The organism is Pseudomonas sp., from assembly GCF_040514055.1.
In the GTDB taxonomy this organism is placed as follows: Bacteria; Pseudomonadota; Gammaproteobacteria; order Pseudomonadales; family Pseudomonadaceae; genus Aquipseudomonas.
Map to the genome: position 1 here is coordinate 1 of NZ_JBEVDL010000005.1, position 94,435 is coordinate 94,435.

The 94,435-nt window shown below is 64.5% G+C and carries 94 protein-coding genes and 1 pseudogene; 54 read left to right on the forward strand and 41 right to left on the reverse strand.

The features are described 5' to 3' along the window. A partial coding sequence (gene metH / locus ABWY06_RS01350) for a methionine synthase (RefSeq protein WP_353923759.1) occupies positions 1 to 2,192 on the reverse strand: 2,192 nt, incomplete at its 3' end. Positions 2,193 to 2,448: 256 nt separating this feature from the next. On the opposite strand from metH, the gene ABWY06_RS01355 reads away from it, so the two are divergent. The 10 genes from ABWY06_RS01355 to ABWY06_RS01400 all read left to right on the forward strand — a co-directional run bounded on the left by ABWY06_RS01355 (position 2,449) and on the right by ABWY06_RS01400 (position 14,436). After that, positions 2,449 to 3,186 carry a hypothetical protein gene (locus tag ABWY06_RS01355; RefSeq protein WP_353923760.1) on the forward strand — a complete coding sequence of 246 codons (738 nt, stop codon included), beginning with the start codon at positions 2,449 to 2,451 and terminating at the stop codon, positions 3,184 to 3,186. A 66-nt stretch (positions 3,187 to 3,252) separates the two neighbouring features. Next, entirely contained in the window at positions 3,253 to 4,209 is a 957-nt protein-coding gene (locus ABWY06_RS01360; protein ID WP_353923761.1) for a hypothetical protein, read from the forward strand. Between the two features lie 76 nt (positions 4,210 to 4,285). Further along, positions 4,286 to 4,540: a hypothetical protein gene (locus ABWY06_RS01365; RefSeq protein WP_353923762.1), complete on the forward strand. Its 255-nt coding sequence runs from the start codon at positions 4,286 to 4,288 to the stop codon at positions 4,538 to 4,540. 117 nt (positions 4,541 to 4,657) lie between these two features. After that, positions 4,658 to 5,869: a helix-turn-helix domain-containing protein gene (locus ABWY06_RS01370; RefSeq protein ID WP_353923763.1), complete on the forward strand. Its 1,212-nt coding sequence runs from the start codon at positions 4,658 to 4,660 to the stop codon at positions 5,867 to 5,869. Beyond that, complete coding sequence (locus ABWY06_RS01375; protein ID WP_353923764.1) at positions 5,854 to 8,016, forward strand: ATP-binding protein; 2,163 nt, start codon at positions 5,854 to 5,856, stop codon at positions 8,014 to 8,016. Before ABWY06_RS01370 ends, ABWY06_RS01375 begins: the two co-directional genes overlap by 16 nt. Before the next feature lie 194 nt (positions 8,017 to 8,210). Then, a complete protein-coding gene (locus tag ABWY06_RS01380) occupies positions 8,211 to 10,508 on the forward strand; it encodes a fatty acid cis/trans isomerase (protein ID WP_353923765.1) in 2,298 nt (765 codons plus the stop codon). A gap of 139 nt (positions 10,509 to 10,647) precedes the next feature. Further along, positions 10,648 to 11,667 (forward strand): acyltransferase family protein, encoded by a 1,020-nt coding sequence (locus tag ABWY06_RS01385; protein ID WP_353923766.1) that lies wholly within the window; start codon positions 10,648 to 10,650, stop codon positions 11,665 to 11,667. A gap of 70 nt (positions 11,668 to 11,737) precedes the next feature. Further along, positions 11,738 to 12,322 (forward strand): Fe-S biogenesis protein NfuA, encoded by a 585-nt coding sequence (gene nfuA, locus ABWY06_RS01390; protein ID WP_353923767.1) that lies wholly within the window; start codon positions 11,738 to 11,740, stop codon positions 12,320 to 12,322. 150 nt (positions 12,323 to 12,472) lie between these two features. After that, complete coding sequence (locus tag ABWY06_RS01395; protein ID WP_353923768.1) at positions 12,473 to 13,477, forward strand: response regulator; 1,005 nt, start codon at positions 12,473 to 12,475, stop codon at positions 13,475 to 13,477. A gap of 2 nt (positions 13,478 to 13,479) precedes the next feature. Beyond that, a complete protein-coding gene (locus ABWY06_RS01400; protein WP_353923769.1) occupies positions 13,480 to 14,436 on the forward strand; it encodes a sensor domain-containing diguanylate cyclase in 957 nt (318 codons plus the stop codon). A 41-nt stretch (positions 14,437 to 14,477) separates the two neighbouring features. On the opposite strand, the gene ABWY06_RS01405 is transcribed toward ABWY06_RS01400, so the two are convergent. The 10 genes and pseudogenes from ABWY06_RS01405 to ABWY06_RS25845 form a co-directional block, all read right to left on the reverse strand. Further along, the gene (locus tag ABWY06_RS01405; RefSeq protein ID WP_353923770.1) at positions 14,478 to 15,650 is read right to left on the reverse strand and encodes an MFS transporter; all 1,173 of its coding nucleotides are present in this window, start codon (positions 15,648 to 15,650) and stop codon (positions 14,478 to 14,480) included. 127 nt (positions 15,651 to 15,777) lie between these two features. After that, entirely contained in the window at positions 15,778 to 16,026 is a 249-nt protein-coding gene (locus ABWY06_RS01410; RefSeq protein ID WP_353923771.1) for a DUF1272 domain-containing protein, read from the reverse strand. 30 nt (positions 16,027 to 16,056) lie between these two features. Further along, positions 16,057 to 17,052 (reverse strand): GlxA family transcriptional regulator, encoded by a 996-nt coding sequence (locus ABWY06_RS01415; RefSeq protein ID WP_353923772.1) that lies wholly within the window; start codon positions 17,050 to 17,052, stop codon positions 16,057 to 16,059. 713 nt (positions 17,053 to 17,765) lie between these two features. Further along, positions 17,766 to 18,368, reverse strand: coding sequence for a hypothetical protein (locus ABWY06_RS01420; protein WP_353923773.1), 603 nt, complete (start codon positions 18,366 to 18,368; stop codon positions 17,766 to 17,768). A 15-nt stretch (positions 18,369 to 18,383) separates the two neighbouring features. After that, positions 18,384 to 18,857 (reverse strand): hypothetical protein, encoded by a 474-nt coding sequence (locus ABWY06_RS01425; protein ID WP_353923774.1) that lies wholly within the window; start codon positions 18,855 to 18,857, stop codon positions 18,384 to 18,386. Positions 18,858 to 18,941: 84 nt separating this feature from the next. After that, complete coding sequence (locus tag ABWY06_RS01430; protein WP_353923775.1) at positions 18,942 to 19,466, reverse strand: AAA family ATPase; 525 nt, start codon at positions 19,464 to 19,466, stop codon at positions 18,942 to 18,944. Beyond that, entirely contained in the window at positions 19,463 to 20,029 is a 567-nt protein-coding gene (pnuC, locus tag ABWY06_RS01435; protein WP_353923776.1) for a nicotinamide riboside transporter PnuC, read from the reverse strand. The genes ABWY06_RS01430 and pnuC overlap by 4 nt, the downstream gene beginning before the upstream one ends. Positions 20,030 to 20,106: 77 nt before the next feature. Beyond that, positions 20,107 to 20,721, reverse strand: coding sequence for a hypothetical protein (locus ABWY06_RS01440; RefSeq protein ID WP_353923777.1), 615 nt, complete (start codon positions 20,719 to 20,721; stop codon positions 20,107 to 20,109). A 7-nt stretch (positions 20,722 to 20,728) separates the two neighbouring features. Beyond that, positions 20,729 to 21,463 carry a methyl-accepting chemotaxis protein gene (locus ABWY06_RS25840; RefSeq protein WP_502948132.1) on the reverse strand — a complete coding sequence of 245 codons (735 nt, stop codon included), beginning with the start codon at positions 21,461 to 21,463 and terminating at the stop codon, positions 20,729 to 20,731. 123 nt (positions 21,464 to 21,586) lie between these two features. Beyond that, positions 21,587 to 22,363, reverse strand: a pseudogene (locus ABWY06_RS25845) (cache domain-containing protein); the annotation flags it as partial. Positions 22,364 to 22,609: 246 nt separating this feature from the next. Here ABWY06_RS25845 and ABWY06_RS01450 point away from each other — a divergent pair. Further along, positions 22,610 to 23,440, forward strand: a complete 831-nt coding sequence (locus ABWY06_RS01450; protein ID WP_353923779.1) for an undecaprenyl-diphosphate phosphatase — start codon at positions 22,610 to 22,612, stop codon at positions 23,438 to 23,440. Between the two features lie 96 nt (positions 23,441 to 23,536). Next, positions 23,537 to 24,505 (forward strand): alpha/beta fold hydrolase, encoded by a 969-nt coding sequence (locus tag ABWY06_RS01455; RefSeq protein ID WP_353923780.1) that lies wholly within the window; start codon positions 23,537 to 23,539, stop codon positions 24,503 to 24,505. 110 nt (positions 24,506 to 24,615) lie between these two features. Here ABWY06_RS01455 and ABWY06_RS01460 read toward each other — a convergent pair whose 3' ends face one another. After that, a complete protein-coding gene (locus ABWY06_RS01460; RefSeq protein ID WP_353923781.1) occupies positions 24,616 to 24,966 on the reverse strand; it encodes an MmcQ/YjbR family DNA-binding protein in 351 nt (116 codons plus the stop codon). Continuing rightward, a complete protein-coding gene (locus ABWY06_RS01465) occupies positions 24,963 to 25,877 on the reverse strand; it encodes a LysR substrate-binding domain-containing protein (protein WP_353923782.1) in 915 nt (304 codons plus the stop codon). The genes ABWY06_RS01460 and ABWY06_RS01465 overlap by 4 nt, the downstream gene beginning before the upstream one ends. 133 nt (positions 25,878 to 26,010) lie before the next feature. On the opposite strand from ABWY06_RS01465, the gene ABWY06_RS01470 reads away from it, so the two are divergent. Together ABWY06_RS01470 and ABWY06_RS01475 are read left to right on the forward strand one after the other, a co-directional pair. Further along, a complete protein-coding gene (locus tag ABWY06_RS01470) occupies positions 26,011 to 26,517 on the forward strand; it encodes a DUF1993 domain-containing protein (protein ID WP_353923783.1) in 507 nt (168 codons plus the stop codon). Positions 26,518 to 26,653: 136 nt separating this feature from the next. Continuing rightward, positions 26,654 to 27,262 carry an FMN-dependent NADH-azoreductase gene (locus ABWY06_RS01475; RefSeq protein ID WP_353923784.1) on the forward strand — a complete coding sequence of 203 codons (609 nt, stop codon included), beginning with the start codon at positions 26,654 to 26,656 and terminating at the stop codon, positions 27,260 to 27,262. A 76-nt stretch (positions 27,263 to 27,338) separates the two neighbouring features. Here ABWY06_RS01475 and ABWY06_RS01480 read toward each other — a convergent pair whose 3' ends face one another. The 4 genes from ABWY06_RS01480 to ABWY06_RS01495 all read right to left on the reverse strand — a co-directional run bounded on the left by ABWY06_RS01480 (position 27,339) and on the right by ABWY06_RS01495 (position 31,798). Next, entirely contained in the window at positions 27,339 to 29,093 is a 1,755-nt protein-coding gene (locus ABWY06_RS01480) for a hypothetical protein (RefSeq protein WP_353923785.1), read from the reverse strand. A gap of 260 nt (positions 29,094 to 29,353) precedes the next feature. Next, positions 29,354 to 30,943 carry an ABC-F family ATPase gene (locus tag ABWY06_RS01485; RefSeq protein ID WP_353923786.1) on the reverse strand — a complete coding sequence of 530 codons (1,590 nt, stop codon included), beginning with the start codon at positions 30,941 to 30,943 and terminating at the stop codon, positions 29,354 to 29,356. Between the two features lie 199 nt (positions 30,944 to 31,142). After that, positions 31,143 to 31,457 carry a helix-turn-helix domain-containing protein gene (locus ABWY06_RS01490; RefSeq protein ID WP_353923787.1) on the reverse strand — a complete coding sequence of 105 codons (315 nt, stop codon included), beginning with the start codon at positions 31,455 to 31,457 and terminating at the stop codon, positions 31,143 to 31,145. Beyond that, positions 31,454 to 31,798 carry a toxin gene (locus tag ABWY06_RS01495; RefSeq protein WP_353923788.1) on the reverse strand — a complete coding sequence of 115 codons (345 nt, stop codon included), beginning with the start codon at positions 31,796 to 31,798 and terminating at the stop codon, positions 31,454 to 31,456. The genes ABWY06_RS01490 and ABWY06_RS01495 overlap by 4 nt, the downstream gene beginning before the upstream one ends. A 191-nt stretch (positions 31,799 to 31,989) precedes the next feature. Here ABWY06_RS01495 and ABWY06_RS01500 point away from each other — a divergent pair, with 191 nt between their 5' ends. Continuing rightward, positions 31,990 to 32,439 carry a PilZ domain-containing protein gene (locus ABWY06_RS01500; protein WP_353923789.1) on the forward strand — a complete coding sequence of 150 codons (450 nt, stop codon included), beginning with the start codon at positions 31,990 to 31,992 and terminating at the stop codon, positions 32,437 to 32,439. On the opposite strand, the gene ABWY06_RS01505 is transcribed toward ABWY06_RS01500, so the two are convergent. Genes ABWY06_RS01505 through ABWY06_RS01535 form a run of 7 tightly spaced genes read right to left on the reverse strand, consistent with a single transcriptional unit; the run spans position 32,431 to position 38,734 of the window. Continuing rightward, positions 32,431 to 34,527 carry a flagellar biosynthesis protein FlhA gene (locus tag ABWY06_RS01505; RefSeq protein ID WP_353923790.1) on the reverse strand — a complete coding sequence of 699 codons (2,097 nt, stop codon included), beginning with the start codon at positions 34,525 to 34,527 and terminating at the stop codon, positions 32,431 to 32,433. The genes ABWY06_RS01500 and ABWY06_RS01505 overlap by 9 nt on opposite strands. Next, positions 34,524 to 35,663, reverse strand: coding sequence for a flagellar biosynthesis protein FlhB (flhB, locus tag ABWY06_RS01510; RefSeq protein WP_353923791.1), 1,140 nt, complete (start codon positions 35,661 to 35,663; stop codon positions 34,524 to 34,526). Before flhB ends, ABWY06_RS01505 begins: the two co-directional genes overlap by 4 nt. After that, positions 35,656 to 36,456 (reverse strand): flagellar biosynthetic protein FliR, encoded by an 801-nt coding sequence (gene fliR, locus ABWY06_RS01515; RefSeq protein WP_353923792.1) that lies wholly within the window; start codon positions 36,454 to 36,456, stop codon positions 35,656 to 35,658. Before fliR ends, flhB begins: the two co-directional genes overlap by 8 nt. Positions 36,457 to 36,460: 4 nt before the next feature. Then, complete coding sequence (locus ABWY06_RS01520; protein WP_353923793.1) at positions 36,461 to 36,733, reverse strand: flagellar biosynthetic protein FliQ; 273 nt, start codon at positions 36,731 to 36,733, stop codon at positions 36,461 to 36,463. Positions 36,734 to 36,750: 17 nt separating this feature from the next. Then, entirely contained in the window at positions 36,751 to 37,500 is a 750-nt protein-coding gene (fliP, locus tag ABWY06_RS01525; protein WP_353923794.1) for a flagellar type III secretion system pore protein FliP, read from the reverse strand. Next, positions 37,500 to 37,883 carry a flagellar motor switch protein FliN gene (gene fliN / locus ABWY06_RS01530; RefSeq protein WP_353923795.1) on the reverse strand — a complete coding sequence of 128 codons (384 nt, stop codon included), beginning with the start codon at positions 37,881 to 37,883 and terminating at the stop codon, positions 37,500 to 37,502. Before fliN ends, fliP begins: the two co-directional genes overlap by 1 nt. An 11-nt stretch (positions 37,884 to 37,894) precedes the next feature. Then, complete coding sequence (locus ABWY06_RS01535) at positions 37,895 to 38,734, reverse strand: FliM/FliN family flagellar motor switch protein (RefSeq protein ID WP_353923796.1); 840 nt, start codon at positions 38,732 to 38,734, stop codon at positions 37,895 to 37,897. Positions 38,735 to 39,226: 492 nt separating this feature from the next. Here ABWY06_RS01535 and ABWY06_RS01540 point away from each other — a divergent pair, with 492 nt between their 5' ends. The 18 genes from ABWY06_RS01540 to ABWY06_RS01625 all read left to right on the forward strand — a co-directional run bounded on the left by ABWY06_RS01540 (position 39,227) and on the right by ABWY06_RS01625 (position 54,961). Beyond that, positions 39,227 to 40,582 (forward strand): sigma-54 dependent transcriptional regulator, encoded by a 1,356-nt coding sequence (locus ABWY06_RS01540; RefSeq protein ID WP_502948133.1) that lies wholly within the window; start codon positions 39,227 to 39,229, stop codon positions 40,580 to 40,582. Positions 40,583 to 40,616: 34 nt separating this feature from the next. Continuing rightward, positions 40,617 to 40,952, forward strand: a complete 336-nt coding sequence (gene fliE, locus ABWY06_RS01545) for a flagellar hook-basal body complex protein FliE (RefSeq protein WP_353923798.1) — start codon at positions 40,617 to 40,619, stop codon at positions 40,950 to 40,952. A 19-nt stretch (positions 40,953 to 40,971) separates the two neighbouring features. Further along, positions 40,972 to 42,672: a flagellar basal-body MS-ring/collar protein FliF gene (gene fliF, locus ABWY06_RS01550; protein WP_353923799.1), complete on the forward strand. Its 1,701-nt coding sequence runs from the start codon at positions 40,972 to 40,974 to the stop codon at positions 42,670 to 42,672. Positions 42,673 to 42,733: 61 nt separating this feature from the next. Next, on the forward strand, positions 42,734 to 43,708 hold the full coding sequence (locus ABWY06_RS01555; protein WP_353923851.1) for a FliG C-terminal domain-containing protein: 975 nt from the start codon (positions 42,734 to 42,736) through the stop codon (positions 43,706 to 43,708). A gap of 8 nt (positions 43,709 to 43,716) precedes the next feature. Next, positions 43,717 to 44,412, forward strand: coding sequence for a flagellar assembly protein FliH (gene fliH, locus ABWY06_RS01560; RefSeq protein ID WP_353923800.1), 696 nt, complete (start codon positions 43,717 to 43,719; stop codon positions 44,410 to 44,412). Between the two features lie 4 nt (positions 44,413 to 44,416). After that, positions 44,417 to 45,739 (forward strand): flagellar protein export ATPase FliI, encoded by a 1,323-nt coding sequence (gene fliI / locus ABWY06_RS01565; RefSeq protein ID WP_353923801.1) that lies wholly within the window; start codon positions 44,417 to 44,419, stop codon positions 45,737 to 45,739. Beyond that, positions 45,736 to 46,161, forward strand: coding sequence for a flagellar FliJ family protein (locus ABWY06_RS01570; RefSeq protein WP_353923802.1), 426 nt, complete (start codon positions 45,736 to 45,738; stop codon positions 46,159 to 46,161). The genes fliI and ABWY06_RS01570 overlap by 4 nt, the downstream gene beginning before the upstream one ends. A 79-nt stretch (positions 46,162 to 46,240) precedes the next feature. Further along, positions 46,241 to 46,525, forward strand: coding sequence for a flagellar biosynthesis anti-sigma factor FlgM (gene flgM, locus ABWY06_RS01575; protein ID WP_353923803.1), 285 nt, complete (start codon positions 46,241 to 46,243; stop codon positions 46,523 to 46,525). A gap of 14 nt (positions 46,526 to 46,539) precedes the next feature. Continuing rightward, entirely contained in the window at positions 46,540 to 46,968 is a 429-nt protein-coding gene (gene flgN / locus ABWY06_RS01580; RefSeq protein WP_353923804.1) for a flagellar export chaperone FlgN, read from the forward strand. A gap of 430 nt (positions 46,969 to 47,398) precedes the next feature. Next, a complete protein-coding gene (gene fliD / locus ABWY06_RS01585) occupies positions 47,399 to 48,736 on the forward strand; it encodes a flagellar filament capping protein FliD (protein WP_353923805.1) in 1,338 nt (445 codons plus the stop codon). Beyond that, on the forward strand, positions 48,733 to 49,131 hold the full coding sequence (gene fliS / locus ABWY06_RS01590) for a flagellar export chaperone FliS (protein WP_353923806.1): 399 nt from the start codon (positions 48,733 to 48,735) through the stop codon (positions 49,129 to 49,131). The genes fliD and fliS overlap by 4 nt, the downstream gene beginning before the upstream one ends. After that, the gene (locus tag ABWY06_RS01595) at positions 49,115 to 49,420 is read left to right on the forward strand and encodes a hypothetical protein (protein ID WP_353923807.1); all 306 of its coding nucleotides are present in this window, start codon (positions 49,115 to 49,117) and stop codon (positions 49,418 to 49,420) included. The genes fliS and ABWY06_RS01595 overlap by 17 nt, the downstream gene beginning before the upstream one ends. A gap of 3 nt (positions 49,421 to 49,423) precedes the next feature. After that, the gene (locus tag ABWY06_RS01600; protein ID WP_353923808.1) at positions 49,424 to 50,578 is read left to right on the forward strand and encodes a flagellar hook-length control protein FliK; all 1,155 of its coding nucleotides are present in this window, start codon (positions 49,424 to 49,426) and stop codon (positions 50,576 to 50,578) included. Positions 50,579 to 50,621: 43 nt separating this feature from the next. Then, positions 50,622 to 51,122 (forward strand): flagellar basal body-associated FliL family protein, encoded by a 501-nt coding sequence (locus tag ABWY06_RS01605; protein WP_353923809.1) that lies wholly within the window; start codon positions 50,622 to 50,624, stop codon positions 51,120 to 51,122. An 11-nt stretch (positions 51,123 to 51,133) separates the two neighbouring features. Continuing rightward, positions 51,134 to 51,865 (forward strand): FliA/WhiG family RNA polymerase sigma factor, encoded by a 732-nt coding sequence (locus ABWY06_RS01610; RefSeq protein ID WP_353923810.1) that lies wholly within the window; start codon positions 51,134 to 51,136, stop codon positions 51,863 to 51,865. 2 nt (positions 51,866 to 51,867) lie between these two features. Next, positions 51,868 to 52,740, forward strand: a complete 873-nt coding sequence (gene motA / locus ABWY06_RS01615) for a flagellar motor stator protein MotA (protein WP_353923811.1) — start codon at positions 51,868 to 51,870, stop codon at positions 52,738 to 52,740. Then, positions 52,737 to 53,666 (forward strand): flagellar motor protein MotB, encoded by a 930-nt coding sequence (locus ABWY06_RS01620; protein ID WP_353923812.1) that lies wholly within the window; start codon positions 52,737 to 52,739, stop codon positions 53,664 to 53,666. Before motA ends, ABWY06_RS01620 begins: the two co-directional genes overlap by 4 nt. Positions 53,667 to 53,752: 86 nt before the next feature. Then, on the forward strand, positions 53,753 to 54,961 hold the full coding sequence (locus ABWY06_RS01625) for a coiled-coil domain-containing protein (RefSeq protein ID WP_353923813.1): 1,209 nt from the start codon (positions 53,753 to 53,755) through the stop codon (positions 54,959 to 54,961). 49 nt (positions 54,962 to 55,010) lie between these two features. On the opposite strand, the gene ABWY06_RS01630 is transcribed toward ABWY06_RS01625, so the two are convergent. The 4 genes from ABWY06_RS01630 to flgA all read right to left on the reverse strand — a co-directional run bounded on the left by ABWY06_RS01630 (position 55,011) and on the right by flgA (position 58,590). After that, positions 55,011 to 55,457, reverse strand: a complete 447-nt coding sequence (locus ABWY06_RS01630) for a hypothetical protein (protein WP_353923814.1) — start codon at positions 55,455 to 55,457, stop codon at positions 55,011 to 55,013. Further along, positions 55,454 to 56,419: a winged helix-turn-helix domain-containing protein gene (locus ABWY06_RS01635; RefSeq protein WP_353923815.1), complete on the reverse strand. Its 966-nt coding sequence runs from the start codon at positions 56,417 to 56,419 to the stop codon at positions 55,454 to 55,456. Before ABWY06_RS01635 ends, ABWY06_RS01630 begins: the two co-directional genes overlap by 4 nt. A 228-nt stretch (positions 56,420 to 56,647) precedes the next feature. After that, positions 56,648 to 57,493, reverse strand: a complete 846-nt coding sequence (gene lafA, locus ABWY06_RS01640) for a lateral flagellin LafA (protein WP_353923816.1) — start codon at positions 57,491 to 57,493, stop codon at positions 56,648 to 56,650. Positions 57,494 to 57,882: 389 nt separating this feature from the next. Next, positions 57,883 to 58,590 (reverse strand): flagellar basal body P-ring formation chaperone FlgA, encoded by a 708-nt coding sequence (gene flgA / locus ABWY06_RS01645; RefSeq protein ID WP_353923817.1) that lies wholly within the window; start codon positions 58,588 to 58,590, stop codon positions 57,883 to 57,885. Between the two features lie 185 nt (positions 58,591 to 58,775). Between flgA and flgB the strand changes: the two genes are divergently transcribed. The 13 genes from flgB to ABWY06_RS01710 all read left to right on the forward strand — a co-directional run bounded on the left by flgB (position 58,776) and on the right by ABWY06_RS01710 (position 69,676). Next, positions 58,776 to 59,135, forward strand: a complete 360-nt coding sequence (gene flgB / locus ABWY06_RS01650; protein ID WP_353923818.1) for a flagellar basal body rod protein FlgB — start codon at positions 58,776 to 58,778, stop codon at positions 59,133 to 59,135. A gap of 3 nt (positions 59,136 to 59,138) precedes the next feature. Beyond that, positions 59,139 to 59,567: a flagellar basal body rod protein FlgC gene (gene flgC / locus ABWY06_RS01655; RefSeq protein ID WP_353923819.1), complete on the forward strand. Its 429-nt coding sequence runs from the start codon at positions 59,139 to 59,141 to the stop codon at positions 59,565 to 59,567. Continuing rightward, positions 59,567 to 60,247, forward strand: coding sequence for a flagellar hook capping FlgD N-terminal domain-containing protein (locus tag ABWY06_RS01660; protein ID WP_353923820.1), 681 nt, complete (start codon positions 59,567 to 59,569; stop codon positions 60,245 to 60,247). The genes flgC and ABWY06_RS01660 overlap by 1 nt, the downstream gene beginning before the upstream one ends. Positions 60,248 to 60,285: 38 nt before the next feature. Beyond that, positions 60,286 to 61,476: a flagellar hook protein FlgE gene (gene flgE / locus ABWY06_RS01665; RefSeq protein ID WP_353923821.1), complete on the forward strand. Its 1,191-nt coding sequence runs from the start codon at positions 60,286 to 60,288 to the stop codon at positions 61,474 to 61,476. 11 nt (positions 61,477 to 61,487) lie between these two features. Continuing rightward, complete coding sequence (locus tag ABWY06_RS01670) at positions 61,488 to 62,213, forward strand: flagellar basal body rod protein FlgF (RefSeq protein ID WP_353923822.1); 726 nt, start codon at positions 61,488 to 61,490, stop codon at positions 62,211 to 62,213. 12 nt (positions 62,214 to 62,225) lie between these two features. Next, positions 62,226 to 63,011 (forward strand): flagellar basal-body rod protein FlgG, encoded by a 786-nt coding sequence (gene flgG, locus ABWY06_RS01675; protein ID WP_353923823.1) that lies wholly within the window; start codon positions 62,226 to 62,228, stop codon positions 63,009 to 63,011. 5 nt (positions 63,012 to 63,016) lie between these two features. Continuing rightward, the gene (gene flgH, locus ABWY06_RS01680) at positions 63,017 to 63,679 is read left to right on the forward strand and encodes a flagellar basal body L-ring protein FlgH (RefSeq protein WP_353923824.1); all 663 of its coding nucleotides are present in this window, start codon (positions 63,017 to 63,019) and stop codon (positions 63,677 to 63,679) included. Between the two features lie 12 nt (positions 63,680 to 63,691). Next, positions 63,692 to 64,795 (forward strand): flagellar basal body P-ring protein FlgI, encoded by a 1,104-nt coding sequence (locus ABWY06_RS01685; protein ID WP_502948131.1) that lies wholly within the window; start codon positions 63,692 to 63,694, stop codon positions 64,793 to 64,795. A 12-nt stretch (positions 64,796 to 64,807) separates the two neighbouring features. Further along, complete coding sequence (locus ABWY06_RS01690; protein WP_353923825.1) at positions 64,808 to 65,866, forward strand: transglycosylase SLT domain-containing protein; 1,059 nt, start codon at positions 64,808 to 64,810, stop codon at positions 65,864 to 65,866. Continuing rightward, positions 65,863 to 67,230: a flagellar hook-associated protein FlgK gene (gene flgK / locus ABWY06_RS01695; protein WP_353923826.1), complete on the forward strand. Its 1,368-nt coding sequence runs from the start codon at positions 65,863 to 65,865 to the stop codon at positions 67,228 to 67,230. Before ABWY06_RS01690 ends, flgK begins: the two co-directional genes overlap by 4 nt. A gap of 24 nt (positions 67,231 to 67,254) precedes the next feature. Further along, complete coding sequence (gene flgL / locus ABWY06_RS01700; RefSeq protein ID WP_353923827.1) at positions 67,255 to 68,169, forward strand: flagellar hook-associated protein FlgL; 915 nt, start codon at positions 67,255 to 67,257, stop codon at positions 68,167 to 68,169. An 11-nt stretch (positions 68,170 to 68,180) separates the two neighbouring features. Then, positions 68,181 to 69,224, forward strand: a complete 1,044-nt coding sequence (locus ABWY06_RS01705; RefSeq protein ID WP_353923828.1) for a hypothetical protein — start codon at positions 68,181 to 68,183, stop codon at positions 69,222 to 69,224. Positions 69,225 to 69,349: 125 nt separating this feature from the next. After that, positions 69,350 to 69,676: a tryptophan synthase subunit beta gene (locus ABWY06_RS01710; RefSeq protein ID WP_353923829.1), complete on the forward strand. Its 327-nt coding sequence runs from the start codon at positions 69,350 to 69,352 to the stop codon at positions 69,674 to 69,676. Positions 69,677 to 70,047: 371 nt separating this feature from the next. Here ABWY06_RS01710 and sph read toward each other — a convergent pair whose 3' ends face one another. Next, positions 70,048 to 71,565: a sphingomyelin phosphodiesterase gene (gene sph / locus ABWY06_RS01715; RefSeq protein WP_353923830.1), complete on the reverse strand. Its 1,518-nt coding sequence runs from the start codon at positions 71,563 to 71,565 to the stop codon at positions 70,048 to 70,050. Positions 71,566 to 71,839: 274 nt separating this feature from the next. Between sph and ABWY06_RS01720 the strand changes: the two genes are divergently transcribed. Together ABWY06_RS01720 and ABWY06_RS01725 are read left to right on the forward strand one after the other, a co-directional pair. Beyond that, the gene (locus ABWY06_RS01720; protein ID WP_353923831.1) at positions 71,840 to 72,118 is read left to right on the forward strand and encodes a peptidylprolyl isomerase; all 279 of its coding nucleotides are present in this window, start codon (positions 71,840 to 71,842) and stop codon (positions 72,116 to 72,118) included. 96 nt (positions 72,119 to 72,214) lie between these two features. Next, positions 72,215 to 73,423: a PilT/PilU family type 4a pilus ATPase gene (locus ABWY06_RS01725; RefSeq protein WP_353923832.1), complete on the forward strand. Its 1,209-nt coding sequence runs from the start codon at positions 72,215 to 72,217 to the stop codon at positions 73,421 to 73,423. A 39-nt stretch (positions 73,424 to 73,462) separates the two neighbouring features. Here ABWY06_RS01725 and ABWY06_RS01730 read toward each other — a convergent pair whose 3' ends face one another. The 3 genes from ABWY06_RS01730 to ABWY06_RS01740 are packed head-to-tail and all read right to left on the reverse strand — an operon-like array spanning position 73,463 to position 75,317. After that, positions 73,463 to 73,903 (reverse strand): GNAT family N-acetyltransferase, encoded by a 441-nt coding sequence (locus tag ABWY06_RS01730; protein ID WP_353923833.1) that lies wholly within the window; start codon positions 73,901 to 73,903, stop codon positions 73,463 to 73,465. Between the two features lie 25 nt (positions 73,904 to 73,928). Beyond that, the gene (locus ABWY06_RS01735) at positions 73,929 to 74,681 is read right to left on the reverse strand and encodes a hypothetical protein (RefSeq protein WP_353923834.1); all 753 of its coding nucleotides are present in this window, start codon (positions 74,679 to 74,681) and stop codon (positions 73,929 to 73,931) included. Positions 74,682 to 74,723: 42 nt separating this feature from the next. Continuing rightward, positions 74,724 to 75,317: an esterase/lipase family protein gene (locus ABWY06_RS01740; RefSeq protein WP_353923835.1), complete on the reverse strand. Its 594-nt coding sequence runs from the start codon at positions 75,315 to 75,317 to the stop codon at positions 74,724 to 74,726. Between the two features lie 253 nt (positions 75,318 to 75,570). Between ABWY06_RS01740 and ABWY06_RS01745 the strand changes: the two genes are divergently transcribed. The 5 genes from ABWY06_RS01745 to ABWY06_RS01765 all read left to right on the forward strand — a co-directional run bounded on the left by ABWY06_RS01745 (position 75,571) and on the right by ABWY06_RS01765 (position 80,508). Beyond that, a complete protein-coding gene (locus tag ABWY06_RS01745) occupies positions 75,571 to 75,966 on the forward strand; it encodes a hypothetical protein (protein WP_353923836.1) in 396 nt (131 codons plus the stop codon). Beyond that, positions 75,957 to 77,222, forward strand: a complete 1,266-nt coding sequence (locus ABWY06_RS01750) for a methyltransferase (RefSeq protein WP_353923837.1) — start codon at positions 75,957 to 75,959, stop codon at positions 77,220 to 77,222. The genes ABWY06_RS01745 and ABWY06_RS01750 overlap by 10 nt, the downstream gene beginning before the upstream one ends. Continuing rightward, positions 77,219 to 78,559 carry a cytochrome P450 gene (locus tag ABWY06_RS01755; RefSeq protein ID WP_353923838.1) on the forward strand — a complete coding sequence of 447 codons (1,341 nt, stop codon included), beginning with the start codon at positions 77,219 to 77,221 and terminating at the stop codon, positions 78,557 to 78,559. The genes ABWY06_RS01750 and ABWY06_RS01755 overlap by 4 nt, the downstream gene beginning before the upstream one ends. Positions 78,560 to 78,673: 114 nt before the next feature. Next, on the forward strand, positions 78,674 to 79,204 hold the full coding sequence (locus ABWY06_RS01760; protein WP_353923839.1) for a dTDP-4-dehydrorhamnose 3,5-epimerase family protein: 531 nt from the start codon (positions 78,674 to 78,676) through the stop codon (positions 79,202 to 79,204). Beyond that, positions 79,204 to 80,508: a glycosyltransferase family 2 protein gene (locus ABWY06_RS01765; protein WP_353923840.1), complete on the forward strand. Its 1,305-nt coding sequence runs from the start codon at positions 79,204 to 79,206 to the stop codon at positions 80,506 to 80,508. Before ABWY06_RS01760 ends, ABWY06_RS01765 begins: the two co-directional genes overlap by 1 nt. Before the next feature lie 239 nt (positions 80,509 to 80,747). Here the strand turns inward: ABWY06_RS01765 and ABWY06_RS01770 are convergent, their stop codons facing one another. The 9 genes from ABWY06_RS01770 to ABWY06_RS01810 form a co-directional block, all read right to left on the reverse strand. Next, positions 80,748 to 82,703, reverse strand: a complete 1,956-nt coding sequence (locus ABWY06_RS01770; RefSeq protein WP_353923841.1) for an acetoacetate--CoA ligase — start codon at positions 82,701 to 82,703, stop codon at positions 80,748 to 80,750. Positions 82,704 to 82,953: 250 nt separating this feature from the next. Next, positions 82,954 to 83,724, reverse strand: coding sequence for a 3-hydroxybutyrate dehydrogenase (locus ABWY06_RS01775; protein WP_353923842.1), 771 nt, complete (start codon positions 83,722 to 83,724; stop codon positions 82,954 to 82,956). A gap of 51 nt (positions 83,725 to 83,775) precedes the next feature. After that, entirely contained in the window at positions 83,776 to 85,167 is a 1,392-nt protein-coding gene (locus ABWY06_RS01780; protein WP_353923843.1) for a GntP family permease, read from the reverse strand. A gap of 288 nt (positions 85,168 to 85,455) precedes the next feature. Then, the gene (locus tag ABWY06_RS01785; RefSeq protein ID WP_353923844.1) at positions 85,456 to 86,868 is read right to left on the reverse strand and encodes a sigma-54 interaction domain-containing protein; all 1,413 of its coding nucleotides are present in this window, start codon (positions 86,866 to 86,868) and stop codon (positions 85,456 to 85,458) included. 205 nt (positions 86,869 to 87,073) lie between these two features. Next, positions 87,074 to 87,979: a hydroxymethylglutaryl-CoA lyase gene (locus ABWY06_RS01790; protein WP_353923845.1), complete on the reverse strand. Its 906-nt coding sequence runs from the start codon at positions 87,977 to 87,979 to the stop codon at positions 87,074 to 87,076. 135 nt (positions 87,980 to 88,114) lie between these two features. After that, positions 88,115 to 90,109: an acetyl/propionyl/methylcrotonyl-CoA carboxylase subunit alpha gene (locus ABWY06_RS01795; RefSeq protein ID WP_353923846.1), complete on the reverse strand. Its 1,995-nt coding sequence runs from the start codon at positions 90,107 to 90,109 to the stop codon at positions 88,115 to 88,117. Between the two features lie 2 nt (positions 90,110 to 90,111). After that, the gene (locus ABWY06_RS01800) at positions 90,112 to 90,918 is read right to left on the reverse strand and encodes a gamma-carboxygeranoyl-CoA hydratase (protein ID WP_353923847.1); all 807 of its coding nucleotides are present in this window, start codon (positions 90,916 to 90,918) and stop codon (positions 90,112 to 90,114) included. Positions 90,919 to 91,009: 91 nt separating this feature from the next. Further along, positions 91,010 to 92,617, reverse strand: coding sequence for a carboxyl transferase domain-containing protein (locus tag ABWY06_RS01805; protein WP_353923848.1), 1,608 nt, complete (start codon positions 92,615 to 92,617; stop codon positions 91,010 to 91,012). A gap of 96 nt (positions 92,618 to 92,713) precedes the next feature. Further along, on the reverse strand, positions 92,714 to 93,877 hold the full coding sequence (locus ABWY06_RS01810; RefSeq protein ID WP_353923849.1) for an isovaleryl-CoA dehydrogenase: 1,164 nt from the start codon (positions 93,875 to 93,877) through the stop codon (positions 92,714 to 92,716). Here ABWY06_RS01810 and ABWY06_RS01815 point away from each other — a divergent pair. Further along, complete coding sequence (locus tag ABWY06_RS01815) at positions 93,876 to 94,205, forward strand: hypothetical protein (RefSeq protein WP_353923850.1); 330 nt, start codon at positions 93,876 to 93,878, stop codon at positions 94,203 to 94,205. The two genes, ABWY06_RS01810 and ABWY06_RS01815, sit on opposite strands and share 2 nt — an antisense overlap. The last annotated feature ends 230 nt before the right edge of the window (positions 94,206 to 94,435 follow it).

Consider the following 94,435-nt stretch of genomic DNA (forward strand, 5'->3'; position numbering starts at 1 on the left):
TTCATCACGCGGGCGGATTTCACCACCTGCGGCAGGAACATTTTGCCGGCGCCGAACAGGTCGCCAACGATGTTCATGCCGGACATCAGCGGACCTTCGATCACTTCGATCGGACGCGCGAACGACTGGCGCGATTCTTCAGTGTCTTCGACGATGTGCGTGGTGATGCCCTTGACCAGCGCATGTTCCAGACGCTTGTTGACGTCCCAGTTGCGCCACTCTTCGGTCTCGGCTTCCTTGACGCTACCGTCGCCCTTGTACTTGTCGGCGATGGCGAGGAGGGCGTCAGTGCCTTCCGGGGTGCGGTTGAGGATCACGTCTTCGACGGCATCGCGCAGTTCGGCCGGGATCTGGTCATAGATCTCCAGCTGGCCAGCGTTGACGATACCCATGGTCAGGCCGTTGCGGATCGCATACAGCAGGAATACCGAGTGAATCGCCTCGCGCACCGGGTTGTTGCCACGGAACGAGAACGACACGTTGGACACGCCGCCCGAGGTCAGCGCATACGGCAGCTCGTCGCGGATATAGGCGCAGGCGTTGATGAAGTCCACGGCATAGTTGTTGTGTTCTTCGATACCGGTGGCCACGGCAAAGATGTTCGGGTCGAAGATGATGTCTTCCGGCGGGAAGCCGACGTCGTTGACCAGAATGTCGTAGGAGCGTTTGCAGATTTCTTTCTTGCGCGCTTCGGTGTCGGCCTGACCGGCCTCATCGAACGCCATCACCACCACGGCAGCGCCGTAGCGCTTGCACAGTTTGGCGTGATGAATGAACTGCTCGACGCCTTCTTTCATGCTGATCGAGTTGACGATGCCCTTGCCCTGGATGCACTTGAGGCCGGCTTCGATCACTTCCCACTTCGAGGAGTCGATCATGATCGGGACGCGGGAGATGTCCGGTTCACCGGCAATCAGATTGAGGAAGGTCACCATGGCCTTCTTCGAATCGAGCATCCCTTCGTCCATGTTGATGTCGATCACCTGGGCGCCGGCTTCGACCTGCTGCAGGGCGACTTCCAGGGCTTCGGTGTAGTTGTCTTCACGAATCAGGCGGGCGAACTTTGCCGAGCCGGTGATATTGGTGCGCTCGCCGACGTTGATAAACAGCGAGTCACGGTCGATGGTGAAGGGTTCCAGGCCGGACAGGCGGCAGGCCTTGGCAATCTCCGGGATAGCCCGTGGCGGATACTTGGCCACCGCCTCGGCGATCGCCTGGATATGTGCCGGGGTGGTGCCGCAGCAACCGCCGACGATATTGAGGAAACCCGCCGCGGCGAACTCCTCGACCACCAGGGCCATTTCCGCCGGGCTTTCGTCGTACTCGCCAAAGGCATTGGGCAGGCCGGCGTTGGGGTGCGCCGAGACCCGGGTATCGGCCTTGTCCGACAGCTCCTCCAGGTAGGGGCGCAGCTCCTTGGCTCCCAGCGCGCAGTTCAGGCCCACGGAGATCGGCTGGGCATGGCTGACCGAGTTCCAGAAGGCCTCGGTGGTCTGGCCGGAGAGAGTGCGGCCCGAGGCATCGGTGATGGTGCCGGAGATCATGATCGGCAGTTCGACTCCCAGCTCCTCGTAGACCCCTTGCACGGCGAAGATCGCCGCCTTGGCATTGAGGGTATCGAAGATGGTCTCGATCAGGATCAGGTCGGAACCGCCCTCGATCAGGGCGCGGGTGGCCTCGCTGTAGTTCTCCACCAGTTCGTCGAAGGTGACGTTGCGGTACCCCGGATTGTTGACGTCCGGCGACAACGAGCAGGTGCGGCTGGTCGGACCGAGCACGCCGGCGACGAAACGCGGCTTGTCCGGGGTCTCCAGGGTCTTGGCATCGGCCACCCGGCGCGCCAGGCGCGCGCCTTCCAGGTTCAGCTCGTAGACCAGCGACTCCATGCCGTAGTCGGCCTGGGACACCCGAGTGGCGTTGAAAGTATTGGTTTCCAGGATATCGGCGCCAGCGTCCAGGTAGGCCTTTTCAATGGCGCCGATCACGTCGGGGCGGCTGAGGATCAACAGGTCGTTGTTACCCTTGACGTCCTGTGGCCAGTCGGCGAAGCGGGTACCGCGGTAGTCGGCCTCTTCCAGCTTGTAGCTCTGGATCATGGTGCCCATGCCGCCGTCCAGGATCAGGATGCGTTCCTGCAAGGCGTGCTGCAGGGCGTGGAGGCGGGCACTGGGATCGATCAGGCGCTGGGACATGGCGTGACTACTCAAAAGAACCGGAACAGAGGGCGTGATAATAACAAAGCTGCACGGTTTTGCAGCAGGCGCGGTTTTATATGAAATTCATTCATCTTGACCGTATGGGTGGATGGCGGGTTCGCGGCACCCCTCTGGGGGGCACTTGACGCCTTGTCCAGTGCCACCGTCGGCGGCTTGACAACCCGTGGGGCTGCCAGGCTGCGGTCAATCGCCGACACTGGGCGCCGTCCCTGGTTAAACAAAGAACTCTTCCATGAGCCTGCACAACGAACTGATTGCCTTGATGCTGGACCTCGTCGAGCAGGATCACGGCGACGAGCCGGACATTCAGCCCTCGCGCCCGCTTACCGACGAACACTTTCGCGCACGGGCCGCGAGCCAGCTGCCGCCCTACGTGGCACAGCTTGCACGGTCGAGCCTCTGGAGCCTGGTGAGCCAGCAGTCGGACGAGGCCTTCGAAAGCGTGCACCTGGCGCGTGCGGATGATTGCGACCTGTCGTTGCTCACCGATTTTTACCAGCGGGTGTCCAGTTACAGCACCGGTGCGGCAGGCGCTGCGCGCTGCCGGGGACGCTCCGTGAGTGACTGGCTTGAGGCGCGCCACAAGGATGATCTGCACCTGGTACAGGCGCTGGTCGGGCAGGGCGAGGTCTACGTCCTGGTCCCCGCCGGCGACCAGCTCGACTGCTACCAGCCGATGGGGGAGCGGGCCTTGGCGCATCTGCTGTGGAACAACTTCGTGCGTTTTTACAGCGCCTGCGGCATCGGCTATCGCGACGAACCCCGGAGCAACGAAGAAAAGATGGCCTCGGCGATGCTCGGCTACGACAGCGCCGGCAACCTGTTCCTCGGCTTTTTCGAGTGCGAAGCGCTGCTGCAGATTCACGGGAGCACGGGGTTGTTCCTCCACGGGGCCAGCCGGCAGGCGCTCGACCAGGCGTGCGAGCGGCTGCCGCGTCATCTGGGCATCGAAGTAGCAGCTGGCCGTTGAGCGGCCTGCCGTGCCGGTACCTGGGCCGTTGAAAACGTTAAGTAACCCCTATGCGGAGAGCGCTGTATGGACACTGTGATGAAAATGGCCGGGTATTGCGCGGCGCACGCCGTGGCGGGCGTTGCCTCGGGCGAGATCCTCGTGCCCATTGTGGGCAAGCTCAAGGCCGATGGCCGTCGAAGCCTGCTGCGCCTGGCCATGGGCTCGGTCGAGGCCATGGCCCGCGGGGCGCAGTACCTGGAAGAATTCGACGCCGACGACCGCGGGGTGGTGTTTATCAAGGATGCCCTGGTCACTTTGGAGACGGGTCGTACCGATTGCCTGATCGTCGATATCCGCTTTGCCGAACATGCCGGGAAAACCCTGCAGTACCTGATTCCCTATCGCAACGCCAATCACCCCCAGGGCTTTGCCGTCCACCGGCTCAAGGTGATGGACTGCGAAGCCATTGACGGCGAGGGCCTGGCGCGCTGCACCGAAGCCTTCTTCGACGGTCGTGATGCCCATGAAGACGCGGCGGCGCTCTGGCATCGTCACTATATCGAGGAGGCGGGAGTCAGTGCCGACCACGCGGGTGAGGAAAACACCGCGTTCAGCGGCGAGGAGTTCGAAGCCTTGAAGATGGCGCCGTTCCTGGTGTTCTTCCTGGTGGCGGCGGCGGACGGTCGCATCGACAAGAAAGAGCTGCTGGCCTTCGGCAAGTTGTTGTCGAACAGCGCGCGCTACAGCAATCCGCTGCTGACCCGCATCATCACCAATATCATCAGCGATATCCCGGCCCTTGCTGGCACTTTGACTCAGAAACGGCTGAATTTTGCCGCCGAATTGACAATAATACGCGGCATCGTCGACAGCCGGATGCCGCTACCCCAGGCCGAGGCGTTCAAACGCGCGTTGTTCCAGGTAGGCCAGGACATCGCCGAAGCGTCCGGCGGCTTTTTCGGCTTTGGCAGCAAGATCAGCAAGGAAGAGCGGCTGGCCCTGGCCTGTATCGCGTTCTGCCTGGATATTCAGCTCGCTTGACAGCCTGTATTCAAACCGCTTGCCCGCTCGGGTGCCGCGGACCCACCCAATAACACCCCTCACACAGGAGATAACTATGAAACGGCAGGCGTGCGCGTGGCTGGCATCGATGATGGTATTGGCGGTACTGGCCCCGGTGGCTCAGGCGCAGGACTCCCACGAAGACCGCAAGGAGGCCTGCAAGGAGTACCGGGAGCGGCTGAAGAAATACCAGCGCGAAGGGGTGATGGGGATCAACCCCCTTACCGGTGAAGTGCGCAAGATGGATAAGGAGCGGGCCCGGGAGGTGATCGAGGACACCAAGGAAAACATCAAGCTGTTCTGTTTCTGAGTGCTGCCAGCGCGCTGAAAGATCCCTGCAGGCCCGGTATATTCCGCGCCTGCGTATGGCCATTGCCGTTGGCCGTGCGCCTTTTCCCTGAATCGACTCCTCCGGGTATAACCTGCCATGAGCACCGACCTGTTCGCCCAATTGCTGGTCCTGTACATGCGCCGTATCCGCGCCAGCGCAGCGGGGGTAGCCGCGGAAATTGGCATCAGCCGCGAGGCGGTCAATAACTGGCGTAACGGGCTGTCGCTGCCCAGCCCCAAGAACCGCAATCGATTGATCGATTGCGCCCGCTATCTGCGCCTGACTGAAGCCGAAACCAATCGCCTGTTCGGTGCCGCCGGGTTCGAACTGGAGTATCCCTTGGAGTCCAGCTCCAGCGAGTGCCCGTTTTCCAGCTATATCGACGGGTTGTTCGAGCAACTGGGCAACTTGCGACCCTATCCCATCAGTCTGCTGCTGGCCCAGGCGCACTGGGGCCAACCGCCGTTTCGCCAGGAGCTGCTCGAACGTGCCCGCAGCCTGTATGGCGAGCGCGCGGTACTGCATATCCAGCCGCCCTACAGCGTCAGCACCGCCAGTGCCAATTATTTCGCGGCCATTGGCCGTCAATGCGGATTCAGCGATGTCGCCTCCGACTACGAGTTCGAGTCGGCCCTGGAGCAACGCTTGCTGGCGGGCGAGCGGATTTTTTGCCTGGTCAGCCGGTTCGAGCAAGGCACCACGCAACTGCGCGAAACCCTGGCCGGTATCCTGCGCAGCCTCAGCGAAATGCACAGCGGGCGTCTGCACCTGTTGCTCTGTGGTGGGGAGGGGCTGGCCGATCTCAAGTACCGCAGTGGCGATCTGTCGCTGTTGAATATCGCCCAGGTCAATCACTGGCCCGAATTGACTGAAAGCGACTTGCTGTTGATTGGCCAACGCCGTTGCCCGGGGCAACGCTTCAGTTCCGGGCACCTGGCGCTGTTGCTGGAGCACAGTGGCGGTCACCCGGCCCTGGCGGAGGAGGGGCTGCAGTGGCTGGCTGACCACCCTGAATCCGCTGCCAGTGGGGCGGCCCTGGCCGCGTTCCTGGCCGGCAGCGCCCGACTGTGGCAGGCGTTTTTACCGATGAGTGAAACCGCCGAGGGACGTGCTCGACTGGCTGAATTGCTCAAGGCCGAGGACCTGGGGCGTGCGCGGCCGTATTTGCAGGATCATGATCTGCGTCGCTTGTTCTGGAGCAACTTGCTGACGGTCCGGGGGGAGGGCACCGCGGCGCGCCTGCAATGGCGTAGTGATGTCGTACGTAATGCGGGACGCCAGGTAGTGGACGCATGTTGCGAGAATTGATCGGCAATTTATTCGGCAGCTTATGGGGGCGTTTGATCTTGATCGGGGTGGTAGTGGCGTTCGGCTTTACCGCCTTGTTTATGCCGCTGTACAACCCCGTGACACGCGGCGGCGTGCTGGGAGTGGCCAGCATGACCAATGTCTGGGCCGAGGTGAACCAGTGGCGCATGCTGCTGCAAGATTCGGTGGCGCAGACGGAAAAGTGGCCCGCCGACCTGAGCGAGTTCGAATCCCATATGCCCCAGGCCTTGGTGGTGGTGCGTTCCCCGTCGCCCTATCGCTTGAGCTTCACCATGCGCGACCTGGATCTGCTGGGCGACGCCCGGGGCACGCAGATGATTCTCGACATGAACCCCCGTAGCGGCACCTGGCAGTGCAGTCAGGGCGTCCCCGCCGTGCCGTTGCATTACCTGCCGGTCAATTGCCGCAGCGAAGCCCTGCCGATCCCGGGTGGCAACAGTGGCTGGTATTGGCTAGTCATCCTGCTGTTGTCGGCGGTGATCGCCGCGATGTTTCTGCTGTACCGCCATCCGCTGATACTGCCCATCCAGCGCCAGCCGAGTCGCCTGTTGCAGCAACCTTATTTCTTGCTGACCCAACTGGACCGGGTGCTGGGCCTGTTGGGTCGCAAGAAGGTTACCTTGCAAGCCGCCGGCATCCTGCCCATCGATTGGCAAGGCGCGCTCGATTACCTGGGGGCGCCCGCCGATACCCGTAGCCGGGTGTTGGCCTTGCGGGTGGGGGCTCGTTGCCAGGCCAGCGGCGGCTGGGCGCTGCCGGGTCAGGTCCAGGAGTGGCTGTTTTCCGCTGATCTGCCGGTAGGCCTGGACCGCTGCCTGGTGTACCAGGCGACCGAGGGGTTGGCCGCCGAGGCGGTGGTGCAGCACCTGCGCGCGGCCCAGACCGGTTTGGACGTGATGCTGGTGATCGCCGGTGAGCACAGCGAGGCCCTGGCGGAGTTCTGCGCGGATCCGGCGAACCTGTTCGTACTGGTGGATGCCCAGGCGCAAACCCGCTGGTTGCTCGCGCGTAAACCCGTCGAGGTGTTTCTTCGTCTGCTGGCCGCCCAGTTGCGTCTGACCCGGATCTCACCCTACCAAACTCGGGGTGGTGTGGCGCGGGACGGCGCGTTTTTTGGTCGTACCCAGACCCTGGCGCGGGTGCTGAACCGTGAGCCGAGCAATTACCTGGTGGTGGGCGGCCGCCAGTTGGGCAAGAGCAGCCTGCTCAAGGCGGTGCAGCGCCGCTTGCAAGGTCACCCGCACATCGTCTGCCACTACGTGTCCCTGCGTGACCATCGGTTGGCGCCGCGCCTGGCCCTGCAGTTTGGCCTGCCGGCCGAGACCCCCCTGGAACAGGTGGTCACTCACCTCGGCAAGGCCCATGCCGGCAAGCGTCTGTTTCTGCTGATCGACGAAGCCGACCTGTTCTTTCGGGATGAAGCGCAGCAAGGCTATCGACAACTGTCGACCTTGCGCGCCCTGAGTGAAGAGGGTCGCTGCTGGTTTATGCTCGCCGGCTTCTGGGACCTGTATGCCACGGCGGTATTGGACTATCAGTCGCCCCTGCGCAACTTCGGTGAGGTGATCACCATCGGCGGCCTGGAACCGGAGGCCTGCCGTGAGTTGGCCACGGTACCGCTGGCGCGGCTGCGGCTGGCGTTTGGCGACCCGGGGCTGGTCGAGCAACTGGTCCAGGCCAGTGGCCAGCGGGCCAACCTGGTGGCGATCATCTGCCAGGAGTGCCTGGAAGCGTTGAAGCCCGGTGAGCGCCTCATCGGCAAACAGCACCTGGCCCAGGCGCTGGCGTCCCATGCGGTGCAGGATGCCCTGGCCGGCTGGGGCCAGCTGGTCCACGACGAAGCCGCCAGCCGTCTCGACCGCGTCATCGTCTATTACACCGCCTGCCATGGGCGTACGCGCCTGGCGGATCTGGTCCTGCTGTTCGAGCAGCATCGCATCACGGTCGGGGTGGACGCCCTGAAGCGTTCGCTGTCGCGCTTGACCTTGGCCTTTGTGCTCAAACGCGAGCAGGACCTGTATGGCTTCGCCATTCCCTTGTTCGTTCAGCAATTCGAGCCGGGCGAGCTGGGCCTGTTTTTGCACCAGGAACTGAGCGAGACCGCGGCGGCCCCTGGCCGGTCGTGACCTGCGATATGTGGCCGAATATTCCGGAGGGGTTCTGCGAGGTGCCGTTGCCATATTGTCCCCCTTGCATGGGTGCCGTGCTGGAAGCCTGGTTAATGATCGGCCTAGGACCCTGGATAGCACCGCTTCGATGCGGTTCGCTACGCCGCGGGCGGTAACGCTACACTGGCGCAAAAACCCGTCAGGTGCCCGCCATGCCGAATCGCATCGTTTGCGCGCTCTTACTGCTGCTACCTGGGCAAGGCCTGTGGGCCGCGCCGTTGTCCTACAGCCGCGATGTGCAGCCGATCCTCACCGAGAAATGCCTGGCTTGCCATGCCTGTTATGACGCCCCGTGCCAGCTGAACCTCGGCAGCGGGGAAGGTGCGCAGCGGGGCGCCAACCCGACGCCGGTATACGACGGCGGGCGCACCGAGCCAGAGTCGACCAGCCGTTTGTTCCTCGACGCCCAAGGTCCGGCAGCGTGGCGGCGCAAGGGGTTTTTCAGTGTCCTGGACGCACGCAATGGCCAGGCCGCCCTGATGGCGCGCATGCTCGAACTGGGGCGCCAGCAGCCGCTGCCCGCCCATGCCAAGGTGCCCGCCGCGATCGAACTGGGGATCGCCCGCGCCAATCAGTGCCCGCGCCCCGAGCAGTTCGACGCGTATGCGGCCACGCGTCCTGGTGAGGGCATGCCGCTGGCGGTGGCTGGCTTGAGCGATCCGCAGTACCGAACCTTGCAGGCCTGGCTCGCCGCCGGTGCGCCGGTGGACGAACAGGCGCCGCAGCCGAGCCCGGCCGCCCGTCGCCAGGTGGCCGACTGGGAGCGCCTACTCAATGCGCCGGGCGCGCGCGAGGCGCTGGTCAATCGCTGGTTGTACGAACACCTGTTCCTGGCTCACCTGTATTTCCAGGACGACGCCGCGGGCGCAGGCGGCGCACCCGGCCAGTTCTTCCAGCTGGTGCGCTCGCGGACCCCCAGTGGCCAGCCGATCGAGCCGATCGCCAGCCGCCGGCCCAACGACGATCCGGGTCCGCAGTTCTACTACCGGCTATGGCCGGTCCAGGGCGTGATCGTACACAAGACCCATATCACTTATCCCCTAAGCGCCGCCAAGCTGGCGCGGGTACGCAGCCTGTTTTTCAGCGGCGACTGGCAGGCCCCCCAGGTGCCCGGCTACGGCGTGCATCAGCGCGCCAATCCCTTCGAGACCTTTGCCGCCATTCCGCCTGAGGCCCGTTACCAGTTTATGCTGGACAACGCAGAGTACTTCGTGCGCACCTTTATCCGCGGCCCGGTCTGCCGTGGTCAGATCGCCACCGACGTGATCCACGACCATTTCTGGACCTTTTTCCAGGCCCCGCAGCAGGACCGCTACGTCACCGATGCCCGGTACCGCCGCGAAGTCACGCCCTTGCTGGCCATGCCCGGCCAGCTCGATCAACTGACCAGCTTACCGGCCTTGTGGCGCGCCTACCGGGACAAGCGCAACGCCTACGAAACCCTGCGCAGCGCCACCTATGCGCAGGGTCCCCGACCGGATTGGTCGCATATCTGGGCGGGCAACGACAACGCCCTGCTGTCGATTTTTCGCCATTTCGACAGCGCCGAGGTGCGCAAGGGCCTGATCGGCGAAGTTCCCCAGACCCTCTGGTGGTTCGACTACCCGCTGTTCGAACGCACCTATTACCAATTGGTGGTGAACTTCGATGTCTACGGCAACGTGTCGCATCAGGCCCAGACCCGCCTGTATTTCGACCTGATTCGTAACGGCGCCGAGCAGAACTTCCTGCGGCTGATGCCGGCCGGTTCGCGCCGTGAGATTCTCGCTGACTGGTACCAGCGTGCTGGCCAGCTGAAGATATGGATCGGCTATGAGGACATAGACAGTGAGACGCCAAGCGGGCTGGCATTGCCCGAAGATAAACCGAAACCGGCGTTCGCTCGGGAGCTACTGCAACGTTTCGGGAACCTTGACGCGGCCCGAGACCCGCTTAACCGCTGCATCAGCGCCCATTGTTACCGCCCGGGCATGGCGCCGGTGGTGCAGCAGGCCGAGCAGGCCCTGAGCCGTCTGGCCGGCCAGCCCGCCGGCGCGCTGAAGGTGATCGAGCATCTGCCGGAAGCCAGTTTGCTGCGCCTGGAACTGGCCGATGGCTCCCGCGAGGTCTACAGCCTGCTGCGCAATCGGGCGCACAGCAACGTGGCGTTTATGATGGGCGAAGCGTTGCGTTACCAGCCGACGCTGGACAGCCTGACAGTTTATCCGGGGGTCATGACCAGCTACCCGAATTTCATTTTTAACCTTAAGGCCGAGGAGGCGCCGGCATTCGTCGCGGCCTTGGAACAGGCCCGCGACCCGGGTGCCTTCGACCGGCTGGTGCGACGCTGGGGCGTGCGTCGCAGTCATCCGCAGTTCTGGTTCTACTTCCACGACCTGTCGAGTTACCTGCGTGAGACCGAGCCGGTGGAAGCCGGGGTATTGGATATGAACCGTTATCAGAATCTCTGAAAGCCGCTGGCTGGAATTTTTTCGACCTTTTGCCCGCTCCCCGGGTCGGAGCTTGTAGAGCGAGGCCCAGCGTTGCGGCCTCGAGGTCGTAACGGCGCGATGCGGATCGGCATCGGCGGCAATCAGGGAACCCGGGACCATGCTGATTTCGCTACAGGCATTACGGGCAGTGGCGGCCTGGACGGTGGTCATGCATCACGTGATGCAGATCTTTTTCGACTTCAAGGGTGAGGGCTTTTGGGGGCGCCTGTTTATCGAAAAAGGCGCCGTCGGGGTCGACCTGTTTTTTGTCATCAGCGGGGTGGTGATCTACCTCTCCACACGCAAGACCGACGTCAGCGCCGGGTCATTCCTGGCCAACCGGGTCATGCGCATTGTCCCGGCCTACTGGTTTTACACCGTGCTCACGGCGTTGCTGCTGGTGCAGGCGCCCAGCCTGCTGCCGGGCCAGGCGTTCGAGTTCAACCATTTTGTCCAGTCGCTATTTTTTCTGCCCGCCGAGCATCCCGCCGGCTTCGGGCTTTACCCGACGCTGGCGGTGGGCTGGACACTCAATTACGAGATGCTCTTTTACCTGTGCCTGGCGCTGCTGTTAGGGTTGCCGGTGCGTCAGCGCCTGCTGGCCTTGGCCACGGTGCTGGGGTTGATGAGCCAGGTGCTGGCCCCGGCGGGCTTGATCAGCGCGTTCTATGCCAACCCCATCGTTTTCGAGTTTCTGCTGGGGGTGGCCATTGGCATGGCTTACCGTCGCGGCTGGATCGGCCAGGGCGTTCGTGGCCCGCTGGTGGTGCTGTTGGGCGCGATGGCGGCGTTGTACCACTTCGATTCCAGCCTGCGCCTGTTGCACTGGGGGCTGCCCAGCGCGGCGATTGTGGCTGCCTGCCTGGCGCTGGAGCCGTATTTCAGTGGCATACGACCCTTGAAAGTCCTGGGTGACTGGTCTTATTCGGTGTACCTGTTGCATGGGCTGGTGTTGTCAGCGGGTTTTTACCTGTGCAACCGCTTTGGCCTGCCCGCGACGCCGGTCATTCTCGGTTGCCTGTTGGTGATTCTGCTGGCGGCCTGGCTGAGTTACCAGTGGTTGGAGAAGCGCCTGTACCGTGCCATGCGTGCCCGGCTGGAACCGGCAGTCACGGCCCGACAGGCGCTACTTTCCTGACTAAATTACTAGGGTTTTGTCGCCCGGGGTCTATTGGCGTAAACTGCGGGTACGTTTGCGAGGAGTCGACATGAGCGCCATCACCATTACCGAAGCGGCCCAGGACTATCTGGCCGATCTGCTGAGCAAGCAGAACACCACGGGCATCGGCATCCGGGTCTTTATCACCCAGCCGGGAACCCAGTACGCCGAGACTTGCATCGCCTATTGCAAACCCGGTGAAGAAAAACCGGAAGACACGGCCCTGGCCCTGAAGAGTTTCACCGCCTATATCGACGCGTTCAGCGAGGCCTTCCTCGACGACGCGGTGGTCGACTACGCGACCGACCGCATGGGCGGCCAGTTGACCATCAAGGCACCAAACGCCAAGGTGCCCATGGTCAATGCCGACAGCCCGATCAACGAACGCATCAGCTATTACCTGCAGACCGAAATCAATCCAGGTTTGGCCGGTCACGGCGGTGAAGTCAGCCTGATTGATGTGGTCGACGATGGCATTGCCGTGCTGAAATTCGGCGGTGGCTGCCAGGGCTGTGGTCAGGTCGACCTGACCCTCAAGGAGGGGATCGAAAAGACCCTGCTCGAGCGTATCCCCGAACTCAAGGGCGTGCGGGACGTCACCGACCACAGCAACAAGGAAAACGCGTATTACTAAGCCGGTGTCGAGGACTTGCTGCTAAAAAAGGTGGCCGATGGCCGCCTTTTTTCGTCTTAATGCTACAAGCGTCCGGATTCGCCAGTCCGTTGCGCGAACAATGGCCGAGAAAAGCCCGGTGGTCCGATCAACACAACCGATGTGGTGTGCATGACCCTAAGCTCCCTGCTTGTCTGTGACGACTCGAACATGGCCCGCAAGCAATTGCTGCGCGCCTTGCCCGCCCATTGGCCGGTCAGCATCGAACAGGCGGCCAACGGCCTGGAGGCCATGGCGATTCTGCGCCAGGGCCGTACCGATGTAATGCTGCTCGACTTGACGATGCCGGAAATGGACGGTTACGAGGTGCTGGCGGCGGTGCGCGCCGAAGGCTTGGCCTGCAAAATCATCGTGGTGTCCGGCGATGTGCAGGAGCAGGCGGTGCAGCGGGTCGAGCAACTGGGGGCGCTGGCATTCGTGCAGAAGCCAGCGGACCCGGCCTTGCTGGAAGCGACCCTGATGCGCCTGGGCTTGCTCGAGTCGCCTGCGTCCAGCGCGGTCGCTGCGCCGCGGGCGCCAGAAGACGAACTGCGCATCAGCTTTCCCGATGCCTTTCGCGAGGTGATCAATGTCGCCATGGGCCGCGCCGCGGCGCTGCTGGCCCGTGTGCTGGGGGTCTTCGTGCAGTTGCCGCTGCCGAATGTCAGCCTGTTCGAGGTCGGCGAGTTGCACATGGCTCTGGCTGACGCCCAGCGCGGCGACGGCCTGACTGCAGTCTGCCAGGGCTTTATCGGCGGCGGCATTGCCGGCGAAGCCTTGCTGATCTTCCATGATTCGGAAGTCGGCGCCATGGCCCAGCTGATGCACTGGTCGTCCCAGGACTACGCCGAGATGGAGATGCTGCTGGACCTTTCGACCGTGCTGATCGGCGCCTGCCTGAGCGGCATCGCCGGGCAGATCGACGTGAAGTTCTCCCAAAGCCACCCGATGGTACTGGGCGAGCACGCCTCGATCGAGGAGCTGATCCGGCTGAACCGACCACGGTGGAAGAACACCCTGGCGGTGGAAGTCAGCTACAGCATCGAAGGGCACAATATCCATTTCGACCTGCTGTTGCTGTTCACCGAAGACTCGGTGGCGCTGCTGTCCAATAAACTTGATTACCTGATGAATTGAGCATGAGCGATAACCTGGATTTCAACGAATTCCATTGGCTGCTGGCAATCGTGCAGAGCATCGACGTCGGGGTGGTGGTGTTGGACCGCCAGTACCGCGTGCAGGTCTGGAACACCTTTATGGAGAACCGTTCCGGACGTCCGCCCAACGAGGTGCATCAGCAGTCGTTCTTTAGCCTGTTTCCCGAGGTTGACCAGGAGTGGTTTCGGCACAAGGTGGAAAGTGTCATCACCCTGGGCACCCCCGCGTTCACCATTTGGGAGCAGCGGCCTTACCTGGTGCGGTTCAAGAACTACCAGCCGATCACCGGGCAGGAGGAGTTCATGTTCCAGAACACCACGATGTTGCCGCTGCAGGCCACCAACAGTGCGATTGAGCACATCTGCCTGATCATCTACGACGTGACCAATGTGGCGGTCAACAAGCAGCAGTTGCAAACGGTTAACCTGCAACTGCAACAGCTCTCGCGTACCGACCGGCTGACCGGCTTGAGCAACCGCGGTTACTGGGAGGAATGCCTGAAACACGAATATGCTCGCCATCGCCGCTACCAGAGCAGCGCGGCCCTGGTGATGTTCGATATCGACCACTTCAAGAAGGTCAACGACACCTATGGGCATCCGGCGGGCGACCAGGTGATCCAGGCCTGTGCCGAGGTGGTGCGTGAACAGGTGCGCGACACCGACTATGCCGGGCGTTACGGCGGCGAGGAGTTCGTGATCCTGCTGCCGGACATCGACAGCGCCGGCGCCGGGCTGTTTGCCGAACGGCTGCGCAAACGCATCGAGGCGCTGTTGGTCACCTACGAAGGCCAAACCATCCCCTTTACCGTCAGCCTCGGGGTGGCGGACCTCAGCCTGCCGACCGAACAATACCAGCAGTTGATCGAGCGGGCCGACCAGGCCTTGTACGCCTCGAAAAAGGGTGGGCGCAACCAGGTCAGTTTTTATACCGGTTAGTGTCCAAAGGCCCTTGGACCTCCGAATCGCACCGCAGAGGCTCAGTTGGGCTGCGACACCCGCGACTGCGCCACCCCTGCCATCAGCAGCACCACGAGCAGCAGCAACGGCAGCATGCCGATATTCACCGCATTCCAGCCCAGACCGGTGATCAGCACCCCCGAGGCAAAGGAGCCGAGGGCCGCCACGCTGCCGTTGCCCAGCTCCATCAGGCCCTGGGCCTGTCCGCGCTCCTCGGCGCTGTGGCCGGCGGCGAGCAGGGTGGTCCCGGCGATCATCATCAGGTTCCAGCCCAGGCCCAGCAGAAACGACGACAGTAAAAACTGCGCCTGCCCCAGGCCGGTCATGGCCACCGCCGCACTGAGCGCCAGGACCAGGCTGCCGAGCAGGGCGATGCGCCGACTGCCGAGGCGGTCCACCAGCGGACCGGCGATAAAGGCGGGCAGGAACATGCCCAGCAGGTGCCATTGGATCACCTGCGCACCGGCCTCGATGGACAAGCCGCACAGGCTCATGGCCAGGGGCGTGGCGTTCATCACCAGCATCATCAGTCCGTGGCCGACCGCCGTGGTCAGCAGGGCCAGGCGCACTGTGGGGCGTGCCAGCAGGCTGGCCAGGGCGATGCGGGGCCCGCTCGCTACGCTGCTGGCGGCCTGGGCCGGCAGGCAGTTGAGCAACGCCGCGCCGCACAGGGCCAGCAGCGCGATCAGTGCATAGGCGCCGACAAAGGGCGTGGCCAGGGCATTGCGCGAAACCAGCGCCAGGCTGGGCGCCAACAACGCCGCCAGCACGCCACCACCCATCACATAGGCGGCGGCGCGACCACGTTGCGCCACGCTGACCGCGTCCATCGCCGCGAAGCGGTAATACATGGCCGAGGCCTGGTAGCTGCCGATCGGCAGAGCGCCCAGGCAGAACAGGCCAAAGTCCCCCAACCAGACCCCCAGGGCGCTAAGCAGGCCGCCCAGTACCCCGGCGCCAGCGCCGAGCAGCAGGCCCGGTCGGCGCCCATGGCGCTGCATCAAGGCCGACAAGGGTTGCACGGTCAGCAGCCCACCCAGTACCAGCAGGGCCAAGGGTAGGGTGGCCAGCGCGTTACTCGGCGCCAATTGCAGGCCCACCAGGGCGGTCAGGGTGATGCCGATCAATGAACAGCACCAGTACAGGGCCTGGGCGGCGGCGAGCAGGACAATGTAAGGGTTTCGCAGCAGCATGCTCGCTCCGTTTCAGCAGCTAAGACCTGACCTGTGCATGGCCAGGGGCGCCCGTTCGCGCCCGTTGGCTGGGCGCGGTTGGGCAGGGGAAGGATGATCGGCATGCCCCGGGGCATGCCCACGTGCGTTAGGCCTTGGCGGCGCAACCGGCCGGCTTGAACACCCGCTCGGTGGAGGCGGGGAATTTATCCAGCTTGGCGACGGGGCGGCGAGGACGGGTCAGCAATTCGCCGCCGCAGTTGGGGCAGATGCCGGCCAGGTGTTGCTCGGCGCAGTCGACGCAGAAGGTGCACTCGAAGGTGCAGATGCGCGCCAGGGTGGAATCGGCGGGCAGGTCACGGTCACAGCATTCACAACCGGGGCGTAGTTGCAGCATGGGGTTTCTCCTTGGGGTGATTGAAGCGGTTCAACCGAACCGCTCGGCGTATTCCTGCGGGCTGACCGACAGGTGTTTGTGAAAGCTGCGGCGCAGGTTTTCCGGGTGACCGAAGCCGGTCAGCCGGGCCACGCTGCTCACCGATACCTGGGCGTCCTGCAACAGCAGGCGAGCCGCCTCCAGACGTACCTTTTCCACATAGCGTCCAGGGCCCATGCCCAGCTCGCGGACAAACAACCGCGACAGGCTGCGCGGTGCCATATGGACCCGCGCAGCCAAGGCATCCAGGGACAGGTCGTCGCCCAGGTGCGCCGGGATCCACTCCAGCAGGCTGGCCAGGCGCGGAATGCGTTGCGGCTCGGGCGTCAGCCAGGCACTAAACTGCGCCTGGCCGCCCGGACGGCGCAGGAACATCACCAGGCGGCGCGCCACCGCCAGTGCCAGCGGGCGCCCCAGGTCGGCCTCGACCAACGCCAGGGCCAGGTCGATGCCCGCAGTCACCCCGGCGGAGGTGAAGACATGACCGTCGCCGTCCCGGCCGCTGGGGTCATAGGTGTGCAGGCGGTCGTCAAGCACCTGCACGGCGGGATAGCCCTGACGCAAGGTGTGCACATCGGCCCAGTGAGTGGTTACCTGACGGCCGTCCAGCAGGCCGGCGGCGGCCAGGATCATGGCGCCGGAGCAGACCGAACCGAGGCGCCGGACCCGGGGCTCGGCGTCGCGCAGCCAGGCCAGCAAGGCGGCGTCCTGGCACTGCCGCTGCTCGCCGAGACCACCGGGGATCAGCAGGGTGTCCAGCGAGTCCGGGTCCGTCTCCGACCAGGCCTGTTCGGCGATCAGTTGGAACCCGGCTGAAGTGGCCATCGGCCCAGCTTCGCTGCCCAGCACCAACACCCGGTAGGCGGCCGGCAAGCCCTGGCGTTGCCGCTCGACATTGGCGGAGGCAAAGACCTGCAGCGGACCCGTCAGGTCCAGGCTCATCACGTCCGGGTACAGCAGGCAGGCGACGGTTTTCAGCGTGTTCATAACCACCTCGTGGATCAGGCATCCAGTGTGTCGCCTGGATAGATTGGCAACAAGGACATGGATCCCACGGATATGGCCATTTTTTTTTTCCAAAGGAGAGAAAGGCGTGCGCGTTAGAGGAATTAGTCGCCAGAGGGCGATCCGGGGGATGGCTGGTCTTTTCCGCACCCAGTCACGCTGCAGTCACTGGATACCCGCCTGCGCGGGTAGGACGGGGTATGAGGGCAATGCGTCTGGACAGGTTCGCGCGGGCGCGCTGACGGCATTGCTTCGATGACTCATATTCGCCAGCCCCGCGAAGATTCCCTTCCGTCATTCCCGCGTAGGCGGGAGTCCAGGTATTTGGGTGTACCGGGAAACGGGTCCACCTCGACCGTCTCTCGCTGGCAATCGCTGGAGCCGCCGCGCCGTCAGGACTGGCTACCCGCCTGCGCGGGTATCACGGGGTCTATAAATTCAGCGTCATTCCCGCGAAGGCGAGAAAGCCAGGCGCGCGGAGGTATCCGGCTAGCGGCCTGCGCGGGTATGCGGGGGGGGGCTATTGATTCAGCGTCGTTTCCGTAAAGACGGGAAAGCCAGGCGGACGGCAGGCGCTGGCTAACCCTTTGCGCCGATACATGGCGGCTGTCTGACCAGGCGAGGAATTGCACGTGGCCCCGCCAGTCGGCTGCGCAAGCAGCCACCTGGCGGGGCGAGTATTGGCTATAGCAACCTTACTGCGGTTCGACCTGAACCGCGAAGGCGGAAGTCATGCGCAACACTACTTGACGCCCCAGGTACTCGTCCTTCATCTCCACATCCGGGCGGACCTTGATGGTGCGCTCGCTGCCGTCCGCCATCTGCAGGGTAGCGGTTCGCAGCCTGGTATCCATGGACTTGACCAGGGCGCTGATCTCGAGCGTATCGGCTGCTAGCATGCCGGGTTTGCCGCCCTCCGGCGCGGTTGCCAGGATCCCGGCGGCGCCGTCGTTGGCGACTTCGCCGGGTTTGCGCAGGTAGACGATGCGCTCCAGGCCAACCTTGGCCCGAACCCTGTCACCGACCTTCAACTGAGCGAAATTCTGCATCTCTGCAGGGGCGTGGAAGGTGCGATTGTTGCCCAGGTCATCCTTTAGGGTGAAGCTGCGCTGGGCCAGGTCCACGGCGATTACTGTTGCCGTCAACTCTTCGGTCTCAGCCACTGCACCGCCCGGGACCCCTACGGCGTACGCCTCGGTGCGGTCGTACTCGGTACTCAGTTCGTCATTTCCCTTGCTTTGGCAGCCCAGCATCATCGCTGCGGCCAGCGATAACGTGGCGATACGCGGTGCATTCATGGTCAGCTCCTTGCGTCAGGGTTGTTGCAAGTCAGTGGTGCGAATTTCGTAGACGGCCTCTTCAGGTTCCATCGGCCGCAGGTGAATCAGGTAGCTGGGGGTGATAAGGGTCATTTCTTTCATATTGAAGCGTACGTCGAGCTTGAGGTATTTGACCTCGCCGGGGGCGACGCTGAAGCTTTGCTCGATATCGTGCGGTTCCCACTTGGCCTGGCGGGTCAGACCGGTGATACGCAGGGTATGACGACCCGGTTGCAGTTCCACCCGACGATGGGCATTGAACTCGAGGGTGCCGATGCTCTGCTCATCGAGCAGCACGTCCGGATAGGAAAAGCGCAGGGGCTGGCTACCGGGATTGTCAGCTTTGGGACGAAACAGATAGAGGGTGGCGAGGTCCGGGCTGCTCGGGGGTATGGGTTCGAAATAGCCGGGGCCTGTGCAGCCAGCCAGCAGAAGGAAAGGAAGGACAAGTTGGGAGAGTCGAGGCATGGATGCTCCTTCGTGGCGCCAGGGTTCAATCCAGCGTAGCAGCATCACGCCGGCGCACCAGGGCCCGTTCGACGGCAACAGGGTTCAACCGGCCAGCCAGCGCTCCACGCAGTCGAATGCCGCCTGGCGACGGGTGTCCCAGTCGCCGCCAAGCGGCTCGAAAACCTGCCGCTGTGCCTGCAGCCAGCTCTGGCACGCCTGGTGGAAGGCCTGGCGTTCGGCCAGGTGTGGCTGACAGCGTTGGCCATCGTCGATCCAGGGCACATCCGCCGGATCGAGCAACAGGTGCAGGTCGTAGCGGCGGGCCAGCAACGCCGGTTCGATCCAGGCCGGGCATTCGCCGAACAGCAGGCGGCTCCACAACAGGTTGCTCAGCAGGTGGGTGTCGAGGATCAGCAGCGCCGGCTGCGCGTCACGGGCCGCGTCCTCCCAGGCCAGTTGGCCGCGGGCGATGGTGGAAATATCCCCATAGCAGGTGTCGCGCCGCACCTGGTCGATAAAGTGGCGCACGTATTCGCCGACCACTAGGCCACCGAAATGTTGCTGGATCAGCCGCGCCAACCAGCTTTTGCCGCTGGATTCCGGCCCGGTCAGCACCAGTACCTTCACGCGGCGGCCACCGCCGGATCGCGCCGCCAGTGCTGCCAGCCTTTCAACGCCAACAGGGTAAAGAGGGCATAGAGCACCGCCGTGGGGATAAGGTCCCGGTGCACATAAAGGCCCACATAGAGCAGGTCCAACACGGCCCACAGCGGCCAGCATTCCAACCGCTTCTGCGCCATCCAGACCTGCGCCACCAGGCTGAACGCAGCGAGCGTGGCATCCAGCCAGGGCGCCGCGGCATCGGTGTAGGTGGCCATCAGGTAGCCCAGGCCGAGGCTGCCGGCAGCACCCAAGGCCAGGCTCAGCAGCAAGCCGGAGGCCTGCAGGTGGCTGACCTGGCGCCCATGGTGCTGTTGGCCGCCGCGGGTCCACTGCCACCAACCGTACAGCTGCAGCACGGCGAAGACGCCCTGCAGCAACATGTCCGAATACAGCTTCGCGTCGAAGAAAATCCAGCCATAAATCACCACCATCACCAGGCCGATCGGCCAGCCCCAGGGGTTCTGCTTGAGCGTCAGCCAGACGGCGATTACGCCCAGCACGGCGGCGAAAAGTTCGAGCGGTGACATGCGGGTCCTCGGCCGCGACGATGCGCGGCATGCTGAAACAACGGGGCAAGTGTAGCGTTTTGCTTATCGGGTACCGGTCAACAGATCAGGCTGTCCGCCTGGCGATACAGCACCAGCAGCTTGCGCGTGATGGTTTGCTGGATGTCGTCGCGCTCGAAGGTCGACAGGTGTTCGAGTTTTTGCACCTGCAGGCGATGCAGGTGGATATAGGGCATCTGCTGGTCGAACTCGCGCAAATCGCCCTTCATCATGATCGGCAGGAACACGTCGCCGATCTTCTTCTGGTTGCTGATGATCTGCGCCAGCGCCGGTTTGAACGCCATGGTCTTGGGCGCCGGGCCGCCGTCCTTGATTTCGCTGGCCAACAGCAGCCCGGGTTTGCCCAGCACCACCCCTGGCAGCACGCACAGGCCGGTGCGGCGGATGGCAAAGGCGTCGATGCCGTGCAGGGTGTCATGGAAGGCATAGGGGTTGGGCAGCACCACCATCTTGCGGCCCAGGTCCGTAGGGAAATGCAGGTTGTAGTTGGTGTACAGCTGGCGCACCGACTCGGAGTACACGCACAGGCGGTTCTCGAACAGGCGGATAAAACGTTCGGCCAGTTCGCGCCGGGCGATACTGTCCAGATCCCAGATCAGGTCCTGATTCTGCGGACGGGCCAGATCGACTTCCTGGTGTTCCATGCCACTCATGCAATGTTCATACGCGAAATTGTCCCAATAAACGATTCAACTGGGCCGCCAGCTGGCCCAGGTGCTGGCTGGCACCGCTGGATTGCTCGGCGGCCTGGGCGTTTTCCCGGGCCAGGTCGGCGGCCTGGGTTACATTCTGATTGATATGCTCCACCACATGCGCCTGTTGCAGGGTGGCGCTGGCGATGGACGCGTTCAATCCGCTCAGGCTACGTAACGCCTGGCTGATCTGCACCAGGCTGTCGCCGGCCTGACGGGCCTGGTCGACGGTGAGCTGGGAAGCCCGGCTACTGTCATTGATCACCTTGACCGCGGCCTCCGAGTTGCCTTGCAAGCGCTCGATCATGCTGTGGATTTCGGCGGTCGACTGCTGGGTACGTTGGGCGAGCAAGCGAACCTCATCGGCCACCACCGCAAACCCTCGCCCTTGGTCGCCCGCGCGTGCTGCTTCGATGGCGGCATTCAACGCCAGCAGATTGGTCTGTTCGGCGATGGTGCGAATGACTTCCAGGACACTGCCGATCTGCGTACTTTCACCGGCCAGTTTCTCGATCACCTCCACGGCCTTGGCAATGGTACCGGACAACTGGTCGATTTGCCGCAAACTGGATTCGATGTTCTGTTGTCCGCGGTTGGCTTGCTCCTCGGCATCCTGCATTTGCGTGGAGGCCTGCTCGGCCGTTCTGGCCACGTCCTGTACCGATTGGGTCATCTGGTGGATGGCGCTGGCCACCAGTTCCATCTGTTGTGCCTGCTGCCGGCTGTGTTGCTGCCCCTGGCTGGCGTTGCCACCCAGGGCGTGGGCCGACTGGTCCAGGGTGCCCGCAGCCTCCAGCAGTTGACCGATCAGGTGGCGCAATTTGGCGGTAAAGGCATTGAAATGCTCGGCCAACGCCGTGAGTTCGTCACGGCCATGGGTGTCCAGGCGCAGTGTCAGGTCGCCGTCACCGCTGGCGATGCTGGCCATGGCATTGACCGCGTCGCCCAGGGGGCGAACGATGCTGCGGGCGATCAGGGTCACCAGCAGCGCCATCAGCACGGCGATGGCCAGGCTGATCAACAGGGCCCGCAGCGCCTGCTCGCGAAATTCGGCCTGCACGTCATCCAGGTACACGCCCGAGCCGAGAATCCAGCCCCAGGGCTGGAACAGCGCCACGTAGGAAACCTTGGGCACCGGATCGGTGGCGCCGGGCTTTGGCCAACGGTAGGCGACCGTGCCGGCGCCGTGGCTGCGTGCCAGGTCAACCATGTCATTGAACAACGGCTTACCATCCGGGTCCTTGAAGCCGGACAGGTTCTGTCCCACCAACTTGGGGTTGGTCGGGTGCATCAGCATGGTCGGCGTCAGATCGTTGATCCAGAAATACTCGGTCTTGGCGTAGCGAAGGCCGCTGATCAGGGCCATGGCCTGTGCCTGGGCGTCGGCGCGGCTCAGGGTCCCGGCCGCTTCCAGGGCCTGAAAATGCTGTAACACGCCGAGGCTGCTCTCCACCAGGTGCTGGGTCTTCTGGGTCTTGGCGGCATACAGGCCGCCGTGGATCTGTTGCAGCATCAAGGCGGCGAGGGCGGCCAGCATCAGCAGCGAGAGGCCGAGGATCAGGCCCAGGCGCCGGCTAATGGGAAGGGAGCGAAGGCTGTTCATGGCAACTCCTGCGGATTGTTGTGATGGCAATGCACGCCGGCCCGGCCCGGGTGCTCCTGCTTCCTCGCGTTAAGGCTGCAGGGGCGGGGTGCTGTCTGTTAGCATTTCGGCCCGGCGCCGGTAAACCTGAGCCGGGGCGGGCAAACTGCCCGCTCATCACCGTCACCCGGGCTGCTCGCCCGCCAGGGACGACTATCACCAGTTACAGGTCGGACGGTGCAGGCGCACCGCCACGGGGGAAGCTGCATGGAATTCTGGGTCGCCGTCCAGGCGTTGATACTGGGCATAGTCGAGGGCCTGACCGAGTTTTTGCCCATCTCCAGCACTGGCCACCAGATCATAGTCGCCGACCTGATAGGTTTTGGCGGGAAACGCGCTGAAGTCTTTAATATCGTCATCCAACTGGGCGCCATTCTGGCGGTGATCTGGCAATACCGGCAGAAGATACTCGAGATTGTCCTGGGCTTGCCCCGCGAGCCCCAGGCGCAGCGGTTCACCGGCAACCTGCTGGTGGCCTTCTTTCCGGCCGTGGTGCTGGGCGTACTGTTCGCCGATGCGATCCACCAGTATCTGTTCAACCCGATCACGGTTGCCGTGGCCCTGGTAATCGGCGGGCTGATCATGCTGTGGGCCGAGCGGCGCACGCACCGGATCGAGGTGGAAACGGTCGACGACATGACCTGGCAGCATGCCCTGAAAATTGGCTGCACCCAGTGCCTGGCGTTGGTGCCTGGCACCTCGCGCTCTGGCGCGACCATTATCGGTGGGTTGGTCTTCGGGCTCTCGCGCAAGGCGGCCACCGAATTCTCGTTTTTCCTGGCGATGCCGACCATGGTCGGTGCCACGGTCTATTCGGCGTACAAATACCGGGAGTTGTTCCAGCCGGGGGACCTGGCGGTGTTCGCCATCGGCTTCGTCACGGCGTTCGTCTTCGCCATGTTGGCGGTGCGGGCGCTGCTGAAATTTATCGGCAGCCACAGCTATGCCGCGTTCGCCTGGTACCGGATCGCCTTTGGCCTGTTGATTCTGGCCACCTGGCAATTCGGCCTGATCGACTGGTCGACGGCCACGGCCTGATCGATGCGATCAATGTGGCAAGCTTCGCCGGGCGCATAAGGCTGCGGGCCAGGGCGTCCTCTGCCACAGTGGAGCCCGGTTTAACGGGAGCGCCTTATGCCGGGTATCGATCATCGTTTGCTGGACGTCAACGGCATCCGCCTCAGCCTCTACGGCGCCGGCCCATCTGCGGCTCGGCCGCTGTGGCTGTTGCACGGTTTTCCGGAATGCTGGCACGCCTGGCGGCAGCAGATCGCGCCTCTGGTGGCCGCTGGCTATCGCCTGTGGCTGCCGGAGATGCGCGGTTATGGCCGCAGCAGTGCGCCATCTGACCCGGCGGCCTATGACCTGATCACCCTCTGCGCCGATATCCAGGGTGCCATGGATGCCCTCGGCCAGCGCGAGGTGGCCGTGATCGGCCACGATTGGGGCGCTCCGGTGGCCTGGCACCTGGCGTTGCTGGAGCCGCAGCGGGTGAGGGCGGTGGCCGGCCTGGCGGTGCCCTTTGGCGGCCGTCCAAAACGGCCGGCTATCGAGACCATGCGCCGGTTCCACGCCGAGGGCTTTCATTACATCCTGTATTTTCAGGCCCCGGGGGTGGCGGAGGCGGAGATGGACGCCGATCCCGCCCGCACCCTGCGCCTGATGCTGCACAACTGCTCGGGCGCGGCGCCCAAGGATTTTTTTCTGCAGCAAAAACCGGCCGGGGCGAGGCTGTTCGACGGTCTGCAGGATCCCGGCCAGCTGCCGTCTTGGTGTGACGCCGAGGCGTTCGCGCATCTGCTGGCGACCTTCGAGGGCCGGGGGTTTTACGGCGCCCTGAACTGGTACCGTAACTTCGAACGCAACTGGCAGCGCACCGAGGCGCTGCAGGATCGCTCGATCGAACAACCCGCCTTGTTTCTGCTGGGCGAACGGGACCCGGTCGGTACGCTGGAGGCCTATACCCTGGAGCAGATGCCCAAGTGGGTACCCCGGCTGCTGCAGCAGCGGCTGGCCAATGCCGGGCATTGGTTGCAGAACGAGGCCGCCGCCGAGGTTAACGGCTACCTGCTGGCGTTTCTGGCCCGCCACTACCCGGCGTAGCCTGACCGCGAGGAAAAGCACCGTCCGAGGCGGTAGGGCGGCCTCGGCCAGCCCGCCAATCGGCCAGCTCGCGGTGCAGTCCAGCGACAGCCCATCCCTGTTGGCCCGTTTCAACAGTCCAGCAGCAATCCCACCTGGCGGATTTTCGGCAAGCGTTTGACCACCAGTTGGTGGGAACGGGTCAGCAGCGACTGCAGTTCACCGTCGCTCAGGGCGAAGGGCGGCGCCAGGCTGACCCAGCGCGCCCGGGCCAGGTAAGGCGCCGGGCGAAAGCCGGGACGCTCGACAAAACCGAGAAACAGCTCATCGTCGACCTTGAACGCCAGGTCCTGGCCAAGAAAATCCAGAATGGCGAACATCTTGGTGCCGGCGATGGAGAACACCCGGTTGTCGCCCCACTTGAGGTCCTCACGGACACCGGGCAGGGATCGGCAAAAGATCGCAATGGCTTCGGAATTCATCTCCACTCCTTGGGCAGGCCGTCGCGAAATGCTTCGCTCAGGTGTTCGATCCAGGCACGCACCGCGGGCAGCATGCCGCGCCTGTGGGTATAGACGGCCTGCAGCTGGGCGCTGGGTAGCGCCCACTCCGGCAACAGGCGGATCAGGCTGCCGTTGTCCAGTTCCGCCTGGCAGAGCAGCTGCGGCAGCAGGGTGAAACCCAGGCCGGCCAGGGCCGCGGTCTTGCGCACGCTAAAGTCGTCGATGCCCAGGCGCGGCTCCAGCACCACTTCGCGGCGCAGGCCCAGGTCATTCTGAAAAGCCAGATGCACCTGGCGATCCACTTCCACGGCACCCAGCACCGGCACCTGGCGCAAATCGTCCGGCGTCTCGAGCCGCAGACCCTGCACCAGGGCGGGTGCCGCGACCAGCAGGGCCTGAGTCGGGTAGTGCAGCTTGCGGGCGATCAGCGCGGGATCCTGGTCCTCGTCGCCGCGCACGCGCAGGGCCACGTCCACCGCCTCGTCCAGCAGGTCGACCCGCTGGTTGGTCAGCAGCATCTCCAGGCGCACCAGCGGATAGCGTGCGATAAAGTCGCTGATGATCTGCGGCAGCTGGGTATGGGCCAGTGCAACAGGGCAGGAGACCCGTAGCCGTCCGCGCGGCTCGCTGGTCAGGTGGGTGACCGTTTCGTCGGCCAACTCGGCCTCGTGCAGCATCGCCTGGCAGTGCTGCAGGTACCGCTGGCCCACGTCGGTCAGTGCCAGCTTGCGCGTGGTGCGCTGCAGCAGGCGCACGTCCAGGCGGGTTTCCAGTTCGGCGATGCGCCGCGACAGCCGCGACTTGGGGATGCCCAGCAGGCGGCTGGCAGCGGTAAAACCGCCGTGCTCGACCACCTTGGCAAAGTAGTACAGGTCGTTGAGGTCGTGCATGGCGCTCGTCTACCGGGGGATGGACGCAGACTACCGAATCGCGGTGCAGGGGAACAGGCGCAAGGCGTTTGCGCCCGTGCCGCAGGCGGGTCCCTTAGGCTAGGCTGTGCCTTCCCCCACGCGGAGCTTTGTTATGACGCATTCGATGTATTTATCCAGCATCCCGGTCTTTATGCGTATGTTCGACAACCTGTCGGCGATCCTCGGCAAGGCGCTGGCCCATGCCCAGGCGCAACAGTTCGATCCGGCCCAGCTGCTGGAGGTGCGCCTGGCCGCGGACATGTATCCGCTGCCGCGGCAGATCCAGATCGCCACCGACAGCGCCAAGGGCTGCGCCGCACGCCTGGCCGGTCTTGAAGTGCCCAGCTACGCCGATACCGAAACGACGCTCGCCGAACTGCAAGCGCGTATCGCCAAGACCCAGGCGTTTCTGCGCGGCATCACCCCCGAGCAATTGGACGGCAGCGCCGAGCGCGAGATTCGGCTAAAGGTCGGCGGCCAGGAGTTGCAGTTCAGCGGCGCGGATTACCTCAACGGCTTTGTGCTGCCCAATTTCTATTTCCACCTCACCACGGCCTATAACCTGCTGCGCCACCAGGGCGTGCCCTTGGGCAAAATGGATTATCTGGGCGGGGTGTAATCGTCGGGTCATTGTATAGATTGTCCCACTGGTGGGACGATTCGTCGCGATTAGCCTGACTAATCCCAGGTTAGCCGCGCGACTACCATGGCGCCCATGCCCCTTGCCGACCGGCAAGCCCGACTTGGAGATGACCATGAAACTCTTGCACCTCGATGCCAGCATCCTTGGCGACCACTCGGCCTCGCGCGACCTCAGCCGCGCAGTGGTCCAGGCCTGGCAGGCCGCCGAGCCTGCCGCCGAGCTGACTTACCGCGACCTGGCCAGCGACGCCATCAGCCACCTGTCCTCGGCCAGCCTGCTGGCGGCGGGCACCCCGGAGCAACTGCGCGACGCCGCCCAGCAGCACGAGGTCCACCTGAGCGACACCACGCTAAGCGAGTTCCTGGAGGCCGATGCCCTTGTCATCGGCGCGCCCATGTACAACTTCAGCCTGCCGACCCAGCTCAAGGCCTGGATCGACCGCATCTCGGTGGCGGGCAAGACCTTCAGCTACGACGAAAACGGCCCCAAGGGCCTGGCGGGTGGCAAGAAGGTGGTGATAGTCGCCACCGCCGGCGGCCTGCATGCCGGGCAGCCGAGTGGTGAGGCCCATGACCCCTACCTGGAGCGGGTCCTGCGTTTTCTCGGCATCACCAATATCGAGGTGGTGCGCGCCGAAGGCCTGGCCTATGGCGAGGCGCCGCGTGCCGCGGCGCTGGACGGGGCTCGCCAGCAGATCGGTGAGCTGTTCGCCGCGGCGTGAGTCGCGGCCGGCTGCGACTGCCAGTCTAAAAAAAGCCCCGCAGTGCGGGGCTTTTTCGTGGCGCAAGCCGGCGCCGTTACTTACCGCTCACCAGGGGGCTGGCATTGAGAAAGCCCCAGATAAAGTCGGTTTGCATCACCAGCATCTTGGGTTTTGTGTTGTTGTCGTTGTAGAACCAGAACTGCTCGGGGATGCCCCGGTGACTGCGGGCATAGCCGAAGTCGGTCAGGTCGCGCTCGAACACCGAGAGGGCAGTGAAGGTCGCTTTGCCATCTCCGGTGGGAGCGACACCCGCCCGCGCATGGCAGCCGATGCAGCTCGATCCATCCATAAAGCCTGCTTCGGTCACCGAGTTGCCGAGCAGGGTGGGCTGGCCGATGGAGTTGACGAAATCAACCTGGGAGCCCTTGAGACGGAAATTGCGCCAGGCGCCGTCCTCCTTGTCCGGCTCGTAAGTGCTGGTGCTGCTGCCGGTGCCGATATTCAATTCCGTTAACAGCTTGTCCCACTCCGGGCGGACGCTTTCCAGTGGGTAGCCCTGGTCGGTATTGAAGACCGTATTCGGCGAATTCAGCTGGTCGCCATGCTGGTTGGGCGTGACGTAGTTGGTGGCGGTACCGGCGGGCTTGTTGGGGTCGACGCTGGCGTAGCCGTAGCCGTCGTTGCAGCCGGTGATGTCGCAACGGCCCGGCAGGGCAACATGCTCGAAGGTGGTCCAGACCCAGTTGGGGGTGTCCTTGGAGGAGATATGGAACGCCAGCAGGTGATGCACCCCTTCGAGGTTGCATTGCTGCGCCGTCTGGCTGATACCCAGGGCTTTCAGGTCGATCTGGGTCTGCAGCGACTTGCTGATATACAGCTTGGGGTCGTCCGGCAGGCCCAGGGCCATGGCCAGGTCGTGGTGCAGCCAGTTGCTCTTGAGCATGATGGCGTCGGGTGGCAGGTCGACCCGGTACAGCGACCCGGGTTTGCCCGACTGGTTGGCCCGCCGGTAGGGGGCGTCGTTCTGCAGGTTGGCCTGGTTGGCGTCGAACACCGTCAGCGCACCGTTGGCGTTGTACAGGTTGTTGACGAACAGGTAGTCGTGAAACACCTGGTTGCGCACGGTCAGTTCGGCGTTGGTCTGGCGGATCACCCGGCCGATGCTCTCGGCGTCGGCCGGGTTGAAGGCCTTGAGAATTTGCGGCACCAGGTCTTGTGTGGCGCCATTGACCGGTACTGCGCTGCAGGACGGCGCGGGCGCCGAATCCCCCAGCAGCGGCTGAGCCGCCGTCATGCCGTTGAGGGGGGTGAGCTGGTCATGGAAGGGCAGCCGGGTGTCGCGTTGCACATCGGGGTCGTCGAGCAATGCCTTGGCATCTTCGCCACTGGCCTGGGTCAGCTTGAGCAGTTTCGGCCCATGCCGGGTGCCAGGGTAGATCGGGCAATGCGCCGCATCGTTATCGGCGGCACCGGGCTGGCAGCAGGCATCCTTGCCCGCGGTCTGCCCGGACTGGCAGAGCGCATAGGGTTTGGCCGGCCAGTTGTCATTTTCATCGGCCCAGTTGGACCAGAAGCCGTCCTGAATGACGGTGGCGAAGAGTTTCCAGGAAAACATGTCCGGACAGGTCATGGCCGCATTGCTCAGCGGTTTGCCGGTCGCGTTGTTGAGCGGCAGCAAGGCGCCGTCGCGTACGGCCATGGAGCAGTACTCGGCATCCTTGAGGGCGGCCTGGAAATACAGGGTGGCGTCGATGCCGGTCGGTTTGTAAGGGTCGGCGTAGGCCGCTTGCAGGCTGCTTAAAGCGGCACAGGCCAAGGCACTGAGCCAGACATGGGGGCGTAAGATCATAGCGTTTCCCTCTGCATACGATTCGCGGTGAACCAACTGATAGGGTGCAGCTGACCGGCCGTGTACGGCGCTGACCGGCCTGACGCAGGACAACGACTTTCCTTGGGCGCAGCGGCGAGCCTGCCAGGCCATCGGAGAGGCAGGCATCAGCGTAGCAGTCGTCTGGGCGACGGATGGCAGAGGGGCAAAAAAGGGGGGTAGGGCTGCCCGCAGGCGGGCGCCGGCGCCCGAGCGGGCGCCGACGCGGGAGAAGAGGCGGGTTAGACCAGCACGCCCTGGCTGCGCAGGTAGTCGTCGTAGCTGCCGCTAAAGTCGATCACGCCACTGGCCGACAGCTCGATGATGCGCGTGGCCAGGCTGGACACGAATTCGCGGTCATGGCTGACGAAGATCAGCGTGCCCGGATAGTTCTCCAGCGCCAGGTTCAGCGACTCGATGGATTCCATGTCCAGGTGGTTGGTCGGTTCGTCCATCACCAGCACGTTGGGCTTTTGCAGGATCAGCTTGCCGAACAGCATGCGACCCTGTTCGCCCCCGGAAATGACCTTGACCGACTTGAGGATCTCGTCGTTGGAGAACAGCATGCGGCCCAGGGTGCCGCGCACCACCTGCTCGCCACCCTGGGTCCACTGGCCCATCCAGTCGAACAGGTTGCAATCGTCGGCGAAGTCGTCGGCGTGGTCCTGGGCGTAGTAGCCCAGTTCGGCGCTGTCGGTCCACTTGACGGTACCGGCATCCGGGCTCAACTCACCGACCAGGGTGCGCAGCAAGGTGGTCTTGCCGATACCGTTCGGGCCGATGATCGCCACTCGCTCGCCGGCTTCGACCTGGAAGCTGAAATTCTTGAACAGCGGCTTGCCGTCGAAGCCCTTGGCCATATGCTCGACCATCACCGCCTGGCGGTGCAATTTCTTGGTCTGCTCGAAGCGGATAAAGGGGCTGACCCGGCTGGATGGCTTGACCTCGGCCAACTGGATCTTGTCGATCTGCTTGGCCCGTGAGGTGGCCTGTTTGGCTTTCGAGGCGTTGGCCGAGAAGCGGCTGACGAAGTTCTGCAGTTCGTTGATCTGCGCCTTTTTCTTGGCGTTGTCCGACAGCAGCTGCTCGCGCGACTGGGTGGCGGCGGTCATGTACTCGTCATAGTTGCCCGGGAACAGCCGCAGCTCGCCGTAATCCAGGTCGGCCATATGGGTGCAGACGCTGTTGAGGAAGTGCCGGTCGTGGGAAATGATGATCATGGTGCTGTTGCGACCGGTCAGGATATTTTCCAGCCAGCGGATGGTGTTGATGTCCAGGTGGTTGGTCGGTTCGTCGAGCAGCAACACTTCCGGATCGGAGAACAACGCCTGGGCCAGCAACACGCGCAGTTTCCAGCCGGGGGATACTTCGCTCATCGGGCCGAAATGCTGCTCCAGCGGAATGCCCAGGCCCAGCAGCAGCTCGCCAGCGCGGGACTCGGCGGTGTAGCCGTCCATCTCGGCGAATTCGGTTTCCAGCTCGGCCACGGCCATGCCGTCGTCTTCGCTCATCTCCGGCAGCGAATAGATGCGATCGCGCTCGGCCTTGACCTTCCACAGTTCCTCGTGGCCCATGATCACGGTGTCGATCACCGTGAATTGCTCGTAGGCGAACTGGTCCTGGCGCAGCTTGCCCAGACGCACGTTCGGCTCCAGCATCACTTGCCCGCCGGAGGACTCCAGATCGCCGCCGAGGATCTTCATAAAGGTCGACTTGCCGCAACCGTTGGCGCCGATCAGGCCGTAACGGTTGCCACCGCCGAACTTGACGGAAACGTTCTCGAACAGCGGCTTGGCGCCGAATTGCATGGTGATATTGGCGGTGGAGATCACGAATCTTTGTCCAGAAAGCGGGCGCGCGAGCGCGAAAGGGGCGCGATTGTAGCGGTTTGGGCGACGAAAAGGCAGTCATCCGGGACGGGTGGCCAAGCGAAACCTGGCCGGGATGGTCCAGTGAAGATCATGAGTGGCCCATTGACCGGACCTCAGTCGTGCAAGACTGCGAGTAAAGAGGCTTTACTGTCCCTCGTTGTCATAAGGTTTCCAACCGCTCGACCATATCCGGGAACTGTTCGACCAGCTTGATCAGCAGCACCGCCTGAGTGTTGGGTTTGGATTTGTCCTGCTCCCAGTTACGCAAGGTGCTGGGGTTGGTTCGAAGGCTGCGGGCGAAGACCGCCTGGGACATATGCAGTCTCTTGCGCAGGGCAATGATTTCAGTTGCAGACACCTCGAGGGCTGGCTTGTCCTCTACATCGAATTGGCGCAGGGTGATCTTGCCCTCGCGGTGCGCCGCTATTTCCGCTACGCCTTGCAGCATCTCGGTGAACAGATCGCGTTTCTTCATCGGGCACCTCGTGCTTTCAGTTCTTGGGTGATGGCCGGCTTCAGGGCTTTTTCTTGGTCGGCGGTCAGGTTCTCCAACTCGTCCTTGTCGTAAATGGCGAACATCCAGAACTGGCCGTCACCCAGCAGCCAGTAGTAGATAACGCGCAAGCCGCCGCGCTTGCCTTTACCACGTCGGTTATCCGCCCAACGTAGCTTGCGGAAGCCGCCCGTTCGGGGCACGAGATCGCCCGCTTGTGGATTAGCGAGCAACTCGCCCTGTAAGTGACGGTACTCGTCATCCGTCAGGTAGTTGCCCACCGTAGCGGTGAACGCGGACGTTTCCAGAAAGGTGGCTTTCATGGCTTAACTATAAGCAAGTTGCTTATAGGTGGGCAAGCCTATCCGGGCTTGAGCCGTACCACTTGTCGCCATGGTGCGAGGGCAGTCTTGGTCCGTCTAGCGGCTTTGGCGTAGCGCTGGGTTTCGCCAGACGCCGGCTCTACGCCAGCCTAAGGGTATCGCCGAATCAACTTTCGAGAGTGTCGCAGCAGATGCCTCGTGCGCTTAATTTTCTGCGCGGCCGGTCGCTTTACTCCCGTGGAACCATCAATAATCTGAGGGGTATGGGCGCGATGCGGGAACATGAACGGATCGTCTTTCGCTCCATTTTTCGGATCAAGGTCAGGTTGAGCGGCAGCAGCAGTCTGCTCGGCTATGTCGGGGATATTTCCTTCGGCGGCCTTCGGCTGATCGGCGATGAGCCCATCGAGCCGGGCAGTCGCTTCGCGATCGAGGTGTCGATGCGCGATGGCGAGGGCCAGCTGCATCAAGCCACGGCCGAGGTGATCTGCCAGTGGACGCGGGAAAACCCGCGCAGCGGCCATCAGGAATCGGGTGTGGCGCTGGAGAAGATTTCCGCTGGCTTCCATGCCCTGGTCAAGCGCATCCGGGCCCAGCGCAGGCTCCCTGCCGAGGAGAGCAGTCGCGAGCCGTCAGCCTAGGCTGCCGAGTATGTTCACGCCGATACGGTCGGGAATCTCGTTCTGCGACAGCACGTGCAGGCCGGGGCTGAACACCCGCGCGTAACGCGCCAAGAGTGGGCGTAGTTGCGGCGCCACGGTCAACACTGGCGGGTGGCCTTCCTTGCGCAGCCGCTCCTTGACCACCGGCATGGCCTGCTGCAGCTGGTTGAGCAGGTTGGGCTCGACCGGAATGTTGTCCAGGCTCACCGGGCCCGCCTGCTGGGCGATGGACAGTGCGCCGAGCAGGGTGTTCTCCAGGTTGTTGTCGAGGATGAACACTGCCAGTTCCTGACGCTCGCCGGCGATGGCGCTGATGATGCTGCGGCGCAGGGCGAAGCGCACGTCGGCGGCCAGCAGCAGCGGGTCCTTGGTGCTCTCGCTGGACTCCAGCAGGGTACTGGCAATGGTGACGATGTCCCGCAGCGGCACCTGTTCCAGCAGCAGTTGGCGGTAGACGCGGTGCTGCAGGCTGTAACTGAGCTGGTTCTTCAGGTTTTCTGCGAGCTTGGGCGCCTGCGCCGCCAGGCGCTGCATCAGGTGTTCTACATCGTCGTGCTTGAAGATGTCAGGCAGATGCTCGCGGACCACCTTGTTCAGATGGGTGGCGATCACCCCGGCACAGTCGACCACCTGGTAGCCCAGGTTGAGCGCGCGCGGCTTGTCCTCCGGCAGTATCCACACCACCTGCATGCGGTAGGCCGGGTCGTTGCCGAGGATGCCGTCGATCTCGCCGTACAGTTCCGGCGAGGGAATCGCCATCAGACGGTCGGCCTGCAGCTCGGCGCCGTCGATGCGTTCGCCGTTGATATGGATGCTGTACTGCGCGGCCTTCAGGCGCAGGCTGTCGCGGATCTGGATTTCCGGCAGGAGAAAGCCCAGGCCTTCCGAGAGGGTCTGGCGCACCCCGCGCACGCGCTGCACCAGCGGTGCGCCGGACGACTCGCTGACCAGGCCGACCAGCTTGTAGCCGAGCGACACCGACAGCCGCTCGACCAGCGGGATATCCTCCCAGGCCATGCTCTGCGCGCGCTCCTTCTCCATGGCCTGGCTCAGTGCCTCGACCTGCTCCAGCTCGGCGCCTTCGCTCGGCGCCGGGTTGCGCGAGACGGACCAGCCGACCAGGGCAATCAGCGCGGCGAAGCTGAAGAAGGCCACATGCGGCATGCCTGGCACCAGGCCGAGGACGAACAGGATGCCGGCCACGGTGTACAGCACCGACGGCGAGGCGAGCATCTGCCGGTGCACCAGGCTGGTGATCTCGGCTGACTCGTTGACCCGGGTGACGATGATCGCCGCCGCGGTGGACAGCAGCAGCGCCGGGATCTGTGCCACCAGGCCGTCGCCGATGGTCAGCAGGGCGTACTGGTGGAAGGCTTCGCCGCCCGGCAGGTTGTAGACGAACACGCCGATGGCCACACCACCGAACAGGTTGATCATAAGGATCAGGATGCCGGCGATGGCGTCGCCGCGGACGAACTTCGAAGCACCGTCCATGGCGCCGTAGAAATCCGCTTCCTTGGCCACGTCGGAGCGCCGGCGCTTGGCCTCGGCCTGGTCGATCAGGCCGGCGTTGAGGTCGGCGTCGATCGCCATCTGCTTGCCGGGCAGGGCGTCCAGGGTGAAGCGTGCGGTCACCTCGGAGATGCGCTCGCCACCCTTGGTGACGACCATGAAGTTGACGATCATCAGGATCACGAAGACGATCATGCCGACGATGATGCTGTCGCCGATCACCACATGGCCGAAGGCCTCAATCACCTTGCCCGCGGCGTCCACGCCGGTGTGGCCCTCGAGCAGCACCACGCGGGTGGACGCCACGTTGAGCGACAGGCGCAGCAGGGTGGTGACCAGTACCACCGTCGGCAGCAGGGAGAAGTCCAGCGGGCTCTTCGACGACACGCTGACCATCAGCACCAGGATCGCCAGGCCGATGTTGAAGGTGAACAGGATGTCCAGCACCAGCGGTGGCAGGGGCAGGATGATCATTGCCAGGATCGACAGGATCACCATGGGGATGCCGATGCGGCCGCTGCGCAGGGTCGGCAGCAATTGTTGCAGTAGGTTCATGCGTGTCCCTTGTTGGCCAGGCTGGCGGGTATGTCGAACTGCCGGCTGAGTTCCGGCTGGTTGCGACGTCGGCCCTGGCGGTAGGCCTTGAGTTGAAGGATGTAGGTCAGCACCTGCGCCACGGCCTTGAACAGCGCGTTGGGGATCTGCTGGTTGACCTGGGTGCTGAAATAGATGGCGCGGGCCAGCGGCGGCAGCTCCAGCACGTCGAGTCCGTGCTTGGCGGCCAGCTGGCGAATGAACAGGGCCGTCTCGTCGACGCCGCGGGCGATTACATAGGGGGCCTGGGCCTTCTTCATGTCATAGCGCAGCGCCACCGCGTAGTGCTGCGGGTTGACGATGACCACGTCGGCCTCCTTGATCACCTTGCCGATCTGCCGATGCAGCAGCTGACGCTGCAGCTGCTTGATGCGCGCCTTGACCTCCGGCCGACCCTCCTGGCTCTTGTGCTCCTCGCGCAGATCCTGTTTGGTCATGCGCAGTTGCTTGAGGAAGAAGAAGCGCTGCAGGGGGATGTCGACCAGCGAGAACAGGATAAACACCAGCAGCAGGCTGATCGCCAGGTCCAGGCTCAGGCCCAGGGTGCCGACTATGGCGCTGTGGATATCGCCACGCTGCAGGGCCAGCAACTGCGGAAAGGTCTCGCCGATCAGCGACCAGGCGACCACGGCCAGCAACACGATCTTCAGTAGCGACTTGCCCAGCTCGCTGAAGTTCTGCATGGAAAACATGCGCTTGAGCCCCTTCAGCGGGTTGAGCTTGTCGGCCCTGAAGGAGAAGTTCTTGCTGGCGAATACCCAGCCGCCGGGCACCAGGGCGAACACGCAGACCAGTAGCGGTGTGATCAGCAGCGGTGCGAGCAGGTGGACCAGCAGCAGGATGTTGTGGCTGATGATCAGGTCGAGGTCATCCAGGCTCATTTCGCCACGGCTGAGGTCCAGGTAGGACAGGCGAAAGCTTTGCTGCAGGCCGGCGAGGAAATAGGCGCCGCTGAGCTTGAGGGTCAGCAGGGTGACCAGCAGCGACACCGTGGTCGCCAGGTCCTTGGAGCGGGCGACCTGGCCTTCCTCGCGGCTCTTCTTGAGCTTGTGCTGGGAGGCCTCTTCGGTCTTTTCCTGGGAGCTGTGTTCAGCCATGGGCAGACGCTCGCAGCAGGTTGCCGAGGGTGTCGAGCAACTCGCGGGTCAGGTGCAGGTAGCTACCGGGCACGTCAGCCAGGGTCAGCAGGATACACAGCAGACCCACCAGGGTGGCCATGGGGAAACCCAGGGAGAACAGGTTCATCGACGGTGAGATACGGTTGAGCAGGCCGAAGCCGAACTGCACCAGGGTCATGCAGAACATCACCGGCAGGGTGATCAGCAGGGCAGCCGAAAGCACCCAGGCGAAGGCATAGATCAGCGTTTCGAAGCCCTGGTACTGCAAGCCGCTGCCCACCGGCCAGTAGAGGAAACTCTGGTAGAACACGCTGACCGAGAGCAGGTGGCCGTCGATGCAGAAGAACAGCAGCACCAGCAGGACGAAGTACAGCTGCGAGATGATCGACGCCGAGGATACCCCGTTCATCGGGTCGTTGTAGCGTGCCATGGTCATGCCCATCTGGGTGGAGATCACCTCGCCGACCAGGGCGAAGACCACGAACACCAGCTGTAGCGCGATGCCCAGCAGGGCACCGATGGTGAGCTGTTCCAGGGTGGTGAGCAGGCCCTGCAGGGACAGCGGTTCGATGGCCGGCACCGGGGGCAGCGAGGCGCCGAGGCTGGCGCTGAGGATCAACGCCAGCAGCAGCCGTGGCCGCAGTGGCAGCGCTTTGTGGCCGAACATCGGCGCCAGGCTGAACAGGGCCAGCAGGCGGCAAAACGGCCACCAGTAGGTGTTCAGCAGGGGCAGGAACTGGTCGCTTGCCAGCAGGGCGTGGGGGTTCGGCATGTCGTCAGCCGACCAGGCGCCCGGCCTGTTGGAAAGTTTCGATAAACAGGTCGCTGAGCGTGCGCAGAATCCAGTGGCCGGCGAACACCAGCATGCCCAGGGTGATCAGCAGGCGTGGCAGGAAGCTGAGCATCTGTTCGTTGATCTGTGTGGCTGCCTGGAAGATGCTGACCACCAGGCCGCCGAGCAGGCTCGGCAGCACCAGCACGCAGACGATCAGGGCGGTGATATGCACGGCGTTGGCGATCAGCCCGACCGCGGAGTCTGGAGTGAGCATGGCGCTACCTGAAGTACCTAAAAAGGTTGGATGCTGCTGGTCAGGGTGCCCATCGTCAGGGCCCAGCCGTCCACCAGGACGAAGACCATAAGTTTGAAGGGCAGGGAAATCATCATCGGCGAGAGCATCATCATGCCCATCGCCATCAGCACACTGGCCACCACCAGGTCGATCACCAGAAAGGGCACGAAGATCATGAAGCCGAGCTGGAAGGCGGTTTTCAGTTCACTGAGCACGAAGGCCGGCAGCAGTAGGGTGAAGTCCAGCTGCTTGAGGTCGGCCGGCAGGGTTTCACCGGCCAGGCTGACCATGGTGTCCAGCGAGGTCTTGCTGGTCTGCGCCAGCATAAAGCGGCTCAGGGTCTGCTTGCCGCGCTCCAGGCCTTGCTCCAGGCTGATCTGGTCGCTCTCGAACGGCAGGTAGGCCTCCTGGTGGAGCTCCTGCCACACCGGGCGCATCACCAGCAGGGTCATGCACAGGGCGATGCCGATCAGGATATTGTTTGGCGGGCTCTGCTGCAGGCCCATGGCCTGGCGCAGGATGGACAGCACGATGATGAAGCGGGTGAAGCAGGTCATCATCAGCAGCATCGCCGGCAGCAGGCCGAGCAGGGTCATGAGGACCAGGACCTGCAGCTTGATGCTGAGGGTCTGGCCGCTGGTCGTGTCGTTGAGGCTGAGCAGGGAAAGTTCACCCTGGTCGGCCTGGGCCAGCAATGGAAACGCCAGCAACAGCAGGGCGATGGCGAAAGCGAGTAGGCGCGACATCAGCGGCTCAATGCGCTCAGGCCATTGCCGCTGAGCTCGGTGATGCGCAGGCCGTAGTTGCCGTTCAGCACCACCACTTCGGCCTTGGCGAACAGGGCGCCATTGACCTTCACGTCGAGCGGTTCACCGGCCAGCTTGTCGAGCATGATCACGCTGTTGGTGTCGATCTCCATCAGGTCCTTGAGTGCCACCTCGGTGGAGGCGACTTCCAGGGTGACGTGGACCGGCAGCTTGCCGAAGAAAGTCAGGTCCTGGCTGCTCGGGCGGAGGGCTTGCGGGGCGGCCGGGCTGGTCGGGATGGCCAGCGGAGCGTCCTGGAGCAGGCCCAGGTCGGTCTCGTTGATCAGGTTCTCGAATTCGCTGTCGGATACGGGGTTGTTCATGACGGGGCTGCTCACGGCTGTTCGACGCTCTCAAGAGAAGTGAGGTAGAGGCAGCCGTCTTCTTCGAAGAGGCTGCCGCGAAATAATTTCTGCTGGTTCACCCGTACTTCGCAGCGCTCCAGCAGGCGGGTCTGCAGGATGTCGCCGACCTTCAGTTCGAGCACCTTGGCCAGCGGCAACTGTTGGTTGGTCAGTACGCAGGACAGGCGCACCGGCAGCTGCTGCAGCTGCTGGGCCGGGTTACCGAGGCTGCTCGGCGCGATGGGTCCGGACAGGCGGCTGGTCAGCTCGTCGACCAGTTGGTGGTCCAGATGAATGAAGAGCGAGGCCGGCTGGGCGCTGGTGTGGCTGGTGAACTGCAGCTCGACCACATACTCCCAGCAGACCTCTTCGTAGTCGTTGTCGTGGGGCAGCAGCTCGTCGCTGTCGTCATTGGCCAGGACGGCGCGCAGAAAGATCTGGCTGACATCGACGCCGAGGCGCGTACTCAAGCGCTGCTCGGAACTGCTCACCGGTGGCGTACTGAGGTTTGGCCGGGAGGATCCGCCGTAATAACACTCCAGGGCTTCGGTCAGCAGGCTGCGCTCGATGCTGAAGCCGAGCTTGCCGGACGAGCCCTGGTAGATGCGGCCGGGATCTGCTTCCCGCTGTTCGTGCACGACGACTCGGAGCAACTCCAGGTTGATCCGGTAGTTACGCAGGAAATAGTCGCTGATTACTCGCGGGTGTTTAGCGAATACCTCGCGAATATATTGCGGCACCCGATGATAGTGCCGGCCGAGCTTACTCGGCTTAAGGCGCGTAAGTTGCTCGACGGGCACTGCGTGCTGAACTTTCGAATGACCAGTCATGGTATGAGCGGTATTCCCCGAATATGTGGGCAGGTTATTTATGACCCGCCGAGCGCTGACAGCAGAACGGCGCGTTGGCCCGTGGCCAGGCGTCTGCGCCAAGGAGCAGGGCACGCGTTTGGCGGCTGCTCATCGACTGCCTGCAGCTTACGTGTAGCGCGGGGATCGGTTAAATCAAGAGAAATCAAAAGCTGTCATTGAGACGAAGAGGCGACGCATTGAGCGCAAATGATGAGAACTGACTGGCAATCCTGGTGGTGCGGGGTACTTTGGTGTGCGTCTGTTCAGTTGGTAATTAAAAGTTACCCGGTAACAGCTAGCGCACAGTTCTACAAGGCGGCCGTACATGCGGCCGACTTAAATGCCAGGCGATAAAAACACAACTTCGGTAGGTTTCAGCCAGCGCAGCCCCACTCGAGCAGGTGCAGCATGTTGAATAAGCTCCAAGTGTCCAGCGGTAACCATTACCTGTCCCTCTCGGGACAACAGTCGATGCAGCGTCAGGTCTGGGTGGTGGGGCAGGCGGATATCGGCCTGCACAACTTGCTGTGCGACGGGCTGTTCGAGGCCGGTTGCCGGGTCAGCCATATAGCCGACTGCGCGCAGCTGGGTAGCGCGGCGCGGCAGCAGGCCGAACTGGTCTTCGTCTTCGTCGGCGGCATGGCCGACCACAGCCTGTATGCTCAGGTCGGTGGTCTGCTGCGCCACGCGCCGCACCTGGGAGTGATCCCGGTGGTGGCCTACGACGATCAGGCCCGCGCGGCGGCGCTGCTGGAGCTGGGCTGCGTCGACTACCTGCTGGCGCCGTTCAGCACATCGCAACTGTCCGCGCTGCTGGGGCGCCAGGCCGCCGCCAGTGCCGCCGAGGAGGGTTTTGTCTCCTGTTCGTCAGCCGGCCGCCGTCTGCTGGCCATGGCTCAGCGCGTGGCGCAGACCCGTGCGCCGATCCTGATCGGGGGCGAGACCGGTACCGGCAAGGAAATGCTGGCGCGCTATATCCACCGTTTTTCCGCCGAGCGCACGGCACCCTTTATTGCGGTCAACTGCGCGGCGATTCCCGAGCAGATGCTCGAATCCATCCTCTTCGGGCACGAGCGGGGCGCCTTCACCGGCGCGGTCACCGCCCAGCCGGGCAAGTTCGAGCTGGCCAACGGCGGCACCTTGCTGCTCGACGAAATCGGCGAGCTGCCCCTGGGCCTGCAGGCCAAGTTGCTGCGCGTGCTGCAGGAGCGCCGGGTCGAGCGCCTGGGTGGGCGCCACGAGATCCAGCTGGACATCCGCATCATCGCCGCGACCAACCGCGATCTGCAGGCCGAAGTGGCGGCCGGGCGCTTCCGTGCCGACCTGATGTTCCGCCTGGATGTGCTGCCGCTGTCGATCAGCCCGCTGCGCGAGCGTCGTGAAGACATCCTGCCGCTGACCCGGCGCATCATTCGTCAGTTCGCCCCGCAGGAAAACGCCGATGAGTTGCTGACCCGCGATGCCTGCGGCGCGCTGCTGGCCCACGACTGGCCGGGCAATGTGCGCGAGCTGGAAAATACCGTGCAGCGCGCCTTGGTGCTGCGCAAGGGGCTGTTTATCCAGGCTCAGGACCTGGGGCTGGCCAGTGTGCCGGCCAGCCAGTCGGAGCAGGCCTCGGCGCCGACTCTGAGCCTGGTGGCGGGCGACGAGGGCCGCGCCGCGCTGCGCGCCAGCGGTAAGTGGGCCGAGTACCAGCATGTGATCGACACCATTCGCCGTTTCGGCGGCCACAAGACCAAGGCTGCCGCCAGCCTGGGCATGACCCCGCGCGCCTTGCGCTATCGCCTCAGGGCCATGCGCGAGCAAGGTCTGCCGATTCCACTTTGATCTGCCACCGAACAACAGGTCTGGAGACTCACCGATGAAATCAATCAGCCACGTCCAGCAGGAAATGTTGAACCGCATGGAGTTGCACCGCGAGCTGTCTGCCGGCGGTGCCGCGATCAAGCCGGCCCTGCAGCTCGACGAGCCGGGCCAGCCCGGCGTGATGCAGAGCTTCACTGACAGCCTGCACGCCGTCGACGCCCAGCAGCACCAGGCCGCTCAGGCAATGAATGCGGTCGACAGCGGCCGCAGCGACGACCTGGTCGGCGCCATGATCGATAGCCAGAAGGCCAGCCTGTCGTTTTCTGCCTTGCTGCAGGTGCGCAATAAGCTGTCCAGCGCCTTCGACGACATCATGCGCATGCCTATCTGACGCCGACGGGAACTGAGCCGTGCTGCAAGCTATCCGCAATCAATTTCCCCTGTCCGAGCGCTTCGTCGGCCCGCGCCTGACCCTGATCGGTCTGGCGGTGCTGGCGGCCGTGTTGGCGGCCGGCGTGGTCTATTACCTGTGGCGCGACCAGGGTGCGCTGCGCCCGCTGTACGGCAGCGGCGAGAGCTTCCCGGCCGCCGAGGTGATGCAGGTGCTGGACGCCGAGACCATCCCCTACAGCCTGCACCCTGAGACGGGTCAGGTGCTGGTGGCCGAAGCGCTGCTCAGCCGCGCGCGTCTGTTGCTGGCCGCCAAGGGCGTCAAGGTGGCAGTGCCCAGCGGCTACGAGCTGTTCGACAAGGACGAGCCCTTGGGTGCCAGCCAGTTCGTCCAGGACGTGCGCCTCAAGCGCAGCCTGGAAGGCGAGCTGGCTCGCACCATCATGGCCATGAAGGGCATTCAGCAGGCCCGCGTGCACCTGGCGCTGGAGGAGAGCCGCTCCTTTGTGGTAAGCCAGCGCAGCCAGGGCAAGGCCTCGGTGATGGTGCAGCTGGCGCCGGGTACCAAGCTCAGCCCGGAACAGGTCGGCGCCATCGTCAACCTGGTCGCCGGCAGCGTGCCGCAACTGGCCGCCGAGCAGGTCAGCGTGGTCGACCAGAACGGCTCCCAGCTGTCGCGCTCGCTGCATGGCTGGGACGGCGTGGTACAGAACGGCCAGGTGGTCGATGACTACCGGCAAAAGATCGAGGCCGGCATCGAACAGGTGCTGGCGCCGGTGCTGGGCAACGGCAATTACCGGATCAGCGTGGCGGCCGACTTCGACTTCAGTCAGCGTGAGGAAACCCTGCAGGCCTACGGTGAAGCGCCGCGCCTGCGCAATGAAATGCTGCGCGACGAAAGTTCCCTCGACGAGCTGGCCCTGGGTGTCCCGGGCTCGCTGAGCAACCGGCCACCGCCTCAGCCACAGCAGCCGGCGCCAGGGCAGGACCCGGCCCAGGCCCAGGCGGCGCAGAACGACCCGCGGTCACCGCAGAACAAGGCGGCCACTTCGCTGCGCAAGGAATCCACCCGCCAGCTCGACTACGACCAGAACGTCACCCACGTCAAGCACGCACCCTACAGCCTGCGTCAGCAGAGCATCTCGGTGGTGCTCAACGAAGCGTCCGCGCCCAAGGGCGGCTGGACGCCAGAAGCGCGCGCCGAACTGGAGCGCTCGATCAAGAGCGCGGCTGGCTTCAACGACAAGCGCGGCGATGTGTTGAGCCTGAGCGTGTTCCCCTTTGTGGTCGAGGCGCCGCTGGAGCTGCCGCCGCAGCCCTGGTGGGAAAACGACAAGGTCCACGACCTGGTGCGTATCGGCCTGTTCGGCCTGATCTGCCTGCTGCTGTTGCTGCTGGTGATCCGTCCGGCGGTGCGCAACCTGACCCGCGGCCCGCAGGCCGAGCTGCTGCCCTTGGTAGACCCGGCGACGCAGGCCCAGCAGGAGCGCCAGGACCATGACGAGCGCCTGCTCGCCCGGGTGGCGGAAGAGTCGCGGGTGATGGGCCTGTTCAGCGAACTGAACCCGCTCTCGGAAATCCGCCTGCCGGCGCCCGGCTCGGGCCTGGAACACCAGGTTGAACACCTGCAAATGCTGGCACGCAACGACCCCGAGCGTGTCTCCGAAGTGATCAAGCAATGGATCGGACGAAATGACAGAGCAGCCAACCCCAGCGCCTGATGCGCAGAGCGCCGGCGGCAAGAACCTGCAGGTGCGCACGAGTTTGCGTTCGACCAGCTCCATGGAGCAGGCCGCGATCCTCATGCTGAGCATGGGCAACGAGGCCTCCTCCGGGGTGCTGCGGCACTTCTCGCGGGAGGAAATCATCGGTATCAGTCAGGCCATGGCGCGCCTGTCCAACGTCAAGCTGCCGATGGTTTCCGACGTGATTGGCCGCTTCTTCGACGATTACAAGGAGCAGAGCAGCATCAAGGGGGCCTCGCGGACCTACCTGTCGGGGATGCTGGGCAAGGCGCTGGGCAGCGAGATCACCCGCAACCTGCTGGACAGCATCTACGGCGAGGAGATCCGTGCGCAGATGGCCAAGCTGGAGTGGATCGACCCGCGCCAGTTCGCCGCGCTGTTGGCCAAGGAGCACCTGCAGATGCAGGCGGTGTTTCTCGCCTTCCTGCCACCGTCGATGGCCAGCCAGGTGCTCGAGTGCATTCCGCGCGAGCATCAGGACGAATTGCTCTATCGCATCGCCAACCTCAGCGAGGTCAATGGCGAGGTGATCGTCGAACTGGGCGAGCTGATCGAGCGCAGCCTGGCCGTACTGTCCACCCAGGGCGCGCAGGTGCGCGGGGTCAAGCAGGCGGCGGACATCATGAACCGCTTCAAGGGTAACCGCGACCAGATGTTCGAGTTGCTGCGCGCCCATGACGAGGACCTGGTCGGCAAGATCGAGGAAGAGATGTACGACTTCTTCATCCTCTCCAAGCAAAGCAACGAAGTGCTCGAAGCGTTGCTCGAGGCTATCCCGCTGGAGGAGTGGGTGGTCGCGCTCAAGGGCGCCGAGCCGGCGCTGGTCAAGGCCATCCAGGGCGCCATGCCCAAGCGCCAGGCGCAGCAGATGGATGCCATCAAGCGCCGCCAGGGGCCGGTGCCGCTCAGCCGCATCGAGCAGGTGCGCAAGGACATCATGGTGGTGGTTCGCGACCTCGCGGTACAGGGCGATATCCAGCTGCAGTTGTTCCGTGAACAGACGGTGGAGTGAGGGCGCGCATGGATAACAGGATCATCAAGGGCGGCGAGCGCAACTGGCGCCCGTACCGTTTCCCGCCGCGTTGTCGCGAGCCCCAGGGCGCGTCCTGGGATGGCGATCCGGCCAGCCGCCAGCGGGCGATTGCCGATGGCTTTCAGCAGGGCATGGACAAGGGCTATCAGGAGGGCCTGCAGCAAGGCCGGGCCGCCGGGCGCGACGGCGGTTTCGCCGAGGGCCGCGAGGCGGGCCAGCGCGAGGGCCGCGAGGACGGCCGTCAGCAGGGCCGCGAGGCCTTCGACCGGGCTAGCCAGCCGCTGGACGGCGTGCTCGACGAGCTGCGCCGGTTCAGGGCCGAGCTGGAAGACAAGCGTCGCCAGGAGCTGCTCGAATTGGTCAGCAAGGTGGCCAAGCAGGTGATCCGCTGCGAGCTGACCCTCAACCCCACGCAGTTGCTGGCGTTGGCCGAAGAGGCCCTGGCCAGCATGCCGAACGAGGGTGGCGAGGTGCAGGTGCTGCTCAATCCCGAGGAATACCAGCGCCTGCGCGACCTGGCGCCGGCACGCGCGGCCCAGTGGCGCCTGCTGCCGGACGAGCGCTTGGGCCTGGGCGAGTGCCGGGTGGTGACGGCCCAGGCCGAAGCCGACATCGGTTGCCAGCAGCGGCTGGATTCGTGCATGGACGCCCTGACCGATCACCTCAAACTGGCGCAGGACTGAGGCCGTGGTCAGCTCATTTCAGCTCGACGAGGCGCTGCGCTCGCTCGACAGCGTCAAGCTGGCCAAGGTCAGCGGGCGTCTGGTGCGGGTCTCCGGCCTGCTGCTGGAGAGCCTCGGCTGCCAGCGCATGACCGGCCAGCGCTGTCATATCGAGCAGGCCGACGGGACCTTGCTGGAAGCTCAGGTGGTCGGTTTCGACCGCGATGTCACTTACCTGATGCCGTTCAAGAAGCCGGTCGGCCTGACGGCCGGTTCGCGGGTGTTTCCGGCCAATGACGAGGCGCCGTTGCGCATCGACGAGTCCTGGCTGGGGCGAGTGGTCAACGGCCTGGGCGAGCCGCTGGACGAGTTAGGCAAGCTGGATGGCCGCGATACCCTGCCCACCGAGCTGCCATCGGTCAATCCGCTCAAGCGCCGCCCGGTCGAGGCCTCGCTGGATGTCGGGGTGCGCGCCATCAATGCCCTGCTGACCCTGGGCAAGGGCCAGCGTGTGGGCCTGTTCGCCGGCAGCGGCGTGGGCAAGAGCGTGCTGCTGGGCATGATTACCCGACAGACCAAGGCCGACGTGGTGGTGGTCGGCCTGATCGGCGAGCGCGGCCGTGAAGTGCAGGAATTCCTCCTGCATTCCCTGGGCGAGGAGGGCCTGCGCAAGGCCGTGGTCGTAGTGGCGCCGGCCAACGAATCGCCGCTGATGCGGCTCAGGGCGGCCGAGCTGTGCCACAGCATCGCCGCGTATTTCCGCGACCAGGGCCATGACGTCCTGCTGCTGGTCGACTCGCTGACCCGGTATGCCATGGCCCAGCGCGAGATCGCCCTGGCCCTCGGCGAGCCGCCGGCGACCAAGGGCTATCCGCCCTCGGTGTTCGGCCTGCTGCCGGAACTGGTGGAGAGTGCCGGCAACGGCGAGAGCGAGCAGGGCAGCCTGAGCGCCATCTACACCGTGCTGGCCGAGGGCGACGACCACCAGGATCCGATCGTCGACTGCGCGCGGGCCATTCTCGACGGCCATATCGTGCTGTCGCGGCGCCTGGCTGATGTCGGCCATTACCCGGCAATCGATATCGCCGCCTCGGTGAGCCGCTGCATGAGCCAGGTCAGCAGTGCCGAGCACCGCGGCGCGGCGCGCCTGTTCAAGGAGTTCTACAGCACCTACGAGAAAATCAAGGAGCTGATCCCACTCGGTGGCTACAGCCCGGGCATGGATGCCAAGACCGATCGCGCGGTGCAGCTGGCGCCGCGCCTGGAGCGCTTCCTGCGCCAGGACGTGGGCGAGGGTGCCGACCTGAGCGAGTGCGTGAAACAATTGCAGGGGCTGATGCACCTATGAAACAGCAACTCGATGTACTCGGCCGCCTGGCCAGCCTGCGTGGCAGCCAGGTGCAGCAGATGCTCGGCCGGGTCAACTACCAGCAGAACCTCTGCCAGCGCTACCGCAACAACATCACCGGGCTGTCGCGCCTGCTCGGTTTTGAGGTGCCGCTCAACACCAGCCTGCAGCGTGACAACCAGCAGCGTTACAAAGTCACCCTGCACAAGATGGTCGAGTTGCAGCGCACAGAGCTGGGTCTTGCCGAGCAGAACCTGGCGCGCATCCAGGGTGAGTTGCTGGCGACCATGCGCAGCGAGAAGGTCGTCACCCAGTTTCTCGACGGCAAATTGGCCGAGTGGCAGGTCCAGTTGGCCCAGCAGGAGCAGAAGATTCAGGATGGCCTGGCCGCCCAGTGCTGGTGGCGGCAGCAGGGCCCGTGAAAGAGTCGAAAATATATTTAAGTTCAGCCTCCGGATGGTCGCTTAAGGACGAGTAGACCCCCTTATCGTGGTGATTCCCATGGAAATCGGCCGTACCCAACACTCGATTTATACCGCCCCAGCCGAGACTCAGGCTGCGCCGCGCAAGCTGCAGGCTGAGCCGGCGAGCAGCGCGCGCCCGGCGCAACAACTGGCTGCAGGTCTGCCCCTGGAAAAATTGCAGGCCGTTCTCGACAGCCTTCCGGTCGTGGATCTGGCCAAGGTGGCCGAGCTCAAGGCGGCTCTGGCCGGTGGCGAGATCAGGCTGGACAGCGCCAGTCTGGCCCAGGGCATGCTGAGCTATCACCGTGGTAGCGGCGCGTGACACAACGGGGGCGCTTGCTGAGCCTCCTGGCCCAGGATGTCCAGGATGATCTGCTGGATTACCAGCGTCTGGACGGGCTGCTGCCGGAGCTGCATCAGGCTTTGCTGCGCCGCGACAATGGGCGCATCGGCGAGCTGAACGCGCAAATCGAGCCCTGCTGCGAGCAGCTGCGCATGCGTGCGCAGCGGCGCAGCAAGGCGCTAGCCGCCCTCGGCCTGGGTGGCGGCGCCGTGGCGATGAACAGGCTGCTGCAGCATTACCCGGCCGAGCCTCGGCGTCAGCTGGAAACGGGCTGGCAGCGACTCGGCGAAGCCGCCGTGCGCTGCGCCGACTGTAACGAGCGCAATGGCCGGCTGTTGGCCATGCACCACGAGATCATCGAGCAATTGCTGGGTGACTCGACGCGCCGCCAGCTCTACGCGCCTCACGGCCACGCTTATTGAGTCGCACGGCGGCCGCGCTGGCGCAGTCGCCGTATTTTAGTTCCCGCCTTCAGGGCCTGCTCGCGATCTCTCGCACCCTACCCAGGCACTGTCCCATTCTGCCAGCGACAGGCCGGATCTCTCCTGCGTAGCGCCTGGCAATGATCGTGAATAGGTTCCCGGCGGCGATGCCCTGTGCCAGTCCTTGCTCGCCTGCTGCGGGGCCCTAGCCGCGAATGTCCGGGCTTAAGTTCTGCGCCCGTAGCGTCGCCTTTTTAGTGCATGGATTGCCTCTGCGGCAGGCGGAAGGGGTTTTTCCGTTTTTACCCCGCAGCGCCCCTAGGGGGAAGGCGATTTTCACCCTGTATCCCGCCGCAGGCCTCGAATAACGGGCATTCCAGGTTTTGGCGCACGTCTTGCTATACCACTCCCATGAGGAAGGTACCGAACCATGCCGATCGATTCTGAATACCCGAAATACATGGCCACCCAGCTGGCTAACTACCAGGTGCAGGGTGCTCGAACCCGTGCGCAAAGCAGCGAAAAAACCTACCAGGGTCAGCTCAAGGCGGTGGGCACCCTGGACACCGCGCTGAAGGCCTTCCGCAGCGCGGTGACCGGCCTGCGCACGGGTGGCAGCAGCATGCTGATCAACTCGGCGACCTTCAGCCAGACCGGCTACGCCACGGCGACCGTCTCGGCCAAGGCCGTGCCCGGGACCTACCAGTTCTTCGTCCAGCAGCTGGCCAGTGCCCATCAGCTGGCGATCTCCGGACTGAAGGATGCCGATGTGCCGGCCAGCGGCAGCCTGCAGTTCACCCAGGGTGGCAAAAGTTTCGCGGTGAATCTGGCCAGCGTCGACCAGGACGCCGATGGCGTGCGCAGCCTCGACGAGCTGGCCGCGGCCATCAACGCCGCCCCGGATAACAGCGGGCTGGCCGCCAGCCTGGTGCGCAGCACCGACCCGGTCACCGGCACGGTCAGCGTCTCGCTGCTGTTGGGCAGCAATGCCACGGGCCAGGCCAATGCCATCAGCGTCAGCACCGACGGTGTCGCCGGTTTCCTGGGCAAGACGCCGCAGGAATTGGGCAAGGCGCAGAACGCCATCGTCAAGCTCGGCGCCGAGGCTGGCGGCATGCCGCTGGAAAGCGCCAGCAACAGCTTCAGCAACCTGATCGATGGAGTCAGCCTGACCTTCACCAAAGCCCAGGCCAGTGGTGAGTCGCCGCTGAGCCTGATCGTTGGTCAGGACAAGACGGCCACCGAGGCGAAGGTGAAGGGTTTCATCGATGCCTTCAACAGCCTGATGGGCTCCTTCGACAGCCTCACCGCCAGCGGCGGGGAGGGCGCCCAGCGTGGCAGCCTGGCCGGCGATTCGAGCATCCGCTCGGTCGAGGGCATGCTCAACAAGCTGGTGCGTACCGCCTTCGGCGGCAAGAGCCTGATCGACTTCGGCGTCGCCGCCGACCGCAACGGCAAGCTCACGCTGAATGCCGAGCGCTTCAGCAAGGCCCTGGCGGCCGACCCGGCCGGGCTGGACAAACTGTTCAGCGAGAAGGGCACCCTGATCGACAGCCTGGACAAGAGCCTCGCCGTCTACACCGGTAGCGTCAACGGTGTGATGAAGACCCGCAAGGACTTTATCAATACGCAGATCGGCCGCGTCAGGGACCAGTACGAGTCGCTCGATAAGCAGTACGAGCTCCACTACAACCGCTACCTGCGCCAGTACACCAACATGGCGCAAACCATGGCGGCGATGGAGCAGACCCAAGGGATGTTCGGATGAGCACTTACCACCAGAATGAAAGCTACGACAGCTACCGCTCGGTCGACCTCGAGGCCCGCGCCGCCGCGGCCTCGCCGTACCAGCTGGTGCTGGTGCTGTTCGATGGCCTGCTCGACGAGCTGGCCCGCGCCCGCGGTCATATCGAGGCCAAGCGCTACGACCAGAAGGGTCGCTCGCTGGAGAAGTGCCTGAACATCCTCAACGGCCTGAGCAGTGCCCTGGATCACGCCAACGGCGGCGAGCTGGTGCAGGAGCTGGCGCGCCTCTACGACTACTGCATCTATCGCCTGTCCGACGTCAGCGTGAGCCTGTCGCTTGAAGGTCTGGATGAGGTCGAGAAGCTGCTCGGCACCCTGCGCGAAGGCTGGGATGCGGTCAATGCCAAGCGCGGCTGAACTGCAGGCCCTGCAGGCGCGCCTGGAGCGTGCCCTGCAAGGCGCTGACTGGGCCTCGTTCGGCGCGATTGACGCGGCCATCCGCGAGGCCCTGCTGCAGCTCGACGGGCAGCCCTCCAGCGCCGCGCTGAAGGTCGCCCGGCAGAGTCTCAAACGTGTGCATGGCGAGGCCCTGCGCGGCTGCGCGAACGAATCTGAACGCTTGCGCAAGCTGCTGCTGGCGCACCTGCACTACGCCGAAGGCAACAGTGCCTACCGGCAAGTCAACGACTGGCAAGAGAGCCGCTGAAGCATGTTGCAACTGATGATCAATCCCGCTGCGACCGCCGCCCCCTCAGCCGACGAGCCGCGCCGCGCCGCGAACGAAGCGACGGAGCAAAGCGACGCGAACTTCGTTCTGCAGGCGCTGGTCGCCCCGGATCAGCCGCCGTTGCCGGCGCTGGACGCCGCTGCGCCGGTGGTGCTGCCCGTTGCGCCCGCCGCCGAGCAGCCATTGCCGGACGAATCCGCGGCCGAGGTTCAGGTCGGCGAAGTCGAGGCCTTGCTCGGCAGCCTGTTGGCGCAGAGCCAGGTGCAGGTGCAGGCCCGTACCGAGCAGGCGTTGGTAGCGCCGCAGCTGATCCCGGCGGCGCTGGCCGCCCTGCCGCAGGCCGGGGGACGCCAGCAGTCCGTCCTGGCGGGCCAAGCGCTTGTCCCAGAGGACCAGCAGCCTGCCATGGCAGGCAAGTCGGCCGATGATGGCGCGCTGGCCGCCGCCGGTACCAAAGAGCCGTCCGCGGCGCGGCCGCAGACGGCCTTGCCGGACAGCGCCCTGCGCCAGTTGGCCGACCTGGCCGTTGCGAACGACGGCGAGCACGCTGCCCAGGCGCCGCTACCTGAGGTGGCGCAGGTGGCAGAGGTGGAGCCGCTGCAGGGCGGCGACTCCGCCGCGGTCAGCGCGGCACGTCCCGCGCTGGAGGCAGCCTTGCGTGGCGAGCCGAACGGCCCGCTGTCGCGGCCGACGGCGCTGGAACAGCGCCTGCAACTGCAGGGGCCGCAAGCCAAATGGGGCGAGCAGATGCTGCATGCCCTGCGCGACAGCGTCGAGTTGCAGCTCAAGCAGAACAAGCAGCAGGCCATCATCCGTCTCGATCCAGCCGAGCTGGGCAGCCTGGAGATCCGCCTGAACCAGGAAGGCGGTCGCCTGCAGGTGCAGATCAGCGCGGCCCAAGGCGACGTGGCGCGCCTGCTGCAGCAGACCAGCGAACGCCTGCGCCAGGACCTGATTGGCCAGCATTTTGTCCAGGTGGACGTGCAGGTCGCTGCCGACAGCCAATCCGGCCAGCGGCATGCCCGCCAGGCCCCGGAACCGCTCGCCGAGGGCGCACCGCGTGCGGCCCGCGACGAACAGACCGACACGGGGCGGGCCGGGAAACCGGTGCGCAGCGACGTACTGGTCAGCGTATGAGCCGCTGCCGGCAATCACGCCGGCAGCCTGAAGACTTACCGAAGTGGAGCGTAACCCTGCCATGGCGATGCCGCGCATCATTCTGATCATGCTGATTTTCAACACCCTGCTGGCCGTCGGCGGCATCGGGTTCAGCTTCACCCTCTACCAGAGCGTTCAGCAGCTTACCCAGGTCGGGCCGGCCGAAGCCGGCACCGGCGGGCCGGCTGGGGACGTCGAGGCGGAGAAGGGCGAGTATCAGTTCCAACCGGTGGACAAGCTGATCGTCAGCCTGGCCGAGGCCGGCCGCGAGCACTACATCGTGTTCGACCTGGTGCTGCAGGCGGGTCTGGAAACCGAAAAGAAGAAGCTCGAGCAGATCGACCCGATGGTACGCAATTCGGCGGTCGCTCACTTCACCGGTATGAAATTCCAGGAGCTGCGCGGCCAGAGCATCGCGCAGCTGCAGGCCGGGCTGGAAAAGGCGGTGCTCGGCGATTTCGGCAGTCGTAATCTGCTGGTGCCGTTCGAGCATGTGCTGATCAGCAAGATGGTTGTGCAGTAGGACGCCCGCCCATGAACGCCCAGGCTGCCCTCGACCATGACTACAGTTCGCCCGCCGCTGCCCGCGGCCTCGATGCCGACGCCGAGCGCAAGTGGTTGCTGCAGTACCTGCCCCTGGTCAAGCGGATTGTCCGCCAGCTATCGCTGCAGGCCAGCCAGGTGCTGGACCGTGAGGACATGGAGCAGATCGGTCTGATGGGCCTGCTCGACTGCCTGCGCCGTTATGGCGAGCCCGATGAGCAGTTCGGCCGGTTTGCCGCGCTGCGCATCCGTGGCGCGATTCTCGATGAGCTGCGCCGCCAGGACTGGCGGCCACGCCAGCTGCGTCAGCAGGTGCATCGGGTGCGCGACCTGGTCCGCGGACTGGCCCGCCAGCTCGGGCGCATGCCCAGCGAGGAGGAAGTGCGCCAGCACGCCGGGCTGAATGCCGAGCAATACCAGGAGTACCTGTGGGCCGAATCGTCGGAGGCGATCGAGAGCCTCGACGAACTGCTGCAGGTCGGCGTCGAGAGTTTTGCCGACAACGCCGCGGTGGTCGAGGAACAGGTGCTCACTGAACGCTTGCTGGTCCAGGCCCTGGAGCGTCTGGATGAGCGCGAACGGCTGGTGCTGACCCTGTATTACCAACATGAATTGAGTCTGAAAGAAATTGCGCTGGTGCTCGAGGTGAGCGATGCGCGTGTGTGCCAACTGAGCAAGCAGGCGCTGGCCAAGGCCTGTCGCTTCCTGAAAGAGGAACGTTAATCGTGTTGAAGGTATTGGGAGCGCTGATCATCATCGGCTGTGTGCTGGGCGGTTACATGATGGCCCACGGAGAACTGGCCATGCTCTGGCAGCCGGCCGAAGTGCTGATCATCCTCGGGGCCGGGCTCGGCAGCCTGGTGGTCGGCAACCCCAAGGAGGTGCTGCACGAGATGTGCGTGCAGATCAAGGGTGTGTTCGTTTACAAGCGCCGCGGCGAGGAGTTCCAGCGCCAGCTGCTGATGCTGCTCTATGAACTGCTGGAAACCGTGGAAGAGGGCGGCCTCAAAGCCCTCGACGAACATATCGAGGACCCGGAGAGGAGCGAGTTGTTCAGCAAGTACCCGCTGATCGTCAAAGAAGCGACCCTGATGTTCTTTATCGCCGACAACTTCCGCCTGATGGCCATGGGCAAGATCAGCGCCCATGAACTCGAGGGGTTCCTCGAGCAGGAGCTGGAGGCCATGGAGCATGCCCTGCTGCAGCCGGCGCGCTCGCTGCACAAGGTCGGTGAGGCCATGCCCGGCTTCGGCATACTCGCGGCGATCCTCGGCATCGTCATCACCATGGGTAACATCGGCGGCTCGGTGGCCGAGGTCGGTGCCCATGTGGCGGCGGCCCTGGTCGGCACCTTCCTCGGCATTTTCTGCTGCTACTGCCTGATGGACCCGCTGTCCAACGCCATGAGCCAGCTGATCAAGACCGAACTGTCGGCCCTGGAGTGTGTGCGCACCACCCTGGTCGCCCATGTGGCCGGCAAGCCCACGCTGCTGGCGGTGGACGCCGGGCGCAAGCTGATCGAGCAGGATGTCAAACCGGCGTTCAAACAGCTGGAGATCTGGGTCAACCAGTTCGAGGAGCAAAGGGAGGCCGCATGAAGAAGCGCAGCGGGGACCACCAGGAAATCATCATCAAGCGTCGCTCCAAACGCGGTCATGAGCAAGCACATGGGGGTGCCTGGAAGGTGGCCTTTGCCGACTTCACCATGGCCATGATGGCCTTGTTTATGGTGCTGTGGATCGTCCAGCCGCAAACCAAGCTAGAGGCACCGGCGGCAGCCGAGCAGTTCAGCAACCCGCTGACCGACGGTGGCGCCGGGGTGTTCGACGGCAAGAGCCGTTCGCCGCTCGAACTCGATGGTATTCCGGTGCAGGTCAGTCAGGTGCAAACCCCGGAAAATGCCGCCATGCGCCCCCAGGACCGGCCCAGCGAACACTCCGGCGCAACACCGCGCATGTACGGCACGCCCGAAGAGCTGAAGGCGCTGGCCGCCTTGATGCAGAGCGTGGCCGTGGAGCTGCAGGGCGAAGCCAATATCGTCGTCGATGTGGTGCCGCAGGGGCTGCGCATCCTGCTGCGCGACGATCAGCAACGTGTCATGTTCGAGCGTGGCAGCACCCGCCTGACGCCGCACTTCCAGGGGCTGATGGGCGGCCTGGCCAAGGTGCTCGGCAAGGTGCAGAACAAGCTGATTATCAGCGGTCATACCGATGCCACGCCGTACCGTGGCGGCCGTGGTTACGACAACTGGAACCTGTCCGGCGACCGCGCCCTCAGCGCGCGTCATGCGCTGGTCGCCGCCGGCCTGTCCGCCGACGGTGTGCTGCAGGTCACCGCCCATGCCGAGCGCATGCCGCTGCGCCCGCAGGCGCCGGAAGATGGCGTCAACCGCCGGGTCGAGGTGCTGTTGCTGACGCAGCAGGCCGAGCAGCTGTATCGCCAGCTGTTCGGCGACAGCTATGCCCACGCCCAGGTCAGCCAGGGCGGTGCGCACTTCGTCAAAGAGCAGGGCAAGCCGTTGTGAGGCTTGCTGCCGCTCGCCACGCCGCCGTTGCGCGGCGCGACTGAGCCTGCTCCACGCCACTTTTCTTCCCGGGACTGCCGCCCAAGATGACCTCCTTTCTCACCCCCAAGGCGCAGGCCAGCAGCGCCGCGCAAGCGGCCGCCGCTCTGACCTTGCGCATCGACCAGACACTGAGCGAAAACACCCCGGCACTGCCCAGCCGGCTCAAGGATCTCGTCGATCGTGCCCTCGGCGATCTGCATTTCGAGTACGCGCTGGAGCTGGAGCTGGCCGAGGCCGCGCGTGTCGACCTGGCTCGCAAGCTGGCCAAGGCCGAACGGGCCGTCGTTCGCTCGCAGGAGGAGCTGGCCGCAACGCACCAGTTGTTCGAGTCCGAGCAGCGTGCCCACGGCCGGGCCTTGGTCGCCAATGCCGGCCTCGAGACCCTCCTCGAAAAAAGCGACCGGGATCTTGCAGAACTGGCCGCGCAACAGCAGACCCGCGCGGTTGCCCTGGTCGAGGCGCAGCAGCTCGCGCTGCACTCGCAGGCGGATCTGGCCGAGGCGTACGGCCTCTTGCAGGCCGAGCAGCAGGCCCATAAGCAGGCGCTGGCGGCCAACGCCGCTCTTGAGAGCCAGTTGGAGCAGGGCAATGGTGAGCTTGCAGAGCTGGGTGCGCGCCTGGACGCGGCCGGACTGCGCCAGGCGCAGGATAGTGCTGAGCAGCAGGCGGTCGAGGCTGCACTGGCTTCGGCTCAGTTGGCGGTGGGCGAGCTGCGCCAGCGCTTGGATGAAGCCCGGCAAGGAATGAGCGGGCTCGAGGCCCGTGCGACGCAGGCCGAGCGTGCCGCCGAGCAGGCCCGCCAGCAGCTCGAGCAACAGCAGGCAAGCACTGCCGCGCAGCTGGAGGGACTGCAGCAGCGGCATGCGGCGGAGCAGGGCATTCTCCAGCAGGAACTGCACGAGCAGCGTGCTGTACTGACCAAGGCGCAGGCCGGCCTGGGCGATCTCAGGGGGCGTCTGGCGCACACCGGAGCCGAGGTCGAGGCGCTGCGTCGGCACAACGCTACGCTCACCGAGCAGGCGGCCGACAAGGGTCAGCGTCTGGTCGAACTAGGCCGCACGCTGGCGCAGGCCGGCGAGCGCCAGCGTAAGTCCTCGACGCTGATCAGCGATGCGAAGGCGGTACTCGCCGAATCCAAGCAGAGCATCGCCTTGCTGGAGGTCAAGTTGCGCGATGCCAGGGAGGAGGCCCACTCGCTGCGCGCGGAGCTCGCCTGCGCCCGGCCGATCGAGGCCCCCTCAGACGAGGTCTGAGAAGCTGTTCGCGATCTTTGCAGGGGGCGCCGCGCGCGCCCAAGGGTTTTTATTGCTGGGTCGTTTCCGCTCGCGGGCACCAGAGACGGCGAAATTCCTGGACATAGAAGCAGTCCCGGAAGGGTTGCAGGTGCAGGGTCGAACCGGTCTGGCTGACGTAAGCGTCGTGGAACAGCTCCGCTTCGCTGGTCGGGTGCGCGCCGATTTGCTGACCATGCTCCACCGTCAGCTGAAAGGCCCAGGGAAAGTGATAGCTGACCTTGCCGCTGCTCTCGACATAGCCGTCCTCTCGGCTCTGCACCACCACCATGAAGTGGCCGGCGCGCAAGTTGGCCATGCGTGCGGAGTCGAGCACCCTGCCGTCGGCCAGCACCACCTGGCCGGCGGCGCGGTAGTCGCCGTACAGCACGCGACCCAGCAGCCATTCATAGCTGAGCAGGGTGGCGAACAGCGCCAGGGCGCCGGCGAAGACCAGCCAATAGTTGCGCTTGCTCATTGCAGGCATCTCCGTAGCTGTTCATCCGCCACCTGCTCGAGCTGGTCGTGATGCAGCAGCAGCCAGCGCGACTCACCGTTGCGGGGTCTGCAGACCAGTTCGTAGGCGTCCTGGCCGTCGCCCAGAAACACCTCGGTTGGCTGGCTGACGAGGCGCGGCAAGCGCTCGCGCAGGGGGCTGGTACGCTGGATAAGCTGCTGCAACTGCTGGCCGCTGGCATCGGGGTCGTAATAGATCAGCGTCAGCCGACCCAGCGCATACTCCTGGCTGGCCATGGAGGTCGGAGCGGGCAGCGCTTGCCAGGAGAGCAGGGCGCTGCCGGCCAGGATGACTGCCACCAGGGCGCTGATGGCGGCGATGCTGGGCCAAGGTCTGGACGGGGCGGCCGCCGCCGGTGCGGTCGGCCCCATGTCTGTCCGGGGCAGGGCGGCTGCGGCAGCCGACGCTGCGCCGGCAGGTGCTGGCGGCTCGACCGCCTCGGGCCGGTCAGGCGTCGACGTTGCGGCAGTCGACACTGCGGCAGCCGGGGCTGTGGTGGCCGGTGCGCTGGCGGCTGGCGTGCTATCCGGCTCGGCGGTGCGGGCCTCCAGCAGATAGTCGGGATTGAACAGGTAGCCGCGTCGCGGAAGGGTCTGGATGATCTGCCGCGCTTTCTCATCGCCGAGAACCTGGCGCAGCACATACACCTGTTGGTTCAGGCTGCCCTGGCTAACCACTCGATCGGCCCAGGCGAACTGCAGCAGCTCTTCGCGGGACACCACTTCACCCGGCGTCTGCAGCAGGCGCTCCAGCAGACGGCTGCCGGAATAGCCCAGCTCGATACGCTCTTCGTCGCCGTCGAGCTGCAGCTGGAAGCGCGTCGGGTAGAAATACACCCGGCAATCCGGGTGACCCGTCTTCAGGGGCAGGCAGGGCACGCCGCTGTCGGAAGGGCTGGGAGAGCTGGCGCTGCTGTGGGTCATGGCCTGTGAGGGTTTTCCTGAAAGCTACCGGGCGAAATTCTGGCGTCCTGCAATATCTGACGCAGATTGCATTTTTACCAGGTGAATCGGGGGCTGGCGATTTGCCCATGGACCTGAGTTTAGCCGCTCCCTTGCCCATGCTGCAGCCATTTGCCGCACACAAAAAAGCCACGCCCTGCAGGTGCAGGGCGTGGCGAAGGCGTTGGTCGCATCAGCGACCACCGGGTCTTAGCCCAGCAGGGACATGACCATGCCTGGCATCTGACCGGCTTGCTTGAGCATGGAGATGCCGGACTGCATCAGCATGCTGTTCTTGGCCATGGTGGCCGATTCGGAGGCAAAGTCGGCGTCCATGATGCGGCCGCGGGCCATATCGGTGTTGTCCTTCATGTTGCCCAGGTTGTTGCTGGTGTGCTGCAGACGGTTGATATTGGCGCCGAACTGGGCACGCATGGCGGTGACGCTGTCCATGGCGGTGTCCATCAGGGCCATGGTGGCGGTAGCGCTGGCGTTGTCGGTCATGGTGCCGGCTTTGCCCGCAGCCCAGTCGGTGTTCAGGGTGGTCAGGGTGCCACCGACGTTGGCGGCCAGGGTCAGCTTCTCGGCTGCATCGCCACCGATCTGGAAGTTGACGGCGGCGGTGAACTTGCCACCGCCGGCGAACAGGGCTTCACCAGCGTACTTGGTGTTGGTCATGATGTTGTCGACTTCTTTGCCCAGTTCGGTGAACTCGGTCTGCATGGCAGTACGGTCGGCGACGCTGTTGGTATCGTTCGCTGCCTGCTCGGACAAATCCTTCATGCGCTGCATGATGTCGCCCACTTCCTTCATCGCGCCTTCGGCGGTCTGCAGCAGGGAGATGCCGTCGCCGACATTGCGCATGGCCACGGCCATGCCGCGGGAGCCGGCGTTCAGGCGGGTGGCGATCTGCAGACCGGCGGCGTCGTCGGCGGCGCTGTTGATGCGCAGGCCAGTGCCCAGGCGCTGCTGGTTGGTGGCCAGGGCGTTGTTGGTCTTGCTCAGGTTGGTTTGAGTGACCAGAGCGGAGTAGTTGGTGTGGATTGACAGAGCCATGATGAATACCTTCCTGCGGATTGCGTCGTGAGAGAAAGCTGGCTGCGTTTGCCTGCTGAGGAAGTAGAGCGACAATCGCCGGCAGGGGCTTAAGCGAAATTTAATATTTTTCTGGCGCCCGGCTTTTGACGGATGCACGGAGGGCTCTGGAACGAGCGCTGGCGCGGTATTGACCTGGCATTGCTGACGCCGCAAGCAGCCGTCTGTGGGTGTTTGGCGCCGGCCATGGCCCGTGGCCGGCGCCAAATAGGGGGCGCATCGGAACGCTGTAGGTGCTGTGCGCTGCGCACCTCCAGACAGATCCGGGCATTACCGGCGAGGGGGTGGCCGCTCGCGCAGGGAGGTAGTCAGCAGGCGGTGTGGCCACGCCTGCTGCACTGGCCTGCGGGTCACTGGTAACGGCTGCTGACCACGCCTTCGTCCATCACCTTGGCCTTGATCACCTTCTCGCTGGACAGGTTACGTACGCGGATCACCGCGCCGCGCTGGCCGTTTTCCAGGGCCTCGCCCAGGGCGCTGGCGGAGATGCCGTCCTGACTGGCCTGGATCTTCACCTGCTGGCCGCGACGTACCAGCAGTGCTTGGCCGAGCAGGGCAGGGGTCAGCAACTGGTCGGCGCGGATGCTTCGCTTGGCGCCCTGGCCGATGACCTCTTCGGCGCGGTGGTAAAAACCGCGCGACAGCTTGCCCAGGGCCACCTCCTGGCGCTTGAGTTGGCCCGCGCCGAGGGTCTGGCCGCGCTCAATGGCTTGGCTGGTGAACAGCACGGGCAGGTACAGCTCCACCTCCGCCACGTAGTCCCGGCTCCAGCCCGGCTGGGTGGGGCAATACAGGCTGAAGCGCTGGCGTCCGTGCGGCGCGTCGGCGCTCTGCGCGGCGCGCGGCTGCAGCGGTTCGGCACAGGCCTGGGGCGGCGCATTGCCGATCAGGGTGCCGCTCTCGCGGACGAAGCGCAGTCCCTGCCAGCCCTGACGCTGGGCATGGCTCGCCACCCGTTCGCTCAGCGCCTGGTCGACGGCGGCCTCGATCTGGGCCAGCGGCGTGACGGCTTGCGCCTGGGGCAACAGCAGCAGCAGGCCGAGCGGCAGCAGGCGCAAGAGTGCGGAAACACGCCTTCCGCAGGGTCGTCCTGCGGCACTCGAAAGCGGAAGCTGGACCGCCGCGAAGGCGCTGTATCCCCTTAATAAATCCTTATTTATCAACATTATGTAGTTAATTTCCGGACTGGGCACGATTTCTGCTTAGAGGTATTGACCAAACCCGATGCAGGAGGAAGGTGAGCATGAGTATAAGGATCGATGAGGCAATCGGCGTGCATGCGCATGCCCTGGAACTGCGTTCGTTGCGCAGCGAGATTCTGGCGGCGAACCTGGCCAACGAGGATACCCCGGGGTTCAAGGCGCGTGACCTGGATTTTGCCGGCGAAATGCAGCGCCTGGATCCGGGCGCGGCCTTTAACGATTCAGTGGGGGCGTCGCGTCTGCAGTACCGCCTGCCGAATCAGGCCGCTCAGGATGGCAACAGCGTCGAGCTGGCCGTGGAACAGGCCGAGTTCGCCCGCAATGCCACCGATTTCCAATCCAGCCTGACCTTCCTCAGCATGAATTTCCGCGGTCTCAAACAAGCCATCGAGGGGCGCTAAGTCATGTCGTTCGACGCCATCTACCGCATCGCCGGGTCATCCATGAACGCACAGACCGTGCGCCTCAACACCGTGGCCAGCAACCTGGCCAACGCCGACTCCGCGGCCAGTAGCCCGGAGGCGGTCTACCAGGCGCGCAAGCCGGTGTTCGCCGCCGTTTACGGCAACGAGGAAATGAGCCAGTCGGCCGGCATGGGTGGCGCCCACGTGCAGGTCCTCGATGTGGTCACGTCCGGGCTCGAGCCGCAACGCCGCTACGAGCCGGAAAACCCGCTGGCCAATACCGACGGCTATGTGTTTTACGCCGACATCAACCAGATCGAGGAGATGACCGACATGATGTCGGCTACTCGCAGTTTCGAAACCGGCGTGGAGGTGCTCAACCGCGTCAAGAGCATGCAGCAGGGTCTGCTGCGACTGGGAGAAGTCTGATGGCGTTGGTCAACGGTACTCAACAGGGCAACCTGGCCCTGGCCGACAGCGACGAGAAAGTGCGTGCCGGCGTCAATATCAGCGATGCCGCGCAGATGGAGAACAACTTCATCGACCTGATGGTGGCGCAGATCCGCAACCAGGATCCGACCAAGCCGGTGGACAGCACCGAGTTCCTCAACCAGTTCTCGGCCATGAGCCAGGTCAAGAGCCTGGAGAACATGACCCGCCTCAGCCAGAGCAACTTGGTGCTGCTGGACAACCTGCAGACCCTGGCCGCCGCCGGCCTGGTCGGTCAGCAGGTCAAGGTCGGTACCGACAGCATCAGCCTCGATGGCCGCGCGGTGTCCGGGCAGATGACCCTGCAGCACGCGGCGGGTAGCACGCTGCTGCGCCTGACCGACACCAACGGGGTGACCCGCGAGGTGGAGCTGGGCGGGCATGCTCCCGGTAGCCTGAGCTTCAACCTCGATCCGCAGGCCCTGGGCCTGCGCCCCGGCACGTACGGCATCGAGGCCGTGACCGACAACGGCGAATCCCCGAGCGTCGAACTGCAGGGCGAAGTGACCCATGTGCGTGTCAGCGACGAGGGCCCGGTGCTCGACGTGGCCGGCATCGGCAGCGTGCCGTTCTACAGCCTTACCGAATTCGGTCGCGGCGCGACCGGTAGCCTGCTGTGACGCAGCCGCTTCCCCTCTTTTTTACAGGTGCCTGACAGATGAGTTTTAACATTGCCCTGACCGGACTCAACTCGATCAACGAACAACTCAACACCATCAGCAACAACATCGCCAACTCCGGCACCACCGGCTTCAAGTCGTCGCGTACCGAGTTCGGCAGCGTGTATGCCGACAGCCAGGCCATGGGCGTGGAAGTGCTCGGCAAAACCCAGAGCATCAGTCAGGGCGGCGCCCTGGTCGCGACCGGGCGCAGCCTCGACCTGGCCATCTCCGGCGGTGGTTTTTTCACCACCCGGGCCAGCAACGGTGCAATCCAATACACCCGCGCCGGGGTGTTCGGTACCGACCAGGACAACTACATCGCCAGTGCCAGCGGGCAGCGCCTGCAGGGCTATCCGGTGGACGCCGATGGCAACTTGCTGGTCGGTGCGATCGGCGACCTGCAATTGCAGACCGCCAACCTGCCGGCCAAGGCCACCGACAGCCTGGATTTCGTCGGCAACCTCGACGCCAACGAAGCGGTGCCCACGGTGGCACCGTTCGACCCGGCCAACGTCGCCAGCTACAACTCCAGCTACACCACCAAGGTGTTCGACTCCCTGGGTCGCGAGCACACCCTGACCCAGTATTTCGTCAAGACCGCCGCCAATACCTGGGACGCCCACTACTACGCCGATGGCGCCGCCGCCGCGCCGGCTTCGCTGCCGCTGACCTTCGACACCGGCGGTGCCTTGACTGCGCCGGTCGCCCCGTTCGCGGTGAGCTTCCCCACCCCGGGAGCCAATCCCATGAGCGTCGCCGTCGACTACACCGGCACCAGCCAGTACGGCTCGGATTTCGTGGTGACCACCAACCTGGCCAACGGTTATTCGGCGGGTGAGCAGACCGGCCTGGCGGTGGAAAAGGACGGCCGTGTGTTCGCCAACTACAGCAATGGCCAGCGCATGCTGCAGGGTCAGGTGGTCATGGCCAACTTCATCAACGCCCAGGGCCTGCGCAACGAGAACGGTACTGCCTGGAGCGAGACCAGTGAATCCGGGCAGCCATTGTATGGTGTGGCTGGCATCGGCTCGTTCGGCGATCTGGCCGCCGGCACCCTGGAAAGCTCCAACGTCGACCTGACCCAGCAGCTGGTCAGCCTGATGGAAGGCCAGCGCAACTACCAGGCCAACACCAAGGTGCTGTCCACCGACAAAGAGCTGATCCAGGTGCTGTTCAGCGCCATCTGAGGACTGATCCCATGGACCGTTTGGGCTTTACCGCAATGACCGCCGCCAGTCGCACCATGAGCTCGCTGCAGCTGCGCGCGAACAACCTGGCCAACGCCACCACGCCGGGTTTCCGCGCCGACATGGAGCAGGCCGAAGCGGTGACCGTACAGGGCTACGGCTACGACAGCCGGCACCTGGCGCGCCTGCGCGACAACGGGGTGAACATGCAGGCCGGCCAGCTGATGGCCACTGGGCGCGACCTGGATGTGGCCGTGCAGGGCCAGGGCCTGATCGCTCTCGAGGGGCCGGAAGGCGAGGTCTATACCCGCCACGGCAGCATCCAGGTGGATGCCGACCTGAACCTGACCATCAATGGCCGGCCGGTGCTGGGCGAGGGCGGCCCTATTACCCTGCCCGAGTACGACAGCCTGCGGATCGGCAGCGATGGCACCGTGTCGGTGATCCCGCGCGGCGACTACCTGATGGCCGAGGTCGACCGCATCAAGCGGGTGGACGTCCCGGCGGCCAACCTGACCAAGGACGGCAGCGGCCTGCTGGTGACCCGCGATGGTCAGCCGGCCGAGGCCAGCGACGACGTGCGCCTGGTCAGTGGTTATCTGGAAGCCAGCAACGTGTCTGCCGTCGGCGAACTGGTGGCGAGCATGAGCTTGAGCCGCCTGTTCGAGACGCAGGTGAAAATGATGAAAGCTGCCGAGGACTTGTCCGACGCAGGCAACCGCATGATTCGCGGTTAACCGGAGGTACGCATGAGTTCGGCACTTTGGGTGAGCAAGACCGGTCTGGCGGCGCAAGACACTGCGCTGTCCACCGTGGCCAACAACCTGGCCAACGTCAATACCGTCGGCTTCAAGAGCGATCGGGCGGTATTCGAGGACCTGTTCTATTCGGTCGAGGTGCAACCTGGCGCCCAGGCCGACGAGGTCAATACCGTGCCCTCGGGCATCCAGCTGGGCAGTGGCGTACGGGTGGTCGGCACGCAGAAGACCTTCACCGAAGGCAACATGCAGCCGACCGGCCAGCCGATGGACCTGGCCATCGTCGGCCGCGGTTTCTTCCAGGTGGAAGCGGCCAACGGCGACATCTATTACACGGAGAACGGCCAGTTCCAGCTCAACGCCGACGGCATGGTGGTCAACGCCCAGGGCCTGCCGTTGTCGCCGGGCCTGGAAGTGCCCGAAGGCAGCAGCCGCTTCACCGTGGGCAGCGACGGTATCGTCACCGTGGTCCTGCCGGGTGAAACCCTGCCAAGCGAAATCGGCCAGATCACCCTGGTCAACTTCGTCAACCCGGCCGGCCTCGAGGCCCTGGGCGGCAACCTGTACAAGGAAACCGGGGCCAGCGGCGAGCCGGTGGAAGGCACCCCTGGCGATGGCGGCCTGGGCAACATCAAGCAGGGCGTGCTGGAAGGCTCCAACGTGCAGGTGGTCGAGGCCATGGTCAACATGATCAGCATCCAGCGCGCCTACGAGGCCAACGCCAAGGTGCTCGACGCCGCCTCCGGCATGTTGCAGTTCCTCAACCAAACCGTGTGAGTGCGATGAAGACGTTCCTGATCCTGTTCGGCGCACTGCTGCTCGGCGGCTGCGCCAGCTTCCACGAGATGCTGCCTGAAGACGACTCCACCGACTACCAGCCGCTGGACCTGGATTACAGCCTGCCGCCGACCACCGGCGGCGGGCTGTTCCGCTCCGGCTACAGCGGCGCCCTGACCCAGGATCAGCGTGCCCTGCGCATCGGCGACATCCTCACCGTGATGCTGGAAGAAGAGACCCAGTCGAGTAAGAGCGCCGGCACCAGCTTCGGCAAGAGTTCGGGGGTGTCGATTGGCGTTCCCACCGTGCTGGGCAGCACCTACGACCAGCTGGAAACCTCCGCCGAGGCTGAGCGCGATTTCAAGGGTTCGGCCAAGAGCTCGCAGCAGAACTCCCTGCGTGGCTCCATCGCCGTCACCGTGCACCGCGTGCTGCCTAACGGTTCGCTGCTGATCAAGGGCGAAAAGAGCCTGCGCCTGAACCAGGGCGAGGAGTTCATCCGCCTGACCGGCCTGGTGCGGGTCGACGACATCAACCGGTTCAACCAGGTGTCGTCGCTGAACGTGGCCAACGCGAAAATCTCCTATGCCGGCAGAGGGGTGCTCAATGACAGCAACTCCGCGGGCTGGCTGACGCGTGTCTTCTCCCATCCGATTTTCCCGCTGTAATCGAGGCTGGCTATGCGCTGGATGTTGAAAACCTTGCTGGGTCTGCCTCCTTTGCTGCTGGCACTGGGCGCCCAAGCGGTGCCCTTGCTGGATCTGGTCGACGTGGAGGGCATCCGTGGCAACCAATTGGTGGGCTACGGCCTGGTGGTCGGCCTGGACGGCACCGGCGACAAGAACCAGGTGAAGTTCACCAGTCAGTCGGTGACCAACCTGATCAAGCAGTTCGGCGTCAACCTGCCGCCCAACGTTGACCCCAAGCTGAAGAACGTCGCCGCGGTGACCATCACCGCCAGCGTGCCGCCGTCCTACGGCCCGGGGCAGCTGATCGACGTCACCGTGTCCTCGCTGGGCGATGCCAAGAGCCTGCGCGGTGGCCAGCTGTTGATGACGCCGCTGCGTGGCGTCGACGGCGAGTCCTACGCCCTGGCCCAGGGCGGGGTGGTGGTCGGCGGTCTTAATGCCCAGGGCCAAAGCGGTTCCAGCGTGGCGATCAACACCGCCAACAGCGGCCGCATCCCCAATGGCGCGACCATCGAGCGGATGATTCCCAGCGACTTCAGCCAGCGCCCGGAGATCATGCTCAACCTGCGCCAGCCCAGCTTCCAGACCGCGGCCAAGGTGGTCAACGCCTTGGAGCGGGTGTTCGGCAGCGGCGCGGCGCAAGCCCTGGACGGCACCCGGATCAGCGTGCGCGCGCCGCAGGCGGGCAATCAACGCACCAGCTTTATGGCCCTGCTGGAAACCGTCGAGGTGCAAGAGGGTCGGCAACGACCCAAGGTGGTGTTCAACAGCCGCACCGGCACCGTGGTGGTTGGCCAGGGCGTGCGGGTCAAGGCCGCTGCGGTGAGCCATGGCTCGTTGACCGTGACCATCAGCGAGAACCCCCAGGTCAGCCAGCCCGAGGCGTTCAGCAAGGGCACCACGGCGGTGACCCCACAGTCGTCCATCGATGTGGCTCAGGAAGCCAAGCCGATGTTCAAGTGGCCAGACGGCGCCAGCCTGGAAAGCATCATCGACACGGTGAACAGCCTGGGCGCCACCCCCGACGATGTCATGAGCATTCTGCAGGCGCTGGAACAGGCCGGTGCATTGAATGCCGAACTGATCGTGATCTGACGAGCCCCCTCCATGAGCATTGTTTCTCTCAATCCGTCGTTGCTTGCCCACCCGCCCCTGGCCACTCCCGCTGCAGGCGCCAACAGCCAGTTGGCGGTTGCCGCCGAGCAGTTCGAGGCGCTGTTTCTGCAGCAGATCCTCAAGCAGATGCGCAAGGCCGGCGATGTGCTGGCCGAAGGCAGTCCGCTGCACAGTCGGGAGATGTCGACCATGCGCGACTTGCACGACGAGGTCCTGGCGGAAACCCTGGCCGGACAGCAGCAGGCTGGCATCTCCAGTCTGCTGGTGAGCCAGTTGTCCGGCGGCCCGGGCTGCGCGGCCCCGCTGGAGCAGGCGCAGCTGGCGGCCCGCCAGGCGCCGTTGCCGGAGCGGTCGCAGGGGCTGCAGCCGATGGCCAGTGCACCGAGCCTGGTGCAACCGCTGCGCGAGACCTGGCAGCGTGGCGTGAGCGAGGTCGAGGGGCTCTGGCAGCGTGGCAAGGTCGGCTTCCAGCAGCTGGTCGAACGGGTGATCCAACACGAGTCGGCGGGCAATGTCGCCGCCGTCTCCAACAAGGGCGCCCTGGGCCTGATGCAGCTGATGCCGGCCACGGCACAGGACATGGCCAGGGAGTTGGGCCTGGCCTATGACGAACAGCGCCTGCGCAGCGACGCCGGCTACAACAAGCGTCTGGGCAGCGCCTATCTGGACAAGCTGCTCGACCGCTACGGCGGTCATCAAGCGCTGGCTGTCGCGGCTTACAATGCCGGCCCGGGCCGGGTCGACAGTTGGTTGCAGGCGCATGGCGACCCGCGTCGCGGCGAGGTCAGCACGGGCGAGTGGATCGAGCGCATTCCCTTCCAGGAAACCCGCGACTATACCCGCAGCATCATCGGTGAGCAGGCGGCGACCACCCCTGCCGTGCGTACGCCCGAGGCACCGGTCGTATCACAGATGCCGCTGGCCGCGCTTAAGCCGACGGCAGAATCGGTCGCTTTGTCTGGGGTGAGGCCGGCCGTTGCCGACCATCGCGTCCGGTCCGAGGCATTTGCCCGGCCGATCCGCCTTGAGCGCAAGGAGACCTTGTCGTGAGTACCCTCAGCCAGATCAGTTACAGCGGTGTGAGTGCTGCCCAGAGGGCCCTGGCCACCACCGGGCAGAATATTGCCAATGCCAATACTCCGGGTTTCAGCCGGCTCAGCACGCTGTTGGCCTCGCGCGCCGGGAGCAGTGCGCTGAATGCCGGTGGCGGCGTGGAAGTGACCAGCATCCGCCGCATGTCCGACGAATTTCTGTCCCAGCAGCTGTGGCGGGCCAACAGCGATCAGCATTTCTCCGAGACCATGCAGCAGTACCTTGGTGCGCTGGAAGGCCTGATGGGCGGCGAGGGTTCGAGCATCAGCGTTGGCCTCGACCAGTTTTTCGCCGCGCTCAGCGAGGCCAGCCCGACTCCCGGTTCGCTGGCCCTGCGTCAGCAGACCCTCAGCGAAGCGGGCAACCTGGCGCAGCGCTTCAATGGCCTCAATGGCAATATCCAGGCTCAGCTCGACTCGCTGCACGAGCAGCGTCAGGCGATGGTCGCCGAGACCAATGGGCTGATCGACAATATTGCCGAGCTCAACAAAAAGATCATCGAGACCGAGTCGGTCAATGGCGACAGCAACGCCCTGCGCGACCAGCGCGAGGAGCTGACCCAGCAGCTCAGCCGTTTCGCCGCGCTGCGTATCAATGAAGTGGCCGATGGCTCCTACACAATCGCAATGACCAATGGCCAGCCACTGGTGGTCGGCGCCACCGCCGCACGCCTCGATGTGCGTGTGGATGCCAGCAACCAGCAGAATATTTCCCTGGCCTTCGCCGGCACGCAATTCCCGCTGCGCCAGGATAGCTTCGGTGGGGCACTGGGCGGTCTGTACAGCAGCGAATACGACACACTGCGCCCCATGCAGGACGCACTGCACCAGATGGCCGACCAAATGGCGCAGAAGGTCAATGGGCTGATGAGCGCCGGCTTCGATCTGGCCGGCAATCCAGGGCAGGCGCTGTTCACCTATGACCCCAACAGCACCACGCAGATGCTCAAGGTGGAAAAGCTCACGGCTGAGCAGCTGGCGTTTTCCGACACCGCCGGTGAGCAGGGAAACAACGGCAATCTGCTCGCCCTGCTGGGCCTGAAGAGCCAGGGCATCACCCTCAACGGCAGTGCCTTCACCCTCAATGACGCCTACACCAGTCTGCTCGGCCGGGTCGCCAGCGACAGCCGGCAGAGCAAGGCCGACCTGCAGACCTCCACGGCGGTGACCCAGCAGGCCCAGGCCCAGCGCGACAGCGTCAGCGCGGTGAACCTGGACGAGGAGGCGGTCAGCTTGATGACCTACCAGCAGGCCTACCAGGCCAACATGAAGGTCATCGCGACCGCCCGGGATATTTTCGAAGAAATGCTGGCTTCCTTCTAAGCGAAGCCTTCAAGGGGAATCAGGATGCGCATCACCAACTCGCAGATCGTCGCCACCATGCATGGCTCGATGAATCGCAACGCCGAGCAATTGGCCAAGCTGCTGCAGCAGATGTCCAGCGGCAAGCGCATTCAGGTGCCCTCGGACGACCCAATCGCCAGTGTGCGCATTCTCCGCACGCAGCGCGAGGAAGCCAGCCTGACGCAGTACCACAGCAACATTCGCAACGTCTCGGGCAACCTGTCGACCCAGGAAGTCAACCTGACCTCCATCTCCGATACCTTGCTGCAGGTGCGAGACCTGCTGCTGTGGGCGGCGAACGGCTCCAATGCCAGCGAAGACCTGGCGGCCATGGGGGGCGAGCTGGGCAGCCTGGAAGAGACCATCAGCAGTTTTATCAACGTGCAGGACGAAGAGGGGCGCTATCTGTTCTCCGGTACCTGGACCGAGCGACCGGCGCTGACCTTCGACGCGCCGAGCGATACCTACCAGGCCAGCGGCAACGACAAGCATCGCCAGGCGGCTGTGGCCAATGGCGTGCTGATGGACGAGAACGTCACGGCGCTGGAAATTTTCGGCAGCAACATGGACATGCTCAACGCCCTGCACGGTTTGGTTGCAACCCTCAAGGCGCCTGGCCTGGTAGCCGGTGATCCGGCCGTGCTGCAGGACATCCGCGACACCCTGGGCTACCTGGATACGTCCCACGGCAGGCTGTTGGGAACCGTGAGTGAGCTGGGCGGGAGGCAGAACACCCTGAGCCTGCTCAATGACAGCAATGGCGAGGTGTCACTGGTCAATCAGAAGATCGAGGGCGAGCTGTCGCGTCTTGACTACGCGGGCGCGACGATCGACCTGAACAACTACCAGCTGTCGCTGCAGGCCACGCAGAAGACCTATTTGAAAATTCATGAATTGTCGCTGTTTGGCTTGCTGTAAGGACCCGCGTGATGAAAGTGGACCAGCAGCTACCGCTCGTCACTGCCGTCAATCCGCAGGAGCGGCGGCAAACCCAGACCTTGCCGGCGACCGGTCGCCCACACAAAGTAAGCGCCGAGCCTAATTTCGCCGCCCCGGCGACCGCCGGGCGTACTGAGCGCAGCGCCAGCTTCAGCCTGCAGCTCAATCAGCAACTGACCTCCATGCAGACGGCCGACGGCTACCTGGCCGATCTGGCGGCACGCCTTGGCCTGATCAAGCTGTCGCTCAGCCGCCAGCTGAGCGGTGGCCGGGTGGCCAAGGACGGCGGCGAGCTGCAGGCGGCCCTGGACAGTGCACGCCGCCTGTTGGAAGAACGCGCTCAACGTTCCGGGCAGGCGCTGGATGCACGTTTGCAACTGCATCTGCATGAGCCGGTACGGGCCCACTTCAGCCTCGAAGGCTTGGAATCCATGACCCGCGTGCAACAGGCGGGTGCAGAGACGCTGCTGTTCAGTGCCGGGCGCAAGCTTGCCGAGCCGTTGGCGGTGGTGCTGGAAGAAGGCATGACGGAACAACAGGTGCTGCGCCGCTTCAACAGCAGTCTCGGCCAGGCCGGTATCCGGATCGAACTGGAGAGCGGCGGTGCACTCAAGTTCTCCGCGGCCGAAAGCCTGTGGAGTGACCTCAAGGCTGTGCTAGCGGTGCAAGGCGGCGGCAATTTGTTTGCCCAGGGTGGCTTCACTCGCCTGCGAAGCCATGAAGACGAGCTGTTGAGGCTGCCGGCCAGCGTCAATCCGGACGATCAACGGGAGCTGCGCCAAGTGCTGGATTCGGCGGTGCAGTCGCTGGACCGGATCGAGCTACTGCGCGAGCAGATTGCGCACCGTCAGCGGGATATCCGCGACTTCCTCCAGCGGCAGGCCGACAAGGGCGAGAAGCAGTGGGCTGCAGAATTTACCGGCAGCCTCTATCAATTGCTGCGCGAGGGTGGGCCCAGTTATTTGGCAGTCAGTCAAATGCTGCTGGCACAATCCAATTTGAATCGTTTTGGCGTGGTCAGTCTCCTTTCGTAGCGGACTCACCCTTCGACTTTCACGGGTAAAAGTGGCGGATGTGCATCAACTTAGATCCTGGTTTGCTTGGCGCAAACCTGCAGGGTTGAGTAATCGGCACAATCGAAATTAAAGGCAAGAATTCCATGGTGTACGTGCAACGCAATGCCGAGGGGCAGATCTTGCGGGTCGAATACGACCCGTTCGAGGAAATGAATGACACTCTGGCGGCCGAGAGCCGCGAACTGCAGCGCTGGCTGAACGTGCGCCTGGAAGTCAAAAACAAACTGGATCAGCTGCGCCATTCCGATCTGGACATGATCCGCGTGCTCGAGGATGCGCTATATATCCTTATCGACAATGGCGTCGTCCCGTATACCAAACTACCGGAGGCCGCCCGCATCAAGCTCGATCAGCGTGCGCTTGTGCGCGCTGATCTGGAAGGCCTGATCGATCACCCGGAAAGCCTCTGAGGTCAGGCATTTGCCCTGTTTGCCTCAAGTCTTTCAAGATGTGTCGCAAAAGCTTTATCAGTACAGGTTGATGCATGGTTATGATCAAGGCCTTAACCATACAAAGTAGTCGGGCTCCATTGAATACCGGGTTTCACGTTCAGTGGAGATCATGTTTCACGACTGCATAGCCCTTTCAACGCTGATACGAGTCAGGGCGTTTTGCCGACTCTCAAGTGGCTGAAACCCGCCTGTTTGCTACATATAACTCTCCTTGCGTGGGACTTCGCCGAGGCATCTACCGTAGGGTGGACAACGTCCTGTTTGTCCACCACCCGCGGTCGATGAGCAGTTGAGCGGTTGTCCGCGGCGAAGGCAGGCGCTGAAATACGCTAGTAGCGCAACAACGCCGACCAGTCGTCATAGACCGGCGGGCGCAACATTTTGACCTTGAAGCGTTCGGCGCCAGCGGGACCGTTAGCCCAGAGGTACAGGTGGTCCTGCCAGGTGCCCGAGGGCCAGCGCTGCAGGTAGTAATCACGACCACTGACGGTGTCGCGGTCGAGGAAACTCACTTCGTCGCCGTCTTTCAGGCAGCCGCCGTGGTCGTTCGGCAACACCACCCGCAACTGGTTGGAGCCGTTGCCGGCACTGGGGTAGTAGGCGTAGTTACCCCCGCCGCCGCCCAGCCACCAGGTCAGCAGGGCGCCTTTGTGGCGTACCGACTCGACTTCCAGGTAATCGCCGGAGCGCAGGCAGAAACTCACCGGGTAGTACCAGTTGCGCAGGCTGAACAGGCTTTCCAATTCGCCGCCGTTGCCGGTCACCGTGACCCAGCCGTTAGCCTGGGTGGCGCTGGTGCGCAGGGTCTTGCCGTTGCCGGTGCTCTGCAGCACCACCTCGCTATACAGGTTCTGCTGGGGCTTGGCGGCGCGGGTCGGGGTGCGGACGTCGGCCCGGCTGAAGGCCGCGATGGGGTAGTGATCGGAATAATCCTGGAATTGGTACTGCGCGCCCAGTTGGCTGACGCTCCAGCGCGGCGAGGGTGTGTCCAGCGCCTGGTTATGCCAGAACGACGGCTGCTGGTGATTGCGTGACACAAACACATAGTCGAGATACTCGGGCGCCAGGTTCGGGTACTGGTAGCTGGCGATGCCGTTGCGGCGGGTATCGAAGCTGTACTGCGCCCCGGCATAACTGTCTGGTGCGCGGACCTGCAAGCGCTGCAGCATGTCGGCGTATTCGGTGCTGCCCTTGATCACGTTGAAGTCGCCGCCGATAAACACCACCTGATCCGGGGCTATCCCCTTGGTGCTGATAAAGGCCTGCATTTCCTCGAACTGACTGGCGCGCACGGCGGTGCCTTTCTTGTCCGCGCAGCCGGTGTCCTCGGCTTGGGCATGGGTGCCGATCACGTGGTAGGGCTGGCCGTTCTTGTTCAACCGCACGTAGACGAAGCCCTTGTTGGACAGGTAATCGGCGCCGCAGCCCTGGGCGTAGACATACTGGATACGCTCCTCGATCGGCCAGCGGCTGACGATGGCGACACCGCCGTCTTCCGGCGTGCTGTCGGAGTAGGCGCCCAGGGTGGCGTCCCAGCCTGAGCGGCTGCGACCCAGCACCGGAGTCTGATGCGGGTACTGGGGCTTGAGCCCGTCCAGCAGCAGGCTGGCCGCCGGGTTGTCGAAGAGTTCGTTGAGGACCACGGCGTCCTGGCCTTGCATAAAGGGCGCGGCCGCAATCAGGCGGGCACGTGACTCCTGGCCCCAAGTGGGCTTGAGCAGGCTGGGCAAGAGGAACACGTTGTAGGCCAGCAGCCGAAAGTCGTCGGCGTAATCGGCCTGGGCCGACCCGGCCAGCGGCAATAGCAGGGCACCGAGCAAGGGCAGGGGCAACATCCGGTTGAGCATGGGGTCTTCCTTTATCGACGGCGCGTGCATTGCGCCGGGCGGGGTGAACGCCTAACCCTAGCCGAGCAATGTTGCACTTCTGTTCCAGAAACGTCAGGCCTGACGCGCACAGCAATGGTCGCTGTGTTCGTGTCGTCAATTGTGATGGGGTTCGCGTTTTTATTGCCCATGCGCCTGGGGGACCCCCATGCGGTCTGCCACAACGGGCCGGTGCAGCCCGCAAGGGGGCGGTTCCTGGCACAATAGCCGGCCCCGAATTACGGAGCACTGCCCGATGGCCAAGGCCATGGCGCGTCATATTTTGGTCAAGACCGAAGCCGAGGCGGCCCAGCTGAAAAAACGCCTGGCTGCCGGCGAAGCCTTCGATCTCCTGGCGAAAAAACACTCGACCTGCCCTTCCGGTAAACGCGGCGGCGACCTGGGCGAGGTGCGTCCTGGCCAGTTGGTGAAGGTGATCGAACAGGTGATCTTCAAAAAAGCCCTGCGCGAAGTGCACGGCCCGATCAAAAGCGCGTTTGGCTACCACCTGGTGCAAGTGTTCTACCGGGAGTAGCAGGTCTGCCGGACCTGAACGCGGTCTGGCATGCTGAGCCGACACAATGCTGAACTAACGTATAACTTTCCCTTGTCGTATTGCGGACGTATTCCCATGGACCTTACCCCCCTGTTGAAAATCCTCGCCACCCAGGACGGTTCCGACCTGTACCTCTCGACGGGCGCACCGCCTTGCGGGAAGTTCAATGGGGTGCTCAAGCCGCTGGCTGCCGAACCTTTGAAGTCGGGCGAAATCGCCGCTATCGCCGATTCGATCATGGATTCCGCGCAACGGATCGAGTTCGAGCGGGAGCTGGAGATGAACCTGGCCATTTCCCTGGCCAATACCGGGCGGTTCCGCATCAATATCTTCAAGCAACGCAACGAGGTCTCGATCGTCGCGCGCAACATCAAGATGGAAATTCCCAAGTTCGAGGACCTCAAGCTGCCCGAGGTCCTGCTTCAGACCATCATGGAAAAACGCGGCCTGGTGTTGTTCGTCGGCGGCACGGGCTCGGGCAAGTCCACCTCCCTGGCGGCCCTGATCGATTACCGCAACCGTAACAGCGGTGGTCATATCATCACCATCGAGGATCCGGTGGAGTATGTGCACCGCCACAAAAAATCCATCATCAACCAGCGCGAGGTCGGAGTGGATACCCGCAGTTTCCACGCGGCCCTGAAAAACACCCTGCGCCAGGCCCCTGATGTCATCCTGATCGGCGAAATACGCGACCGTGAGACGATGGAGCATGCACTCGCCTTCGCCGACACCGGGCACCTGGCCATCTCCACCTTGCACGCCAACAATGCCAACCAGGCGCTGGACCGCATCATCAATTTTTTCCCCGAGGAGCGTCGGCCGCAGCTGCTCAATGACCTGGGCAACAACCTCAAGGCTTTTGTCTCCCAGCGCCTGGTCAAGACCCTGGACGGCAAGCGTCGTGCCGCGGTGGAGGTGTTGTTGGGCACGCCGACCATCCGCGACCTGATCAAGCGCAGCGATTTTGGCGATATCAAGGAGATCATGGAGAAGTCGAAGAACCTGGGTATGCAGACCTTCGACCAAGCGCTGATCGACCTGGTGAACCAGGGTGTTATCGACGAAGAGGAAGCGGTTAAAAACGCCGACTCAGCGAACAACGTGCGTCTCAAGCTCAAACTCTACCGCGAGGCGCCCGCGGCGGCACCGGTGGCTGCGCCGACACCCGCGCCAGCAGCACCGACCAAGACCGCCGATGCCGCCAGCTGGGGCCTGGAGTTGACCCTGGAGGAGGTGGCCCCGGAGGTCAAACCGGAGGACCCTGGTCGCCACGGTATCTGAACCCGAGCGTCCGGCACGCCGCGCGCCCACCAGCGCCGGTCAGACCGCGGACGGCACCGGTTGGTAGATGTCCGGGAAGTAACGCTCCATCAACGACTCCGGCCGTGAGGGCGCGGTGAAGCCGAACTGGGCATAGAGCCCATGGGCGTCAGCGGTGGCCAGGGTGAAACGGCGCAACCCCTGCAGGTCCGGCTCGGCCAGGACCGCCGCCAGCATGGCCTTGCTGTACCCCTGGCCACGGTGCTCGTCGAGCACGAATACATCCACCAGATTGGCGAAGGTCGCATAGTCGGAGATGACCCGGGCGAAGGCCACCTGGGCGCCGTTCAGGTAGCCGCCGAAACAGCGAGAATGCGCAAGGCTGCGTTCCAGGGTGGCCAGCGGCAAACCCTGGGCCCAGCTCGATTGGGTCGAGAGGAAACGGTGTATCAGGGGAATATCCAGCAGGCGCTGGTCGGTGCTGATCTGCAGTTGGGGCATCAGGGATACTCGGCAGGGTAGTGGTTCAACAGGGCATGGGCGGCGCGCTGCCCAGACTCGCGAGGACACGGCCGCATACCCGGGCGCGATTGAGCGCGACATCGCCCAGCAACAAAAACACGCTCAGCAGCACGGCAGCGTAGGCGTAGCCCAGGTAACTGCCGAAGATCAGCGTAAAGAACCAGTCCTGCTGGAACAGATAGGCATAGCTGCAGAGGACTGTGCTCAGCAGCAACAAGCCCGCCGGCAACAGCAGCGGTGCAGTGCTGCGTGGTTTCAGCAGGGAAATGCCGAGCAGACAGAGGAATACCGCGAGGTTGGTCCCGCTGAAAATCCGCAGGTCCCGCAACAACTGGCTCAGCACTTGCGCGTATTGGCCCTGGATCAGGCCGTGCAGACGTGCCTGCGCGCCTTGCAGCGAGCCGATCCGCTGCTCCGCCGCCTGGCTGAGTTGATTACTCAGATGCTGGCGGCATTCGCAACTCAGGTCCTGCATCTGCGCCACGACGCTCGCGACTTTGGCCGGCAAGCCGTCACGCAGGTCCTGCTCGAGGCTCGCGACTTCACCTTGAAAGCGCTCAGCAAGCACACCAGCGGCGAGCGTCAGATGGGGCGACTGAAGCCCGGTGATGCGTTGATTGACCGCGCTTAACAGCTGCTCCTGAATAAATGACCTTGCCTGCTGCTCGATGCGGTACGGCGCGACAAAGGTCGCGGCGAACGCCAGGGTGAACAGCACGCAACCCAGCGCAGCCGACAAGCGTAACAGTTGGATCACGGAGCAGCTCCTGGGGCGGGTAGCCGTTGTGGTGGGGATGGGTCAGGACGCGGCGTCCGGCGTCAGCCACGCCAGGCGACTCACTATATCAGCGCGCACGGTCCGGTCGCGCAACATCCAGCGGTGCAACGGTGTGTTACCGAGGTGGTTTTCCGCCATGGCCCAGGCCGAACTGCGCGACGGCAGAATCGTCAGGTCGAGGCGGGTACGGTAGGTGAACAGCGGCAGGTCCTGCAGCACCGACTCGGTCGCGGCCAATTGGGTGAGCAGGGCGCTGCCAGGGCGCATGTCCCGCGCGCCCTGGCCCGGGTAGCAATACGCGCTCCAGGTCCCCTGGAAAGGCGCGGAAATGGCGAAGAACGCCAGCACCCGGGCGCGGCCCCCCAGGGCTTGCAGATATTGCCGGGCGATGACGCCGCCCATGCTGAAGCCAATCAGGGCGAACGACTGTGCCGGATCGAGGGCATCGTCCAGGTAGCGCGCCAGCTTGCGCGCCAGGTCGTCGATACCGCGTCGCGCATCGGCGGGTTTCAGGCTGGGCACCAGGCAGTGGTGGCCCTGCTGTTCCAGCGCCCGCACCATCGGCTTGAAAAAACGGCCGTTATCGAAGATGCCGTGGACCAGCACGATGTTCATCCAGCTCAGTTCCTGCTTGTTCTGCGGGGTAGCGGGGATTAACCCCCGTCAGGCGGCGAAGGTGACGGCGTGGCAGGGCCCTTGTCAAGGGTTTACCCGCTGCGCCAGGCAAGGGACAGGGTGGGCGCCGCTCGGCGTCGCCGAGGTAAAAAACGTGCGCAGTGGGCAACCCCCGTGCGAGGCGCTGGGGTCTGGTTCGCAGTGATGTTATGGTGCCGCCTCCGATCCATGACCGCCGCCGCTGAGCTGGAAGATGACTTCGAACGGATTCGTACTGCAGCGCGGCTTCAAGGCGCTGACCATCGCCGCCTGGCTCCTGCTGGTCGGCGGGCGCCTGCTGCTGGCGCTGCAAGCCGCGGACCTGGGCGATGGCGCACCGCTCGCCGCCTTCAGCTTCGCCGTCGTGCTGCCCGCCAGTGCCGTGTTGCTGCTGCTCGGCCTGCCCGCGGCCCGCACCCTCGAGGGCATACTGATGCGCGTCGGCACCTTGCTGCAGTTGCTCCTGCTGCTGGCGCTGCCGACATTATCCCTGCACCTGTTGTTGGGGCTGCCGCTGGTCTTTCTGCTGGTCGAGTTGTTCGTCACCCGGGTGCCGGAACAGTGGCGCCAGCCGGTTCAGCAGTGTGTCCTGAAACGAGCATGGAACTGATACTGCCTGCCGCTCTGCTCGCGGCCTGTCGCCATGTTTTCCTGCTCCTGCCGCTAGCGGCCACCCTGTGGCTGGCTGCCAGTTATCGTCAGCAGCCGCGCATCTTGGTGGCGGCGCTGTTTGCCTTGCTTTATCAGGGCGGTGTATTGCTGGCGTTGAATATTCTGGCGATCAGCCTGGGCTGGTGGCGCTTCGACGACAGCGTGTTGGTCTTGCTCGGTTTTCCGGCGGATCTGTGGTTCGGTTGGGCACTGATCTGGGGGCCACTGTTCTTCCTGCTGACGCCCCGGCGCAGCCCCTGGCTCTGGGTGCCGTTGCTGGTATTGCTGGACCTGCTGCTGATGCCGTCGCTGCAGCCACTGGTGGTGCTGGGGCCGGACTGGTTGCAGGGCAGGGTGCTGCTGTTGCTGGCGGCGTACCTGCCGGGCCAGTACCTGGCGCGCTGGACCGCGGAGGATCGGCGTCTGCCCCGTCGCGCGGCCTTGCTGGCCATTGCTTATGGTGGAGTGGCTTTTCTGGTGCTGCCGTCGGCGATCATGCGGGCGATGGGCGGTGCATGGCGCGATGGGCTGGACTGGCCCTGGCCGGTACTGCTGCTTGGCGGGCTGGGATTGTCGTTCTGCATGCTGCTGGGGCTGTCCGCCGTGCAGCTGTTTGTGGTCCATGGCCAGGGTACGCCGATTCCCCTCGATCATACCAAGCGCCTGGTGCGCACCGGCCTGTACGCCTACTTCACCAATCCGATGCAAACCAGCACCGCGCTGGCCTGGTTGATCCTGGGGCTGCTGCTGGGCAATGTCTGGGTGGCGGCCGCTGCGGTAATGGCGGTCGTGTTCGTGTTGGGCATGGTGCGCTGGCACCACCGGTACGACCTGGCGCTGCGCTTTCCCCTGGGCTGGGCCGTCTACCGGCAGCAGGTACCGGACTGGCTGCCGCGCTGGCGGCCCTGGATACCGGTGCCGGCGCAGCTGAGCTTCGATCCAGCCAATGCGGCCCAGACGCGCCTGACCGAGTGGCTGCAGAGGCAGGCCCAAGGCCTGGTCATTACCCCTGGCGCCAGGTTGACCTACCGCGAGCCTGGAGAGGAGCGGAATTTCCAGGGGGTGGCGGCGACAGCCAAGGCGCTTAACCACTTGCACTTCGGGTTCGCGCTTGTCGGCGCTGCGTTGTTGCTGTTGGTCCTGCCGATCCAGGCCATTCCCGGCTGGCTTAAACGGGGCAGGACTCGCTTGGAACTGCTGGGGAGGTGCGGATGAAGGGGCCGAGACGCTGGTTGCTGGGGCTGGACCATCTGTTGCGCATCCACCATGACCAGCTGGGCTTCTACCAACAGCTGGCGCATCAGTATGGCGACGTGGTGCCGCTGCGACTCGGGCCCTACCGCAGTTGGGTGCTGTTTCATCCCGACCAGGTTCAACAGGTGTTAGTGACCGAGGCCGATGCCTTTGTCCGCTTCGAGCCGGTGATGGGGGTGTTGGCACAGTGGAACGGGGCGAGTTTGTTGATCGCCGAGGGCGAGGCCTGGAAGGTGCAGCGACGCAAAGTGCTGCCGGCCTTCCAGCCGGCCCGTTTTGCCGGCTATGCCGAACAGGTGGTGGCACGTAGCCTGGCGTTGCGCGAGCGTTGGCTGGCCCTGGCGGACGGACGGGAGCTGCAGCTGGACATGGACGCGGCCATGGTCGAACTGACCCTCGAGCTGGCGTGCAAGGCGCTGTTCGGCACCGTGCTTGGCGAAACGGCGGATATCGGCCGGGCCGTGGCCCTGCTGTCCGATATCGCCTTCGCCGAATCCCTGCAGCCGTTGCGCCTGCCTGACTGGCTGCCGACACAACAGAAGCGCGCCAAGGCCTGGGCCATCCAGGTGATGGAGCGGACGGTGCGCCAGTTGGTCGAGGCGCGCCGGGCCGAGGGTGGCCGCGATCAGGGTGACCTGCTGTCCATGCTGCTGGCCCACTACCAGGGCGAGTCGGGTGACCGTCAGGTGCGCGACGAGGCCATGACCCTGCTGATTGCCGGGCATGAGACCACTGGGGCCGCGCTGAGCTGGATCTGCCACCTGTTGGCGGAAAACCAGGAAGCCTGCATGACGTTGCAGGCCGAGCTGGACCTGCAGTTAGCTGGCCGCCCCCCGGTGTTCGCGGACCTGCGCCGGCTGCCCTACCTGGAGGCGGTAGTGAAGGAGGCGTTGCGCCTCTACCCGCCGGCCTACAGCCTGTTCCTGCGCCGCGCCATACGCCCGGTGCGGCTGGGCGAACTGCACATCCGCCGGGGCGAGCTGGTGCAGATTGTGCCCTGGGTGATCCAGCGCGATCCCCGTTGGTTCGAGTCCCCCGACAGTTTTCGCCCGCAGCGCTTCCTCGACCCCGAGCAACGCTGGCCTAAGCAGGCCTACCTGCCGTTCGGCAGCGGCCCACGGGTCTGCGTAGGGCAGTCGTTCGGCATGATGGAAATGCTCCTGGTCACCGCCGTGCTGCTGCAGCGGCTGACACCGCTCAGCTGTGGCGTGCCGGTGGTTCCCCAGGCGAAATTCTCGCTGCGTCCGGCGGGTGGCCTGCCGCTGCGCTGGCATTGCCGGGCGGTCATGGCCGGTTGATCCGTACCCAGGCTGGTGTGCAGCGATCAGGCGTGTCAACCTGGCCGCCTGAGCCGGTGCAGGCCTGTTCGCCTGCTCCTGTGCGTTTGCGATTGAATGGGAGGGGAAGTCCAGATGAGCATGTCGTCCATCGTTGCCAGTAAAGATGTCTCCACGGTCGATTCCAACGGCAAACGCAAGGAAACCCTGATCCAGGGCGTCCTGGTGCGGCCGGTGGTCACCCAGGTCGATGAGCGCGGCGAAATCGCCGAAATGTACAGCACGCTCTGGGGCGTGGAGCCGGACGCGCCACTCGCGCACGTCTATATGTCGATGATCCGGCCCGGCAAGGTCAAGGGCTGGGTCTATCACAAGGAGCAATCCGACCGGATGTTCTCGTTGTCGGGCTTCGTTAAATACGTGCTCTGGGATCCGCGCCCCGATTCGCCGACCCATGGCATGATCAACGAAATCCATCTGTCCGAGCGCAACCGCGGCCTGCTGCTGATCCCACCCTATGTGGTGCATGCGGTGCAGAACATCGGTCATATCGATGCGGTGTTTATCAATATGCCCACCCAGCCGTACAACCACGGCAGCCCCGACAAGTTCCGGGTCGACAAGGACAGTGTGCCCTACAGTTTCGATCGGGATCTCGGCTGGTAATGCCAGCTCCTGTCTTCAGCGTCATAGTCGCGACCTACAACTGGAGCACGGCCCTGAGGCTGGCCCTGGAGTCTGTGCGTGACCAGAGCTTCGGCGATTTCGAGGTACTGGTCGTCGGCGATGCCTGCACCGATGACAGCGCGCAGGTGGTCCGGGCGCTCGGCGATAAGCGTTTCCATTGGTACAACCTCGAGCAGAACTGCGGGAGCCAATGGGGCCCTAACAATCATGCCCTGGCACTGGCCAAAGGCCGGTACGTGGCTTATCTGGGGCACGACGACCTGTGGTGGCCGACGCACCTGCAATCCGCGCTGGACACCTTCGAGCGTTCCGCGGCGGACATGGTCGCCGCGGCGACCCTGATGTACGGGCCACCCGAGTCGGGTATCCGGGCGGTGAGCGGATTTTTTCCCAACGACGTCTACACACCAAGGCACTTTTTCCCGCCATCCTCCCTGTGTCACAGTCTCGAGATCGCCCAGCGGGTAGGCGGTTGGCGGCGGCCCGAGCAGGCGATGATCGTGGTCGATCATGATTTTCTGGTGCGCTGTCACGATGCCGGCGCGCGGATCGTCGCCACCGGCGAATTCACCACGTTCAAGTTCAATGCCGCCTGGCGACGCAATGCTTATCGGCTGCGCGAAGCGCTGGAACAGCGTGAACACCTCAGGCGCATGCGCTGCGAGGGCGAGTCATTCCGTCGCCAGGAGTTGACTGCCACCCTGCGGGCCGCGACCGAAGACCGTCTCTTGAGGATCGAGCAATCGACTGCTCGCGATCTCAAGGCGACCGCCAAGACGGCGATGAACCAGTCGTTCAAGGGCTCCCATCGGCAGGTCAGCGAGGCGCAACATCTCCCCCTGAGCGGACCGTTGGAGTTCCCAGCGGAGGTCACCTATGCCGGTTTCGAATGGCATGGGTTGGAGCAACACCAGGCATTGGGCGGCTATCAGTGGACAGGACCTTCGACCTGCTCGGTGCGGGTGCTGGCCGTGCGCCTGGATCGTGCGGTGCGTATCAGCCTGAGCGTGCTGCACCAACTCACCGAGGACAGCCTGGCCGAGGCGCAGCTGAGTGTGAATGGCGTGCCGCTGGTGACACAAATCGATCCAGGCCCCTGGGGCAGCTGGCGCTGGTGGGCGCAACTCGACCCCACGCAACTTTCCCCGGAAGATCGAGACGAGCTGCGCCTGGAGCTTCGTCTGGCGCGTACCCATCGACCGCTCGATCTCGGCCTGGGCGAGGACCGTCGCTGGCTGGGGCTGGCCATAGGGACAGTGACGGTCGAAGCGTTGCCGGTCTGAACCCAGGGCGTCATTCGAGTCCAAGGGGCTGGTTTCACTGAGGCGGATCCCGGCTCTCCGGGCAGGCGGCCTGCAGCTGCTGCGCCCGGTTGTCCTGCCGCAGGCCTTCGATGGCCTGGCGCAGGCGCTTCACCAGGGCGGCATCGCAGTCAGCGGCTAGGACCTGAGCGCGGGGCGCATCAGCAAGGGCCCCGCGGAATGCCGCCGCCAGATATGCCGACTCTCAGGCACGCCAGTGCTCAGCTCTGCAGTTCTGGCAAGTCGCGGAACAAGGCCAGTGCCTGGGGGTTGGCCAGGGCGTCGGTGTTTTTCACCGGTTGCCCGTGTACCAGGTTGCGCACCGCCAGCTCGACGATCTTGCCGCTGATGGTGCGCGGAATGTCCGCGACGGCGATAATCTTGGCCGGCACATGGCGTGGCGTGGTATTGGCGCGGATCACCTGGCAGATACGGGCCTTCAGTTCATCGTTCAGCTCGACGCCCTCGCGCAGGCGCACGAACAGCACCACCCGCACGTCATCCTGCCACTGCTGGCCGATGGCAATGGACTCCAGCACCTGTTCGACCTTTTCCACCTGGCGGTAGATCTCCGCCGTGCCGATACGCACGCCGCCGGGGTTGAGCACCGCGTCGGAGCGGCCATGAATCACCAGGCCGCCGTGTTCCGTCTGCTCGGCGTAGTCGCCGTGGGCCCAGACACCCGCAAAGGTCTCGAAGTAGGCCGCCTGGAACTTCGCGCCATCCGCGTCGTTCCAGAAGCCCACCGGCATGGACGGAAAATGTTGGGTGCAGACCAGCTCGCCTTTTTCCTGCAGCACCGCCTGACCCTCGGCGTTCCACACCTGCACGTCCATGCCCAGGCCCTTGCATTGCAGTTCACCGGGCCAGACCGGCAGCACCGGGTTGCCCAGGGCGAAGCAGGAGACGATATCGGTGCCGCCGGAGATCGAGGACAGGCACAGGTCGTCCTTGAACTCGCGGTAGACGTACTGAAAGCTTTCGTGGGACAGCGGCGAGCCGGTCGAGAGCACTGCCTTCAGGCGGCTCAAACTATGGCTCTGGCGCGGGCGAATGCCGGCTTTTTCCAGAGCCGCGATGTACTTGGCGCTGGTGCCGAACACGCTGATGGACTCGGCGTCGATCAGGTCGATCAGGCGCTCGGGGCCGGGATGGAAGGGCGAGCCGTCGAACAATACCAGGGTGGCACCCACCGCCAGACCCGAGACCAGCCAGTTCCACATCATCCAGCCGCAGGTGGTGTAGTAGAACAGGCAGTCGTCGGCCCCCAGGTCGCTGTGCAAGCCCAGCTCCTTGACATGCTGCAGCAGCACGCCGCCGGTGCCGTGCACGATGCACTTGGGCACGCCGGTGGTGCCGCTGGAATAGAGGATGTAGAGCGGGTGATCGAAAGGCACCGGGGTAAACTGCGGTTCCCCGCCGGCCTGGTAAAAGTCCGCCCACAGGGACACCCGCGCCGCGGTGCGGTAGTCCTCGGTGCGGGCGTCCGGGCGGGCATAGGGCACGATCAGCAACTGCTCGAGGGAGGGCAGGCGTTCGAGGATTTCGTTGAGCTTGGCGGTCAGGTCCAGGGTCTTGCCGGCGTAACGGTAGCCGGCGCAGGCGATCAACACCCGCGGTTCGATCTGGCCGAAGCGATCGATCACGCCCTGGGTACCGAAATCCGGTGAGCAGCTGGACCAGGTCGCGCCCAGGCTGCTGGCGGCGAGCATACCGACCAGGGTCTGCCAGGTATTGGGCATAAAGGCCGCGATCCGGTCGCCGCTGACTACCCCGGCGGCTTGCAGGCTGCGCTGCAGGCCGGCCACATGGGCGGCCAGGTCCGCGTAGCTCAGTTGTTCGCGACTGCCGTCTTCGCTGATGGCCACCAGGGCCGTATGGGTGTCACGCCGACGCAGCAGGTGCTCGGCAAAATTCAAGGTGGCGCCGGGGAACCAGCGCGCGCTGGGCATGGCCGGACCTTCTTCCAGCACCTGGCTCGGCGCCTGGCTGAAGCGCAGCTCGAAGAAGCCGACTATGGCCTGCCAGAACGCCTCGCGCTGGGCCACACTCCAGGCGTGCAGAGCGCCATAGTCAGCCAGCTGCAGTTCGTGCCGCTGATTGACGAAGCGGCGGAAAGCGTCCATCCGGCTGGCGGCGATACGGGTAGGACTGGGCGTCCATAAGGGTGCATGCATATCGGTTCCTCTAACACTGCACCAGGCAGTCACGGGTTATTGTTGTAGGGTGCAGGGACAGGCCGCAGGGCGATTCAGCCGCTTATCCTAAGGCTTTGTGCTGGGCTTGGCTGCCTGTCGTACATCGACCGGGCGCCATGGTCTGGCCGTGGCGTCTGGGTGCGTGCGCGCAGAGTGTCCCCGACAGGCGTGGGCGCTGCGCTGCCGGCTTTACAGCCTGGCACGATTTTTATACAGCCAAGGCCCGCGGTCATTGTGCCAGCCAGCCGCCGTCGACGTTCCAGGCCGCGCCACGCACCTGACTGGCCGCCTCGCCGCACAGGAACAGGGTCAACTCGCCCAGTTGCTCGGGGGTCACGAACTCCAGCGACGGCTGTTTTTCCCCCAGCAGCTCCATCCGTGCCCGGGCCTGGTCGCCGTCCACCGCCGCGCGTTGGTCGATCTGTTGCTGCACCAGCGGGGTCAGCACCCAGCCCGGGCAGATGGCGTTGCAGGTAATGGCGCTGCGCGCCGTTTCCAGGGCCACCACCTTGGTCAGGCCGATCACCCCATGCTTGGCGGCGACATAGGCGGCTTTCTGGGCCGAGCCGACCAGGCCGTGCACCGAGGCGATATTGACGATGCGGCCCCAGCCGCGTTCGCGCATGCCCGGCAGTGTCAGGCGGGTGGTATGGAAGACCGCCGACAGATTGAGGGCAATGATCTGGTCCCAGCGCTCCACCGGGAAGGCTTCGACCGGCGCCACATGCTGAATGCCGGCGTTGTTGACCAGGATATCCAGGCGACCAAAACGCTGCTGCACCTGCTCGATCAGCGCGGCGATTTCGGCGGGCTGGGTCAGGTCCGCCGCCAGGTGCACGACGCTGCCGCCGAAGACGGCCACCTCGGCCACGGCCGTCTCGACCTCACCGAAACCGTTGAGCACTACCGTGGCGCCAGCTTCGGCCAAGCGCCGGGCGATGCCCAGGCCGATACCACTGGTGGAACCAGTGACCAGTGCGATTTTGCCTTGCAGACTCATGGGAACCTCCTCGCCGGCCGCAGCGCCTGCGGCCGGCCGATAAATCACGAATTAGACGATGCCGGTGGCGTAGAAGGTGGCGATCACCACGAACACCGCCAGGGTCTTGATCAGCGTGATGCCGAAAATATCCTTGTAGGCCTCGCGGTGGGTCAAGCCGGTGACCGCCAGCAGGGTGATCACCGCGCCGTTGTGAGGCAGGGTGTCCATGCCGCCGCTGGCCATGGCCGCGACCCGGTGCAGCACTTCCAGGGGGATCTGCGCCGCCTGGGCGGCCTCGATAAAGGTGGTCGACATGGCGGCCAGGGCGATGCTCATGCCGCCAGAGGCCGAACCGGTGATGCCGGCCAACAGGGTGACGGTAATGGCTTCGTTGACCAGCGGATTGGGGATGCTCTTCAGCGCGTCGGCCAGCACCAGGAAACCCGGCAGCGAGGCGATCACCGCACCGAAGCCATACTCCGAGGCGGTGTTCATCGAGGCCAGCAAGGCGCCGCCAACGGCGGTCTTGGTGCCCTCGGCGAGCTTGCTGCGAATCGCCCGGTAGCCGCACACCAGCACCAGCAGGATGCCCAGCAGCAGGGCTGCCTGTACCGACCAGATGCCGGTCAGCTTGGCCACTTCGCTCTGCACCGGCGTGGCCATGCCGGCCAGCTGCAGGCTATGGGTCTTGCCATAAAACTCGGGGATCCAGCGGGTGAACAGCAGGTTGGACACGCCCACCAGCACCAGCGGCGCCACGGCCAGCCAAGGGTTGGGCAGCGGCAGGTCGTCGGGGGTCTCCGGCTCGTTGCGTAGCTCAGTGCCGTAGCCTTCGCCGGTCTTGAACGCCTTGTGGCGTTGGCGTTGCAGATAGAACATGCCAACGGCGAGCACGAACAGGCTGCCGATCAGCCCCAGCCAGGGCGCGGCCCAGGCATTGGTACCGAAAAAGGTGGTGGGAATGATGTTCTGAATCTGCGGCGTGCCGGGCAGGGCGTCCATGGTGAAGGAAAACGCCCCCAGGGCGATGGTCGCCGGGATCAGACGCTTGGGGATATCGCTCTGGCGGAACATCTCGGCGGCGAAGGGATAGACGGCGAACACCACCACGAACAGCGAGACGCCGCCGTAGGTCAGCAGGGCGCAGACTAGCACTATCACCAGTATCGCCTGGCGGGTGCCCAGCAGGCCGATGGCGGCGGCGACTATGGCGCGGGAAAAGCCCGACAGCTCGATCAGCTTGCCGAACACCGCCCCGAGCAGAAACACCGGGAAGTACAGCTTGATAAAGCCGACCATTTTTTCCATGAATACACCGGTAAAAGCCGGCGCGACCGCGGAAGGGTCGGTGAGCAGCACGGCACCGAGGGCCGCGAGGGGGGCGAACAGAATGACGCTGTAACCACGGTAGGCGGCCAGCATCAGCACGGCTAAGGCGGCTAGGGCGATGAACACACTCATCGGGGATCTCCTGGCCCGGGTACACGGCGAGCGAACAAGCGGCCGAAGCGCCTGGACCGGTACGGGCTGATTGTTATTGTTGTCGGCAGCGGTCGAGCCGCTGCGAAGTCCCTAAGCGGATTTCGTGCCAAATCTATAGGTTACTGATTTATATGGTTTTAATTATTATTTTCGGATTCGGAATGCCGATAAATTCCCGTTATAGAGACAGCTGGATGCGCAACGGGGTCGCAGGCCCACAGCAAAGGCTTTTACGGCTTGTCTCGTAATTGAGACGATGTCTTGATTTCAAGACTGCAAGCCCAGGGCGAGCAGTTTTTTGTACAGGGTGGATCGGCCCAGGCCCAGGGCCCGGGCGGCCGTGGTGACGTTGCCGGCGTGTCGCTGCAGGGTACTGGCGATCAGTTGTCGCTCGAAGGCATCGCGGGCCAGGTGGAAGGACGAGTCAGCTGCCGCGGCCGCCCCGCCAGGCGGTAGGGCTTGCAAGGGGCCGATGGCCGCGTGGATGGCGGCGCGGTCCAGTTGCGGTTCGTCGCTGGCCAGCACGGCGCGCTCCAGTACATTGCGCAGCTCGCGGATATTGCCCGGCCAGGCGTGCTCGGCCAGCAGCGCCCGGGCCTGGGCGTCCAGTTCGTGGGGATGCGGGTGCGGGCCGCGCAGTTCCTCCAGCAGGGCCTCGCACAGCGCCGGCAAGTCGTCCAGACGCGCGCGCAGGGGCGGTACGGCGATCGGCAGGACATTCAGACGGTAGTAGAGGTCGGCGCGAAAACGTCCGGCCTGGACCGCCGCCTGCAAGTCGATGGAGGTGGCGGCGATCAGGCGAATATCACAGCGCAGCACCTCGTTGGAGCCGACCGGCTCGAACTCCTTCTCCTGCAGCACCCGCAACAGCTTGCTTTGCAAGGTCAGCGGCATGTCGCCGATTTCGTCGAGGAACAGGCTGCCGCCTTCGGCCAGGCGCAGTTTGCCGCTGCGGCCCTTGCGCTCGGCGCCGGTGAACGCACCCGGGGCGGTGCCGAAAAATTCGGCTTCCAACAGGTTTTCCGGGATGGCCGCGCTGTTGATGCTGACAAAGGCCTTGGCCGCCCGCGGCGAGGCCTGGTGGATTGCATGGGCCAGCAATTCCTTGCCGGTGCCGGTTTCGCCCAGCAGCAGGACCGCCGAATCGCTGCCGGCACAGCGGCGTGCCAGGCGCTTGACCTCCAAGCTGGCGGCGCTGGTGCCAATAAAGTGCGCGAAGCTGTATTTGGCCTGGCGTGCCTGCAGCAACGAGCGGGTCGAGGCGAGTTCCGCCTGCATGCGCTGGTAGCGGCTGAGCAGCGGCGACAGGGCCTTGAGCTCGTCGAACAGGGCAAAACCGATGGCGCCGATGACAGTACCCGCATCGTCGTGGATCGGCAGGCGCATCACCACCAGCGGGTCTTTGGGCGTATCGAGCATGTCCAGCAGGATCGGCTGGCCAGTGCGCACCACCTGGCGCAACAGGCTGCCGGGAATCACCGCTTCGCAGGGCTGGCCGATCGCCTGTTCGGCGTTGTCCAGGCCAAAGCGCCGGGCATAACGTTCGTTCATCCAAACGATGCGAGCGTCGCGGTCGACGATGATGGTGCCTTCGCTGGATTGCTCGACGATCTCGAACAGCGAACGGATCGCCAGCAGGCGCACCCGCTGGTAATCCTTGAGGCTCTCGGCGTGGTCCATATGGGGGTCTCGAGCGGGAGGGCGTAGCGCGTCCAGGCGCGGCGCACGCAGGGGGGGTGACGCAGCTTATCCAGCCAGGCCCGTACCTGGCTAGCCGCCAGGCAGACGGGCCAACGGATCACCGGGCACCGGGCACCGGGCACCGGGCAAGAACCTGGGGCGGCCTCGGCGCGCTGTCCAGCGATAGCCCGCCACCGGCGGGAAATCAGCCCCGCGCCGCCAGCCGGGCCCGGGCCACCCGTGAGCCGTTGGCACGACCCAGCACGTCGCAGATGCGCTGGCCGGCGGCGATCAGCCGATCGAGGTCGATGCCGGTGTGAATGCCCAGACCATCGAGCAGGTAGAGCACATCCTCGCTGGCGACGTTGCCGGTGGCGCCCTTGGCGTAAGGACAGCCGCCCAGGCCCGCCACCGAGCTGTCGAACACGCTGATGCCTTCCAGCAGGCCGGCGTAGAGGTTGCTCAAGGCCTGGCCATAGGTGTCGTGGAAATGCCCGGCCAAGCGCTCGCGGGGCACTTCGCGGCCGACCGCCTCGAACAGGGCGCGGGTGGCGCCCGCGGTGCCGGTGCCAATGGTGTCGCCCAGCGACACCTCGTAGCAGCCCATGGCGTACAGTTCACGACCCACCTGGGCCACCGCCTGGGGCGCGACCTGGCCCTCGTAGGGGCAGCCGAGCACACAGGAGACATAGCCGCGCACCTGAATGCCGTGCTGGCGCGCCAGCTCCATGACCGGTGCAAAGCGCGCCAGGCTTTCGCCGATGGAGCAGTTGAGGTTGCGCTGGGAAAACGCCTCGGAAGCGGCGGCAAACACTGCCACTTCCTTGACGCCGGCCTCAATGGCCGCTTCCAGCCCCTTCAGATTGGGGGTCAGCGCCGCGTAGGTCACGCCCGGGTGCGCGGTGATGTCGGCAAATACTTCGGCGCTGCCGGCCATCTGCGGCACCCATTTGGGCGAGACGAAACTGCCGACCTCGATATAGGACAGGCCGGCGGCCGACAGGTCGTCGACCAGGCGCACCTTGTCGGCCACGGCGATGGGCTGGGCTTCGTTCTGCAGGCCGTCGCGGGGACCGACTTCGACCAGGCGGACATGTTGCGGAAGGTTCATAACGGTCCTCAAATTGAACGGCAGGGTGGAGATCCAGCGCCGTGGCCCGGCTTGGCCAAGGGCTGGATTCCCGCCTGCGCGGGAATGACGAAAAGGCGCCGACGTGGGGTGGCCCGCTCTGGTGGGGAGCGTGCCCTAAGGCACGGCCTCCAGTTCCACCAACGGCGTGCCTTCCTTGACCATCTCGCCCTCGGCGCAGTACAGCGCCTTGACAATCCCGGCCTGGGGCGCGCGGATGCTGTGCTCCATTTTCATTGCTTCCAGCACCACCAGCGTGGTGCCGGCCTCAACCGCCTGGCCGGCTTCCACCAGCACCCGTACGATACTGCCGTTCATGGGGGCTGTCAGGCCACCCTGGGTGCCGTGGCTGGCCTCCGCCGCGGCGATCGGGTCGAAGCCTTCGATGCGCTGCAACTCGCCGTTCCACTCCAGGTACAGCACCGCCTCCTGGCGAATGGCCTTGAGCCGTTTGGCCAGCGCCGGGCCCGTGTCACAGGTTTGCTCGACCCACAGGATCTCCCCGTGCAGCCGCGCCGTGCCTGGGGCGCGTACCTGGCGCTCGACCCCGGCGCAACTCAGGTGCAGCGCGCGACGGCTGGGCAGGCCGGCACGCCAGCCGGTGGTAGCGGCCCAGGGCGAGTGCGGGTCGTCGGCACGCGCCCGGGCGGGTTCGCTCTGGGCCCAGGCATCGGCCGCACAGCGCCAGAAGGCCTCGGGCAGCTCGGTGGCTGCCGGCAGCAGTTGTGCCTGGTGGCGCGGGATAAAGCCGGTGTCCAGTTCGGCGGCGGCAAAGGCCGGGTGGGCCAGTACCCGGTGCAGGAACGCCAGGTTGGTGCGCACACCGGCCACGGCAGTTTCCTCGAGCATGCTCAGCAGGCGCAGGCGGGCTTCCTCGCGGTTTTCGCCCCAGGCGATCAGTTTGCCCAGCATCGGATCGTAAAAGGGCGAGACTTCGTCGCCTTCGCTGACACCGCTGTCCACCCGCCGGCCGGGGCCGGCGGCGGATTCCCGGTACAGGCTGAGGGTGCCGGTGGACGGCAGGAAATCATGCTCCGGGTCTTCGGCATACAGCCGTACCTCGATGGCGTGGCCGTGCAAGGGCACCTGGTCCTGGGTCAGCGGCAGGGGTTCGCCGCGGGCCACGCGAATCTGCCAGGCCACCAGGTCGAGGCCGGTGATGGCCTCGGTGACCGGGTGCTCGACCTGTAGGCGGGTGTTCATTTCCATGAAAAAGAAATCGCCGCGCTCGTCCAGCAGGAACTCCACCGTGCCGGCACCGACATAGCCGATCGCCTGGGCGGCCTTGACGGCGGCTTCGCCCATGGCCTGGCGCAACTCGACCGACAGCCCGGGGGCCGGGGCTTCCTCGACCACTTTCTGGTGGCGGCGCTGGATCGAGCAGTCGCGCTCGTTGAGGTACAGGCAGTGGCCGTGGCGATCGGCGAACACCTGGATTTCCACGTGGCGCGGTTTGAGCACGTATTTTTCCACCAGCATGCGCGCGTCGCCAAAGGACGACAGCGCCTCGCGTTGGGCCGAAGCCAGGGCTTCGGCCAACTCGCTTTCCTGCTCGACCACTTTCATGCCCTTGCCGCCGCCCCCGGCGGTGGCCTTGAGCAGCACCGGGTAACCGATACGCTGGGCCGCGTCGCGAAAGCTCGCCAGGTCCTGGGCCTCGCCGTGGTAACCGGGCACCAGGGGCACCCCGGCGGTATCCATCAGCGCCTTGGCCGCCGACTTGCTGCCCATGGCGTCGATGGCACTGGCCGGTGGGCCGAGAAAGAGCAGTCCGGCCTGCTCGATGGCGCGGGCGAAGGCGGCATTTTCCGAGAGAAAGCCATAGCCGGGATGGATGGCCTGGGCGCCGCTGGCCTGGGCCGCGGCGATCAGCTTGTCGATCAGCAGGTAGCTCTCGGCCGGTTTGGCCCCGCCCAGGTCAACGCTCAGGTCGGCCTCGCGCACATGCCGGGCGCCGCGATCGACGGCGCTGTGCACCGCCACCGTATCGATGCCCAGCGCCTTGGCGGTGCGCATCACGCGGCAGGCGATTTCGCCCCGGTTGGCCACCAACAGGCGGGTGAGGGGCAGAGGCGCCAACGCGGCGACGGTGGGAGCAGGGGTACCTTTCATCGTCATTCCTCTTCCTGGGCGTTCTGCCAGGCCGGTTTACGTTTGTCCAGAAAGGCCCGCAGGCCTTCCTGGCCCTCGGGGCTGACACGGATGCGGGCGATAGCGTTCTCAGTGTAACGGCGCAGCGCCGGGGTCAGTTCGCCGCCGCCGACTTCCAGCAACAGGGTCTTGCTCGCCTGCATGGCCTGGGGGCTGTTGAGCAGCAGGGTGTCGATCCAGTCGTCGATGGCCTGGTCCAGGACCGTGGGGCCGTAGCACTCGGCCAGCAGGCCCAGTTGCTGGGCGCGTGTGCCGTCGAAGCGCTCGGCGGTCAGGGCATAACGCCGCGCCGCGCGCTCGCCGATGGCCTGCACCACAAAGGGGCTTATCACCGCCGGCGCCAGGCCGATACGGACTTCCGACAGGCAGAACTGCGCGTCGCTGGCGCCAATCGCCATGTCGCAGCAGCTGATCAGGCCCAGGGCCCCGCCAAAGGCCGCGCCCTGGACCACGGCCAGGGTCGGCAGCTTCAGCCGGTGCAGCGTGTACATCAATTCAGCCAGCTCGCGGGAATCGTTGAGGTTGGCGTTGTAGTCCAGGGTCGCCGACTGCTGCATCCAGGCCAGGTCCGCGCCGGCGGAAAAATGCCGGCCGCGGCCGCGCAGCAGCAGGAAGCGGATGCTGCGATCGGCCTGCACCAGGTCCAGAGCCTGCAGCAACTCACGGATCATCTGCGCATTGAAGGCGTTGTTCTTGTCCGGCCGGTTGAGCCAGAGGCTGGCGACGCCGCGGGCGTCGATGTCCAGTTGCACGGTGCTGAAGTCGGTCATCTCTCGTTCCTCGAGCGGCAAGCCCCATGCTCCAAGCGGCTGGAAGAAGCGCGGCTTGAAGTCGATGACTTGCAGCTTGTCGCTGTGTTTATTACATGCGGAACACGCCGAAACGGGTCGGCTCGATCGGCGCGTTGAGCGCGGCGGACAGTGCCAGGCCCAGTACCTCACGGGTCTGCGCCGGGTCGATCACACCGTCGTCCCAGAGCCGTGCGCTGGAGTAGTAGGGATGGCCCTGGGTTTCGTACTGCTGCAGGATCGGGCGTTTGATCGCCTCCTGCTCCTCGGCGGAAAAGGCTTGGCCACTGCGTTCGCTCTGCTCGCGCTTGACCTGCACCAGCACGCCGGCGGCCTGCTCGCCGCCCATCACGCCGATCCGGGCATTGGGCCACATCCAGAGAAACCGGGGGTCGTAGGCCCGCCCGCACATGCCATAGTTACCGGCACCGAAACTGCCGCCGATGATCACGGTGAACTTCGGCACCTTGGCGCAGGCCACCGCGGTGACCAGCTTGGCGCCATGCTTGGCGATACCACCGGCCTCGTACTTTTGCCCGACCATAAAACCGGTGATGTTCTGCAGGAACAGCAGCGGAATGCCGCGCTGGCAGGCCAGTTCGACGAAGTGCGCGCCTTTTTGCGCCGACTCGGCGAACAGGATGCCGTTGTTGGCCAGGATCGCGATGGGGTAACCCTGCAGGTGGGCGAAGCCACAGACCAGGGTGCTGCCGAACAGCGCCTTGAATTCATCGAACACCGAGCCGTCGACCAGCCGGGCGATCACCTCGCGCACGTCGAAGGGTTGCTTGGCGTCGGCCGGGATCACCCCGTAGACCTCGTCCAGGGCGTAGAGCGGCAGGCGCGGCGCCTGGCTCTGCAACTGCCCGAGCTTGCGCCAGTTCAGGTTGGCCACGCAGCGCCGGGCCAGGGCCAGGGCGTGTTCGTCGTTTTCCGCGTAGTGGTCGGCGACTCCGGAGGTCCGGCAATGCACATCGGCACCGCCCAGGTCCTCGGCGCTGACCACTTCGCCGGTGGCGGCGCGCACCAGTGGCGGGCCGGCGAGGAAAATGGTGGCCTGTTGACGGACCATGATCGCCTCGTCGGCCATGGCCGGCACATAGGCCCCACCGGCGGTGCAGGAGCCCATGACCACGGCGATCTGCGGGATGCCCTGGGCGCTCATATTGGCCTGGTTGAAGAAGATCCTGCCGAAATGCTCGCGGTCGGGAAAAACCTCGTCCTGGCGCGGCAGGTTGGCGCCGCCGGAGTCCACCAGGTAGATGCACGGTAGGCGGTTTTCCTGGGCGATGGCCTGGGCGCGCAGGTGTTTTTTCACCGTCAGCGGGTAGTAGCTGCCGCCCTTGACCGTAGCGTCGTTGGCCAGGATCAGGCATTCGACGCCTTCGACCCGGCCGATGCCGGCGATCACCCCGGCAGCCGGCACCTCCTCGCCATACACCTCATGGGCGGCCAGCGGAGCGATCTCCAGAAAGGGCGAACCGGGGTCGAGCAGGCAGTCGATGCGTTCGCGCGGCAGCAGCTTGCCCCGTGAGGTGTGCCGCTCCTGGGCCTTGGCGCCGCCGCCGTCCTGGACTCGGCCGAGCAGGGCACGCAGGTCCTCGACCTGGGTCAGCATGGCCGCGCGGTTGGCGGTAAATTCCGGCGAGCGCGTGTTGAGCTGGGTGTGCAGGGTGGTCATAAACCGACTCCGTAGGGGCGCAAGCTTCAAGTTACAAGCGGCAAGTAAAGGATCAGCGCGCTTCAGCTTGTAGCCTGTGGCTTGCCGCTTGTTTGCTTATTTCGTTTCGTTAAACAGCTCGCGACCGATCAGCATGCGGCGGATCTCACTGGTGCCAGCACCGATCTCGTAGAGCTTGGCATCGCGCAACAGGCGGCCAGTGGGGAACTCGTTGATATAGCCGTTGCCACCGAGGATCTGGATCGCATCCAGGGCCATCTGCGTGGCGCGCTCGGCGGTGTAGAGGATCACCCCGGCGGCGTCCTTGCGGGTGGTCTCGCCACGGTCGCAGGCTTGGGCCACGGCGTAGAGATAGGCCCGGCTGGCATTGAGCTGGGTGTACATATCGGCCACCTTGCCCTGGATCAGCTGGAATTCGCCGATGCTCTGGCCAAACTGCTTGCGGTCATGGATATAGGGCACGATCACGTCCATGCAGGCCTGCATGATCCCGGTGGGGCCGCCGGACAACACCACGCGCTCGTAGTCCAGGCCGCTCATCAGCACCCGCACGCCGCCGTTGAGCTGGCCCAGCACGTTTTCCTCCGGGACTTCGACATCGTCGAAGAACAGCTCGCAGGTGTTGGAGCCACGCATGCCGAGCTTGTCGAATTTGCTGCCACGGGAAAAACCTTTCCAGTCGCGTTCGACGATAAAGGCGCTGATACCGTGCGCCCCCTTCTCCAGGTCGGTCTTGGCGTAGATCACGTAGGTGTTGGCGTCGGGGCCGTTGGTGATCCAGGTCTTGCTGCCGTTGAGCACGTAGCGGTCGCCGCGCTTGTCTGCGCGAAGCTTCATCGACACCACATCGGAGCCGGCATTGGGTTCGCTCATGGCCAGCGCCCCGATGTGTTCGCCGGAAATCAGCCTAGGCAGATAACGAGCCTTCTGTTCGGGATTGCCGTTGCGATTGATCTGGTTGACGCACAGATTCGAGTGCGCGCCGTAGGACAGCGCCACCGACGCCGACCCGCGACTGATTTCTTCCATCGCTACCACATGGGCCAGATAGCCCAGCCCGGCGCCGCCGTACTCTTCGCCGACGGTGATCCCCAACAGCCCCATTTCACCGAACTTGCGCCACATGTCGGCAGGGAACAGGTTGTCTTGGTCGATCTGCGCCGCACGCGGGGCGATTTCGGCGGCAACGAAGTGCTGAACCTGATCGCGCAGCATGTCGATGGTTTCGCCGAGGGCAAAATTGAGGGTCGGGTAGTTCATGGTGCTGGAATTCCCTATTGTTTTTGGAGTGCTGTCTGGCAGCAATAATGGGTATCACCTTTACGTTAACGTAAGCCTTGGGGCAATGGGCTGTCAACGGGGAGAAAGCGCGGGAGAGGAGGGGATTGACGAATTAAATGACCAGACAGCACGAAGGGGAGCCGAGGCTCCCCTTCAAGTTTCTGTTGCATGCTCTTTTTTGTTTTTAGGCGGTCTGTTGTTGTTTTTGGCAACCGGCCTCTTTTGCGTTTTTGAGCTACCCCCAACCGGGGTTAAGAGCAAACGTATTTTTTTGAGCGCTGATGCTGCTTCTACTGCTGCTCGATGAGAGCACCTGTCCAACCAGTTCGGGAGCTACCTGAGGGTAGTTTTGTTGTTCTCTGCCCGGTTGTGAGGCCAAGGCCTCGAAAAGCGATCCACTCCAAAAAAATCTGTTAGCTGCGTCTCTGTCCGTGTTGTTCTTGTTGTGTCAGAGCCGATACGTTTTGTTTTTATTGGGTTACTGCAATTTATTGTTTTTGTTATGCGGTAGACATAGCAGATGCCGTGCCAATTTTT

What these genes read in the sequence shown, in the direction of transcription:
- ABWY06_RS01355 (WP_353923760.1), top strand. Translation starts at nt 2,449, where the DNA reads ATGAGCCTGCACAACGAACTGATTGCCTTGATGCTGGACCTCGTCGAG.
- ABWY06_RS01360 (WP_353923761.1), top strand. Translation starts at nt 3,253, where the DNA reads ATGGACACTGTGATGAAAATGGCCGGGTATTGCGCGGCGCACGCCGTG.
- ABWY06_RS01365 (WP_353923762.1), top strand. Translation starts at nt 4,286, where the DNA reads ATGAAACGGCAGGCGTGCGCGTGGCTGGCATCGATGATGGTATTGGCG.
- ABWY06_RS01370 (WP_353923763.1), top strand. Translation starts at nt 4,658, where the DNA reads ATGAGCACCGACCTGTTCGCCCAATTGCTGGTCCTGTACATGCGCCGT.
- ABWY06_RS01375 (WP_353923764.1), top strand. Translation starts at nt 5,854, where the DNA reads ATGTTGCGAGAATTGATCGGCAATTTATTCGGCAGCTTATGGGGGCGT.
- ABWY06_RS01380 (WP_353923765.1), top strand. Translation starts at nt 8,211, where the DNA reads ATGCCGAATCGCATCGTTTGCGCGCTCTTACTGCTGCTACCTGGGCAA.
- ABWY06_RS01385 (WP_353923766.1), top strand. Translation starts at nt 10,648, where the DNA reads ATGCTGATTTCGCTACAGGCATTACGGGCAGTGGCGGCCTGGACGGTG.
- nfuA (WP_353923767.1), top strand. Translation starts at nt 11,738, where the DNA reads ATGAGCGCCATCACCATTACCGAAGCGGCCCAGGACTATCTGGCCGAT.
- ABWY06_RS01395 (WP_353923768.1), top strand. Translation starts at nt 12,473, where the DNA reads ATGACCCTAAGCTCCCTGCTTGTCTGTGACGACTCGAACATGGCCCGC.
- ABWY06_RS01400 (WP_353923769.1), top strand. Translation starts at nt 13,480, where the DNA reads ATGAGCGATAACCTGGATTTCAACGAATTCCATTGGCTGCTGGCAATC.
- ABWY06_RS01405 (WP_353923770.1), bottom strand. Translation starts at nt 15,650, where the DNA reads ATGCTGCTGCGAAACCCTTACATTGTCCTGCTCGCCGCCGCCCAGGCC.
- ABWY06_RS01410 (WP_353923771.1), bottom strand. Translation starts at nt 16,026, where the DNA reads ATGCTGCAACTACGCCCCGGTTGTGAATGCTGTGACCGTGACCTGCCC.
- ABWY06_RS01415 (WP_353923772.1), bottom strand. Translation starts at nt 17,052, where the DNA reads ATGAACACGCTGAAAACCGTCGCCTGCCTGCTGTACCCGGACGTGATG.
- ABWY06_RS01420 (WP_353923773.1), bottom strand. Translation starts at nt 18,368, where the DNA reads ATGAATGCACCGCGTATCGCCACGTTATCGCTGGCCGCAGCGATGATG.
- ABWY06_RS01425 (WP_353923774.1), bottom strand. Translation starts at nt 18,857, where the DNA reads ATGCCTCGACTCTCCCAACTTGTCCTTCCTTTCCTTCTGCTGGCTGGC.
- pnuC (WP_353923776.1), bottom strand. Translation starts at nt 20,029, where the DNA reads ATGTCACCGCTCGAACTTTTCGCCGCCGTGCTGGGCGTAATCGCCGTC.
- ABWY06_RS01440 (WP_353923777.1), bottom strand. Translation starts at nt 20,721, where the DNA reads ATGAGTGGCATGGAACACCAGGAAGTCGATCTGGCCCGTCCGCAGAAT.
- ABWY06_RS25840 (WP_502948132.1), bottom strand. Translation starts at nt 21,463, where the DNA reads ATGGAACTGGTGGCCAGCGCCATCCACCAGATGACCCAATCGGTACAG.
- ABWY06_RS01450 (WP_353923779.1), top strand. Translation starts at nt 22,610, where the DNA reads ATGGAATTCTGGGTCGCCGTCCAGGCGTTGATACTGGGCATAGTCGAG.
- ABWY06_RS01455 (WP_353923780.1), top strand. Translation starts at nt 23,537, where the DNA reads ATGCCGGGTATCGATCATCGTTTGCTGGACGTCAACGGCATCCGCCTC.
- ABWY06_RS01460 (WP_353923781.1), bottom strand. Translation starts at nt 24,966, where the DNA reads ATGAATTCCGAAGCCATTGCGATCTTTTGCCGATCCCTGCCCGGTGTC.
- ABWY06_RS01465 (WP_353923782.1), bottom strand. Translation starts at nt 25,877, where the DNA reads ATGCACGACCTCAACGACCTGTACTACTTTGCCAAGGTGGTCGAGCAC.
- ABWY06_RS01470 (WP_353923783.1), top strand. Translation starts at nt 26,011, where the DNA reads ATGACGCATTCGATGTATTTATCCAGCATCCCGGTCTTTATGCGTATG.
- ABWY06_RS01475 (WP_353923784.1), top strand. Translation starts at nt 26,654, where the DNA reads ATGAAACTCTTGCACCTCGATGCCAGCATCCTTGGCGACCACTCGGCC.
- ABWY06_RS01480 (WP_353923785.1), bottom strand. Translation starts at nt 29,093, where the DNA reads ATGATCTTACGCCCCCATGTCTGGCTCAGTGCCTTGGCCTGTGCCGCT.
- ABWY06_RS01490 (WP_353923787.1), bottom strand. Translation starts at nt 31,457, where the DNA reads ATGAAGAAACGCGATCTGTTCACCGAGATGCTGCAAGGCGTAGCGGAA.
- ABWY06_RS01495 (WP_353923788.1), bottom strand. Translation starts at nt 31,798, where the DNA reads ATGAAAGCCACCTTTCTGGAAACGTCCGCGTTCACCGCTACGGTGGGC.
- ABWY06_RS01500 (WP_353923789.1), top strand. Translation starts at nt 31,990, where the DNA reads ATGCCTCGTGCGCTTAATTTTCTGCGCGGCCGGTCGCTTTACTCCCGT.
- ABWY06_RS01505 (WP_353923790.1), bottom strand. Translation starts at nt 34,527, where the DNA reads ATGAACCTACTGCAACAATTGCTGCCGACCCTGCGCAGCGGCCGCATC.
- flhB (WP_353923791.1), bottom strand. Translation starts at nt 35,663, where the DNA reads ATGGCTGAACACAGCTCCCAGGAAAAGACCGAAGAGGCCTCCCAGCAC.
- fliR (WP_353923792.1), bottom strand. Translation starts at nt 36,456, where the DNA reads ATGCCGAACCCCCACGCCCTGCTGGCAAGCGACCAGTTCCTGCCCCTG.
- ABWY06_RS01520 (WP_353923793.1), bottom strand. Translation starts at nt 36,733, where the DNA reads ATGCTCACTCCAGACTCCGCGGTCGGGCTGATCGCCAACGCCGTGCAT.
- fliP (WP_353923794.1), bottom strand. Translation starts at nt 37,500, where the DNA reads ATGTCGCGCCTACTCGCTTTCGCCATCGCCCTGCTGTTGCTGGCGTTT.
- fliN (WP_353923795.1), bottom strand. Translation starts at nt 37,883, where the DNA reads ATGAACAACCCCGTATCCGACAGCGAATTCGAGAACCTGATCAACGAG.
- ABWY06_RS01535 (WP_353923796.1), bottom strand. Translation starts at nt 38,734, where the DNA reads ATGACTGGTCATTCGAAAGTTCAGCACGCAGTGCCCGTCGAGCAACTT.
- ABWY06_RS01540 (WP_502948133.1), top strand. Translation starts at nt 39,227, where the DNA reads ATGCAGCGTCAGGTCTGGGTGGTGGGGCAGGCGGATATCGGCCTGCAC.
- fliE (WP_353923798.1), top strand. Translation starts at nt 40,617, where the DNA reads ATGAAATCAATCAGCCACGTCCAGCAGGAAATGTTGAACCGCATGGAG.
- ABWY06_RS01555 (WP_353923851.1), top strand. Translation starts at nt 42,734, where the DNA reads ATGGAGCAGGCCGCGATCCTCATGCTGAGCATGGGCAACGAGGCCTCC.
- fliH (WP_353923800.1), top strand. Translation starts at nt 43,717, where the DNA reads ATGGATAACAGGATCATCAAGGGCGGCGAGCGCAACTGGCGCCCGTAC.
- ABWY06_RS01570 (WP_353923802.1), top strand. Translation starts at nt 45,736, where the DNA reads ATGAAACAGCAACTCGATGTACTCGGCCGCCTGGCCAGCCTGCGTGGC.
- flgM (WP_353923803.1), top strand. Translation starts at nt 46,241, where the DNA reads ATGGAAATCGGCCGTACCCAACACTCGATTTATACCGCCCCAGCCGAG.
- fliD (WP_353923805.1), top strand. Translation starts at nt 47,399, where the DNA reads ATGCCGATCGATTCTGAATACCCGAAATACATGGCCACCCAGCTGGCT.
- fliS (WP_353923806.1), top strand. Translation starts at nt 48,733, where the DNA reads ATGAGCACTTACCACCAGAATGAAAGCTACGACAGCTACCGCTCGGTC.
- ABWY06_RS01595 (WP_353923807.1), top strand. Translation starts at nt 49,115, where the DNA reads ATGCCAAGCGCGGCTGAACTGCAGGCCCTGCAGGCGCGCCTGGAGCGT.
- ABWY06_RS01600 (WP_353923808.1), top strand. Translation starts at nt 49,424, where the DNA reads ATGTTGCAACTGATGATCAATCCCGCTGCGACCGCCGCCCCCTCAGCC.
- ABWY06_RS01610 (WP_353923810.1), top strand. Translation starts at nt 51,134, where the DNA reads ATGAACGCCCAGGCTGCCCTCGACCATGACTACAGTTCGCCCGCCGCT.
- ABWY06_RS01620 (WP_353923812.1), top strand. Translation starts at nt 52,737, where the DNA reads ATGAAGAAGCGCAGCGGGGACCACCAGGAAATCATCATCAAGCGTCGC.
- ABWY06_RS01625 (WP_353923813.1), top strand. Translation starts at nt 53,753, where the DNA reads ATGACCTCCTTTCTCACCCCCAAGGCGCAGGCCAGCAGCGCCGCGCAA.
- ABWY06_RS01630 (WP_353923814.1), bottom strand. Translation starts at nt 55,457, where the DNA reads ATGAGCAAGCGCAACTATTGGCTGGTCTTCGCCGGCGCCCTGGCGCTG.
- ABWY06_RS01635 (WP_353923815.1), bottom strand. Translation starts at nt 56,419, where the DNA reads ATGACCCACAGCAGCGCCAGCTCTCCCAGCCCTTCCGACAGCGGCGTG.
- lafA (WP_353923816.1), bottom strand. Translation starts at nt 57,493, where the DNA reads ATGGCTCTGTCAATCCACACCAACTACTCCGCTCTGGTCACTCAAACC.
- flgB (WP_353923818.1), top strand. Translation starts at nt 58,776, where the DNA reads ATGAGTATAAGGATCGATGAGGCAATCGGCGTGCATGCGCATGCCCTG.
- flgC (WP_353923819.1), top strand. Translation starts at nt 59,139, where the DNA reads ATGTCGTTCGACGCCATCTACCGCATCGCCGGGTCATCCATGAACGCA.
- ABWY06_RS01660 (WP_353923820.1), top strand. Translation starts at nt 59,567, where the DNA reads ATGGCGTTGGTCAACGGTACTCAACAGGGCAACCTGGCCCTGGCCGAC.
- flgE (WP_353923821.1), top strand. Translation starts at nt 60,286, where the DNA reads ATGAGTTTTAACATTGCCCTGACCGGACTCAACTCGATCAACGAACAA.
- ABWY06_RS01670 (WP_353923822.1), top strand. Translation starts at nt 61,488, where the DNA reads ATGGACCGTTTGGGCTTTACCGCAATGACCGCCGCCAGTCGCACCATG.
- flgG (WP_353923823.1), top strand. Translation starts at nt 62,226, where the DNA reads ATGAGTTCGGCACTTTGGGTGAGCAAGACCGGTCTGGCGGCGCAAGAC.
- flgH (WP_353923824.1), top strand. Translation starts at nt 63,017, where the DNA reads ATGAAGACGTTCCTGATCCTGTTCGGCGCACTGCTGCTCGGCGGCTGC.
- ABWY06_RS01685 (WP_502948131.1), top strand. Translation starts at nt 63,692, where the DNA reads ATGCGCTGGATGTTGAAAACCTTGCTGGGTCTGCCTCCTTTGCTGCTG.
- ABWY06_RS01690 (WP_353923825.1), top strand. Translation starts at nt 64,808, where the DNA reads ATGAGCATTGTTTCTCTCAATCCGTCGTTGCTTGCCCACCCGCCCCTG.
- flgL (WP_353923827.1), top strand. Translation starts at nt 67,255, where the DNA reads ATGCGCATCACCAACTCGCAGATCGTCGCCACCATGCATGGCTCGATG.
- ABWY06_RS01705 (WP_353923828.1), top strand. Translation starts at nt 68,181, where the DNA reads ATGAAAGTGGACCAGCAGCTACCGCTCGTCACTGCCGTCAATCCGCAG.
- ABWY06_RS01710 (WP_353923829.1), top strand. Translation starts at nt 69,350, where the DNA reads ATGGTGTACGTGCAACGCAATGCCGAGGGGCAGATCTTGCGGGTCGAA.
- sph (WP_353923830.1), bottom strand. Translation starts at nt 71,565, where the DNA reads ATGCTCAACCGGATGTTGCCCCTGCCCTTGCTCGGTGCCCTGCTATTG.
- ABWY06_RS01720 (WP_353923831.1), top strand. Translation starts at nt 71,840, where the DNA reads ATGGCCAAGGCCATGGCGCGTCATATTTTGGTCAAGACCGAAGCCGAG.
- ABWY06_RS01725 (WP_353923832.1), top strand. Translation starts at nt 72,215, where the DNA reads ATGGACCTTACCCCCCTGTTGAAAATCCTCGCCACCCAGGACGGTTCC.
- ABWY06_RS01730 (WP_353923833.1), bottom strand. Translation starts at nt 73,903, where the DNA reads ATGCCCCAACTGCAGATCAGCACCGACCAGCGCCTGCTGGATATTCCC.
- ABWY06_RS01740 (WP_353923835.1), bottom strand. Translation starts at nt 75,317, where the DNA reads ATGAACATCGTGCTGGTCCACGGCATCTTCGATAACGGCCGTTTTTTC.
- ABWY06_RS01745 (WP_353923836.1), top strand. Translation starts at nt 75,571, where the DNA reads ATGACTTCGAACGGATTCGTACTGCAGCGCGGCTTCAAGGCGCTGACC.
- ABWY06_RS01750 (WP_353923837.1), top strand. Translation starts at nt 75,957, where the DNA reads ATGGAACTGATACTGCCTGCCGCTCTGCTCGCGGCCTGTCGCCATGTT.
- ABWY06_RS01755 (WP_353923838.1), top strand. Translation starts at nt 77,219, where the DNA reads ATGAAGGGGCCGAGACGCTGGTTGCTGGGGCTGGACCATCTGTTGCGC.
- ABWY06_RS01760 (WP_353923839.1), top strand. Translation starts at nt 78,674, where the DNA reads ATGAGCATGTCGTCCATCGTTGCCAGTAAAGATGTCTCCACGGTCGAT.
- ABWY06_RS01765 (WP_353923840.1), top strand. Translation starts at nt 79,204, where the DNA reads ATGCCAGCTCCTGTCTTCAGCGTCATAGTCGCGACCTACAACTGGAGC.
- ABWY06_RS01770 (WP_353923841.1), bottom strand. Translation starts at nt 82,703, where the DNA reads ATGCATGCACCCTTATGGACGCCCAGTCCTACCCGTATCGCCGCCAGC.
- ABWY06_RS01775 (WP_353923842.1), bottom strand. Translation starts at nt 83,724, where the DNA reads ATGAGTCTGCAAGGCAAAATCGCACTGGTCACTGGTTCCACCAGTGGT.
- ABWY06_RS01780 (WP_353923843.1), bottom strand. Translation starts at nt 85,167, where the DNA reads ATGAGTGTGTTCATCGCCCTAGCCGCCTTAGCCGTGCTGATGCTGGCC.
- ABWY06_RS01785 (WP_353923844.1), bottom strand. Translation starts at nt 86,868, where the DNA reads ATGGACCACGCCGAGAGCCTCAAGGATTACCAGCGGGTGCGCCTGCTG.
- ABWY06_RS01790 (WP_353923845.1), bottom strand. Translation starts at nt 87,979, where the DNA reads ATGAACCTTCCGCAACATGTCCGCCTGGTCGAAGTCGGTCCCCGCGAC.
- ABWY06_RS01795 (WP_353923846.1), bottom strand. Translation starts at nt 90,109, where the DNA reads ATGAAAGGTACCCCTGCTCCCACCGTCGCCGCGTTGGCGCCTCTGCCC.
- ABWY06_RS01800 (WP_353923847.1), bottom strand. Translation starts at nt 90,918, where the DNA reads ATGACCGACTTCAGCACCGTGCAACTGGACATCGACGCCCGCGGCGTC.
- ABWY06_RS01805 (WP_353923848.1), bottom strand. Translation starts at nt 92,617, where the DNA reads ATGACCACCCTGCACACCCAGCTCAACACGCGCTCGCCGGAATTTACC.
- ABWY06_RS01815 (WP_353923850.1), top strand. Translation starts at nt 93,876, where the DNA reads ATGGTGCTGGAATTCCCTATTGTTTTTGGAGTGCTGTCTGGCAGCAAT.
- ABWY06_RS01810 (WP_353923849.1), bottom strand. Translation starts at nt 93,877, where the DNA reads ATGAACTACCCGACCCTCAATTTTGCCCTCGGCGAAACCATCGACATG.